At 33.8% G+C, this 115,343-nt stretch carries 96 protein-coding genes, 2 tRNA genes and 1 pseudogene (1 of these 99 only partly in view); 56 read left to right on the top strand and 43 right to left on the bottom strand.

The genetic code is table 11. The annotated features are described in order from the left end of the window. The 3 genes from J7574_RS03550 to J7574_RS03540 form a co-directional block, all read left to right on the top strand. A protein-coding gene (locus tag J7574_RS03550) for a PKD domain-containing protein (RefSeq protein WP_290964317.1) crosses the window boundary here: on the top strand, positions 1-1,177 show its 3' portion. It extends 776 nt beyond the left edge of the window; only the last 1,177 of its 1,953 coding nucleotides appear in the window; its start codon lies off the left edge, out of view; it ends in the stop codon at positions 1,175-1,177. Positions 1,178-1,522: 345 nt separating this feature from the next. Continuing rightward, positions 1,523-4,156 (top strand): CHAT domain-containing protein, encoded by a 2,634-nt coding sequence (locus J7574_RS03545; RefSeq protein ID WP_290964314.1) that lies wholly within the window; start codon positions 1,523-1,525, stop codon positions 4,154-4,156. Next, positions 4,101-4,538 (top strand): retropepsin-like aspartic protease, encoded by a 438-nt coding sequence (locus tag J7574_RS03540; protein ID WP_290964311.1) that lies wholly within the window; start codon positions 4,101-4,103, stop codon positions 4,536-4,538. Before J7574_RS03545 ends, J7574_RS03540 begins: the two co-directional genes overlap by 56 nt. An 84-nt stretch (positions 4,539-4,622) precedes the next feature. On the opposite strand, the gene J7574_RS03535 is transcribed toward J7574_RS03540, so the two are convergent. The 6 genes from J7574_RS03535 to J7574_RS03510 form a co-directional block, all read right to left on the bottom strand. Continuing rightward, a complete protein-coding gene (locus J7574_RS03535; protein ID WP_290964308.1) occupies positions 4,623-5,873 on the bottom strand; it encodes a TCR/Tet family MFS transporter in 1,251 nt (416 codons plus the stop codon). 323 nt (positions 5,874-6,196) lie between these two features. Next, positions 6,197-9,373 carry an efflux RND transporter permease subunit gene (locus tag J7574_RS03530; RefSeq protein ID WP_290964306.1) on the bottom strand — a complete coding sequence of 1,059 codons (3,177 nt, stop codon included), beginning with the start codon at positions 9,371-9,373 and terminating at the stop codon, positions 6,197-6,199. A 122-nt stretch (positions 9,374-9,495) separates the two neighbouring features. Beyond that, complete coding sequence (locus J7574_RS03525) at positions 9,496-10,563, bottom strand: efflux RND transporter periplasmic adaptor subunit (protein ID WP_290964304.1); 1,068 nt, start codon at positions 10,561-10,563, stop codon at positions 9,496-9,498. A 12-nt stretch (positions 10,564-10,575) separates the two neighbouring features. Further along, positions 10,576-11,910: a TolC family protein gene (locus tag J7574_RS03520; protein WP_290964301.1), complete on the bottom strand. Its 1,335-nt coding sequence runs from the start codon at positions 11,908-11,910 to the stop codon at positions 10,576-10,578. A 93-nt stretch (positions 11,911-12,003) separates the two neighbouring features. Next, the gene (locus tag J7574_RS03515; RefSeq protein ID WP_290964298.1) at positions 12,004-12,603 is read right to left on the bottom strand and encodes a TetR/AcrR family transcriptional regulator; all 600 of its coding nucleotides are present in this window, start codon (positions 12,601-12,603) and stop codon (positions 12,004-12,006) included. 108 nt (positions 12,604-12,711) lie between these two features. Next, positions 12,712-13,233: a YceI family protein gene (locus J7574_RS03510; RefSeq protein WP_290964295.1), complete on the bottom strand. Its 522-nt coding sequence runs from the start codon at positions 13,231-13,233 to the stop codon at positions 12,712-12,714. A gap of 266 nt (positions 13,234-13,499) precedes the next feature. Here J7574_RS03510 and J7574_RS03505 point away from each other — a divergent pair, with 266 nt between their 5' ends. Then, positions 13,500-14,474 carry a polyprenyl synthetase family protein gene (locus J7574_RS03505; RefSeq protein ID WP_290964292.1) on the top strand — a complete coding sequence of 325 codons (975 nt, stop codon included), beginning with the start codon at positions 13,500-13,502 and terminating at the stop codon, positions 14,472-14,474. 74 nt (positions 14,475-14,548) lie between these two features. On the opposite strand, the gene J7574_RS03500 is transcribed toward J7574_RS03505, so the two are convergent. The 3 genes from J7574_RS03500 to J7574_RS03490 all read right to left on the bottom strand — a co-directional run bounded on the left by J7574_RS03500 (position 14,549) and on the right by J7574_RS03490 (position 20,373). After that, positions 14,549-16,414: an alpha,alpha-trehalase gene (locus tag J7574_RS03500; RefSeq protein WP_290964290.1), complete on the bottom strand. Its 1,866-nt coding sequence runs from the start codon at positions 16,412-16,414 to the stop codon at positions 14,549-14,551. Further along, positions 16,404-17,624: a sugar MFS transporter gene (locus J7574_RS03495; protein ID WP_290964287.1), complete on the bottom strand. Its 1,221-nt coding sequence runs from the start codon at positions 17,622-17,624 to the stop codon at positions 16,404-16,406. The genes J7574_RS03500 and J7574_RS03495 overlap by 11 nt, the downstream gene beginning before the upstream one ends. A 109-nt stretch (positions 17,625-17,733) precedes the next feature. Next, a complete protein-coding gene (locus tag J7574_RS03490; RefSeq protein ID WP_290964284.1) occupies positions 17,734-20,373 on the bottom strand; it encodes a TonB-dependent receptor in 2,640 nt (879 codons plus the stop codon). Between the two features lie 164 nt (positions 20,374-20,537). Between J7574_RS03490 and J7574_RS03485 the strand changes: the two genes are divergently transcribed. Continuing rightward, a complete protein-coding gene (locus J7574_RS03485) occupies positions 20,538-21,563 on the top strand; it encodes a LacI family DNA-binding transcriptional regulator (RefSeq protein ID WP_290964280.1) in 1,026 nt (341 codons plus the stop codon). Between the two features lie 41 nt (positions 21,564-21,604). Next, the gene (locus tag J7574_RS03480) at positions 21,605-21,958 is read left to right on the top strand and encodes a hypothetical protein (protein WP_290964277.1); all 354 of its coding nucleotides are present in this window, start codon (positions 21,605-21,607) and stop codon (positions 21,956-21,958) included. Positions 21,959-22,003: 45 nt separating this feature from the next. On the opposite strand, the gene J7574_RS03475 is transcribed toward J7574_RS03480, so the two are convergent. Next, positions 22,004-22,399: a hypothetical protein gene (locus tag J7574_RS03475; protein WP_066033056.1), complete on the bottom strand. Its 396-nt coding sequence runs from the start codon at positions 22,397-22,399 to the stop codon at positions 22,004-22,006. Positions 22,400-22,461: 62 nt separating this feature from the next. Then, positions 22,462-23,028: a hypothetical protein gene (locus J7574_RS03470; protein ID WP_290964272.1), complete on the bottom strand. Its 567-nt coding sequence runs from the start codon at positions 23,026-23,028 to the stop codon at positions 22,462-22,464. 117 nt (positions 23,029-23,145) lie between these two features. Here J7574_RS03470 and J7574_RS03465 point away from each other — a divergent pair, with 117 nt between their 5' ends. The 7 genes from J7574_RS03465 (at position 23,146) to J7574_RS03435 (ending at position 33,542) form a co-directional block, all read left to right on the top strand. Continuing rightward, positions 23,146-25,923 (top strand): 2-oxoglutarate dehydrogenase E1 component, encoded by a 2,778-nt coding sequence (locus J7574_RS03465; protein WP_290964270.1) that lies wholly within the window; start codon positions 23,146-23,148, stop codon positions 25,921-25,923. Between the two features lie 98 nt (positions 25,924-26,021). Beyond that, positions 26,022-27,269, top strand: a complete 1,248-nt coding sequence (gene odhB / locus J7574_RS03460; RefSeq protein ID WP_290964266.1) for a 2-oxoglutarate dehydrogenase complex dihydrolipoyllysine-residue succinyltransferase — start codon at positions 26,022-26,024, stop codon at positions 27,267-27,269. Between the two features lie 217 nt (positions 27,270-27,486). Continuing rightward, complete coding sequence (locus J7574_RS03455; RefSeq protein ID WP_290964262.1) at positions 27,487-29,937, top strand: TonB-dependent receptor; 2,451 nt, start codon at positions 27,487-27,489, stop codon at positions 29,935-29,937. Between the two features lie 59 nt (positions 29,938-29,996). Next, positions 29,997-30,329 carry a hypothetical protein gene (locus tag J7574_RS03450; RefSeq protein ID WP_290964259.1) on the top strand — a complete coding sequence of 111 codons (333 nt, stop codon included), beginning with the start codon at positions 29,997-29,999 and terminating at the stop codon, positions 30,327-30,329. Between the two features lie 13 nt (positions 30,330-30,342). After that, a complete protein-coding gene (locus J7574_RS03445; RefSeq protein WP_290964256.1) occupies positions 30,343-30,642 on the top strand; it encodes a hypothetical protein in 300 nt (99 codons plus the stop codon). Between the two features lie 3 nt (positions 30,643-30,645). Beyond that, entirely contained in the window at positions 30,646-32,196 is a 1,551-nt protein-coding gene (locus J7574_RS03440; protein ID WP_290964253.1) for a PepSY domain-containing protein, read from the top strand. A gap of 212 nt (positions 32,197-32,408) precedes the next feature. Then, positions 32,409-33,542 (top strand): PepSY domain-containing protein, encoded by a 1,134-nt coding sequence (locus tag J7574_RS03435; RefSeq protein ID WP_290964250.1) that lies wholly within the window; start codon positions 32,409-32,411, stop codon positions 33,540-33,542. Between the two features lie 41 nt (positions 33,543-33,583). Here the strand turns inward: J7574_RS03435 and J7574_RS03430 are convergent, their stop codons facing one another. Beyond that, positions 33,584-33,931, bottom strand: coding sequence for a membrane-binding protein (locus J7574_RS03430; RefSeq protein ID WP_290964247.1), 348 nt, complete (start codon positions 33,929-33,931; stop codon positions 33,584-33,586). Positions 33,932-34,141: 210 nt separating this feature from the next. Further along, positions 34,142-35,137 carry a TlpA disulfide reductase family protein gene (locus J7574_RS03425; RefSeq protein WP_290964244.1) on the bottom strand — a complete coding sequence of 332 codons (996 nt, stop codon included), beginning with the start codon at positions 35,135-35,137 and terminating at the stop codon, positions 34,142-34,144. Between the two features lie 156 nt (positions 35,138-35,293). On the opposite strand from J7574_RS03425, the gene aspS reads away from it, so the two are divergent. The 18 genes from aspS (at position 35,294) to J7574_RS03335 (ending at position 55,602) form a co-directional block, all read left to right on the top strand. Further along, positions 35,294-37,108 (top strand): aspartate--tRNA ligase, encoded by a 1,815-nt coding sequence (aspS, locus tag J7574_RS03420; protein ID WP_290964241.1) that lies wholly within the window; start codon positions 35,294-35,296, stop codon positions 37,106-37,108. A gap of 310 nt (positions 37,109-37,418) precedes the next feature. Next, on the top strand, positions 37,419-37,613 hold the full coding sequence (locus J7574_RS03415; protein ID WP_007137066.1) for a cold-shock protein: 195 nt from the start codon (positions 37,419-37,421) through the stop codon (positions 37,611-37,613). 242 nt (positions 37,614-37,855) lie between these two features. Next, positions 37,856-38,221, top strand: a complete 366-nt coding sequence (locus J7574_RS03410) for an NADH-quinone oxidoreductase subunit A (RefSeq protein ID WP_095929654.1) — start codon at positions 37,856-37,858, stop codon at positions 38,219-38,221. A 156-nt stretch (positions 38,222-38,377) separates the two neighbouring features. Next, positions 38,378-38,926, top strand: coding sequence for an NADH-quinone oxidoreductase subunit B (locus J7574_RS03405; protein WP_095929653.1), 549 nt, complete (start codon positions 38,378-38,380; stop codon positions 38,924-38,926). 1 nt (position 38,927) lies between these two features. Next, positions 38,928-39,449, top strand: coding sequence for an NADH-quinone oxidoreductase subunit C (locus tag J7574_RS03400; protein ID WP_290964235.1), 522 nt, complete (start codon positions 38,928-38,930; stop codon positions 39,447-39,449). A 21-nt stretch (positions 39,450-39,470) separates the two neighbouring features. Next, on the top strand, positions 39,471-40,709 hold the full coding sequence (locus tag J7574_RS03395) for an NADH-quinone oxidoreductase subunit D (protein WP_091490525.1): 1,239 nt from the start codon (positions 39,471-39,473) through the stop codon (positions 40,707-40,709). Positions 40,710-40,907: 198 nt separating this feature from the next. Further along, entirely contained in the window at positions 40,908-41,438 is a 531-nt protein-coding gene (locus tag J7574_RS03390; RefSeq protein WP_008466111.1) for an NAD(P)H-dependent oxidoreductase subunit E, read from the top strand. A 1-nt stretch (position 41,439) separates the two neighbouring features. Beyond that, positions 41,440-42,807, top strand: a complete 1,368-nt coding sequence (gene nuoF, locus J7574_RS03385) for an NADH-quinone oxidoreductase subunit NuoF (RefSeq protein ID WP_260672141.1) — start codon at positions 41,440-41,442, stop codon at positions 42,805-42,807. 84 nt (positions 42,808-42,891) lie between these two features. Beyond that, complete coding sequence (locus tag J7574_RS03380; RefSeq protein WP_290964224.1) at positions 42,892-43,920, top strand: 2Fe-2S iron-sulfur cluster-binding protein; 1,029 nt, start codon at positions 42,892-42,894, stop codon at positions 43,918-43,920. A 6-nt stretch (positions 43,921-43,926) separates the two neighbouring features. Further along, positions 43,927-44,979, top strand: a complete 1,053-nt coding sequence (gene nuoH / locus J7574_RS03375; protein WP_290964221.1) for an NADH-quinone oxidoreductase subunit NuoH — start codon at positions 43,927-43,929, stop codon at positions 44,977-44,979. A gap of 161 nt (positions 44,980-45,140) precedes the next feature. Further along, a complete protein-coding gene (locus J7574_RS03370) occupies positions 45,141-45,686 on the top strand; it encodes an NADH-quinone oxidoreductase subunit I (RefSeq protein ID WP_290964218.1) in 546 nt (181 codons plus the stop codon). Then, positions 45,687-46,226, top strand: a complete 540-nt coding sequence (locus J7574_RS03365; RefSeq protein ID WP_290964215.1) for an NADH-quinone oxidoreductase subunit J — start codon at positions 45,687-45,689, stop codon at positions 46,224-46,226. It abuts the gene before it with no gap. After that, positions 46,226-46,546 (top strand): NADH-quinone oxidoreductase subunit NuoK, encoded by a 321-nt coding sequence (gene nuoK / locus J7574_RS03360; RefSeq protein WP_290964212.1) that lies wholly within the window; start codon positions 46,226-46,228, stop codon positions 46,544-46,546. The genes J7574_RS03365 and nuoK overlap by 1 nt, the downstream gene beginning before the upstream one ends. A 6-nt stretch (positions 46,547-46,552) precedes the next feature. Then, a complete protein-coding gene (gene nuoL, locus J7574_RS03355) occupies positions 46,553-48,436 on the top strand; it encodes an NADH-quinone oxidoreductase subunit L (RefSeq protein ID WP_290964209.1) in 1,884 nt (627 codons plus the stop codon). A 10-nt stretch (positions 48,437-48,446) separates the two neighbouring features. Beyond that, the gene (locus tag J7574_RS03350; RefSeq protein ID WP_290964206.1) at positions 48,447-49,886 is read left to right on the top strand and encodes a NuoM family protein; all 1,440 of its coding nucleotides are present in this window, start codon (positions 48,447-48,449) and stop codon (positions 49,884-49,886) included. Positions 49,887-49,952: 66 nt separating this feature from the next. Continuing rightward, positions 49,953-51,344 (top strand): NADH-quinone oxidoreductase subunit N, encoded by a 1,392-nt coding sequence (locus J7574_RS03345; protein ID WP_290964203.1) that lies wholly within the window; start codon positions 49,953-49,955, stop codon positions 51,342-51,344. A gap of 165 nt (positions 51,345-51,509) precedes the next feature. Further along, positions 51,510-52,280 (top strand): Bax inhibitor-1/YccA family protein, encoded by a 771-nt coding sequence (locus J7574_RS03340; RefSeq protein WP_290964200.1) that lies wholly within the window; start codon positions 51,510-51,512, stop codon positions 52,278-52,280. Positions 52,281-52,758: 478 nt separating this feature from the next. Beyond that, positions 52,759-55,602, top strand: coding sequence for a T9SS type A sorting domain-containing protein (locus tag J7574_RS03335; protein WP_290964197.1), 2,844 nt, complete (start codon positions 52,759-52,761; stop codon positions 55,600-55,602). Positions 55,603-55,669: 67 nt separating this feature from the next. Here the strand turns inward: J7574_RS03335 and J7574_RS03330 are convergent, their stop codons facing one another. Further along, positions 55,670-57,223: an aldehyde dehydrogenase family protein gene (locus tag J7574_RS03330; RefSeq protein WP_290964195.1), complete on the bottom strand. Its 1,554-nt coding sequence runs from the start codon at positions 57,221-57,223 to the stop codon at positions 55,670-55,672. Between the two features lie 180 nt (positions 57,224-57,403). Between J7574_RS03330 and J7574_RS03325 the strand changes: the two genes are divergently transcribed. Then, positions 57,404-58,360, top strand: a complete 957-nt coding sequence (locus J7574_RS03325; protein ID WP_290964193.1) for an MBL fold metallo-hydrolase — start codon at positions 57,404-57,406, stop codon at positions 58,358-58,360. Between the two features lie 54 nt (positions 58,361-58,414). Beyond that, on the top strand, positions 58,415-58,702 hold the full coding sequence (locus tag J7574_RS03320; RefSeq protein ID WP_290964191.1) for a type II toxin-antitoxin system RelE/ParE family toxin: 288 nt from the start codon (positions 58,415-58,417) through the stop codon (positions 58,700-58,702). Here J7574_RS03320 and J7574_RS03315 read toward each other — a convergent pair. The 3 genes from J7574_RS03315 to J7574_RS03305 form a co-directional block, all read right to left on the bottom strand. Further along, positions 58,695-59,006, bottom strand: coding sequence for a hypothetical protein (locus J7574_RS03315; protein ID WP_290964187.1), 312 nt, complete (start codon positions 59,004-59,006; stop codon positions 58,695-58,697). The two genes, J7574_RS03320 and J7574_RS03315, sit on opposite strands and share 8 nt — an antisense overlap. Before the next feature lie 138 nt (positions 59,007-59,144). Continuing rightward, positions 59,145-59,684 (bottom strand): 3-hydroxyanthranilate 3,4-dioxygenase, encoded by a 540-nt coding sequence (locus J7574_RS03310; protein WP_290964185.1) that lies wholly within the window; start codon positions 59,682-59,684, stop codon positions 59,145-59,147. Positions 59,685-59,805: 121 nt separating this feature from the next. Beyond that, the gene (locus J7574_RS03305; RefSeq protein ID WP_290964182.1) at positions 59,806-60,903 is read right to left on the bottom strand and encodes an endonuclease/exonuclease/phosphatase family protein; all 1,098 of its coding nucleotides are present in this window, start codon (positions 60,901-60,903) and stop codon (positions 59,806-59,808) included. Positions 60,904-61,033: 130 nt separating this feature from the next. Here J7574_RS03305 and J7574_RS03300 point away from each other — a divergent pair, with 130 nt between their 5' ends. From J7574_RS03300 to J7574_RS03285, 4 genes are all read left to right on the top strand, one after another. Further along, complete coding sequence (locus J7574_RS03300) at positions 61,034-62,110, top strand: serine hydrolase (RefSeq protein ID WP_290964179.1); 1,077 nt, start codon at positions 61,034-61,036, stop codon at positions 62,108-62,110. Between the two features lie 153 nt (positions 62,111-62,263). Next, positions 62,264-63,163 (top strand): LD-carboxypeptidase, encoded by a 900-nt coding sequence (locus J7574_RS03295; protein ID WP_290964177.1) that lies wholly within the window; start codon positions 62,264-62,266, stop codon positions 63,161-63,163. A 153-nt stretch (positions 63,164-63,316) separates the two neighbouring features. Next, entirely contained in the window at positions 63,317-63,688 is a 372-nt protein-coding gene (locus J7574_RS03290) for a YraN family protein (RefSeq protein WP_290964174.1), read from the top strand. Between the two features lie 119 nt (positions 63,689-63,807). Next, positions 63,808-64,464, top strand: coding sequence for a hypothetical protein (locus J7574_RS03285; RefSeq protein ID WP_008466087.1), 657 nt, complete (start codon positions 63,808-63,810; stop codon positions 64,462-64,464). Positions 64,465-64,939: 475 nt separating this feature from the next. Here the strand turns inward: J7574_RS03285 and J7574_RS03280 are convergent, their stop codons facing one another. The 3 genes from J7574_RS03280 to J7574_RS03270 form a co-directional block, all read right to left on the bottom strand. After that, positions 64,940-65,494, bottom strand: coding sequence for a DUF5683 domain-containing protein (locus J7574_RS03280; protein WP_290964169.1), 555 nt, complete (start codon positions 65,492-65,494; stop codon positions 64,940-64,942). A 158-nt stretch (positions 65,495-65,652) separates the two neighbouring features. Beyond that, positions 65,653-69,018, bottom strand: a complete 3,366-nt coding sequence (gene mfd / locus J7574_RS03275; protein WP_290964166.1) for a transcription-repair coupling factor — start codon at positions 69,016-69,018, stop codon at positions 65,653-65,655. Continuing rightward, positions 69,011-69,637, bottom strand: coding sequence for a hypothetical protein (locus J7574_RS03270; RefSeq protein ID WP_290964163.1), 627 nt, complete (start codon positions 69,635-69,637; stop codon positions 69,011-69,013). The genes mfd and J7574_RS03270 overlap by 8 nt, the downstream gene beginning before the upstream one ends. 313 nt (positions 69,638-69,950) lie before the next feature. Here J7574_RS03270 and J7574_RS03265 point away from each other — a divergent pair, with 313 nt between their 5' ends. Both J7574_RS03265 and J7574_RS03260 read left to right on the top strand, forming a co-directional pair. Beyond that, positions 69,951-70,889 (top strand): L-threonine 3-dehydrogenase, encoded by a 939-nt coding sequence (locus J7574_RS03265; protein ID WP_290964160.1) that lies wholly within the window; start codon positions 69,951-69,953, stop codon positions 70,887-70,889. Positions 70,890-71,079: 190 nt separating this feature from the next. After that, positions 71,080-72,285, top strand: a complete 1,206-nt coding sequence (locus J7574_RS03260) for a DUF418 domain-containing protein (protein ID WP_290964157.1) — start codon at positions 71,080-71,082, stop codon at positions 72,283-72,285. 60 nt (positions 72,286-72,345) lie between these two features. On the opposite strand, the gene J7574_RS03255 is transcribed toward J7574_RS03260, so the two are convergent. Together J7574_RS03255 and J7574_RS03250 are read right to left on the bottom strand one after the other, a co-directional pair. Next, entirely contained in the window at positions 72,346-74,226 is a 1,881-nt protein-coding gene (locus J7574_RS03255; protein WP_290964154.1) for a M1 family metallopeptidase, read from the bottom strand. 64 nt (positions 74,227-74,290) lie between these two features. Then, the gene (locus tag J7574_RS03250) at positions 74,291-75,928 is read right to left on the bottom strand and encodes a S8 family peptidase (protein WP_290964151.1); all 1,638 of its coding nucleotides are present in this window, start codon (positions 75,926-75,928) and stop codon (positions 74,291-74,293) included. A gap of 194 nt (positions 75,929-76,122) precedes the next feature. Between J7574_RS03250 and J7574_RS03245 the strand changes: the two genes are divergently transcribed. Next, positions 76,123-81,177 (top strand): LamG-like jellyroll fold domain-containing protein, encoded by a 5,055-nt coding sequence (locus J7574_RS03245; protein WP_290964147.1) that lies wholly within the window; start codon positions 76,123-76,125, stop codon positions 81,175-81,177. Positions 81,178-81,251: 74 nt separating this feature from the next. Here J7574_RS03245 and J7574_RS03240 read toward each other — a convergent pair whose 3' ends face one another. Together J7574_RS03240 and J7574_RS03235 are read right to left on the bottom strand one after the other, a co-directional pair. Then, entirely contained in the window at positions 81,252-82,109 is an 858-nt protein-coding gene (locus J7574_RS03240) for an MBL fold metallo-hydrolase (RefSeq protein ID WP_290964144.1), read from the bottom strand. 76 nt (positions 82,110-82,185) lie between these two features. Further along, entirely contained in the window at positions 82,186-83,100 is a 915-nt protein-coding gene (locus J7574_RS03235) for a hypothetical protein (RefSeq protein WP_290964141.1), read from the bottom strand. 328 nt (positions 83,101-83,428) lie between these two features. Between J7574_RS03235 and J7574_RS03230 the strand changes: the two genes are divergently transcribed. From J7574_RS03230 to sufD, 6 genes are all read left to right on the top strand, one after another. Continuing rightward, positions 83,429-83,758: an iron-sulfur cluster assembly accessory protein gene (locus J7574_RS03230; RefSeq protein WP_264552718.1), complete on the top strand. Its 330-nt coding sequence runs from the start codon at positions 83,429-83,431 to the stop codon at positions 83,756-83,758. Between the two features lie 89 nt (positions 83,759-83,847). Continuing rightward, entirely contained in the window at positions 83,848-85,296 is a 1,449-nt protein-coding gene (gene sufB / locus J7574_RS03225) for a Fe-S cluster assembly protein SufB (RefSeq protein ID WP_290964136.1), read from the top strand. A 7-nt stretch (positions 85,297-85,303) separates the two neighbouring features. Next, a complete protein-coding gene (locus tag J7574_RS03220) occupies positions 85,304-85,792 on the top strand; it encodes a flavodoxin family protein (protein WP_290964133.1) in 489 nt (162 codons plus the stop codon). 11 nt (positions 85,793-85,803) lie between these two features. Beyond that, positions 85,804-86,550, top strand: coding sequence for a Fe-S cluster assembly ATPase SufC (gene sufC / locus J7574_RS03215; RefSeq protein WP_008466070.1), 747 nt, complete (start codon positions 85,804-85,806; stop codon positions 86,548-86,550). A gap of 81 nt (positions 86,551-86,631) precedes the next feature. Beyond that, complete coding sequence (locus tag J7574_RS03210) at positions 86,632-87,027, top strand: four helix bundle protein (protein ID WP_281231141.1); 396 nt, start codon at positions 86,632-86,634, stop codon at positions 87,025-87,027. Positions 87,028-87,111: 84 nt separating this feature from the next. Further along, a complete protein-coding gene (sufD, locus tag J7574_RS03205; protein WP_290964122.1) occupies positions 87,112-88,428 on the top strand; it encodes a Fe-S cluster assembly protein SufD in 1,317 nt (438 codons plus the stop codon). Between the two features lie 115 nt (positions 88,429-88,543). Here the strand turns inward: sufD and J7574_RS03200 are convergent, their stop codons facing one another. Continuing rightward, on the bottom strand, positions 88,544-89,893 hold the full coding sequence (locus tag J7574_RS03200) for a serine hydrolase (RefSeq protein WP_290964119.1): 1,350 nt from the start codon (positions 89,891-89,893) through the stop codon (positions 88,544-88,546). Positions 89,894-90,112: 219 nt separating this feature from the next. Here J7574_RS03200 and J7574_RS03195 point away from each other — a divergent pair, with 219 nt between their 5' ends. The 7 genes from J7574_RS03195 to J7574_RS03165 all read left to right on the top strand — a co-directional run bounded on the left by J7574_RS03195 (position 90,113) and on the right by J7574_RS03165 (position 94,789). Next, complete coding sequence (locus tag J7574_RS03195) at positions 90,113-91,327, top strand: aminotransferase class V-fold PLP-dependent enzyme (RefSeq protein ID WP_290964116.1); 1,215 nt, start codon at positions 90,113-90,115, stop codon at positions 91,325-91,327. Positions 91,328-91,413: 86 nt separating this feature from the next. Beyond that, positions 91,414-91,767: a hypothetical protein gene (locus J7574_RS03190; RefSeq protein WP_290964113.1), complete on the top strand. Its 354-nt coding sequence runs from the start codon at positions 91,414-91,416 to the stop codon at positions 91,765-91,767. 2 nt (positions 91,768-91,769) lie between these two features. Further along, positions 91,770-92,195, top strand: coding sequence for a SufE family protein (locus J7574_RS03185; RefSeq protein WP_290964110.1), 426 nt, complete (start codon positions 91,770-91,772; stop codon positions 92,193-92,195). Between the two features lie 132 nt (positions 92,196-92,327). After that, complete coding sequence (locus tag J7574_RS03180) at positions 92,328-92,738, top strand: GxxExxY protein (protein WP_290964107.1); 411 nt, start codon at positions 92,328-92,330, stop codon at positions 92,736-92,738. 95 nt (positions 92,739-92,833) lie between these two features. Continuing rightward, entirely contained in the window at positions 92,834-93,157 is a 324-nt protein-coding gene (locus J7574_RS03175) for an SUF system Fe-S cluster assembly protein (protein ID WP_017494560.1), read from the top strand. Between the two features lie 93 nt (positions 93,158-93,250). Further along, complete coding sequence (locus tag J7574_RS03170; RefSeq protein WP_290964102.1) at positions 93,251-93,760, top strand: DUF2480 family protein; 510 nt, start codon at positions 93,251-93,253, stop codon at positions 93,758-93,760. A gap of 78 nt (positions 93,761-93,838) precedes the next feature. Continuing rightward, positions 93,839-94,789 carry a DUF3078 domain-containing protein gene (locus J7574_RS03165; protein ID WP_290964100.1) on the top strand — a complete coding sequence of 317 codons (951 nt, stop codon included), beginning with the start codon at positions 93,839-93,841 and terminating at the stop codon, positions 94,787-94,789. Positions 94,790-94,837: 48 nt separating this feature from the next. Here J7574_RS03165 and hflX read toward each other — a convergent pair whose 3' ends face one another. The 18 genes and pseudogenes from hflX to J7574_RS03080 form a co-directional block, all read right to left on the bottom strand. Continuing rightward, complete coding sequence (hflX, locus tag J7574_RS03160) at positions 94,838-96,070, bottom strand: GTPase HflX (RefSeq protein WP_290964098.1); 1,233 nt, start codon at positions 96,068-96,070, stop codon at positions 94,838-94,840. Positions 96,071-96,235: 165 nt separating this feature from the next. Continuing rightward, positions 96,236-97,093 (bottom strand): hypothetical protein, encoded by an 858-nt coding sequence (locus J7574_RS03155; protein WP_290964096.1) that lies wholly within the window; start codon positions 97,091-97,093, stop codon positions 96,236-96,238. Between the two features lie 137 nt (positions 97,094-97,230). After that, positions 97,231-97,683, bottom strand: a pseudogene (locus J7574_RS03150) (choice-of-anchor J domain-containing protein); the annotation flags it as partial. Next, positions 97,674-98,567: a DUF5689 domain-containing protein gene (locus J7574_RS03145; RefSeq protein ID WP_290964094.1), complete on the bottom strand. Its 894-nt coding sequence runs from the start codon at positions 98,565-98,567 to the stop codon at positions 97,674-97,676. The gene J7574_RS03145 and the pseudogene J7574_RS03150, both read right to left, overlap by 10 nt. An 18-nt stretch (positions 98,568-98,585) precedes the next feature. After that, positions 98,586-101,405 carry a TonB-dependent receptor gene (locus J7574_RS03140; protein WP_290964093.1) on the bottom strand — a complete coding sequence of 940 codons (2,820 nt, stop codon included), beginning with the start codon at positions 101,403-101,405 and terminating at the stop codon, positions 98,586-98,588. A gap of 194 nt (positions 101,406-101,599) precedes the next feature. Beyond that, positions 101,600-102,820: an MFS transporter gene (locus J7574_RS03135; RefSeq protein ID WP_290964091.1), complete on the bottom strand. Its 1,221-nt coding sequence runs from the start codon at positions 102,818-102,820 to the stop codon at positions 101,600-101,602. Between the two features lie 415 nt (positions 102,821-103,235). Continuing rightward, positions 103,236-104,279, bottom strand: coding sequence for a Gfo/Idh/MocA family oxidoreductase (locus J7574_RS03130; RefSeq protein ID WP_290964089.1), 1,044 nt, complete (start codon positions 104,277-104,279; stop codon positions 103,236-103,238). A gap of 103 nt (positions 104,280-104,382) precedes the next feature. Next, positions 104,383-105,453 (bottom strand): NADH:flavin oxidoreductase/NADH oxidase, encoded by a 1,071-nt coding sequence (locus tag J7574_RS03125; RefSeq protein WP_290964084.1) that lies wholly within the window; start codon positions 105,451-105,453, stop codon positions 104,383-104,385. Between the two features lie 140 nt (positions 105,454-105,593). After that, positions 105,594-106,226: an ABC transporter ATP-binding protein gene (locus tag J7574_RS03120; RefSeq protein WP_290964081.1), complete on the bottom strand. Its 633-nt coding sequence runs from the start codon at positions 106,224-106,226 to the stop codon at positions 105,594-105,596. Further along, on the bottom strand, positions 106,213-107,115 hold the full coding sequence (locus tag J7574_RS03115; protein WP_290964079.1) for a hypothetical protein: 903 nt from the start codon (positions 107,113-107,115) through the stop codon (positions 106,213-106,215). Before J7574_RS03115 ends, J7574_RS03120 begins: the two co-directional genes overlap by 14 nt. Positions 107,116-107,159: 44 nt before the next feature. Beyond that, a complete protein-coding gene (locus J7574_RS03110; RefSeq protein WP_290964076.1) occupies positions 107,160-107,294 on the bottom strand; it encodes a class IIb bacteriocin, lactobin A/cerein 7B family in 135 nt (44 codons plus the stop codon). Between the two features lie 139 nt (positions 107,295-107,433). Continuing rightward, entirely contained in the window at positions 107,434-109,584 is a 2,151-nt protein-coding gene (locus J7574_RS03105) for a peptidase domain-containing ABC transporter (RefSeq protein ID WP_290964073.1), read from the bottom strand. 2 nt (positions 109,585-109,586) lie between these two features. Then, positions 109,587-110,606 carry an HlyD family efflux transporter periplasmic adaptor subunit gene (locus J7574_RS03100; protein ID WP_290964070.1) on the bottom strand — a complete coding sequence of 340 codons (1,020 nt, stop codon included), beginning with the start codon at positions 110,604-110,606 and terminating at the stop codon, positions 109,587-109,589. Between the two features lie 583 nt (positions 110,607-111,189). Further along, entirely contained in the window at positions 111,190-111,357 is a 168-nt protein-coding gene (locus J7574_RS03095; protein WP_290964067.1) for a hypothetical protein, read from the bottom strand. An 11-nt stretch (positions 111,358-111,368) separates the two neighbouring features. After that, on the bottom strand, positions 111,369-111,536 hold the full coding sequence (locus J7574_RS03090) for a class IIb bacteriocin, lactobin A/cerein 7B family (protein WP_290964065.1): 168 nt from the start codon (positions 111,534-111,536) through the stop codon (positions 111,369-111,371). A 341-nt stretch (positions 111,537-111,877) separates the two neighbouring features. After that, positions 111,878-112,444, bottom strand: coding sequence for a CPBP family glutamic-type intramembrane protease (locus J7574_RS23155; protein ID WP_367272541.1), 567 nt, complete (start codon positions 112,442-112,444; stop codon positions 111,878-111,880). 157 nt (positions 112,445-112,601) lie between these two features. Continuing rightward, positions 112,602-112,727, bottom strand: a complete 126-nt coding sequence (locus J7574_RS03085) for a hypothetical protein (RefSeq protein ID WP_290964062.1) — start codon at positions 112,725-112,727, stop codon at positions 112,602-112,604. Positions 112,728-112,745: 18 nt separating this feature from the next. Next, positions 112,746-112,883 carry a hypothetical protein gene (locus J7574_RS03080; RefSeq protein WP_290964059.1) on the bottom strand — a complete coding sequence of 46 codons (138 nt, stop codon included), beginning with the start codon at positions 112,881-112,883 and terminating at the stop codon, positions 112,746-112,748. 729 nt (positions 112,884-113,612) lie between these two features. Between J7574_RS03080 and rseP the strand changes: the two genes are divergently transcribed. From rseP to J7574_RS03065, 3 genes are all read left to right on the top strand, one after another. Beyond that, positions 113,613-114,956 (top strand): RIP metalloprotease RseP, encoded by a 1,344-nt coding sequence (gene rseP, locus J7574_RS03075; RefSeq protein ID WP_290964054.1) that lies wholly within the window; start codon positions 113,613-113,615, stop codon positions 114,954-114,956. Positions 114,957-115,039: 83 nt separating this feature from the next. After that, positions 115,040-115,113 (top strand) — tRNA-Asn (locus J7574_RS03070). Positions 115,114-115,151: 38 nt separating this feature from the next. Beyond that, positions 115,152-115,225 (top strand) — tRNA-Asn (locus J7574_RS03065). The last annotated feature ends 118 nt before the right edge of the window (positions 115,226-115,343 follow it).

Below are 115,343 nucleotides of genomic sequence, written 5' to 3'. Positions count from 1 at the left end.
CCGAAATGTCTTTTATACCTTCAAAACAACTCCAGAAATGATAAAAGACACCAGTGCAACAGTTACGATGCGCGGTATTTATGTTCCGAATCGAAGTTATAAAAACCACAAAGTAAAAAATCTTGAAATGGAAATTGTGACTTCTCACGATCCAAATAAAATGGGCTCTAATGGACGTTTCATGAATTACAGGTTGGTTCGTTTTAAACGCGTAAATTTTAAAACCCGATTTCAGAATAATGGCGAAGGTCCAGCACGAAAAATCCGTTTAGAAACTGATGTTCCCGATATGTTCGATAAAAAGACTTTCCAGATAGAAAGCATGTATCCTGAATGTCCGATTTGTCCAAAAGGCGAAGAACCAACGACAAGCTGTCTCGATACGATTATCAAACAAAAACAGATTATTTTCACCTTTAAAAACATTTATCTTCCAGGAAGCGAGCAGAAAAATGTGCAGGAAAAAGATTCTACAAAAGGTTTTGTAAAATATTCGATGAAATTTGGCGAAGATTTTCATAAAGTAAAAACCAAAAGTAGAACAGCAATTATCTTTGATAAAAACGAACCCATAATTACCAATTATGCCACTACACGATTCCTTCCCGGAATTTCTATTGGTGCAAAAGCGGGTTATAATTTTTATCCGGATTTAGATAAGTCGACGAGTTATTTTGTTGGTGCGACAATTTCGCCTTTTAAATCCTACCGCTTTTATTGGCAGGTCGAATGGGTAAATGCTTTAAACCATTACAACAGCGAAACCACCGTTACAGAAGAGTTTTTAACAAATGCTAACGGAACTAGGCAATTGCAGCGGACAACCACCAATATTGAAAACAAAAATATCAATTGGGAAGTTCCTGTTTTAATTCGCTATAACATTAATAACTATATCGGAGTTGGTGCGGGAATTCAAGCCAATATAAACGTTGCTTCAGAACAGAATAAAAATGTGCAAGTTGATCTTTACGAAGGTGATAAAGGAAACTTTTTAATTAGTTCAACAACAGATTCGAATACGGCAAAAAATAGTTTTTCGGGTTTCAAAACAGGGCTTTTATTTGATTTAACAGCTGGCTTTGCTAGAATCGGACCAAGTTTGGGTGCGCGTTATGTGATTAACTTTGAGCAGAATTTTAATTATATTCAGGTTTATGGAATCTGGAAATTCTAATGGCTATACCGCAGAGATGCACAAAGGCTACACAGAGATACGCTAAGTTAATTTTAATCTCTGTGTGTCTTCGCGAAAAACTTTATGAATCTCTGTGGAATATATAATTGAATAAAATGTTACGCAAAGATGCACAAAGGTTACACAGAGATACACAAAGTTAATTTTAATTCTTTGTGTGTCTTTGCGAAAAACTTTGCGAATCTCTGTGGAATATATAATTGGATAAAATGTTACGCAGAGATACACAAAGGCTACATAGAGATACACTAAGTTAATTTTAATCTTTGTGTGTCTTTGCGAAAAACTTTGCGAATCTCTGTGGAATAAAAAAAACAGCTTAATATGAACTTATATCGCTTATATGGTTTAATCTTTTTCCTGAGTCTAAATGTTTTTGGACAGCATCAGGCTGAAAAAATCTATAATGCTATTGATAGTTTTACTGCTAATCCTTCCGCAGAAGCGTTACAAAATTTAAAAAATACAGAAAGTGATTTTTGGAAAACCGCGAACCCTAAAACTAAAGACGAATTACTGGCCATTGTTATTTTAAACTGCAATAAAGCTTATTATGAAAATCAGTTTGGACAGAATTTAGAAGCGGTAAAAAGCTACGAAAAAGCTTGGTTGCTTTATCAGAAAAACAAACTTTCTAATTACGATATTATTGAATTCTGCCTGAAGCCTTTGGGCAATTTATATACAATTTTGGGCGATTATGAAAACGCAGAAAATATTATAAAGCAGTATTATTTTATTGCCAATCTGGAGAAAAACCAATTGCAAAAAACAGCTGCAATTCTCAATCTTTCTAACGTTTATCAAAATACAGGAAACATCTATAAAGCAATCGACTTAATAGAAAAAACAATTCAAACCGAAAAACTTTCTGCTGTTCAAAAAGGTGTTTTACTCAATAATTTAGGAACAAATTATGTTTTGTCAGCCAAAAAATCAGAAGCCGAGAATTCTTTCTTGAAAGCCGTTTCTTTACTAAAAAATGACAAAACGCAATCTGAAACCTTAGCCAATGCGTATCGAAATCTAGCGCAATTAAAATTAGATCAAAACGATTTTAAAAAGGCTTCTGAATATTTCGAAAAAGCTAAAACTGAATTCAATAAAAATCCGAAACGAGAACCTCGAAAAATAGGACAATTTTATTATGAAGCTGCTTTTATTTCTTTTTCTGAAGGTGATATAATTGACGCGCAGAAAAATCTAGAAATAGTATATAAAACGCTTCTTCCTAATTATTCTGTTTCAAAAAATAGGCTTCCAAACGAGAATTCGCTTTATGCAGAAACGGTTTTATTAGATGCTTTAGATTTACAAGCTTTGATTTATTTATCCGAAAATCAGCCTAAAAATGCTTTGAAAAGTTATGGCTTTGCTTTTAAGATTGAAGAAATGATTCAGTCGCTTTTGGTTTATGAAAATTCTAAAATTATATCTCAGGTTAGAAACCGAAACAGAACCGAAAAATGCATTGAAATTTATCTTTCTTTATATGAAAAAGAGCGAAACGCAAATTATATCGAAAGTGCTTTTCTGCTTTCAGAACAAACAAAATCTGCTGTCTTAAAAAAGCATCTTAAAAATATTGAAACTATTTCAAGAGAAGAAAAACTGATTTTACAGCAGCTTCAAAACTGGAGTACTACGATTCTAAAAGAGCAGCAAAAATTGGAAGCCGCCGATATTTCTAAAATCAATGAAGCTGTTAAAAAGCAAAATGAATTGATGTTGCTTTTAAAAACAAAGCAGAACAAAACCAATCAAAACACAAATTCTAAATTGGATTTGGCTAAGCTTTATGAAAAGCTGGAAAAAGACAAAGCGGTATTGATCGAGTATTTTTTTGGAAATCATTGCATCTACAATTTCACTCTTGAAAATAAAAAAATTACATTGCATAAGATTGATACAGATCATAAAGCTTTTCCAGAATTGCTTTCATTTATTGAACTTTTCAAAGATCCGTCGGCAATTTCCAGCAATCCTAAAAAGTATAATATCCTTGGAAATAAAGTTTATCAGAAACTTCAAATTCCAAAAATCGGAAAGCATAAAAACTTAATTATTGTTCCTGACGGAATTTTGTCTTTTTTGCCTTTTGAAGCGCTAGTAAGCGAAACTTCCAACACGTCTAACTTTACTAAAATGCATTATTTGTTGGATAAATTTGACATTGCATACAATAACTCTGCAGAATTATATTTGAATGCAAATGCACTTTCAAATGGAACAACGAATGTTTTAGGCCTTTTCCCTATTTTCGAAAAAACCAATTATGCTCTACGTTTTTCTAAAAATGAGTTAGAGTCTATAAAACATAATTTTGATGGCCAATTTTTTGAGAATGGAGATGCTACTTTTCTCAACTTTAAAAACAATGCCATAGGAAAATCGATTATTCATCTCAGTACGCATGCTTCTTCGGGAGATCTTGAAACTCCTGCGAGTATCAAATTTCATGACGGAGAAATTCTGTTTTCTGAATTATACAGTTTACAGCTCAACCCCGATTTGGTTGTATTAAGCGCCTGCGAAACTGGAATTGGAAAATTGTATAAAGGTGAAGGAGCAATGAGTATTGCCAGAGGTTTTCAGTTTGCTGGAGCACAAAATCTGCTCTTTTCTTTATGGAACGTCAACGATTATACGACTTCTGTTTTTATGGATTATTTTTATAAAGAAATAAAACACGATTCTTCTTTTGTACAGGCAGCAGCAAATGCAAAAAGAGCATTTTTAAAAGATGAAAACATTCCAAATGCAAAGAAATCGCCTTATTATTGGAGTGCTTTTGTATACTATGGCACTCTTGAACAACCTGAAAAGTCTTCAAATTATATCTATTACATCATTAGTTTTTTGGCTGTAATTGGTTTATTTTTGGGTTTCAATCAGTACAGGAATGGAAAATCTTCACGAAATTCTCAAAACAGAGAACTACAAAAAAATAAAGTTTAAAATAACCAAAACACAGCATTTGCAGATTAAAGCCAAGATTAATGGCATTTCTGGAAATTTCATTTTAGACACAGGCGCATCCAATACTTGCGTAGGTTTTGAATGTATTGAACGTTTTGAACTTGCTGCAAAAAATTCTAAAACAAAGGCTTCTGGAGCCGGCGGAACTGGAATGGCAACACAGATTTCATCTCAAAATAAACTGCAATTAGGAAGTTGGAAAAGCAAAGATTTTAGTATCGTAATTTTTGATCTTTCCCATGTAAACGAAGCTTTAGAATCTTTTAAGGCAAAAGCTGTTCACGGCATTATCGGTGCTGATCTTTTATTGGAAGGAAAAGCAATAATTGATTATTATAATTATTATTTGTATTTAAAATAATGAAATTCCAAATTCCATCCCGAAACTTCGGGACCAAATTCCAAATAATAAAAAAGTCTTCATTAAAATGAAGACTTTTTAGTTTTATAGTATTTCTTGACTCTCGATTTCAGTTTTTGCAACGGCATGTTTTTTCAATGAAAAATAAGCAACAACTGTACTTAGCAACATTAAAACTCCACCCAAAATAAAAGGTGCTCCTGCAAATTTGAATGGTGCATCATCATGCGTAAAAAAGTAAAATGTATTGGCCATCATTGGCGGACCAATTATAGAAGAGGCACTCATTAAACTGGTCAAAGTTCCTTGAATTTCTCCTTGTTCACTCGGTGCAACTTTACTTGCCACAACAGATTGTAGGGCTGGTCCTGCGATTCCACCAAGACAATACGGAATTAAAAACACAAACATCATCCAACTTTCTGTTGCAAAAGCAAACAGTAGCATTCCGATTGTATATAAGGCTAAACCGATGTAAATGCTTTTTTCATTTCCTATTTTTGGATTGATGTAACGTACTAAACCACCTTGCACCACTCCAACCAATAGACCGATAATTCCTAATGAAATTCCGATCATTCTTTCATTCCAATTAAATTGGTAAATCGTGAAGAAACTCCAATTGCTTTGAACCGCATGCGAACCTACATATAAAAGAAATATAGCTACAATTAAACCAATCAATGTTGGGTGTTTTCTTAAACCTAAAATAGCTCCAATTGGGTTGGCGCGTTTCCAATCGAAAGGTCGGCGATTTTCTTTTTTAAGCGATTCTGGCAAAATGAAAAATCCGTAAAGAAAGTTTACCATACATAAAATGGCAGCGGCGTAAAAAGGAACACGTGATCCGTATTGACCTAAAAGTCCGCCAATAACAGGTCCGATAATAAATCCTAATCCGAAAGCGGCACCTACTAATCCGAAGTTTTTAGCTCGGTTTTCGGGAGTGCTGACATCCGCAATATAAGCTGAAGCAGTAGTAATACTTGCGCCAGTAACTCCAGCGATAATTCTTCCTATAAAAAGCCAAACAATAGTTGGCGAAAATGCCAATAAAAGATAATCTAATGAAAATCCGAAAAGGGAAATTAAGATGATTGGCCTTCTTCCGAATTTATCGCTTAAATTTCCGATTACGGGAGCAAAAACAAATTGCGTGATCGCATACGCGAAAGTCAACCAACCACCAATTTTTGCGGCTTCGCTGATATCTCCGTGAATCAGTTCTTCAATTAATTTTGGTATTACAGGAATTATAATTCCCCATCCTGTAATGTCTATTAACATGGTTATAAAAATAAAACCAATCGCTGCAGATTTGTCTTTTTGTAGCATAATGTTTTTTTGTAAGGTGATGCAAATAAACAGATTTTTCAATTAACTATAAAAAAATCCCAAACTCCAATTTGAAGAACTTTAGTATAGAATTTATTAAAACTGGTATATTTTTTCACGCAGATTTAAAAAAGATTTAAGTAGATCAACCCAGATTTTTTCTAATTAAATCTGCTAAAATCTGTAAAATCTGCGTGAAATATTTTTAGCCTTGATTAAAAAAATCCCAAATTCCTCCCGAAGCATCGGGATTTGGAATCTGGGATTTTTCATTTTGAAATTCCGATTTCGGACTTCGGAATTTCTATCAAAAATTAAAACTATTAATGGGTATGTTTTGGATTAAAACCGTCATCGCTTAATTCGGCATGAACATAATCGGCATGCATTTCAGCTTCGTAGTCGATTTTTTCTCCTTTAGAGAATTTTCTAATGATTTTCTCCATAATATCATAGATTACAGGAACCACAATTAACGTAAGGAATAATGAAGAGATCAAACCTCCAATGATTACCCATGCTAATCCGTTTTTCCATTCAGCTCCAGCTCCAGATGCTAATGCAATTGGGAACATACCGAACACCATCGCAATGGTTGTCATCAAGATCGGACGCAAACGAGCGTGGTTGGCTTGAATCAAGGCATTTCTGATAGACTCTCCTGCTGCTCTACGCTGATTGGTATAATCGACAAGCATGATCGCATTCTTACACACCAGACCAATCAACATGATTACCCCTAAGATGGTAAAGATATTTAAAGTATTGTTTGTTAATGCAAGTGCAAATAAAACCCCAATGAACGAAAGCGGAATAGCGAACAATACAACAAACGGGTGAACGAAACTGTCATATAATCCAACCATTACAAGATAAACCAAGATAATAGCCGCTAATAATGCGATTCCTAAAGTACCAAATCCTTCAGATTGGTTCTCTTGGTCACCACCCCAGATGTAGTTAACTCCAGTTGGTTTTTGCAATTTATCTAATTTTGCTTGCCATTGCTGAACGATTGTTCCTGCTGGCACCCCAACATTCTGTCCTTGTACGGTTACAGAAGCTGTTTTATCTCTACGCTCTAATTTACTTGGTCCAGAACCTTCGGTAATTGTTGCAAATTGATTTAATTTAATTTGCTGACCTGCATTGTTGATGAAAATCAAGTTACTAACGTCTGTGATGTTTTTTCTATCAAATTCGTTGTATTTGATGTTGATGTCATATTCGTACTCACCAGCTCTAAATTTACCATCAGTATTACCGCTATAAGCTGTCTGCATCGTTAAACCAACTGTTTGAAGCGTTAGTCCTAAAGCAGCCATTTTATCTCTGTCAACCTGAACGTTGATCTCTGGGTTTCCATCTTCAACTGTTAATTTAATCTCAGTTGTTCCAGGAATAGTACGTAGCTCTGCTTCAGCCATTTTAGCAAATTTCATCGCGCTTTCTACGTTAGGACCTGTCACGATCAAACCTAAGGTTGCATCCTCAGCAGTACCTAAGATACCTACAGGAACTGTTTTTACTTTGGCTCCAACTAAAACTTTTTCTAATTTACGTTTTACTTTTGCAGCATATACGTTGGCGTCGTCTGTACGATCTTTTTGATCGATCATTTTAACGTCAATCTCCGCTTTATAAGCCGTTGCCTGAGCTGCTCCTAAACCTTCACTGGTTTGTCCTACAGTTGTAATTTGGCTGAAAACATACTTCTCTCCTTTTAAGAAAGCTTCTGCTTTTTGCGTCATAAAGTTAGTCTGCTCTAACGAAGCATCTTTTGGCATCTCGATTTGTACTAAGAACTCTCCACTATCAGATGACGCGAAGAACTCTCCTCCAATATATCCGCCTCCCATTAACCAGAAGATCGTACCAAAGAACATTACGATAATAACCACCATTGTTTTAATATAGTGATCTAAACACCAGTTCAATAAGTTAGAAACCCAGTTAGTAAAACGAGTTAAGTAGCTTTCAAATCCTAAGATAATTTTTCCGAAAAGGTTTTTACCTTCAATGTGCTCTAGTTTTCCAAAACGAGAAGATAACCAAGGAATAATAGTAAACGAAGCCAATAAAGAGAACATCGTAGAGATAATTACCGTAACACAGAATTGTGTAATAATATTCGATACCAATCCTGTACTCATTGCAATTGGCAAGAACACCACCACAATTACTAATGTAATCGAAGTTACGGTTGCACCAATCTCGGCAGTACCATCATAAGCTGCACGAATTCGGCTTTTACCCATCTCCATGTGTCGGTAAATATTCTCCAATACCACAATCGCGTCATCCACAAGAATACCAACTACAAGAGATAAACCAAGTAAAGACATTAAGTTAAGCGTGTAGCCCAACAAATAAATACCAATAAATGTAGCAATCAAAGATGCTGGAATAGACACCATTACGATTAAAGAGTTTCTAATACTGTGCAAGAAGAACAACATTACAAATGCTACCAGAATAACCGCAATTAATAAATCGTGTACAACAGAATCTGCTGCTTCAAGAGTAAAGACAGTACTATCTTTGGCTACTTCTAATTTTAATTGAGCCGATTTGTAATCGTTCTCTAGAGTTTTAATCGTTTTAATCAACTGCTCACTTACCGCAACGGCATTGGCATCTGATTGTTTTACAATTTGAAGTACAATTGCACTTTTTTGATCTACACGTGCAATTTTCTCTGCGATTTTTTGCGTATCCTGAACATCGGCAATTTCACCTAAACGAATTTGGATTCCGTCTTTAGAAGAAACTACTAAGTTTCTTAATTCGTCAACGTTTCTATATTTACCTGCTAAACGGATCAGGATTTTTTGATTACGAGTCTGAATGTTTCCTGTTGGGAAATCTAGATTCGAAGTTAAAATAGTCTGCTGCACTTGCGGAACAGAAAGTCCGTAACCTTGCATTTTTACTGCATCAAGGTTTACTTGAATCTCACGCTCTTGACCACCAATAATATTTACCTGAGCAACCCCTTGTACACGAGATAAAACGGGAGCAATCTTTTTATCGATCAAATCGTAAAACGCTGCTTCGTCCATTTTTCCATTCGCACCAAGTGTCATAATTGGTAAATCACTCAAAGAGAATTTAGTTAATGACGGCGGATCTGCATCGTCTGGAAGATCACTTAAAATGGCATTGATTTTACGCTGAGCATCGTTCATCGAAATATCAACATTAGCATTTGAAGTCAATGTAATCGATACAATCGAAAGACTCTCGTAAGATTTCGAATCGATTTTTTTGATATTTTCAAGAGACGCAATCGCATCTTCAATTTTCTTTGTTACTGTATTTTCAACCTCACTTGGAGAAGCTCCAGGATATACAGTTGAAACCGTAATAACGTTGGTTTCAAATTTTGGGATCAGCTCGTAGCCCAATTGGCTGTAACTGAACAATCCACCAAGAGTCAGAATTGTAAACAATACAATTACCAACGACGGACGTTTTATGGATATTTCGGCTAATTTCATATTTTTTTAATGCTATAAGCTTTAGGCTGTATGCTTTAAGCTTTAAGGTTTAAATTCATTTTTTTCACAATGCTATAGGTTTTGGCAATAAGGCTTATAGCCTATAGCTTAATGCTTAAAGCTTACTTGATAATTTCTACTTTATTTCCGTCTTGTAAGTTGATTTGACCTGTAACAATTACAACTTCTCCGTCATTCAAACCACTGATGATTTCAACTTTATCACCTAAAATTCTTCCAGCTACCACTTTTTTCAATTTAGCAACGCCATTTTCTACAACAAAGATTTCATTGCTGCTCACACTTCCAACAAAAGCATTTCTAGGAACCACTTTTAAGTTTTGTTGTTGGTTTTTAGCACCAAAGTTTGCTGTTCCGTACATACCTGCTTTTAGGTCGTTGTTAGCGTTGTTTGTAATTTCGATTTCAACAGGGAAATTTAAAGAAGCATCTGCTTTTGCAGCGATGAAAGTAATTTTTCCGCTAAATGATTTATCAGGATAAACACTTGCAGTAATGTCAACTGTTTGGCCTAATTTTAAACTAGCAACTTGAGTTTCGTTTACCGTAACTGTTAATTTTAATTTAGAAACATTTACAATATCAAATAAAGCAGTTGCAGGCATTCCAGCTAAAATAGAACCTGGCTCAATATATTTTTTATTAATGTATCCATTAATTGGAGCTTTTACTCTTGTATCTCCAACATTAATTTTAGCTTGAGTATAGTTAGATTGAGCATTTGTTAAAGCTAATTTTGCTTGATCTAATTGTTGTCTTGTAACACCGCCTGTTTTAAAAGCATTTTCATATCTCGCATAATCAGATTTTGCATTTTGATATGCTGCTTCAGCTGCTTGAGCGTTTACGTTGATAACATCGCCTCTTACTGTTAAAAGAGTTTGACCTACTCTTACATAGTCACCTTCTTTTACTAAAACACTAATTACTTTTCCAGCTTTCTCAGCAGAGAATGTCAATTCTTGAATTGGAGCGAAGTTTCCGTTTGCAGTAAAGCCTAAGTTAACATCTTCTGTTTTTACTGTAGCCACTTTTACAGAAACCGCTGCATTTTTTTCTGCTACGATGGCAGTTTTCGCTTCGTTTTCTGCTTTGTTCTTATTTAAAATGTAGCTAACTCCAAAAAAAGCTACAATTATGATTACGACTGTTATAATTATTTTCTTCATTGTAATAAATTATTATTTAGTAAGAGATTTTAGTTCGCCTTTCGATTTGATTAGAGATACTTCGGCAATTTTATAATTTAAAACTGCTCTTGTAAAGTTATTTTGTGCTTCAAGTGATGCATTTTGCGCGTCTAGCAAATCGGTTAAAGATGCTAAACCTTGAAGGTAATTGTTTTTGGTATTTGATAAAATATCAAGCGCTAAACGCATGTTTTCTCTCTGGTTTTCAATAGTCACAAGGTTATTATTGATTTGCGCCATTGCATTTCTATAATCTAAATCAAGAGAAAGTTTGGTGTCTTTAATATCTTCTTGAAGTTCTCTGATTTGAACATCTGCTTGTCTTACTTTTGCACGAGTTCCAAAACCTGTAAAAATTGGAACGTGTAAGTTTAAAGCAACTGCTGAGAAATCAGACCAATAAACTCCTTTATCTGGTTTTGTAAACCAAGGCATTTCTGGTCCTTGTCCGATATAATTATAACCTGCAGATAGAGAAAGTGTTGGGTAATACCCAGCTTCAACCGCTTTTTTATTGAAAACTAAAAGTTCTTCTTGTTTTTTCAAAAGCAGATATTCTGTTCTGTTTTCAATATTTGGCTCTTGTGTTAAAGCTGCAGGAACTACTTCAAATTCTTCTTTTGGCATTACGATTTGAGTTTCAATTGGCATACCCATATAAAACTTCAATGCATTTTCCTGCAGTTCAATTTGATTTTTAACCTGTTGGCGCTCTGTGTCAATATTAGACATTTTTACGATGATACGGTCTAAATCTATTTTTTTAGCTAACCCGTTATCAAACTGACCCTGAACGATCTCGCGAACTTTTTCAGTATTCACATAGTTACTGTCTAACAGCACCAATCTTTCTTTTTGTACATAAACTGAATAGTAGTTATTTGCAACTCTTTCAATAACTTGTTCTTCAGTCAATTGATCATTAATTTGATAGAACTCGCGTGTTGTTTTTGCTGCTCTTAAACCTGTAAAAACCGATTGATCAAACAAAGCCTGAGTTAGAGAAACTCCAGCAGTTGATGTCCATTTTTGACCAAAAGCCGCTTGAATTGTGGTTCCTGGCGCACCAAAAGCTGCTCCATCAATAACGGTTGTCTGAATTACTGGATTATAAGTAAGACTCCCGTTTGCACTAATTTGAGGCAAAGCTCTCGAACGTATTTCTTGAATTTGGTACTCACTATTTTCAACCTGAAGTTTTGCTTTTTTTGCATCAGCTTTATTTTGAAGTGCATAATTGACCGCGTCTTTCAGAGTTAAAGTAGTGGTTTGTGCGGCGGCCGATAAGCCTATTGTACACAAAACAATAAGAAAGATTCTTTTCATAAGTAGTTAATATTTATTTTAAAAATTTGAGATGGCATCGTCATTTTATCTTTTACAACTCTCCCAGAAAAATGACGACAATTTGGATAATAATTAATTTCTAATTTTTTTTAATTGCTTTTCTAATTCCTCTACTCCCTTTTCAGTCGCCATTGCACGAGTATGATACTCTAAGGCTTCCAACTCTATTCTTTGTGCTTCACTTTCAGAAACCGTATTTTCGTTTATATGAAAAATTAGTGTGTAATAAAACTTAACATAAACCTCTATATTTAGACTGCTCCTATAAAGTCCTTCACGAATCCCTTTTTCGATATTCTCTCTAAAACATTGAGTACATTGTTCAATTTCAAAAGACAAAATGTTTTGATAAATCTCTGGATAATGTTTTTTTAACTGATAAATTGGCGAAGTGTCCATGTTGTTTTTAAACATATCACGAAACATTTCTCTAATCTCAAAATTCTCATGAATAGCATTATAATTTTTAGCAATAATGGTATCCATGATTTCGTGCACTTGACCATGGACTAACGAAGTACTCTCTTCAATCAGAACTTCCTTATTACAGAAATATTTGTAAATCGTTTTTTTCGAAATACACATTTCACCTGCAATATCGTCCATTGTAACACTCTTAAAACCAAGCTTTAAAAACAACTCGCTTGCTTTTGCAATAATCTTCTCTTTCATTTTAAATACTCGAATTGCCTTACAAATATACTTTGGAAACTAAAATCAAAAAAATAGTTTCCGATTTATTTGTAATAATTTTACATTAATTTATTTATTCGGTAAGATTTATATGCCAAACTCTAAATTGGCAATAAGCTTAATCTCTTTACCTAAGGCAGTACCCGAAGAATGATTAAAAGAGTTGAAATCTAGGCCAAAGTCTTCGCGTTTGATATTTCCTTTAATCTCAAAAGCTACTTTCTTTTCTCCGTTATAAATATTTTCTCCTAGAAATTCAGCATCCAATTCAACTACTCTTGTAATATCTTTTATAGTTAAATCACCTTTGAAAAAATTAATGTTCTGATTTACTTTTTGAAATGAAGTCGATTTAAAGCTAATAATCGGATGCTCATCTTCTTCAAAAAAATCTTGAAGTTGCAAATAAGCATCTATAGATTGGAAACTCTCATTTTTGTTATTGATATCTAATGAGAATTCAACAGAAGCATCTTCAATCTCATTGTCTTCAATATTCACATATCCATCAAATTTATTTGCATCTCCTCCCAAATAAGCAGTTCTTGAACGTCTCATTTTCAATAAAACATCTGACTGGCTAGAATCTAAAGTCCATTTTGTTTTCATAAATACTTGATTTAATTGAGTTTATTAATCTTTAAAACTCTCAACGGAAACTTTTTCAGTGTTCTTAGTTTCCATTATTACGCTGCAAATATAGACAGGAAACTCTGAATACCAAAAAAGTTTCCAAGTTTTTTCTAAAAAATTTTAACATCTTAGAAATGAGAATGGTTAAAAGCCGTTTTTAGGTGATTAAAGCGGTTTTAACATTTCATCCTTAGAAATTCATATTTGAATTGTATCTTTGAGCCTCGAAATCAGAATTTATTATGCACGATATAAGTCAGTACCAAGATTTTTTCATCAATTATCTCCAAAGCCAAAACATACATAAAGAGCCTAAAAATCTTTACGAACCTATAGAATACATTTTAGGACTTGGCGGAAAACGCATCCGTCCTGTTTTGACTTTAATGGCCGCAGAAGTTTTTGACACTGATTATTCGATGGCGCTTCCGGCAGCAATGGCGGTTGAAGTTTTTCATAATTTTTCGTTGGTTCATGATGACATTATGGATGATGCGCCTTTAAGAAGAGGACAAGTTACCGTGCATGAAAAATGGAATTTAAACACGGGGATACTTTCTGGAGATGCTATGCTGATTTTAGCGTATCAATATTTTGAACAATACGAACCGACTGTTTTTAGAAATCTTGCCAAATTATTTAGCAAAACAGCGCTTGAAGTTTGCGAAGGACAGCAATGGGATGTAGATTTTGAAACTCGTAAAGATGTTACGATTCCGCAATACCTAAAAATGATTGAATACAAAACAGCTGTTTTGGTTGCTGCTGCCATGAAAATGGGCGCGATTGTAGCCAAAACTTCTGACAAAGAAGCCGATTTAATTTATGATTTCGGACTGAATTTAGGATTGGCTTTCCAACTTCAAGATGATTATTTGGATGCTTTTGGAGATCCTGAAACTTTTGGAAAACAAGTTGGTGGCGATATTATAGAAAACAAAAAAACGTATTTATATCTAAAAGCTTTAGAATTTTCGACTCCTGAAAAAGCTGCCGAATTACAAAAATTATTCAGTTTGCAACTAGAAGATAATACCGAAAAAATAGAAACTGCCAAAGCAATTTTTAACGAATCAGGCGCTTCAAAATCAACTCAGGAAGCAATTGAAATGTACACTTTTAAGGCTTTTGAAACGTTGGATAAAATGGATATTAACGCTGAAAAGAAGGATATTTTGAGAACTTTCGGCGAGAATTTAATGGGAAGAAAAGTATAGTTTATAAAGGGCTTCGACTTCGCTCAGCCTGACATTTCGAGTGTCATACTGAGCGAAGTCGAAGGCTCGTTTAACTAAAAAAGTTCATCAGGATCAGCTAAATCTGACAATTTTTGTTTTAAATCGTCTTTTAAAATCGTTAATCCATATTGATACGAAGCGTTCATCCAGCCAAAACCTTCTTCGGTTATGTAATTAAATTCGGTTCCTACGTTTCCGTATTCGGCGAAAATTTTGTGTGAGCTTATCGATAAATCAAATTTCTCCGGAATTGTTCCGTTATAATCCACCGCGTTTCTGGTAATGAGCCACAGCCATCGATAGACCATTTCCTGCGCTTCTTCATTAAAATTATAATTCAATAAACCCTCCCACAAAAGCATTTGATGCGGTGCCCAGCCAAACGGATAATCCCATTGGCGCATTGGCGCATTTTCATCTATGCCTGCAATCGATTCCTTGGTACTTCCCGCAATTCCGCCTTTCATTTTAAATTTCGGAAGTGTCTTTTTTACCAAAATTTCAGCTTGTTCTGGCGTGCTTATTTTGGCCCAAAGTGGATAAAAAGTAGTCGCAGCATCAAAAACATGTTGTTTTTCATTCACAAAATCATAATCGAAATAAATTCCGTTTTCAGAATTCCATAACAATGTGTTTATTTTTTCTTTTCTCGAAGAAGCTTTTTGCAGCCAATATTCGCTTGAAAAAGATTTGTCTTCAAAATATTGAAATTCATTTTTAAAATATTTCTGAATCAAAAAAGCAATATCCGTTTCGTATTTATAGAGCAGACTATTGATTGCAACTGTGTTTAAATTGGCGCAGATTCCAACTAATCTATTGGTGGTATCATGACCACTTTCGCGCATGCTTCGGTCGTGAATAAAGTATTTATCGAGTTCTTCATCTACCACTTCTCTTTCCAGATATTTCTTTTCAAACTCACGAGTAGACAAATTATATTTTGGTGCAAACTGTTCCAGAATATCATCAAAATGTCCTTCTTCGACCTCAAACGGAAGTCCAATTCCTTCCGCTTTATAACGATTTAAACCATTTGCCGTAAGTCGTTTTCCTTCTTCCATCCAAACGGTTTGATACTCTTTTATAGCCGTTTTTAAATGTCTTTCTATCCAAAAAATATCCGGATTTGATTTTTCTAAAACATCTATAATAAGCGATGTATACAACGGTGGCTGTGTGCGGGTTAAATAATAACTTCTATTCGCATTTAGAATTTTTCCGTAATGATCGATTTGGTATTTAAAATTTTCGGCAATGCCTAAAGCAAGTTCAATTTTATCATCAATCAAAAGTCCTTTGGCAATAAAATAACTGTCCCAGCCGTACATTTCATTGAATCTTCCGCCGGGAACCACAAACGGAACTCCCGAAATTTCATTGTTTTTTATTTGAAGTGCCAATGCCAGAATTCCCGGTTTTTTGTTGAGCGATAAAACATATTCGGGAGTAATATTTTTAGGCATCTGCACAACTTTTAACTTTGGCGTTGAAGCTTCTAATTTCTTGAAATAATCAAAAACAATTTCATCTCCAAATGGCACGTACAAATAGGCAAATTCGTTTTCTATTTTATCGTCTTCCAGAATTTTCTTTACGCCAATGGCATCAATTGTTCGGGTAAGACCATTCCAATACAAATCTTTAATTTTTCTTGAAATTCTTTTTACAGGATCTTCGGTGATTTCATTTAAATCTATTGAGGCAAATTCAGTATTGTTTTTCTTAGCCAAAGCCAGTTCCTGCAATAAATTCGAAAGCTGATAAGTTCCTTCAATTACTGCCGAATTTCCGTTTTCATCATTCAATAAAAAACTTTTAGGACCGTTGTCATCTATTGTAATTTTTTTATCACCGTCAGTATCTTCCTGAGCCAATAATTTTTCGATGGTTTGATTTATATGGAGTTTAAATTTCATCTTTTGCAGTTATTTTTTTAAGAATAAAAAAGGAGATCAATAATAAGGTCATTGGTATTAAAGTAAAATAAAAAGCTTTTTCAGGGCCTTCATTTTTAAACAGCCAGCCTGTTATTCTGGAACCCAAAGTTCCGCCAAGAGCAGAAAAAATGACTATTAATCCGGTCATGGAACTTTGTAAATTCTTTGGCAAAGCACTTAATACTATGGAATTTAATAAGGGATAAATGGGCGCAATAAACAATCCTATTAAAGGAAATGCGAAACCAATTAACGGAATATCCGAAAGTGTATTGATGCTTTTTACTTCTAATCCTACTGTTTTTGGAAGTACAAAAGTTACGAGAAGCATGGCAGAAATAATGCAGAAACTCAACACCCAAATCCAATTTACTTTTTTGGTTACAATACCGGCAATCATTCTTCCAATGGCTAATGAAATGGCCAAAATACTGGCCATCATAATGCTGATATTTTCCGGAAGATGAAGTACTTTTGTATTAAATGTGGGCAACCAGGAAAGAATTCCCTGTTCGATCATGACAAATAAAAAAACGCTGATCACGAAAATAACCGTCAGCAGTTTTGCCATTAATTTAAACATCTGCAGGAAATCATCCTTGAGGTTTGCTCCTACTGCAACTTCGGTTTCTTCAAATTTTATAAAAAGTAAAAACAGAAACGATACAAACGATAATCCCGCCAACAGCCAATAAACATTTAACCATGAATTGGGATCGTTTTCGTTATTAAAAGCCGGAAATAAAAAATAAGCCAGCGCAATTCCCACCATAAAAAAGCCTTCAATACTGCTCATTAAAGCGTTGTGTTCTTTTTTGGTTTCGGTTACGGTTCCTATTAACGAATAAACCGAAACTTTTATCAGGGCAAACGAAACACCAACGGTGGCAAAAAGAATTTTAGCATTGTCGAATGAGTTTCCAAAATACATAGAAATACAGGCTAAAGTAACCAGACTTAATCCTATTAGCATCGCTTTTCTATAGCCTATTCTTGGTAAAAAAGAGGCTATAAAAAAGGATACAATTGCAATTGGCATGTCTTTAAAAGCTTCTAAAATACTCGCCTGAACTTCATCGACTCCGTAATTTTTCTGCGATTTTAAAATCACAATGCCTACGCTGTTTAACAAAATAGCGAAGACAAAATAATTAAGATAGAGCGAGATTTTAATTCCTATGTTTTTCATTTTTTATTTATTTGCCTGTGCTTTGTGACTACGGTGCAGGAGACGCACTGCTGTGCGCCTCTACAATCCGTATATTGTGTAAAGACGATTAATAACGTCTTTTATAAATTTAGAAATTAATCGCTACCGAAAATCTAAAAGCACGTCCTAAAATAGGTCTTGCCATAAACACATCGCTTGCTGCAGATGTTGTTTGTCTTGGATCTCCTTCTGTTAAACCAATTTCATTAAATAAATTCGAAGCATCGACTGCAAAACGAAGATTGTTATACTTGTAACTTAATCCTGCCCCCACTTCTTTGTAAGCCGGTAAAACTTGTTTGTTATCCTGATTCGTGAATTTTTTATCGAAATAAGAAAACTGAACATACGCTGTAAAATCTTTTGTAATATCAACTTCTGGTCTTAGGTTACAGAAAAACTTAGGGATTCTTCTTGCTGTATTTCCGTTAAAATCAAAAGTAGAACCATCTGCATTTGTTCCTGTAAAATTGTCGTATTCTGGTTTTTGAACGGTAAATGTAAAGTTTAGTTTTACCATTTCGTATCTCGCATTGGTTTCTACTTCAAGACCAATATTGTTTACATCAGCAAATTTATTTTCTGAAGATCCATCAGATAAAATATCCGTGAAAGCTACGTTTTTCAAATTCATGTGAAACAAATTCGCATTTACAGAGAAGAAAGAACTTGCATATTTATATCCTAATTCAAACTGATTAACTTCTGTATTTTCTAATTTACTTAAATCGGCAGCATTATCATAAAACGATTCTTCAATTGGAGATCTAAATCCGTGACTGTAACGAACATACGAAGCCATATTATCGTTGAATTTGTAGTTTCCTGCAGCAGTATACGACCATTCGCTTACATCATATCTCCAGTATGTATAAGGATTTCCTTTTACAGTTGTAACCTTATCATCAGCCGTATTATTATCTAAAATTCCTAAATCTTCAGCAAAAAATCTGGCGTTGTCTCTGTATCCTGAATATTTGTCTTTATTGTATCTTAAACCAGCATTAAAAGTTAATTTGTCTGTAGCTTTAATTTCGGCATCAGCATAAACATCATTCAAAAGACCTTTTGTCTGTGCATCTCTTTCTAACCATGTAATTCTTTCTATACCATTCCATGTATGATTAATTCCAGTTGTATTGTCTTTTACGTTTAATAATCTCGGATTGTCTGAAACCCCTACTAAATAAGAATTCCAGTTCCAATATTGATTTGATTTCCAGTTAGAATAGTAGTAACCTGCTGTTAACTGCACCGGATCTAAATCAAAAGAAAAAGAGAAATTATTAGCAAAGTTGTTCATCTTTTTCTCAATGTGCCAAAGATCTGCTCTCATAATTAAAGCGTTTGGATCAAGCGTCGCACCATTGTCTACGTAAGTATAAGCTAAGTTTCCTGCCGTTGTATTTTGAACGCTTGTTGCATAGGCATCTTGTGTCCAAGGTCCGCCATTTGGAAAAATCGCATTGTAATTTAAATCGATATTGGTGTTTTTAAACGAATTCTTAAACGTTACTTTATCCGATATTTTCTTTTTGAATTCAGCTCCAATTGAGTTAATAATTGGATGTGAACCATCTTCTAAATCTGCGCTAAAAGTACCGCCTCCATATTGAGGTACATTTAAATGACTTAAGTTTACTGAAGTCAACGTTCCGTAATTTGGATTAAATCCTGGAATCCCCTCAATTTTTCCGTTATTGCTTTTTAGTGGAATTGGTAAATAGAATGTGTTTCTGTCGTCAAGATGTTTAAAATTCACTCTTAAATAATCGTTGTCGTCAAATTTATAAGTAATGTTTCCTTTTATTTGTCCACCTTTATTGGCTGTAAAACCTGTATTTCTTACGCCATTATCGGCTCTGTAAAATCCACCGACATTAAAAAATAATTTATCCTGAATTAAAGCACCTGATAAATTAAGATCGGTTCTGAACATTCCGTAATCTGAAGTAGTGAATTTTGCTCTTCCCTGAAAATCATTTTGTCCTGTTTTAGAAATAAAGTTGATGATTCCACCCGGAGCATTGTTAGCAAAAATTGAAGCAGAACCTCCTCGAACGGCTTCCATTTTACTTACTGTTTCGTCTAGTCTGTAAAAAGTATCAGCATTGGCAAATTGTAAAGCTCCATCTTCAAAAACCGGTAATCCGTCTTCCTGAATTTGTACATATTCATAAGCTCCCGCAGACGGGATTCCTCTTGCAAAAAGATTGTTTCCAATTTCTCCTCCAGATGCTTCAACAACAAATCCCGGAATGGTCTGCAATAAAGCTGCCGTACTAGATGGCGCTCTGTCTTCGATTGCTTTTGCTCCTAACGTGGTAATGGCAACGCTGGATTCCAGTTTAGATCTTGGAGCAGACGAACCTGTTACTACTACTTCTTTTAAACTTTGCGATTCTCCTTCAAGAAGTAAATTTGCTTCGACTGATTCTCCTTCTTTTACAGCAATCTTTTTCTCGAAAGTTTTATACCCTACGCTCGTTGCAATAATAGTGTATGTTCCTGCTTCGATGTTTGAGAATGAATATCCTCCGTTTTCATCTGTAACGGTACTTTTTCCTGTTTCCTTAAGCGTTACATTTGCTCCCGGAACTGTAAGCCCGCTATCGTCGAGTACTTTTCCGGAAACTTTCGCTGTATTTTGGGCAAACAGATTATTTGGTAAAAAAAATAGGCAAAACATTAAAAATAATGTACCTAAATAATGGTGCAGCTTTTTCATTTTTTTGTTCGGTTAGTTAGTAATTATGGTTATCACTGTCAAACTTAAAAACAAATAATAAGGAATATAAGAATTAAAAATCGAAAACGTTTTCGAAATCACCTAAAACGTTTTCGAAAATTAATTTTTCGTCAATGAAGTTTATTTTTTAGTACATTTATTTCATGAATGACACAAAATTAATAGATATAGCCTCAGCATTAGGAATATCGGTTACAACGGTTTCAAAAGCGTTAAAAGGATATACGGACATTAGTAAATCGACCCGCGCCAAAGTTATCGAAATGGCCGAAACGATGAACTATATGCCTAATTCTGTAGCGGTTAATTTAAGAACGAACGAAACCAAAACTATTGGTGTCATTATTCCTGCGACTGTTCACCACTTTTTTTCTAGCGTATTAAACGGAATCTTAGAAGAAGCCGAAAAGAGAGGTTATCTGGTTATTATTCTTCAGTCAAACGAAAAATATGAAATGGAGAAAAAACAGCTTGCTTTACTAATTCAAAAGCGGGTCGACGGTGTTTTAATGTCACTTTCGAACGAGACCGATGATTTCTCTCATATTAATGAAGCCATTCGCAAAAACACGCCTGTTGTTTTATTTGATAAAATTGCCAAAAGAGTAGATTGTTCTAAAGTGGTGATTAATGATGCCAAAGCAGCTTTTGATGCTGTTTCATACCTTATTAATAAAGGTTACAAAAGAATTGCACATTTTAGGGGTTCGTATGTACCGCAAAATTCGATTGATCGTTTTCTTGGCTATAAAAGAGCCCTTGAAGCACACGGAATTGAGTATGATTCGAAGTTGGTTTATGTTTGCGACAACAACACTGATTTTGAAGACGGCTACGAAAATGCCCAAAAAATAATGACTGAAAATCCAGATATAGACGCTATTTTTGCGATTACTGATTTGGTTGCCATTGGCATTATAAAATATTTTAATGAAGCAGGAATCAAAACACCGGATCAGGTAGCTGTTTTTGGGTTTAGCAACTGGTTTATGAGCACCGTTATTTCGCCTAAATTAACCACAATCGATCAGCCTGGATTTGAAATGGGGCACACTGCAGTTTCTATTTTAATTGATGAAATTGCCGATATAAAAGAACATCGCCCAATAACGCATCAAATTATAGAACTTCCAACGAGAATCATAGAACGAGAATCGACTGTTAAATGATTTTTTAGTTTTAACTTTGCCTCAATTCTTAAAAAGCATCAATGTTTCCGATTCCTGAAAATACCGATTATTTATTGGCTGATGCCGAGAAAGAAAATTTATACTTAAGCTTGATTGAGCAAATCAATAAAGATTTTAATCTGGCCAATGAAGGAATTGATTTTCCATTGAGCATTTCGCCTGACGAATTAAAAATCCAGCTTCACGAAAAAATTTACCGAATGATTCAGTACAAATTTGCTGAATATTTGAATCTACTTTATATAATTGACGTGCCAGAAAATGACATAAAAAGTCTTGACGGATCTGATTTGGTGATTCTAGCCGAACAAGTGGCTTTCTTGATTTTAAAGAGAGAATGGCAGAAGGTGTGGTTTAGGAATTATTATAAATAAGGTTCTGAGATTCTAAGAAGCTAAGGTTCTAAGTTTTTTCAATACTTATATCTCATCCCATACATATAACTTTTCATCTTCTTTTACATCTATCTCATCATTTTTATCTAATGGAATATATTTACCATCTTCCAAAATAAAAACCTGTTCGTTATTTAAAATTTTATTGAGTTCTTTAGTCAATAGTTCTAGCTCTTCATTTAGGCTATTTCCTCCTGAAGCTCCAATGTGAAAATGCCAATCACATTCTTTATTATGATTTTCAAAACCAATGGTTATTTCCAAATCATAAGTCGCTACCCACAAAAATCTGTTTCCTTGGATACTTTTAATAAAACAATCAAAAGATTGATCTTTTTTAAAATCAATATTTCCTACAAAATCAGGATAATTCTCTTTTAAATATTGCAAGGTTATTTTAGAAAATAAAGCTTGGTCCACTTAAATATTTTTTTTTTACAAATTGAAGACTTAGAATCTTAGCATCTCAGAACCTTAGCAACTTAAAAATAAACCCTCACAAAAGGCATAAATCCAGAGCCGTACAAACTTTTATTAGGATCATACAAAACATCATAACGTGCTCCAATTGTTACATTTTTGGTTCTGTAACCTGCCCCAAGATACAAAGCTGTATTCCAATAGCTATCAGAATACGAAGGGTAATAATTTTGATAAACATCATATCTTGATTCGTATTGCGTATCAACTCTTACTTGTTCTAATTCAGCGGATAACTGGATTTCTGGAATTGGATTTATTAAACCGATAAGGCTTCCTCCCCAAACGAAAGATTCGTAATAATTTTTTTGATATAAATAACCAAATTGAAGACCTGCTCCAACGGCTACAATTTCGTTAACATTGTAAATGGCACTCGGCATTACCGAAATATTGGTATATCCTGAACCGAATCCAAGACCCAAACCGCCTCCAAATTGAACTTTATCCCAAAAATGATTGCTGTTGTCTATAACATATTTTTGTTGTGCACTACTATAACTTGAAAATAAGACCGCCAAAATCACAAAAAAATATCTGCAATCGATTGAAAATTGAATTTTATTCATAGTTAACGTTTATTTTAACAAATTTTTACGTAAAAGTACGTAAAAAAAAGATTTAAATAAATGCGATTGTTGTACTTTTGCCTTTCTATATAACAAAAAAGTATATTCACTCATATTATGGATAGGTTTTCATTTTTAAACGCAGCGCATACTGAGTTTTTTGCACAATTATACGATCAATATTTAGTTAACCCAGACAGCGTTGAGCCTAGCTGGAGAAGTTTCTTTCAAGGTTTTGACTTTGGGCAAACGACTTATAACGACGAAAATCCGGTGCAAACGATCGTTGAGTACGTGACTAGCGATAACACAGATTACAGTCAAGTTTCAGAAAAACTAAAGAAAGAATTCAACGTTCTTAAATTAATTGACGGATACCGTACGCGCGGGCATTTATTCACGAAAACAAATCCTGTTCGTGACCGTAGAACTTCATCTCCAACTTTGGATATCGAAAACTTCGGATTATCTACAGCTGACCTTTCAACTGTTTTTGATGCTGCTCAAACAATCGGAATGGCACCATCTTCTTTACAAGATATCGTAAACCGCCTTAAAGCTATTTACTGCCAGCATATCGGTATTGAGTACATGTACATTAGAAATCCTAATGTAGTAAAATGGATTCAAGACAAATTATCTGTAAATACAAACCAGCCTAATTTCTCTACTGAAGAAAAGAAAACAATCTTAAATAAATTAAACGAAGCTGTTTCTTTTGAAAACTTCCTTCACACTAAATATGTTGGACAAAAACGTTTTTCATTAGAAGGTGGAGAATCTATCATTCCAGCTTTGGATGCTTTGATCGAGCAAGCTGCAGAAAAAGGTGTTGAACAATTCGTAATGGGAATGGCTCACCGTGGTCGTTTGAACGTTTTGGCAAACATCTTCGGAAAATCTACTCAAGACATTTTTGGTGAGTTTGACGGAAAAGATTACGATCAAGAGTATTTTGACGGTGACGTAAAATACCACTTAGGTCTTACTGCTGACAGAAAAACAAGATCTGGAAAAAGCATCAACATCAATTTAGCACCAAACCCTTCTCACTTAGAGACTGTTGGAGCTGTAATTGAAGGTATTACAAGAGCAAAACAAGAAAGACATTTCCCAGAAAATATCTCAAAAGTATTGCCAATTGCTGTTCACGGTGATGCTGCTATCGCTGGTCAAGGTATTTTGTATGAAATCATTCAAATGTCTTTATTGGACGGATACAAAACTGGAGGTACAATCCATATCGTAATCAACAACCAAGTTGGATTTACAACAAACTACTTAGACGCTCGTTCTTCTACTTACTGTACAGACGTTGCCAAAGTAACGCTTTCTCCAGTATTGCACGTAAATGCTGATGATGCTGAAGCTGTTGTACACGCGGTATCTTTTGCATTAGACTACAGAATGCAGTTTGGGCGTGACGTATTTATTGATTTATTAGGATATAGAAAATACGGACACAATGAAGGTGACGAACCTCGTTTCACTCAGCCTGTTTTATATAAAATCATTGCTAAACATAAAAACCCAAGAGACATCTATGCTGAGAAATTACTTTCAGATGGCGTAATTGATGCTTCTTATGTAAATGCTTTAGAAAAACAATACAAATCTGCTTTAGAAGAAAACTTAGAGGCTTCTCGTAAAAAAGATTTAACGATCATTACTCCATTCATGAAAAACGAATGGGAAGGTTTTGTTCAGGTTACCGATACGCAAATGCTTCAAAAAGTTGATACTTCTTATCCAAAAGAAAAATTAACTCAAATTGCAAATGCAATTTCTAATTTACCTGAAGACAAAAAATTCATCAGTAAAATTCAAAAATTAATCAACGACAGAAAAACAATGTTCTTCGAAACTAATCTTTTAGATTGGGGAATGGCTGAACATTTAGCATACGGATCTTTATTGCAAGAAGGTTTTGATGTTCGTATTTCTGGACAAGACGTAGAAAGAGGAACTTTCTCTCATCGTCACGCTGTAGTTAAAGTTGAAGATTCTGAAGAAGAAGTAATCTTGATTAATAACCTTGAAGATAAAAAAGGAAACTTTAATATCTACAACTCTCACTTATCTGAGTACGGAGTTTTAGGTTTTGATTATGGATATGCATTGGCAAGTCCAAACGCTTTAACAATCTGGGAAGCACAATTTGGAGATTTCTCTAACGGAGCCCAAATCATGATTGACCAATATATTTCTTGTGGTGAAGATAAATGGAACAACCAAAATGGTATCGTTCTTTTATTGCCTCACGGATACGAAGGACAAGGTGCTGAGCACTCTTCTGCAAGAATGGAGCGTTACTTACAGCTTTGTGCAAGACATAATATGTATGTTGCAGACTGTACAACTCCTGCAAACTTCTTCCACTTATTAAGAAGACAATTGAAAACGAATTTCCGTAAACCATTGGTAGTATTTACTCCAAAAAGTTTACTTCGTGACCCAAGATGTGTGTCTCCAGTAGAAGATTTAGTAAACGGAAGTTTCCAAGAAACAATTGATGATACTACAGTAAACAAAAAAGATGTTAAGACTTTAGTTTTTGTTACTGGTAAATTCTACTACGATATTACTGCAGAAAGAGAAAACAACGGAAGAAAAGACGTTGCTGTTGTTCGTATCGAGCAATTATTCCCTTTCCCAGTTGAGCAGATTAAAGCAATCATTGCACAATATCCAAATGCAGACGATTATGTTTGGGCACAAGAAGAGCCTAAAAACATGGGTGCTTACAGCTATATGTTAATGAACTTTGATCTAGTGAAATGGAGATTGGCTTCATTAAAAGCATATTCTGCTCCTGCATCAGGAAGTTACACACGTGCAAAACGCCGTCACGCAGATGCAATCAGAATGGTATTCGATAAAAATTTATTTAGATAATTAAAAAAATAATTGTTTCAAGTTTCATGTTCCAAGTTTCAAGTGTCACAACCTGAAACTTGAAACCTGAAGCCATAAAAACCTTAAACAAAAACAAGATGATTTTAGAAATGAAAGTCCCATCACCAGGGGAATCAATAAAAGAAGTTGAAATTGCAACTTGGTTAGTAAAAGACGGAGATTATGTAGAGAAAGATCAGGCTATTGCTGAAGTTGATTCAGATAAAGCTACTCTTGAATTGCCTGCTGAAATGAGCGGTGTAATTACACTAAAAGCGGAAGAAGGTGATACAGTTGCAGTAGGTGCTGTAGTTTGTTTAATTGATACAGATGCTGCTAAACCAGCAGGAAGCGGATCTGCAGCTCCAGCAGCAGAAACGCCTAAAGCGGAAGCACCGAAAGCAGAGGCTCCAAAGGCTGAAGCTCCAAAAGCAGAACCAGTACAAGCTCCGGCAGCTACAAGTTATGCAGCAGGAACTCCATCTCCAGCAGCAAGAAAAATTTTAGACGAGAAAAATATTGCTCCAGCAACAGTAACTGGAACTGGTAAAGGCGGAAGAATTACTAAAGATGATGCTGTAAATGCAGTGCCTTCTATGGGAACTCCAACAGGAGGAAGCCGCGGAACTGAGCGTACAAAATTATCAATGTTACGTCGTAAAGTAGCAGAAAGATTGGTTTCAGCTAAAAATGAAACAGCTATGCTTACTACTTTCAACGAAGTAAACATGACGCCAATCAACCAAATTCGTAATGAATACAAAGATGCTTTCAAAGCAAAACATGGTGGTCTTGGTTTAGGTTACATGTCATTCTTTACAAAAGCAGTTACAAGAGCTTTACAATTATATCCAGATGTTAACTCTATGATGGATGGTGATTACAAAATCGCTTACGATTTTGCCGACATCTCAATCGCAGTTTCTGGGCCAAAAGGATTAATGGTTCCTGTTGTTCGTAATGCTGAACTTTTAACTTTCCGTGGAATTGAAGCTGAGATCAAAAGATTGGCTTTAAGAGCTCGTGATGGTCAAATTACAGTGGACGATATGACTGGAGGAACTTTCACAATTACAAATGGTGGTGTTTTCGGAAGTATGTTATCAACTCCAATCATCAACCCTCCTCAATCAGGAATCTTAGGAATGCACAACATCATCGAGCGTCCGATTGCTGTAAACGGAAAAGTTGAAATTCACCCAATGATGTATGTGGCTCTTTCTTACGATCACAGAATTATCGACGGACGTGAGTCTGTTGGTTTCTTGGTTGCTGTAAAAGAAGCTTTAGAAAACCCATTAGAATTATTGATGAATGGCGACGCTAAACGTGCTTTAGAGTTGTAATTTCAAGTAGTTTTCAACAATATAAAAGCCTGTTCTTTCATTAGAACAGGCTTTTTTTTGCTTAAAACTAGCTTAAGATTGGCTTAAGATGTTAATTTTTTGAATTAATTAAAATTTTAACCTATAAAAAATAATTTATTTAGAATAAATAAAAACAACTTGTTTGATTGCGCTCCAGCAATTAAATTTGCACTATCAAAATTAATTCTAAATAAAAATGAAATTAAAATTTACGATTTCTGTTTTAACTTTTTGTCTTTTCTTTTTAATTGGCAATACGATTAATGCACAAGAAAAAGCAACTGTAAAAGGTAAAATATCTTTAAATAATAATGAATCTCCTGAAGGAATTTCTTTAGCCCTAAAAGGTACCAGATTTGGAACAACTACGGATGAAGAGGGTAATTATAAAATTAAAAATGTGAAGCCGGGAACTTACACCTTAAAAGTTTCTGCTGTTGGTTATAATACCGCCGAAAAAAAGATTACCATTACTGAAGGACAAGAATTGACTCAAAATTTTAATCTTACTTCCAATTCAGAAGAATTAACAGAAGTAGTTATAAACGGTCGTAAAAATAGTTTCGTACGCAAAGACAATCAACAAGTTTCTAGATTGCCTCTTAAGAATCTTGAAAATCCACAAGTGTATACTACAATTACGGGATCAGTTTTAAAAGAACAAGTGGTTACAACATTTGATGATGCCTTAAAAAATGCTCCCGGCGTAACACAACTTTGGGCTTCAACAGGTCGTGGCGGAGATGGAGCTAGCTACTACTCGCTAAGAGGATTCCCGGTTCAAGCAACTATTGTAAACGGTGTACCAGGTTTAACAAATGGTAGTTTAGACCCTGCAAACATTGACAGAGTAGAAATTATTAAAGGTCCTTCTGGAACTTTATTTGGAAGCAGTTTAATTTCATACGGAGGATTAATCAATACTACAACAAAAAGACCGTACAAAGGATTTGGCGGAGAGGTAAATTATACTGCTGGAAGCTACGGATTAAACCGTGCAACTGTAGATCTTAACACATCTCTTAACGATACAAAAACACTTAATTTCAGAGTAAACTCAGCATACAACAAACAAGAAAGTTTTCAAGATGCTGGTTTCGTAGAATCATTTTTCATTGCTCCATCATTATCTTACGAAGTGAATGACAGATTATCATTCTTAGTCAATACCGAATTCATGAGCAATGAAACCACAAACCCAACAATGTTGTTTTTAGACAGAGCACATCCGTTGAGAGTTCATAACATTGCTGAATTAAAATACGACAACAACCGTTCTTATACAAGCAACGAATTAACAATTAAAACGCCTTCTTATAATATTCAGGCGCAAATGAACTACAAGCTTTCTAGCCAATGGACTTCTCAGACTATTTTCTCTACAAGCAATGCTAAGTCAACTGGAAATTACGCTTATTTATATGAAGGAACAGCTTATACAACAATGAAACCTGGAGACGGAATTGTTTTGGGAAGATATTTTAACTATCAGGATAATAAAAACACCACTTTTGATATACAACAAAACTTCGTTGGCGATTTTAAAATCGGAAATATGAGGAACAGACTTGTTGTTGGTTTAGATTACTACAACAGAGTCGCTCTTGATCGCGGAACAGGATATTTTGCCAATGGAAATGTTTATGTTGGAGATAATTTAGCCGCATTTAATGCCATTTTCGGACCTTCAAATGGTGACACAGGAGATTTAACAAAAGCTGGTTCTGATGCAATTGTTGGAAATGCTCCAAGAAACAACAACAAAACAAAACAAGAAGTTTACAGTGCTTATTTCTCTGATGTAATCAACTTCACTCCTGCTCTTTCTGCAATGGTAAGTTTACGTGCAGATCGTTTTATAAACACTGGAGATGTTTCAACAGATGCTGACAACTACAATCAAACTTCTTTCTCTCCAAAATTCGGATTGGTTTATCAGCCTATTATTGACAAGGTGTCTATTTTTGCCAACTACATGAATGGTTTCTCAAATGTAGCTCCAGGCGAAAACGTAAATGGAACAGTTAGAACTCCTGTTACATTCGACCCTGAGCACGCCAACCAAATTGAATTTGGTACAAAATTGAACATCTTTAAAGACAAAATTTACGCTACTTTAAGCTACTACGATATTAAAGTTTCAAACATGGTTTATAGCGTTAGACCAAACGCAACTGATGTAACAAATTATCAAGATGGCGCTCAGCACAATAAAGGTTTTGAAGCAGAATTTATTGCTAATCCAATTACTGGTTTAAATATTATATTGGGTTACAGCTATAATGACGCAACGCTAACTAAAGGAGATGCTGACTTTGTAGGATTTAGACCAGAAAGCGCTGGAGCGTATAATTTAGCAAACTTATGGGCAAGCTATAAGTTTACTAACGGATTATTAAGAGGATTTGGCTTAGGCTTCGGAGGAAATTATGTTGGAGATAACAAAATCATGAATAGATCTGTTGCTGGAACATTTACAATTCCAGAATACACTGTACTTAATTCTTCTTTGTTTTACAACACTGAAAAATTCGGAATCACACTAAAATTAAACAATATCGCAAACAAAGAAATCTATGACGGATGGTCAACAATACATCCAAAAGATCCTAGAACTTTTGCTGCAAGTTTCACTTATAGATTTTAGTACAAATCAAACAAAACACCTTTCTTTATCTAGAAAGGTGTTTTCAAATTTCATCGATTATGATTACAACTGCCAGTCTTATCGTTTTTTTAGCTTTTTACACGCTTTATTACACTTCAAAAAGAGCGGTACTATCTTATGATTTAGGTTTTGAAAAATGGATGCAGAAAAATCCAAAGCAAACTAAAATCATTGGATTAATGCTTTTATTATCGGCTTATATGATGTGGCTTTTTACACAATCATTAGGATGCGGGACCTTGATGTTTTTCATTCAGCTTATGACAGTCGGAAGTTTAATCATCATTCTTACTCCTTTAAAAAAAATAAACAGCAAGTTGCTTTTGGCGCTACTGGTTTTTATTGCACTAACAGAATTCTACTACCAGTAATCCGTATCAAATTATGCCGGCAAATTCAAAATATCTAAATCCCTCTTTTTGGCCTCGTTTTTCCAAAATTACTGCCGCAATTCTAGGCGGATACTTTGTTTCTGTTACTTTCCATTTAGCTCTTGCTTCTTGGTTGAACCGTGCGAACGTATTAATTACAATGGCTTTCAGCGGTTTTATTCTATGGGTTGCTTTAATGATTATTGCTTTTTTAGCCAAAAGCGGCTGGAAAATATGGGCAATCTACATTCTTCTTTCTTTACTTTTTTGTCTTTTTATTTATTTGGGTCAAACCTTTAATACGGCACAATAATATATGAACAACCGTCATTACAACATCTATTTTCATACCCATACTGTCAGCGGAATCGTTATCAGTGTAGTACTATTTGTAATTTTCTTTGCTGGATCTTTTTCTTTTTTTAGAGACGAAATTGTCAATTGGGAAAGAAGTGAATCTACACCTCAAACAAGAGAACTTCAATTAAACTTTAATGATGCACTGCAGTATCTGGACAAAAAATATGTTTTGCACGGAAGAAATATTACCATTTCTAAACCATCTATAGAAAATCGAGTTGCCGTTTATATGGAAGGAACCAAAGACAAATTGGCTCCAAAAAAACAACAAGCAGGAGATTTTTTTTATTTAGACACTAAAAACTACAAGACTCATACTTACGAAGCATCATATTCGTTAGGAGAACTTTTATACCGACTGCATTTTCTAGCTCAAATTCCATATCCAGTAGGATATTATTTGTCTGGATTTACAGCTTTATTTTTCCTATTTGCAATCATTACTGGAGTTTTATTGCATTGGAATAAAATTGTCTCTAACTTTTATATGTTCCGTCCAAAAGAAAAATTAAAAACACTTTGGACAGATGCGCACACTGCATTAGGAATGATTGGTCTTCCTTTTCAGTTTGTTTATGCAGTTACAGGCGCTTTTTTCATGATTAAACTTTTAATTGTAGCTCCAGCTGTAATGGCATTATACAAAGGCGATCAAGATAAATTATATAAAGAATTAGAATACACTGATGCTGATTATAAATTTGAAAATAAAAAACTAGCCAATCCATTTGATATTAATGAGCTAGTTTCCAAAACTAAAAAGAACTGGGCCGATTTTGAAATCACTCGCGTTTTTATTCAAAACTATGGTGATGCCAATATGCACGTTTTAGTTGAAGGCGAACTTTTAAGCCACAAAAAATTTACTGGAATCGGAAAAGTAGTTTATCGAATTGCCGATGGGAAAGAAATTGCTAAAAAAGATCCCGTTGCACAGACCAGTTATTTAGATGTTGTAAAAAATGTTCTCTACAGAATCCATTTTGGAGATTATGGCGGATATGCGCTAAAAATCGTAAGCTTCCTTTTAGGAATCATAACTTGTTTTGTAATCATTTCTGGAGTTATGATCTGGCTTGTTGCCCGACAAAAAAATAATATGCCAGAAAAGAAAAGACGTTTCAATAATGCCGTTGTACGCATTTATCTAGCAATTTGCTTAAGCATGTATCCTATTACAGCATTAGCCTTTATTGGAAGTAAAATTTTCTATCCTTTAAGTCAGTCTGGTTTATATGCTATTTATTTTGGCGGATGGCTAATACTTGCCATTTTCTTTATCCTTAAAAAGGATGATGCTTTTACCAATAAATTCTGCTTGATTTCTGGAAGTATTTTAGGATTCTTAATTCCTATTACAAACGGAATCGTTTCTGGAAATTGGTTTTGGACTTCTTTCCTAGAAAACAAATTTCAAATATTCTTTATTGATGTTTTCTGGATTTTCTTAGCAGCAATTTCATTATACACGGCCTATCATTTAAAACCTAAAAAAGCAGTTGCTTAAAATTGCCCTGCTCCTTTTCTCGCAGTTATTTTTTTTAAAATCTCGCAAAGACGCAAAGTCGCTAAGTTTTTTTTATATTTCTTTGCGCCTTTGCGTCTTTGCGAGATTAATTTCCTTTTACCAACACTATTCTTCAAAGTCTTATCCACAAATTATTTGCAATAGCTTGTCCCTTATAAATTTTGAGCATACTTTTACGCTTTTAATCAAAAATGGGATTCAAAACCAAAATACGTTTTCTACACAAATGGCTCGGACTAATTTCTGGGCTTATTGTTTTTATAGTTTGTATTACGGGCTGTATTTTTTGTTTTCACGACGAAATAAAAGACATCACCAGAAAAGAATGGCGTTTGGTCGAACCTCAAAACAAACCTTTTCTTTCACCATCTGAATTGCAGCAAAAAGCAAAAGAAGTTGCTCCTGCAAACAAAGTCAGTATGGTTTCGTATTACGGAAAAAACAGATCTGCGATTGTTTATACGTATTCAAATTCAGGAAATCTTTACTTGTATTTTAATCCGTACACCGGAAAACATCTGAAATCTGAAAATCCTGAAACTGATTTCTTCATTATTGTAGAATACATTCATTTGTATCTGCTTCTGCCTGATTACATAGGAAAACATATCATTGGCGGCGCAACCATCGTTTTTATTTTATTGCTTATTTCGGGAATTATACAATGGTGGCCCAAACGAAAAAGCGACATTAAAAGAAGTTTTACCGTAAAATGGTCAGCAAAATGGCGTCGCGTTAATTATGACTGGCATAATACATCTGGATTTTATATTGCGTTAATTGCTCTAATACTTGCCATAACCGGACTTACTTTCACTTACGAATGGGTTGGCGAAGGAATTTATAAATCTTTCAATTTGGGCGGAGACAAAGCTGCTGAAACAAAAACACCTTTAATTGATACTACTGCTTTCAAAACAAATTCGATTACTGCAATTGACAAAGCATTTGCTCAAACCTTGAAATTAGAGCCAAAAGCAGAAATGTTCTTTGTAATGATTCCGCAAAAAAAAGGTGATATTGTGAGCACGGGCTCTTATCCACATGCCTTACGATACGATCAGCAGAGCAATTATTATTTTCATCCGTCAAGCGGAAAATTGATCCAAAGCCAAACATTCGATAAAAAAACCTTAGGATTAAAAGTTGTCGAAATGAATTACGGAATACATACAGGACAAGTTTTAGATCTTCCAGGAAAAATCATAGCTTTTACTGTAAGCTTAATTGCCGCGGCACTACCTGTAAGCGGATTTTTAATTTGGTTTGGAAGAAGCCGAAAATCTAAAAAAAGTAAAAGCATAAAAAAACCGTCTCGTTTTTAACGGGACGGTTTTTTTATAATTAGGTTTCTGAAATTATGTGATTAATTTCTGTTTGCTAAAGCATTTTTCTGCAAGTTTTTAACCGAACTTACTTTGTTGTCAACATAAGCAACTTCTTTCAAGCTGTCTTCATTAAAATAAATCCATTTTCCAGTTTTAACTCCGTCTGCATATTCTCCTACGGCTTTTTTGTTTCCTTTTTCGTCATAAGATACCCAGACACCGTCTAATTTACCGTCTTTAAAAAAGCCCTCTTGCTGCACTTTACCATTTTCATAGTAATAAGTTGCTTTTACCTTGTTTCCAGCAGCTTCTAATTCAGGCTTTCCTTCTTGTGCAACTACAATTCCAGAGAACAATATTGCAGCTAAAATTACACTCTTTTTCATATCTTTAGGTATTAATGTTAAGAAATCTTTATCAAATATAGTTAATTGTTTACATTAAAAAAACTTTTACTTAACAATTTGGTAACATTGAATAAAAACTTAACATTGGAAAAATCCATAAAGTAAGAAAACCAGCGCTCAAGCACTGGTTTTACTGGTATTTTAGAAATATTTGTATTTTACGATAACGTTATAAATTTCGTAAACAAATTAGTTCAATAATGCATTTAATTGCTCTTCAAGCTTCGGATCAGATGGCCTAGAAGCATCAGAGCTTACCACATTGCCATTTGGATCTATCAAAATAAATCTTGGAATTCCTGTTACGCCGTAATTAACTACAAACTCAGATTCCCAATCTTTATCAGCAAAAAGCTGCGTGCCTCCTAGCTGTTTATCGGTTACGAATTTTTTCCACTTCGGATTGTCTTTCGCTTTATCAATAGAAATACTTACAAATTCAATGTTTTTTGCATGATATTTTTCTTCAAGCTTTTGCAAATATGGAATTTCTGCTCTACAAGGTGCGCACCAAGTCGCCCAAAGATCAATGTAGATATATTTACCTTTCAAATCCGTCAGTTTTGTTTTTCCTCCTTTAAAATTTTCATAGTCAAAACCTGGAGAAGCTTTTCCAACCATTTTATTTGCTTTTGAAACTCTTTCATATTCTTCAGATGCATATTGGTGGAAACTCTCAAAACTGCGTTTCAAAGCAGCTTTAAATTCTGAGGCATAATTCCCTTTTTCCAAATTCTCTGTATCTGCTTTCAATTTATTATCTAGCAAAGTATTAAATTCATTAGATTCTTTAGCAAAAGCATCTTTCTGAAAAGTTTCATCCTTTAATGCCTGTTGCGCCAAAAAATTACTTTCTTCTACACCTTTACCTTTATATACAATCGTTTCATCAAATTCTTTAGCATCCATAGTCAAATTAACTTCAGAATTTGGCTTTAAATAAAGATTCGAAGATTCTGTTCCGTCCGAGAAAACATAAAATCCTTGTGGAGCATCAAAAGTCGCGGCAAAAACTTGTTTTTTATCAATAGGAATTACTTGCTTGAAGTTGTCTCTTCCTTTTATTACTAAAGTATCACTATTTCTGTTCGTTATTTTAGCGGTGAACTTAATAGAACTCTTACTTTGAGCAGTCCCGTTTAAAGCAGTAAAAATTACTAAACCTGCAACAAAAAGTTTCTTCATAGGTATTAATATTAGTTTTTAGAGAATCAAAACTAAAGAATTAATGCTTCGGAATTTCACAATTAACAATTTATTTGAAATTATTCTGAATCAACTTCTCACTTTACTATATTATCTTGAATTTTGTATTTACTTTTGCAATCTAAAATTTTGATTATGTATAGAAGTCATAATTGTGGCGAATTAAACGCTTCAAATATTAATACCGAAGTTACACTTGCGGGCTGGGTTCAAAAATCACGTGATAAAGGATTTATGAATTGGGTCGATTTACGCGACCGTTATGGAATTACACAGCTTATTTTCGACGAAAGTCGTACTGATAAAACCGTTTTTGAATTGGCTAAAACTCTAGGTAGAGAATTTGTAATTCAGGTAAAAGGAACTGTAATTGAGCGTGAAGCTAAAAACAAAAATATCCCGACTGGTGAAATCGAAATTTTAGTTTCAGAATTAACGATTTTAAACACTGCACTTACTCCTCCATTTACAATTGAAGATGAAACAGACGGTGGAGAAGACATCAGAATGAAGTACCGTTACTTGGATATCAGAAGAAATCCGGTAAAAAACAGCTTATTATTCCGTCACAAAGTGGCAATGGAAGTTCGTAAATATTTATCTGATTTGGATTTCTGCGAAGTCGAAACACCTTATTTGATCAAATCAACTCCAGAAGGAGCAAGAGATTTCGTTGTACCAAGCCGTATGAACGAAGGACAGTTTTATGCATTACCACAATCTCCGCAAACTTTCAAACAACTTTTGATGGTGGGCGGAATGGATAAATATTTCCAAATCGTAAAATGTTTCCGTGACGAAGATTTGCGTGCAGACCGTCAGCCTGAGTTTACGCAAATTGACTGCGAAATGGCGTTTGTGGAGCAAGAAGATATTTTAAATATTTTCGAAGGTCTGACAAGACATTTACTTAAAGAAATTAAAGGTATTGAAGTAGATAAATTCCCAAGAATTACCTACGACTATGCTATGAAAACATACGGAAACGACAAACCGGACATCCGTTTCGGAATGAAGTTTGGAGAACTAAACGAATTTGCACAACACAAAGAATTCCCTGTATTTAATACAGCTGAATTGGTTGTCGGAATCGCTGTTCCTGGAGCTGGAAACTACACTCGTAAAGAAATCGACGGATTAATTGACTGGGTAAAGCGTCCGCAAGTTGGTGCGTCTGGAATGGTTTACGTAAAATGCAACGAAGACGGAACATACAAATCGTCTGTAGATAAATTCTATGACAATGATGATTTGGCAAACTGGGCAAAAGCTACAGAAGCAAATCCTGGCGATATGATTTTTGTTCTTTCTGGACCGGCAAACAAAACACGCGCGCAGCTTTCTGCTTTACGTATGGAATTGGCTACTCGTTTAGGATTGCGTAATCCAGAAGAATTTGCACCTCTTTGGGTAACTGATTTCCCATTATTGGAATGGGATGAAGAAAATAAAAGATATCATGCTATGCATCACCCTTTTACATCTCCCCATGAAATCGTTAATAATAAATACACAAATGAAATACTTAAAACAGCTGATGTATTAAGAAATGGCGCAAAACTTATCGGAGAAAGAGACCCTTTAATTGACCAATTAAATGCCAATGCATACGATATGGTTTTAAACGGAAACGAAATTGGCGGGGGATCTATTCGTATTCACAATAAAGAAACTCAGCAGTTAATGTTTCAACTATTAGGATTTACCGAAGAAGAAGCAAAAGCACAATTCGGATTCTTAATGGATGCTTTCCAATTTGGAGCACCACCACACGGAGGTCTAGCTTTTGGTTTGGATAGACTTGTGGCAATTTTAGGAGGCCAAGAAACAATTAGAGATTTTATTGCGTTCCCTAAAAACAATTCAGGACGTGATGTAATGATCGATGCTCCTGCCGCAATTGACGATGCACAATTGAAAGAACTTCGAATTAAAGTAGACATTGCTTAATTTGAAATAATTTATTCATAAAAATTTAAAAAGACGTTTGAAATTTCAGACGTCTTTTTTGTTTAACAAAATGTTAGGAAAAATCTTAAAGCGTTGTTTTTTCAAATTATCAAATTCTTACAAACGGGTCTTTTTTATATTCCTACAATTAATGATTCGCAAATTATGGTATTTTATAAGCAAATTGATGCAATAAACCGCGTAAAAACACTGTAAATCAATAATTTTTACAAAAAATTAACACGTATTTGTCTTTTGTATCACTTTATATATTACATTTGTTTTATTATAAATTATTATTACAATTACAATGCGTACAGGTACAGTAAAATTTTTCAATGAATCTAAAGGTTATGGATTCATTACAGACGAAGAAACAGGAAAGGACATCTTCGTTCACGCTTCAGGAATTAACGCGGAAGAATTACGCGAAGGTGACCGTGTAAGCTACGAAGAAGAAGAAGGAAGAAAAGGGAAAGTTGCTGCTAAAGTAGCAGTAATCTAAGAAAAATATAGCAATTTATTTTTTTTGCCTCTGAATGGTCTAAGAAGACGTCCCGAAGTATCGGGACGTTTTTTTTAACCCATTTCTTAAAAAAATATTAAAATAACACATTGTTATTTATAATGAATAAAAATTAGACATAAACGCACTTTCATACCCTACTTAAATCCTTTTTTAACTTGTGTTTTACAGACTTCCAAGTTATCTTTGTGGCTCATTTTTTAAGTATAAAATCGAAGTTTATGCAATCTGATCAATACAGTTACATTCCTATTTTAATGCAGTTTATTTTAGCTGTTGGTTTTGTGGTAGGAACAATCATTATTTCTGGAAAATTAGGACCAAGAAGAACCTCTGAAGTAAAAGATAAAAACTTCGAATGCGGTATTGAATCTGTTGGTAACGCCCGTATTCCATTTTCTGTAAAATACTTCCTTGTTGCCATCTTGTTCGTATTATTCGACGTAGAGGTTATTTTTCTTTACCCATGGGCAGTAAACTTCAAAGACTTAGGAATTGAAGGAATGTTAAAAATGTTAGTTTTCATGTCTTTACTTTTAGTTGGTTTCTTTTACATCATCAAGAAGAAGGCATTAGAGTGGGAATAATCTTGAGATTTTAGATTTTAGATTTCTGATTTTAGATTAACCGATTTAGAACTTAGATTTAAAATTTAATCCTCGAATAAAAATTGATTTAAAAAATTGATTTTATTTTTTACGATTCAAGAAATCAAAAATTTAAAATCAGAAATCTAAAATAAAATGAGCGATTCAAAAGTAAATATGGTTGCACCGCCAGAAGGAGTTACGGGTGAAGGTTTCTTCGCTACAAAACTTAGTGATGTTGTTGGTTTAGCAAGAGCTAACTCATTATGGCCGCTTCCTTTCGCGACTTCTTGCTGTGGTATCGAATTCATGGCAACAATGGCATCTCACTATGACTTAGCTCGATTTGGTTCTGAGCGTGTTAGTTTCTCGCCAAGACAAGCCGATATGTTATTAGTAATGGGAACTATTTCTAAAAAAATGGCTCCAATTTTAAGACAAGTTTACGAGCAAATGGCAGAACCTCGTTGGGTAATTGCTGTTGGAGCATGTGCTTCTTCAGGAGGAGTTTTTGACACTTACTCTGTTCTTCAAGGAATTGACAAAGTAATTCCAGTTGACGTTTATGTACCAGGATGCCCGCCAAGACCAGAACAAATTGTTGATGGAGTTATGAGACTTCAGGACTTGGTAAAAAGCGAATCTGTGAGACGAAGAAGCTCACCAGAATACCAAGAATTATTAGCTTCATATAATATCTCATAAGATGGCCTTAGAAAACACCCAAATTCAAGACAAACTTGTAGAAACATTTAATAACGATGTTTTTAACTTTCAGCAAGAAAGAGATATTTTTTCTTTAGAAGCTTCGGCTGATAAAATTACAGCCTTGATTCTATTCCTTAAAAACGATCCAGAATTACGTTTTCACTTCTTAACAGATTTGTGCGGCATTCATTATCCAGATAACGAAACAGAACGTCAGTTTGCAGTTGTTTACCATTTACACAATTGGTACGAAAACAAAAGATTAAAAATCAAAGTTTTCTTAAACGGCGAAAAACCAGAAATTAAAACAGTTTCAAATATTTTCTTGTCTTCAAACTGGATGGAAAGAGAAACGTTCGATTTCTACGGGGTAAACTTTATAGGACACCCTCAATTGAAACGTATTTTAAATATGGATGAAATGCAGTCTCACCCAATGAGAAAAGAATTTCCATTAGAAGACAGCGGAAGAACAGATAAGGATGACAGATTCTTCGGAAGAACAACATCAAATTGCTAAAAAATAATTCAACATTATAAAATGTCAGAACTATTATTACCACCAGAGCATCGTTATGCTAAAATAATTAAGGAGAGACTAAACGAAGACGGAAGCGAACTTTCTGTACTAAATTTAGGTCCAACTCACCCTGCAACTCACGGTATTTTCCAAAATATCTTATTGATGGATGGTGAAAAAATTCTTGAGGCTGAGCCAACTATTGGTTACATCCACAGAGCATTCGAAAAAATTGCCGAAAATCGTCCTTTTTATCAAATCACACCTCTTACAGACCGTATGAACTACTGTTCATCTCCTATTAATAATATGGGATGGTGGATGACAGTAGAAAAACTATTAGGCATTGAAGTCCCTAAAAGAGCTCAATACTTAAGAGTTATTGTAATGGAGCTGGCTCGTATTACAGATCACATTATCTGTAACGGAATCTTAGGTGTAGATACAGGTGCGTATACTGGTTTCTTATACGTATTTCAATTTAGAGAAAAAATCTACGAAATCTACGAAGAAATTTGTGGAGCTCGTTTGACTACAAATATGGGAAGAATTGGTGGTTTTGAAAGAGACTGGTCTCCAGAAGTTTTCAAAAAACTAGACAAATTCTTAGAAGAATTCCCACCTGTTTGGCAAGAATTCCAAAACCTATTCGAGAGAAATAGAATTTTCCTTGACAGAACTGTAAACGTAGGTGGTATCACTGCTGAAAAAGCAATGGCTTACGGATTTACAGGTCCAAACTTACGTGCTGCTGGGGTTGATTACGACGTACGTGTAGCACAACCTTACTCATCTTACGAAGACTTTGATTTTATAGTTCCTGTTGGAAAATCAGGAGATACTTACGATCGTTTCTGTGTTCGTAACGCTGAAGTTTGGGAAAGTTTAAGCATTATTCGCCAAGCATTAGAAAAAATGCCTCCAGGAAACGAATACCATGCTGAAGTTCCAGATTACTACCTTCCTCCAAAAGAAGATGTTTACACTTCTATGGAATCTTTAATTTATCACTTTAAGATCGTAATGGGAGAAGTTCCTGTACCAGTTGCAGAAATCTATCACCCTGTAGAAGGAGGAAATGGAGAAATCGGTTTTTATTTAGTAACAGACGGAAGTAGAACTCCATATAGATTACATTTCAGAAGACCATGCTTTATTTACTATCAAGCATTCCCAGAAATGATTAAAGGTGCTATGCTTTCTGATGCAATTATTATTCTATCAAGTTTGAACGTAATTGCAGGAGAATTAGACGCCTAAGAAATTGTAGATTTTAGATTGTAGATTTTAGATTGCTGATTGAGGATTCAGATTTTAGAATTTAAATTTAAAATTATAATTAAGAATTGAAAAATTCAGATTGAAGAATCTAAAACTTAAACAATGATTGAAGAATCATAGATTATAGAACAAGATTTAAAAAATCTAAAATCTAAAATCTAAAATCTAAAATTAAAAATGGAACGTAAACATTACAAACAAGAAATAAATATGACCGAGGCATTGATGAACCGCATCAATGAATTGATTAGTCATTATCCTGAAGGCAAACAAAAATCGGCTTTGTTGCCTGTTTTGCACGAAGTTCAGGATGCACATAACAACTGGCTTAGTATTGAATTGCAAGATAAAGTTGCCGAGATTCTTCAGATCAAACCAATTGAGGTTTATGAAGTGGTTACTTTCTATACAATGTTCAACCAAAAGCCAATTGGCAAGTACATGTTTGAGTTTTGCCAGACTTCTTGTTGCTGCTTAAGAGGTGCCGAAGATTTAATGGATTACACTTCTGAAAAACTAGGCATTAAAATGGGAGAAACTACTCCAGACGGAATGTTTACTATTGCTGGTGTAGAATGTTTAGGTGCTTGCGGATACGCTCCGATGATGCAGTTGGGAGATTTCTACAAAGAGAAACTGACAGAAGAGAAAATCGATCAGATTATTGCTGATTGTAGAGAGGATAAAATAATATTACACGATAAATAAGATGTCACAAAAAATATTATTAGATAAAATCAATATTCCTGGAATTAAAACCTACGAAGTATATCGCCAAAATGGTGGTTATGCATCTGTAGAAAAAGCTTTAAAAACACTTACTCCAGACGAAGTTACTGAAGAAGTAAAAAAATCAGGATTACGTGGCCGTGGTGGAGCTGGTTTCCCTGCGGGAATGAAATGGAGCTTTATTGACAAAAAATCAGGAAGACCAAGACACTTAGTGTGTAATGCCGACGAATCGGAGCCTGGAACATTCAAAGATCGATTCTTGATGGAATATATTCCTCACTTATTGATCGAAGGAATGATCACTTCTAGCTACGCTTTGGGCGCTAACCTATCTTACATCTACATTCGTGGAGAATATATGTGGGTTTTCAAAATCTTAGAAAGAGCAATCGCCGAAGCAAAAGCTGCCGGTTGGTTAGGAAAAAATATATTAGGAACAGGTTATGATCTTGAACTTCACGTACACTGTGGAGCTGGAGCTTATATCTGTGGAGAAGAAACAGCATTAATCGAATCTTTGGAAGGTAAAAGAGGAAATCCTCGTATCAAGCCACCTTTCCCAGCGGTTTCTGGTCTTTGGGCAAATCCAACTGTGGTAAACAATGTTGAAACAATTGCGACTGTGCCTTGGATTGTAAACAATTCTGGTGATGATTATGCTAAAATTGGAATTGGACGTTCTACCGGAACTAAATTAATTTCTGCTTCAGGACACATTAAAAATCCTGGTGTTTACGAGATTGAATTGGGTTTAAGTGTTGACGAATTCATGAATTCTGATGAATACTTAGGAGGAATGTCTTCGAGCAGACCTTTGAAAGCATTTGTACCTGGAGGTTCTTCTGTGCCAATTTTACCAGCTGAATTAATTTTCAAAACAGCAAATGGAGAAGATCGTTTAATGACTTATGAATCTTTAAGTGATGGTGGTTTTGCTACCGGATCTATGTTAGGTTCTGGAGGATTTATCGTGTACAACGACACTGCATGTGTGGTAAGAAACACTTGGAACTTTGCTCGTTTCTACCACCACGAATCTTGCGGACAATGTACTCCTTGCCGTGAAGGAACTGGATGGTTAGAAAAAATCTTATGGAGAATTGAAAACGGTCAAGGCCGTGAAGAAGATATCGAATTATTGTGGAGCATTCAAAGTAAAATTGAAGGAAACACAATCTGTCCTCTTGGTGATGCCGCTTCTTGGCCTGTAGCTGCAGCGATTCGTCACTTTAGAGATGAATTTGAATATCACGTTCGTTTCCCAGAAAAAATTAAAAATAGAGATCACTTTGTTGCCGAGCCTTTCTCACAAGTTAAGCATTTAGTAGGCAAACAAACAGTTTAAAAAATAGTTTAAAGTTTCAAGTTTTTTTAGTTTCAAGTGAAAACGCGAAACCTGAAACCTGAAGCTAAAAAAACAAAATAAGAGATGAAAGTAACCATAGACGGTCAAAGTATAGACGTAGAACCAGGAACAACAATCCTGCAGGCTGCACGTATGATTGGTGGAGATTTAGTTCCGCCAGCCATGTGCTATTACTCAAAATTAAAAGGCAGCGGCGGTAAATGTCGTTGTTGTTTAGTTGAAGTTTCTAAAGGTAGTGAAGCTGACCCACGACCAATGCCAAAATTAATGGCATCTTGTGTAACAGGATGCATGGATGGCATGGAAGTAAACAGTAAATCGTCTGCAAGAGTAACTGAAGCTCGTAAATCTGTAACAGAATTTTTATTAATCAATCACCCGTTAGATTGCCCTATTTGCGATCAGGCTGGAGAGTGTGATTTACAAAATTTAAGTTTCGAGCACGGAAATCCGAAATCACGTTACATTGAAGAAAAAAGAACATTTGAACCAGAAGATATCGGTCCAAATATTCAACTTCACATGAACCGTTGTATTTTATGCCAAAGATGTGTACAAGTTGCAGATCAATTGACAGACAACAGAGTTCACGGAGTATTAGATCGTGGAGATCATGCTAATATTTCGACTGGTATTTCTAAAGCTATCGATAATGAGTTCTCTGGAAACATGATTGATGTTTGTCCTGTTGGAGCTTTAACAGATAAAACTTTCCGTTTTAAATCAAGAGTTTGGTTTAACAAACCTTATAACGCACACAGAGAGTGTACTACTCCAGGATGTTGCGGTAAAACTACAGTTTGGATGTTTGGTGGAGAAATTCAACGTGTTACTGGTCGTAAAGATGAGTACCATGAAGTTGAAGAATTCATCTGCAACAGCTGCCGTTTTGATCACAAAAATGTAAATGACTGGGTAATTGAAGGGCCAAGAGAATTTGAAAAAGACTCTGTAATCAACCAAAATAATTACACTCAAAAATTAGAGAAAGTTGAAATCGATACAGAAAAGAACATTCTTTTAGGTAGAGATATTGACCGTAAAAAAATTAGTATGGCAGCAATTCCATTAACTGATAAAGACAAAAAATAGTAAGAAATGGAAAGTGCATTTATTATAGAAAAAAGTGTTGTTATTGTTGTCGTTTTTGCGGTAACAATGATTATGGCAATGTATTCTACTTGGGCAGAACGTAAAGTTGCTGCTTTTTTGCAAGACCGTGTTGGACCAAACCGTGCTGGATGGGGAGGTTTATTACAGCCGCTTGCAGATGGTATGAAATTATTCTCTAAAGAAGAGTTTTTCCCAAATACACCAAATAGATTTTTATTCGTAGTTGGTCCTGCCATTGCAATGAGTACTGCCTTAATGACTAGTGCTGTAATTCCGTGGGGAGATCGTTTGCATCTTTTTGGTAGAGACATTATTCTTCAAGCTACTGATGTAAATATTGCTTTATTATACATTTTTGGAGTTCTTTCTGTTGGAGTTTACGGAATCATGATTGGTGGATGGGCTTCAAACAACAAATTCTCTTTGATGGGAGCTATTCGTGCTGCTTCTCAAATGGTTTCTTACGAGGTTGCAATGGGATTATCAATAATCGCTTTATTGATGATGACTGGAACAATGAGTTTAAAAGAAATCTCATTACAGCAACAAGGAATGAACTGGAATGTTTTTTATCAGCCATTATCATTCTTAATTTTCTTAATCTGTTCATTTGCAGAAACAAACAGAACTCCTTTCGATTTAGCAGAATGTGAAAATGAGTTAATTGGAGGTTACCATACAGAGTATTCATCAATGAAAATGGGATTCTATTTATTTGCTGAGTATGCGAGTATGTTTATCTCTTCTACTATTATTTCTGTATTGTTCTTTGGTGGATACAACTACCCAGGAATGCAATGGATGGTAGAAAATGTAGGTGTAAATGCAGCTAACTTATTAGGAATCGCGGCATTGTTCGTAAAAATATGTTTCTTCATATTCTTTTATATGTGGGTACGTTGGACGATTCCAAGATTTAGATATGACCAATTAATGAACTTAGGTTGGAGAATTTTAATTCCGCTTTCGATTATTAATATCATGATTACGGGTGTTGTTATTTTAAGACACGAAATCTTAGCCGCTTTAGGATTCTAAGAACCGTAATGCCCTAGCCCTGATAGAAGCGGCATCCTTTTGTGGTGGGGTTCACCACAAAAAATACAGCGGATAGCAGGATTAAGCTTCAAATAAAAAACAAAAATAGATTTTGAATTTGATTGATGTCAAATTGTAAGTCATAAACTATAATAGTAAAAATGTCAATAGAAACTATATCATTATCGGGTAGAAAAAAGGTGGTGTCAAATAAAGACATGTCTTTTGTTGAACGATTGTATCTTGTGGCGATTGTAAAAGGTTTGGTCATTACCGTAAAACACCTTTTTAGAAAAAAAGTTACCATTCATTACCCTGAGCAGGTTCGTGAAATGAGCCCAGTTTATCGTGGTCAGCATATGTTGAAACGCGATGAACAAGGTCGTGAAAACTGTACTGCTTGCGGATTATGTGCTTTGTCATGCCCTGCTGAAGCGATTACAATGAAAGCTGCAGAGCGTAAGCCTGATGAAAAACACTTGTATAGAGAAGAAAAGTATGCTGAAATCTACGAAATCAATATGCTTCGTTGTATTTTCTGCGGTTTATGTGAAGAAGCATGTCCAAAAGACGCTATTTACCTAACAGAATCTAAAGTATTGGTTCCAGCTAGTTACAATAGAGAAGATTTCATTTTCGGGAAAGATAAATTAGTAATGCCTTTAGAAATGGCTATGAAAAACGCTCAACTTAAAAACGCTAACTAAATGATACATATTCCTAATTTTGCACACGCAACAACTGTTCAAGTTATCTTTTGCTTTTTAGCGTTTATTACCGTTATTACTGCTTTCTTGACTATTTTCAGCAGAAACCCGATTCATAGTGCCATCTATTTGGTAATTTGTTTCTTCTCGATTGCTGGTCATTATTTACTATTAAATTCTCAATTCTTAGCTGTTGTTCATATAATAGTCTACTCTGGGGCTATTATGATTCTGTTCCTGTTTACGATCATGTTGATGAACTTGAACGAACAACGAGAAGTTCACCGTCCTAGAATTACACGTCTAGGTGCTATTGTTTCTTTCTGTTTAATATTGATTGTTTTGATTACCATCTTTATTAACTCAAAACCAATTGTGGGTGAATACGATTCTACTGGAGAAGATTTCCAATCAATTAAAGTTTTAGGTAAAATTTTATTGGACGAATATATGGTTCCTTTCGAATTTGCTTCAATCTTACTTTTGGTTGCTATGATTGGAACAGTTCTATTGTCTAAAAAAGAAAAATTAAATAAATAATGGGTAATATATTAAATCAAATAGGTATTGAAAACTACATCTTTTTGTGTGTTGTACTTTTCTGTATTGGTATTTTTGGTGTATTGTACAGACGAAATGCTATTATCGTTTTCATGTCTATCGAAATTATGTTGAATGCGGTAAACCTTTTATTTGTTGCTTTTTCAACTTATCATCAAGATGCGCAAGGACAAGTTTTTGTGTTCTTCTCGATGGCGGTTGCTGCAGCCGAAGTTGCGGTAGGATTGGCCATTTTAGTTTCTATCTTTAGAAATATCGGCTCAATTAGTATCGATAATTTAAAAAATTTAAAAGGATAATCAGAAATGGATACCAATTTAACTTTAATTTTAGTTTTAACTCCTTTACTAGGTTTTCTAGTAAATGTCTTTTTTGGAAAAAGCTTAGGAAAAACAGTTTCTGGTGCAATCGGAACTATTGCCGTGGCGATTTCTTTTGTAGTTTCTCTTTTACTTTTTAATCAAATAACTTCTACTGGAAAAGGAATTCAGGTTACTTTATTTGATTGGATTCAAATTAGCAACTTAAAAATCAATCTTGGATTTTTATTAGATCAACTATCTGTTCTTTGGTTACTTTTTGTAACTGGAATTGGATCTTTGATTCACTTATACTCTATCAGTTACATGCATGATGATGAGAATATGCACAAGTTTTTTGCCTATTTAAATCTATTCGTATTCTTTATGATTACGCTTGTAATTGGAAGCAACTTATTAGTTCTTTTCATTGGATGGGAAGGTGTTGGACTTTGTTCTTACCTATTAATTGGATTCTGGCATAAAAACCAAGATTATAATGATGCTGCGAAAAAAGCTTTCATCATGAACAGAATTGGAGATTTAGGTTTATTAATCGGAATGTTCATCATCGGTTCGATGTTCTCTACATTAGATTATGCAACTTTACAAACTGCAATTGCTGGAGCTACTAATTTAAATTTACCATTACTTTCTTTAGCTGCTTTATGTTTATTTATTGGAGCTTGTGGTAAATCTGCTCAAATTCCGTTATACACTTGGTTACCTGATGCGATGGCTGGTCCAACTCCAGTTTCTGCATTAATCCACGCGGCTACGATGGTAACTGCAGGTATTTTTATGGTAACGAGATTAAACTTTGTTTTCAACCTTGCAACAGATGTTCAAACTGTAATTGCGATTATTGGAGCTATCACTTCATTAGTTGCTGCTACAATTGGATTGGTTCAAAACGATATCAAAAAAGTATTGGCTTACTCTACAGTTTCTCAATTAGGTTTAATGTTCTTAGCATTAGGATTTGGAGCTTATGAAGTAGCTGTTTTTCACGTAATCACTCACGCTTTCTTTAAAGCTTGTTTATTCTTAGGATCTGGATCTGTAATTCACGGATTACACGGAGAGCAGGATATGCGTAACATGGGAGGTTTGCGTAAAGTAATGCCAATTACATTCTGGACAATGTTGATTTCTTCATTAGCCATTTCTGGAGTTCCATTCTTCTCAGGATTCTTTTCTAAAGACGAAATCTTATTGACAGCTTTCCACCACAGTATTCCATTATACGTTGTTGGATCGGTTGCTTCAATCATGACAGCTTTCTATATGTTCCGTTTAATGTTCTTAACTTTCTTCAAAGAATTCAGAGGAACTGAAGAGCAAAAACACCATTTACACGAAAGCGGTTCTTTAATTACCATTCCGCTTATCATCTTAGCTATTTTAGCAACTTTTGGAGGATTGATTAGTTTACCTGGAAACAGCTGGTTAAACGAATATCTTGCTCCTCTTTTTACAAAAATGGCTGGAGAAGAACATCACTTAGGAACAACTGAATATGCTTTAATGGGTGTTGCAGTTCTTGGCGGATTATTAGGAATTTTAATTGCTTACATCAAATACTTCAAACAAGATAATGTTCCAGAATCTGACGAAAACATTACTGGTTCAAGCAAAGTGTTATACAACAAATATTATGTAGACGAAGTTTACGATGCTGTATTTGTTGCGCCAATTAATAGTTTGTCTAAATTCTTTAGAGACTATATCGAGACAGGATTATCTGCGCTTGTTTTTGGATTAGGTAAGATAGCAAACGAAATTGCTTTCCAAGGAAAAAAATTACAAACCGGAAGTATAGGATTATATCTATTTGTTTTTGTTTTAGGACTTTGTGCAATTGTTTCCTATATATTTTTAGCTCAATAATATTATAACTATGAACGTTTCTACTATATTAATTATACTTTTAATTGGTGCATTTGCCACTTATTTTTCTGGTGACAAACTAGCTTCAAAAGTTGCTTTGCTATTTAGTTTGGCAGCTTTAGGATGTTCAATTGTATTATTGAATAATTATAACGCTGGCGAAAATATCAGCGTAATCAATAGCTGGATTACTCAGCCAAAAATTTCTTTCGCTTTAAACGCTGACGGACTTGGGCTTGCAATGGTTTTATTAACTGCAGCTTTAACTCCGATTATTATATTTTCTTCTTTCGGAAATGAATATAACAATTCAAAAAGTTTTTATGCTTTGATCTTGTTTATGGCTTTTGCTATGACAGGAACTTTCTTAGCATCTGATGGTCTTTTATATTACATTTTCTGGGAATTAGCTCTTATTCCAATTTACTTTATTGCTTTAATTTGGGGTAATGGCGATGCTGAAGAGCGCAGAAAAGCAGTGGTTAAATTCTTTATTTACACACTTGCTGGTTCATTATTCATGTTAACTGCTTTCATTTACTTGTACCAAAAAGCGGGTTCTTTCTTAATTGAAGATTTATACAAACTAAACTTATCTGCTTGCGAGCAATTCTGGATTTTCTTGGCTTTCTTCTTAGCTTATGCTATCAAAATTCCAATTATTCCTTTCCATACTTGGCAAGCAAATGTATACCAAAAAGCACCAACTGTTGGAACAATGCTTTTATCTGGTATCATGCTTAAAATGGGATTGTACAGTGTAATTCGTTGGCAATTGCCACTTGCACCAATCGCTGCAAAAGAATACCTATACATCTTTATCGCTTTAGGAATTGCTGGAGTTATCTACGGTTCTATTGTAGCTTTAAGACAAAAAGATTTAAAGAAATTATTAGCTTATTCTTCTCTTGCTCACGTTGGGTTAATCGCTGCGGGATCTTACACTCTTACTCTTGATGGTTTAAGAGGAGCCGTTCTGCAAATGATTGCTCACGGTTTTGTTGTAGTGGGATTATTCTTTGCTGCTGAAGTAATTTTCAGAAGATATGAAACTAGAGAAATTGAAGCTTTAGGAGGAATTCGTACTCAAGCTCCAAAATTCACATCGATGTTTTTAATCTTAGTCTTAGCTTCTGTTGCACTACCAAGTACATTTAACTTTGTTGGAGAGTTTACAGTATTATACAGTTTATCTCAAATCAATATCTGGTTTGCTATTCTTGGCGGAACAACGATCATTTTAGGAGCTTACTATATGTTGAGAATGTTCCAACATGTAATGCTAGGCGAAACAAATTCTAAAACATTTGCTGATGTTACACTTAATGAAGGAATTTCATTTGCGGTAATCATCGCTGTTTTATTATTCTTTGGTTTCTATCCAAAACCAATCACAGATTTGATTACACCAAGCTTGGAAACTATTTTACAAGTTATCAATAAGAACTAATATTTTAAACAAAAAATAAATTAGGATTACACTTAAAAATTGAAATCCTAAATCAAAAAGATAAAAATGAATACATTAATAGCTATAACAGGATTGGGTATTTTCTGCCTATTGTTTGAAATTCTTAATTTAAGAAAGGCCATCATTCCTATTACCATTCTAGGTTTAATAGGTGTATTGGCACTTAATTACTGTGAATTTGGAACAGAACAAAGTTATTACAACAATATGATCGCAGTGAGTAAGTTTTCTACAGCTTTTTCATCATTGTTTATCGTTTTGACTATTTTCCTTGTAGCATTAAGTCATAATTTTTACCACAATCACCCAACGAAAATTTCAGATTATGTGGCAATTAAAGTTTTCTTACTAGCTGGAGCTGTAGCAATGGTTTCTTTTGGAAACTTAGCCATGTTCTTTTTAGGAATTGAAATCTTATCTATTGCTTTATATGTACTTGCTGCAAGTGATCGTTTAAATATTAAAAGTAACGAAGCAGGTATGAAATATTTCTTAATGGGATCTTTCGCATCAGGAATTATCTTATTCGGGATCTGCTTGATTTATGGTGCAATGGGAACTTTTGACATTAGTGAAATTCACGAAATTGCACTTTCTGCTGAATTACCAATCTGGTTTCCAATTGGATTAATTTTAATGATTATTGGAATGTTATTTAAAGTTGCCGCAGTTCCTTTCCATTTCTGGGCTCCAGACGTTTACGAAGGTTCTCCTGCTTTAACAACTGCTTTAATGAGTACATTAGCAAAAGTAGTAGCTATTGCAACTTTATTTAAATTGATTTCTGGTATGAATGTAATTTCTTCTTTTGAAAATCAAGATCTTTTACACACATTTGAAGTTATCGTAGTTATCATTTCTATTGCTTCTATGTCTGTTGGTAATATTATGGCATTAAGACAAGTAAACGTAAAACGTATGCTTGCTTTCTCTGGAATCTCTCATGCAGGTTTCATGTTAATGACATTATTAACAGTTTCTGCATCAGCTGGAGTTTTATTATACTATACTGCTGCTTATGCATTAGCTGGGATCGCTGCTTTCAGTGTAATTTTATATGTGTGCAGAGATCGTGATAACGAAGACATTACAAACTTCCACGGTTTAGGAAAAACAAATCCGCTATTGGCTGCAATTCTTACAGCTTCATTACTATCAATGGCCGGAATTCCTATTTTCTCTGGATTCTTTGCTAAGTTATTTTTATTCAACCAAACTATTCAAGCAGGATATATTGGTTTAGTAATCGTTGCGGTAATTAACTCTATTATAAGTGTTGGATATTATTTCAAACTTATTATTGCAATGTATTCTAAAGAACCTAATCAAGAAAGAACAGGAAGACCTTTCCTTATTTATGCTACAGCTGTAGTATCAATTGTTTTAAACATTGCATTAGGTTTATTTCCATCATTAGTTTTAGACTTATTGAAATAAGAAAAAATCTCTTAATTTAAAATATTCGAAAATCCATTAAAGTTTATTTAATGGATTTTTTTTATGCTATCAATACAGAACAGAAATTCATGTTAAAAAATTCTTTACTCAGATTGCACTTCAAAAAATCTCCATATATTTGAGTTCAATTAAATGTATTACAACATGAACTTTAATTCAAAAAATCCATTTTTAAACAGTAAGCGTTTTTCATCAAATGCTGAACCTAGAACAGAAGTGCACCAAGCTCAAATTATTGATTATAATCAAGAAATGACGGTGTCTGGAACTATCAACAAAACAGCCATCTTATTCCTAATTTTATGCGGTGCTGCTATGGTGACATGGTGGATGACTTTTAATGGAATGAACCCAATGCTTCCTACAATTGGAGGTGCAATTATTGGTTTTATCCTTGTATTAGTTTCTTCATTTAAACCACAGGCCTCTCCTTACCTAGCGCCAGGATATGCTTTATTTGAAGGATTGTTTATAGGAGGTATTTCTGCAATATTTGAATTGAAATTTCCCGGAATTGTAATCAACGCCGTTGGAGCAACTTTGGTTACTTTCTTGGTTTGTCTTGGTCTATATAAATTTAGAATTGTTAAAGTTACAGAACAATTCAAATCTGTTGTTGTTGCTGCAACCTTGGCAATTGCGACTTATTATTTAATTTCTTGGATTGTATCATTGTTTACAAGCTGGACGCCTGTTCATTATGGAAATTCTATGATGAGTATTGGTATTAGTGTTTTTGTAATCATTGTAGCGGCTCTTAACCTTTTCTTAGATTTTGACTTAATTGAAAAAGGCGCAAGAGAAAAAATGCCAAAATTTATGGAATGGTACGGAGCAATGGGATTAATGATTACATTGGTATGGTTATACATCGAATTCTTAAGACTTCTATCTAAATTTGCAAGCAGAGACTAGAGTTTGTCCTTATATAAAATTGAAGCCCCTTTGAGTAAAATCAAAGGGGCTTTTTTTATTTCATTTATTTATTTTTTTCCATCGCAAGTACTACTTATTATTCACAACTTCTAAGAATAATCTGTTTGTGGAAACTAAAAAAGAATCTAATTCTTACAAAAAAGTAAAATGTAATTTATGTAATTAAAAAAAATTACAAATTCTTTATAAGTACCTTCTTCAAATTGTGAAATTGCTAAAAGCTAGAAAAATACGGCATTCCGTAATCATAAAAAATGTGTAATAAATTACAATTCATGCAATTAATTACATTTTTCACACTTAAACAACTAAAAAATTACATTATGATATATTTTTTAGTAAAAAAATTACCGTATTAAAAATTAATATATAATTTTGTGTAATCGATTACAATTAAACCACTTGGAGTCGAAAGTAAAACCACTTACTTATTATTAACTATCTAAACAAAACACTTATGAAAAAAAACCTACTTTTCGTGGCTGTATTTCTTATGACAGTCCAATTATGGGCCCAAACTATTAATGAAGCTTCGGGCTGGCTAGAATCTGCTTTTGTAAAATGGCAACCAGTCAGTGGTGCCCAGACCTACAATGTTTACTACACTGGAAATGGACTTACAGACAAAAAAATTGACGACCAGCTTATCCGAAGTTATGGTTCTTATTTTCGTGCTGATATTCCAGGACTTAAAGCCGGAACTTATACTGTAAAAGTAAAACCTGTTATAAACGGTACTGAAGGAACTGGAACTACAACAAGCAGTTTAACGGTCGTAGCACATGACCGAAACGGATTTGCTTTTGAAGGTGGCCGCGTTCCTGGAGGATACAAAGCAGACGGAACACCTAAAGATAATGCCGTAATTCTTTACATCACTCAAAATACCAAAAATACAATTTCGATGAATATTACTGGAGCAAGTGCAAATCCATGCATTGGTTTACAAAATATTCTCTATGCCATTAAAAAAGGAAAAGACACTCGTCCGTTTATTATCCGTCTAATCGGAAATATTACAGACATGACTGTAATGGAAGGTGGCGATGTGGTTATTGAAAATGCAAACAATGCTTCAAGTTACGTTACAATTGAAGGTATCGGCGACGATGCTGTAGCAAACGGATGGGGAGTTCGATTAAAATCGGCTTCAAACATAGAAGTAAACAATCTAGGATTTATGAACTGCGACAGTACTGCAGGCGACAACGTAGGAATGCAGCAGGACAATGATCACGTTTGGGTTCATAACTGTGATTTATTTTATGGAAACGCAGGAAGCGATGCTGACCAAATAAAAGGTGATGGAGCATTAGACAATAAAACTTCGACTTACATCACCATGTCTTACAACCACTTTTGGGACAATGGAAAAGCAAGTCTTTTGGGGTTAAGTGAAGGAACAACCGCTGGTTTATATGTAACGTATCACCACAACTGGTTTGACCATTCAGACTCTCGTCATCCTCGTGTACGCTATTACTCGGCACATATTTACAACAACTATTATGACGGAGTTTGTAAATATGGCGCAGGATCGACTATGGGATCTTCACTTTTTGTTGAAGGAAACTATTTTAGAAACAGCAAACACCCAATGTTAACTTCTCTTCAAGGTTCTGATATCTGGGACGAAGCTAATCAAGTAAATAATGCAGGAACAATGGGAACTTTCTCTGGTGAAGCTGGAGGAAGCATTAAAGCTTATAATAATACTTTTGACGCTTCTAACGGAACAAATAATATGCGTTTTGTAGCTTATAATGATCCGAATCCGTTGTATAATATTTCAGGAAAAATAAGCTCGACAACAGATTTTGATGCTTACGTAGCTGCAACAAGAGGAGAAGTGGTGAGCAGTTCTGTAAAATCTAAATCTGGCGCTAATATCTATAACAACTTTGATACAGATGCTAGTTTGTATGTAAAAAATCTAGTTGTTGATACTCCAGCGGCGGCAAAAACAAAAACGACTCAATATGCAGGACGTGTATCTGGAGGAGATTTAAAATGGACTTTCAACAATGCTACAGATGATACTTCTTCTACAGTTATTACAGCTTTAAAAACTGCGCTAACTAACTATACAGGAAATTTAGTGTCTGTACAAGGAGAAGGAAATCCTCCAGCTGGAACACAGACTTTAACTTTGACTTCTGCTTCAAACAACAATCAAACTGTTGCAAGCGGTACTGCAATCTCATCAATTGTATTTACTTGGGGTGGAGATGCAACTGACGCAACTGTAACAGGAATACCTGCTTCTGGATTGACTTTTGTAAAAAATACTACAGCGAAAACGATCACTATTTCGGGTACGCCAACTACAACAGTTTCGTACTCTATTGCAACTTCTGGAACTAGTGGTTCCCCAGCCACTGGCTCAGGAACTGTAACTGTTACTGCTGCAGGTAATCAAACTTTGACTTCTACTGGCAACAACAGCCAAACTGTTTCTTCTGGAACTGCTATTGCTTCAATTGTATTTACTTGGGGCGGAGACGCTACAGATGCAACTGTAACTGGATTGCCAGCTTCTGGATTGTCTTTTGTAAAAAACACTACAGCAAAAACAATAACAATTACAGGTACTCCAACTGCAAACGTATCGTATTCTGTAACAACTTCTGGAAGTGCCGGGTCTCCTGCAACAGCATCTGGAACTATAACTGTTACAACAAGTTCTAGTGGATCTGAAATTCATAATTTTACAACTTCTGGAAAAACAAGCGCATTTTATACCATTACTGGAAATATGAATTCAACTCCAGGTTCTGTAACTTACAATGGATTAACACTTACCGAGCGTCTAAAAATAGAATCTAGCACATCGATAACATATACCACAACCAGTGCATCGACCTTGACATTAGTTTTTGATTCTAATTTTACAGGAAGCATTAAAGTAGACAATGTTTCGTATACGGCATCTGCTGGTATTGTAACCGTTTCTGTTGCAGCAGGTTCTCATTCTATCACTAAAAATTCTGTTGCCAACTTATACTATATCAGCACCGTTTATAGCGGAAGCACTTTAAAAATGGCTGCAGTAGCAGATTCAGCAACGACTGCAGAACCAGCAAAAATAGTTCTATATCCGAATCCTTTTTCAAGCACTTTATACTTAGCAGACCCTGAGCAAAAAGTACAAAATGTACGTATTTATAATATTTCTGGAAACTTAGTAATTAACTCTGGAAGCTCTGAAAGCATTGACACGAGCAGTTTAATTCCTGGAACTTATCTAGCAAAAATAACCACTGTAGACGGATCAATTAACCAAACACTTATTAAAAAGTAAAACTAACTTACCTAAACTGAAAGGGCTTCCAAATTTGGAAGCCCTTTTTATTTCAGATTTTGTAAAATTACAAATCAAACTTAATTCCCTGCGCTAGCGGAAGATTTGTTGTATAATTGATGGTATTGGTTTGTCGTCTCATATAAATTTTCCAAGCATCAGAACCTGATTCGCGTCCGCCACCTGTTTCTTTTTCACCTCCAAAAGCGCCACCGATTTCAGCACCAGAAGTTCCAATGTTTACGTTTGCAATTCCGCAATCAGAACCAATTGCCGACAAGAATCTTTCAGCTTCACGTAAATTATTGGTCATAATTGCAGAAGATAATCCTTGAGCAACACCATTTTGAATTTCGATTGCATTTTCAACTTCGCCAGAATATTTAATTAAATACAAAACTGGAGCAAATGTTTCATGCTGTACAATTTCAAAAGAATTCTCAGCTTCAGCAATTGCAGGTTTTACATAACAGCCACTTTCATAACCTTGGCCAGAAAGCACTCCTCCTTCTACAAGAATTTTTCCTCCTTCTGCCACTACTTTGTTTAAAGCTGCAGTGTACATTTCAACAGCATGAGTATCAATTAGAGGTCCAACATGATTATTTTCGTCAAGCGGATTTCCGATTCGTAATTGTTTGTAAGCTGCAACAAGAGCATCTTTTACTTTATCATAAATGCTTTCGTGAATAATCAATCTTCGAGTTGAAGTACAACGCTGTCCAGCAGTTCCAACAGCTCCAAAAACAGCTCCGATAACCGTCATTTTTATATCTGCATCTGGAGTCACGATAATAGCATTATTTCCTCCTAATTCTAACAACGATTTACCTAATCTTCCTGCAACAGTTTGCGCCACAATTTTTCCCATTCTAGTCGAACCGGTCGCAGAAATAAGCGGAATACGAGTGTCTGCAGTTAGCAACTCCCCTATTTTGTAATCTCCATTTATTAAACACGAAATTCCTTCTGGAAGGTTGTTTTCTTTAATAACTTGAGCAATTATATTTTGACAGGCAATACCGCAAAGAGGTGTTTTTTCAGAAGGTTTCCAAACGCAAACATCACCGGAAATCCAAGCTAAAGCCGTATTCCAAGACCAAACTGCAACTGGAAAATTAAATGCCGAAATAATTCCAACAATTCCCAACGGATGATACTGTTCGTACATTCGGTGACCTGGTCTTTCAGAATGCATCGTTAATCCGTGAAGCTGACGAGATAATCCGACCGCAAAGTCGCAGATGTCAATCATTTCCTGAACTTCTCCAAAGCCTTCCTGCAAAGATTTCCCCATTTCATAAGAAACCAATTTGCCTAAAGCTTCTTTATTTTGTCTCAATTTTTCTCCAAACTGACGTACAATTTCACCACGCTGTGGCGCAGGAATCAACCTAAAGGTTTTAAACGCTTCTGCAGCCGTTTGAATTGCTTTTTCATAATCTTCTGCTGTTGACATTTTTACCGAAGCAATTAATTTTCCGTCAACTGGAGAATAACTCTCTAAGATTTCCCCAGAAGAAAAATTATTGATTCCCGTTGATGTACCATCATTTATCGTCTTGATGCCCAATTTTTCAAGAGCTTCCTTCATTCCAAATTGCGATGCTATTGTTGTCATTGTAACTTTTTTGGTTAAAATTGTTATATTTTTATGTAAAGATATTGTTTTAGAATTAATTTCCGATTGAAGTTAATTTATAAATAAACGTAAATTTAAGTTTATTTTATAGTATTAACAGAAACGAAACTTTATTATTGAATTTATTTAATGAAATTTGCAATACTTAAAATTCAAAATATGACTCATTTCAGTAGGCTTCTGCTTTGTTTGCTTTTAGTTTCAACCCAAATATTTTCTCAAAAAGCTAAAACTTCTTTTTCTGTAGTTCCTCTAGGTGTAATGGGCGGTATAGACGAAAAAAATCTTTCGGCTTATTTAATAGCTCCATCAAACACAACCGATTATATCTGCCTCGATGCCGGAACTGTAAACGCCGGAATTGAAAAAGCAATTGAAAAGAAAACTTTTAAAGTTTCGACAAGCGAAGTTTTACGAAAATACATCAAAGGATATTTGATTTCCCATGCGCATTTAGATCATGTTTCGGGATTAATTATCAATTCTCCTGCAGATTCTTCAAAGACGGTTTATGCAACTAACAAATGCATGGAAATGATGGAAAACCATTATTTTAACGATCAAACTTGGGCCAATTTTGGAGATGCAGGGCCTGGTTTTCATATCAAAAAATATCATTTTCAGACTTTAGATTTGGCAAAAGAAACCCTTTTGACTAATGCTAGAATGACCGTTAAAGCATTTCCTTTAAGTCATGTTAATCCGTTCGAGAGTACCGCTTTCTTAATTAAAAACGATACTGATTATGCTTTGTATTTAGGCGACACAGGACCAGATGAAGTAGAAAAAAGTACTAATCTTCGTGATTTATGGACAGCTATTGCACCATTGGTTAAAGAAGGGCAATTAAAAGGAATTTTTATTGAAGTTTCATTTCCGAATGAACAACCAGATAAATTTTTGTTCGGACATTTAACTCCAAATTATCTAATGAAAGAGCTTCACGTTCTAGAAGACTTATCAGGAAAAGGTTCTCTGAAAAACTTTAAGATCATAATCACTCATTTGAAACCTCCTGCAAAGAATATTGCAAAAATTAAAGAGCAATTAAAGAAGCAAAATGATTTGGGAGTACAAATTATTTATCCTGAACAGGGGAAGAAGTTTGAGATGTAAGCAATAAATTGTAAGTTATTTTTTATATTTTAGCCAAATAATTAAATTTAGTTGATGGAAATTATTTGGTCAAAGAGAGCCAATTATACTTTTTATAATATCCGAAATTATCTTGAACACTTTTGGTCTCCACTTGTAGCTCAAAAATTTATCAAAGAGGTTTTACATATAATTGCGCTTTTAGAAAAAAATCCTATGCTTGGCAAATACAATTCAGATTTGATATGTAGAGAAATCTTAATTTCAAAACATATCACTTTATATTATAGGACACAAAAAAATCAAATAGAGTTAATTACATTCTACAACAATCGCCAAAAACCAATAAAAATGTTTATATAAGGTTTTTACTTTTTAATTCTGCCAACATCTGTTCATGTGTTATAAAATCTCCATTGTCTAAATCACGTTTCCCCTGCTCAATATCTGCTTTTAGTTCAAGCATAAAATTTTCTTCTGGAGAAAGGATCTTAGCAATTGAAAGAACTTCATCAGGAGTAAATGTATGCGTCTTTAGTTTACGATAAAATGTTGGCCTCGAAATACCAACTTTCTCAATAATGTAATTTTTTTTAAAAGGAGATTTACTCATTAAATCTTCTATGTCATCAACTATTTTCTTATATGCTATAATTTCCTGTATCATAATTGATTTTCTATAGTTTCATTTATGATACAAATATATTAAAAAAATAAAACATTATTTATTTTGAACGAAAATACATCAAAAATAAAACCCGACAGGTTTTTAAAAACCTGTCGGGTTATTGCTTATATAAAAAAATTATTTCTTCGCTACAAATCTCGGATCAGTTTCCATAACCGTTCCGCAATTATCGCAAGTTCTTAATTCTTCTGAATTGTAAAAATGTTCAAAATGAGGAAGAAAATCTTTCTCTATATTATGAAGTTCAAAATACACTTCGTACAATTTATGATTGCAGTTGTCGCAATGCCAAAGTAAACCATCTGTATAACCGTGTCCAGCGCGCTTTCTTTCAATAACAAGACCAATCGAACCTTCTGAACGAACAGGAGAATGCGGCACTTTGGCAGGATGCAAATACATGTCACCCGCATTCAATTCCATTTCTTTACGTTGCCCATCTTCCTGAATTACAACCTTAATGCTTCCTTCTAATTGGTAAAAAAGCTCTTCAGTTTCATTATAATGATAATCTTTTCGAGCATTCGGCCCTGCTACAATCATCACAATATAATCTCCAGAATCTACATATAGATTTTTATTTCCAACAGGTGGTTTAAGTAAATGACGATTTTCATCAATCCATCGGGTTAGGTTAAAAGGTTTTGCTATAGCCATTTTTTGAATTCTAATTTTATGAATAGCTAAGGTAGTGAAATTTGTAGAGACACACTGTAGTGTGTCTTAGATTCTATTAGATCATTTCAAAACGAAAATTTAGATGCACTGCAGTACGTCTCTACTTAAATTCTTTTATCAGATAAACATAAACCGGAAAATGATCACTAAAACCAGCTTCTGACAATGTATTTCGCAATGGATAACCTTTGTATTGTCCTGAACTTTGAATAAGATAGGGTTTATTGAAAATACCTGCTTTCCAGAAACTGAAAGTTGAAAAATCAGCTTTAACCAGAGATTCTGTTAGAATGATTTGATCAAAAATATTCCAAGAATCGCGATAAGCAATAGTTCCTAAACCTTTATTAGCAAGCTCTTCAAACGGATTAAAAACTCCGAACTCTGCAATTTCCTCTTTTACGCCTTTCGCTCCCAATCCTGTTTTTATACTTTTATTAAATGGTCCGTCGTTAAAATCTCCCATTGTCAAAACTTTTGCTTGAGGATTAATTTGTTGCAAGGAATCTATAATTTTTCTATTCAATTTCCCTGCTGCTTCACGAAACAAACTAGTTGCTTTTTCTCCACCAGATCTCGACGGCCAATGATTGACAATAATATGAATTTCTTCCTCTTCCAAAAATCCCGACACCAAAAGCTGATCTCTTGTAAAAATCCTATTCTTATTTTCTTTTTTAACTTCCGTTTCATCATCCAAAACTTCCATTTCTTCTTCTTTCTTAAGATTTTCTTTTTTATAAATAATTAATGGAATATTCGAATAAGAAGTCGGTCTGAAATACTTTTTCTGATACAGCAACGCCACATCAATACCGCGTTTATCTGGCGAATCAAAATGAATGATGCCTAAATCTAAAGGATGTAGTTTCGGTTGTTGGATTAAATTTTCTAAGACATTTCGATTTTCTACTTCTGCGCACCCGATTAGAGTGGGCGCACTTGGATTTTCTGGTGTTCCAATCTCAGATATCACTCTCGCCAGATTCTTTAATTTCTGCTCGTATTTCTCTACTGTCCAATGCTGTGCTCCATTTGGCGTCCATTCGTCATCATTCGTAAATGCATCATCTACAGTATCGTAAAGATTCTCAAAATTGTAAAAGGCTACAGTATGTATCTTATATTTTTTGGATTGACCAAAAAGAACTGATAGAGAAAGAAAGAAAAGTAAACAAAAACTAGATTTTAATGGCATATAGAGAATATTTAAAAAAGCAAATCTACTTAAAATTTGTAAGTTTTTTACCCTTTAATATTTTTAAAATATTACATTTGTTTCTAATAAAAGTCTTGTACCTTGTTGAAAAAATCTCATCATTTCTAACATGAAAAAAATACTGTTTCTTACTTTCTTCTTGAGCTTTCTAAACCCATTTTACGGACAAGAAAATAGTTCTCGAGCAGAAGAAATAAGAAAACAATATAAAATTCCAGAACTTGCCTATGCCGTTGTTTCTTCAGATTCTATTTTTGAAATTCAAGCATTGGGTTTTAAGCGTCTTAACTCTTCATTTAAAGCAAATATTAGCGACAAATTTCGTTTAGGATCTATAACAAAAACTATAACAAGTTATATCGCGACAACTTTAGTTAGAGAAGGAAAAATAAAATGGGATACCAAATTCTTTGATTTATATCCGGAGCTAAAAGCAGAAAGTAATCCAGAGATTTATAATGTAACCTTGCAAGATTTCTTAACATTTAGAGCACCGATTCCAACGTGGTCTTATGGAAATGAAACTCCAAATCAAAAGGAAATAAAAGGAAACAATCAGGAACAGCGTTACGAATTTATAGCTTGGTTTTTTAAACAAAAGCAAATTATTAAAGAGAAAAAAGATTGGTACGGTTCCAATCCGAGTTATGTGGCTGCAGGATTGATGCTTGAAAAAGCAACAGGAAAAAGCTATGAAACTTTAGTAAAAGATTTGGGTAAAGGCCTCAATATTGACTTTGGTTTTGGACAGCCAAATTTTACGGATATAAATCAGACGTGGGGACATGATGAAGAATTAAAGCCCGAAAAACCAGCTTTAAATTACAAACTAAACTGGCTTTCTTCAGCAGGAAATGTAAATTGTAGTTTGCCTGATTATTGCAAATTTACGCAGATGCAACTTAAAGGATTATTAGGAAAATCAAAATTACTGACTGCCGAAGAATTTAATTACATGCATTTTGGTTTTCCAGAATTTTCTTTTGGATGGTATTCTGAAATAAACGAAAATTCGGGTTTAAAATATTCTTTTCACTGCGGAAATCCAGGAACTTTTTTAACCAAAGTGTATATTTGCAAAGACATCAATAAGGCTTTTATACTATTTGCTAATGTGCAATCTGAAGAAGCCGATAAAGGCCTAATGTTGCTTTTGGCCGAATTGCAACAGCAATATGGAGGTTAAATGACAAAGCCTAAAAAATTAATTTTATAAATTTAAGCAAAAGAAAAAATGAATAAAAACTGCTTTCACTATATAAAGAGACATTTTGTCTTTTGTAAACTCGCATTTCTTATTTTTGCTTTACAATCATTCAACTGTCAATCTCAACAAAACATGATAACACCGCCTTATTTACAAAAAGGAGATACTGTAGCGCTTTTAGCAACTGCCAGAAAAAATATCGACGACAATTTAAAACCAACAATCGATTTATTGCACAGCTGGGGCTTAGAAGCGGTAATTGGATCTACGATTGGATTAGATTATAATCAATTGGCTGGAACAGACGAACAGAGAGCTGCCGATTTTCAAAAGCAGTTGGACAATCCAAATGTTAAAGCGATTTGGTGCGTACGAGGCGGATATGGAACTGTTAGAATGTTAGATTTACTGGATTTCACCAAATTCAAGCAGCATCCAAAATGGGTTATCGGCTTTAGCGATGTAACCGTTCTACACAATCATTTGAACACGATGGGTTACAAATCTATTCATGGTATTATGCCTGTAACGGTTTCTAGAGCAACCCCAGAAGCTGTAAGTTCATTAAAAGCAGCTTTATTTGATGAGCCTATTTCGTACTCGATTAGTCCAACTCCTATGAATCGTTTAGGAAGCGCAACAGGAGAACTTGTTGGCGGTAATTTATCTATCTTATATAGTCTACTTGGATCTCCATCGGCAATTGACTGCAAGGATAAAATTTTATTTATAGAAGATTTAGACGAATATTTGTATCATATTGACCGTATGATGATGAATTTAAAACGAAATGGATGTATCGAAAATCTAAAAGGAATTATCATCGGAGGTATGACAAGCATGAAGGACAATGAAGTTCCGTGGGGAAAAAATGCTTTGGAAATTGTTGATGATGTAACCAAAAAATACAATATTCCAGTAATTTTCAATTTCCCAGCTGGCCATATTAGAGATAACAGAGCTTTAATTATGGGAAATACCGTTACTATAGAAGTTACCGATTCTGGAAGTACGGTTACTTTTAAAAAATAGCACTACTCTATTCCTTGTTTAAGGAAATCTAACAATACCACATAAAATCTCGTAAAGACGCGAAGTCGCAAAGTTTTAAATATTCTTTGTGCCTTCGCGTCTTTGCATGCAAAAAACTGAAACGTGAAACTTAAAACTTGAAACAAAAAGAAAATGGCAGAACATAATGATTTAGGAAAGCTTGGCGAAGATCTCGCAGCATCGTATCTTGAAGAAAATGGCTATACCATTCGAGACCGAAACTATGTTTTTCAGAAAGCTGAAATAGATATAATTGCACAAAAAGAATCTATTTTAGTGATAGTGGAAGTAAAGACACGTTCGAGTTTAGATTTCGGTTCTCCACAGGATTTTGTGAAACAGAAAAAAATTCAATTGCTTATAAAAGCAGTAAATGCCTACATAAACGATAGGGAAAAGGATTTTAAAGAAGATTTAGAAATCCGTTTTGACATTGTTGCGATCCATAAAAACGGGGAATCATTTGCAATTGAACATATTACCGATGCTTTTTATCACTTTTAACATATTTTTTTATTGTTATAATTGTAACAATTTGTTTTTTTATTTATATTTGCAAAGAATTATAACATCGCAATGTTAAATTAACTACCAACTCAACTGTTACCAAAAAAAAAAGAATTATGAAAACTGTTTCTTCTATTGTAGAAAACTACATTAAAACAAAACCATTTTTATTAAATGCTTTGTCGCTCGGAATTATTAACCTCACTTCACTTTCGCGAAATATTATGACCGAATTAGAAAGTGAATTTGGAAAAGAAGTAAAACAAGGCGCTGTTGTAATGTCTTTAAAACGACTCACGGAAGAATTAGATTTTAAATTGAACCACAAAATCAATAAAGTCATTAAGAATATTGGGGAAATCACCGTGCGTTCTGAACTTACAGATTACACGTTTGCAGCCTCTGAAACTGTTTTAAACAAACAAGCAGATTTAATTTCCGATATTAATGCTTTATCTGATATTTTTTATACCTCATCTCGTGGTGTAAACGAAACCAATATCGTTGTCAGCAGCAGTGTAAATCACTTAGTTGAAAAACACTTTATGAGAGAAAAATTAATCCAGAAATTAGATAATTTAGCTTCTATTACAGTAAAATTACCAAAAGAAAACATTGTTGTTCCTGGTATCTATTATTTCATTTTCCAACGTTTGGCTTGGGAAGGAATCATCATCAATGAAGTAATTTCGACTTCTAATGAATTTACTATTTTAGTTGGAGAAGATCAAGTTGATGTCGCTTTTAAAGTAATTAAAGACTTGAAAAACTAATTATATAAGAATCGATTTTGATTCTCCTTTGCACCCAAATCCTTTTATCTTTCCTGAAGATAGAAGGATTTGTTTTTTTATAGAATACAAACATTCATTTTTAAATAAGAATATTCGCAAAAGACAAATTCTTAAGGAAATTTATTTAGGAAAAGCGTCAATATGACACTTACTTGTAAAAAGCCACTTCACAATACACTTTACATCTTTTATATAAAAAACTAACAAAAAATCCGAATTAAGTTTTTTTAAATATAATTTATTACGAATAATATTTTTATATATTTGCTAACGCATCAAAAAAACAACACCTGTTTTTTGATAGTACACCAAAACAAAGAATGAATTAAATTATTTTGAAATAAGTTAATTTTAAGATTCAAATTGAATATTGCTTTTTCAAATTGACGATACAATTATCTAACCAAAACCACAATAATGCCATTAAAATCACTCTTCGGAGTGATTTTTTATTTTAAAATGTATAATTTAGGGCAAATCCAAAATTGTTTTTTGATGTTAGGTCATTGCTTATTAGCGAAGGTTTGAAAACTAAATTTTCACTTACATTAAACTGAGATAAAGCTGCATCGACATTGGCATCGATAATATTTAAAACATAAAAACCAACCATAAACAAGGCTGATAAATCCCGGTTTCTTTGATAGCCTTTTTGAGCTGTAATTAATTGGCTTTCGCTTAATCTTGCTAAAAATTCAGAATCGCTTTTTTTACCTTCAAGTCTGTTTTTGTATTCGTTTCTGTAAACATTGTAATTTTTCTGATTGTCGATATACAAATAGGCACTCGTACCAATTGCACCATAAACCAAAGGAAGTTTCCAGTACTTTTTATTGTAAATCTGACCTAAACCAGGCAAAACAGCAGAATAAAATGCCGCTTTTGCAGGTCGAAGCGGATCTATAGTTTCAGATTTTAAAGAATCTTTTAAAATGATTTTGCCTTTTCCTTGGGCGAAAATTGAAGTAAATCCAAGAAGTAAAAAAAGAACAAGAAGTTGATTTTGCATAAAGTTGGCTTTGAAAATTTTGATTCAAAGAAAACTTTTTAGTTCTAAGGTTTTTCCTAAATAAAAGGTAAATAAAACTTAATTTTTTTATTTTTTTTTCGCCACGAATTCACGAATTAAATTTTTTTTAATAATTTGTGAATTCGTGGCTATTATTTTTACTCCTCAAACAATTCCATTAACTCCAGTGCGCGTTTTATTGACTTCACATTCTCGAAAGTCAATAATAAACGTAATCCGTTTACGGTTTGTTTTTCTTTCATTTTGCAGAGATTGCTATGCTTTTGAACAAAATTTAAAACGTTTCTGAACTTCACTGATTGATAGTAATCAGATTGTTGATCGGATACGAAATAACCAATCATTTTGCCTTGTTTTAGGACTAATTTTTCAATTCCGACTTTAGTAGCAATCCATTTAATTCTGATGCTGTTTAATAAAGCAATAGCAGGTTTTGGCAATGGTCCGAAACGGTCGATTAGTTTTTTCTCGAATTCCTGTAAACCAGCTTCGTCTTTTATCGCGCCTAATTCGTTGTATAAAACCAAACGTTCCGAAACATTATTGATATATTCATCTGGGAATAATAACTCGAAATCGGCATCGATTTGAATATCTTTTACGTATTCTTTCGTATCAATATCATTTTCTTCAGGATACAAATCTTTGAATTCGTTTTCCTTCAATTCCTCAATCGCTTCGTTCATTATTTTTTGGTACGTATCAAAACCAATTTCATTAATGAAACCGCTTTGTTCTCCGCCTAATAAATCTCCTGCTCCACGAATCTCTAAATCTTTCATGGCAATGTTGAAACCACTTCCTAACTCGCTAAATTGCTCCAACGCCTGAATACGTTTTCTAGCATCTTCGGTCATTGATGAATATGGCGGACAAATGAAATAACAGAATGCTTTTTTATTGCTTCGACCTACTCGACCGCGCATTTGATGTAAATCTGATAATCCGAAATTATTGGCATTATTGATGAAAATCGTATTGGCATTTGGAACGTCCAATCCGCTTTCGATGATGGTGGTTGCGACCAAAACATCAAAATCTCCGTTCATAAAACCTAACATCAATTCTTCGAGTTTTGCACCGTCCATTTGTCCGTGACCAATTCCGACTCTTGAATTTGGAACCAAACGCTGAATCATTCCTGCCACTTCTTTTATATTTTCAATTCGGTTATTGATAAAGAAAACCTGTCCGTTTCGTTGAATTTCATACGAAATGGCATCACGGATAATCTCTTCATTAAAACCAACCACATTCGTTTCAATCGGATAACGGTTTGGCGGAGGCGTTGTAATTACCGATAAATCTCGAGCTGCCATTAATGAAAACTGTAAAGTTCTCGGAATTGGCGTTGCTGTCAACGTCAGTGTATCGACATTTGCTGCTATGGTTTTTAATTTATCTTTTACATTTACTCCAAACTTTTGTTCCTCATCAACAATCAATAAACCAAGATCTTTAAAAACCACATTTTTGTTTACCAATTGATGTGTTCCAATTACGATATCTAGTTTTCCTTCGGCTAGATCTTTTAACGTTTGTGCTTTTTGTTTCGCCGTTCTAAATCGGTTTAAATAACCAATTGAAACCGGCATATCTTTTAAACGTTCCGAAAAAGTTCTGTAATGCTGATATGCCAAAATGGTTGTCGGAACCAAAACGGCTACTTGTTTGCTATTGTCAACTGCTTTAAAAGCAGCACGAATTGCAACTTCCGTTTTACCAAAACCAACATCTCCACAAACCAAACGATCCATTGGACGATCGCTTTCCATATCGGCTTTTACTTCTGCTGTCGATTTCATTTGGTCTGGCGTATCTTCGTAAATAAACGAACTTTCTAATTCGTTTTGAAGATAACTGTCTGGCGCAAACTGAAAACCTTTTTCTAAACGACGTTTCGCATACAACTGAATCAAGTTGAACGCAATATGTTTGACGCGCGCTTTGGTTTTCTGTTTTAAAACCTTCCAAGCGTTCGAACCCAATTTATAGATTTTCGGAGGCGTACCGTCTTTTCCGTTGTATTTCGAGATTTTATGCAGCGAGTGGATACTCACATACACAATATCATTATCGGCATAAACTAACTTTATAGCCTCTTGCGTTTTGCCTTCCACCTGAATTTTCTGCAATCCACCAAACTTCCCGATTCCGTGATCGATATGCGTTACATAATCGCCTACAGAAAGTGCTGTTAATTCTTTTAAAGTGATATTCTGCTTTTTCGAATATCCGTTTTTGATGTTGAATTTATGATAACGCTCAAAAATCTGGTGATCGGTGTAAGCTGTTATTTGATTTTCTTCATCAATAAAACCTTGGTATAAAGGCAGTACAATAGTATGATATTGTTTTCTGATGTTTTCTGAATTGGCTTCATCCAAACTTTCAAAAATATCATGAAAACGTTTCGCCTGCGTATCATTCGAACAAAACAGATAATTTACATATCCGTTAAAATGATTATCGCTTAAATTATTCAGCAATAAATCAAATTGTTTGTTGAAGGATGGCTGCGGCTGAATATGGAATTCGAATTTTTTAGTTGTTTTATAAACAGGTCTTGAAGCCAATTCTACAACTGAAAAATCCAAAGATCTTTTTATAAACGACGCCTGATTTAAAAACAGTTGTTCTGGCGTGGCATGTTTTATCTCTTTCGACAATTTCTCAAAAGCTTCTTCTGCTCTTGCAAATTGTTTGTCCAACTGACTAAAAAGTCCTTCCGTATTTTGAATGAAAAGAACTGTTTTTTCGGCAATATAATCTAAGAAACTCTCACGGTTTTCCTGAAAAAGTTTGTTTTCAACATTCGGGATAATCGTGATTTTTTTATGTGTTTCTACAGATAATTGCGTTTCAACATCAAAAGTTCTGATGCTGTCTACTTCGTTTCCGAAAAATTCAATTCTATAAGGATGATCATTTGAGAAAGAAAAGACATCGACAATTCCTCCACGAACTGAAAATTCTCCAGGTTCTGTAATGAAATCTACTCTTTTGAATTCGTATTCGAACAAAACTTCGTTGATAAAATCAATCGAAATTTTATCGTTCAAAGCTACTTTTAACGTGTTTTTATCAAGTTCTCTCCTCGTAACTACTTTTTCAAAAAGTGCTTCTGGATAGGTAACAATTACAGCAGGTTTCTTTCTGGAATTAATTCTATTTAAAACCTCAGCTCGAAGTAGGACATTGGCATTGTCGGTTTCATCAATTTGATACGGACGACGGAATGACGCTGGATAAAACAATACATCCTGCTCACCAATCATCTGCTCCAAATCGTTTAGATAATAGGCCGCCTCTTCTTTGTTGTCTAAAACAATCAGAAAAGGCAATTCTGTTTTTCTGAAAACGGAACGTATAATAAATGAAACAGCAGATCCCAACAATCCGCTGATGTTCATTTTTACCTGATTCCCTTCCAGTAAACTTTTAGCAATCTGCTCTGCTTTTGGCAGATTATCGTATGTTGTATATAAGGCGTTTTTACTCAACTTTTGGTGCGTTTTGATCTATTTTTTGTATAGGAGCCACAGGTGCACTCGAACTAGGAATCGCGCGTGTCGTGTCTAACATTTTCAGAAAATCTGCTTCTCCTTCTTCTTTCGGAATTTTAGCTCTTTCGACAATTTTGTCCATTTGTCTTTCTAGAGAAATCAGCTCTTTATTGATTTCTTGTATCAAAAACACGACTTTATCATCTGGAATAGTGCTTAAATGAATAAACAAATCCAACATTCTAATTTTAGTAATTAAAATAGAAATTCGGCTTTTTATCTGTGGCTGATTAAACTGGGCTGGAATATTGTTGTTTAAAGCCATTGCTTTCCTCGAAATCGCAGCCGATTTTTTCTGAAATGCTCCTATGGTCTTTCTTGGCTTTTCGCCAATTTCTTTCATAAATTCACGCCACTCTGACCAAGAGTTCAATTGCGATTCTGAAATTTCATTAATTGGCTCATCTAGAAAAGTCCAGCCTTTATTTATATTATTAAAAATAGCTTCTTTCTTTTTCGCTTCTTTTGCATTTTCTGCAAGTCGTTTTTCATTTTCATTTTGGCAAGAAAATAATACAGTTGTCAGAAGCAGAAAAAGAGATATTTGATATTTCATTTATTAATAATGTTAGGCTGCAAAGTTACGAAGTAAATTTACAATTATGAATTCTGTTTTTATGCTAAAGATTCTATAAATCAAGGTTATTATTTTGATCATCTTTCATGTGAAATAAGACGTTATTTTTTCTTTTTTTTCGCCTTAAAAAGGAACTTTATTCTTAAAAATGAAAAGGCACAAAGACACACCCTTGTAAAAGTGAATAATCCAACAAACAAACTTTTAAATTATTGAATTAATAATTTATTCTTCAAAAAAGCGCATTTGATTACGAAAACGTTATATTTGTCTCTCTAAAAATCATGAAAAAATGAATCCAAAAATATTGATCATTGGCGCTTGCGGACAGATTGGAACAGAGCTGACTCAAAAGTTGCGCAAGATATACGGAACAGAAAACGTAATTGCTTCTGATATCCGAAAATTAAATACTGATGTTGTAAATTCAGGGCCTTTTGAAGTGGTCAATGCTTTAGATTTTAATCAGATCGAACATTTGGTAGAAGTGCATAAAATTACCGATGTTTATCTGATGGCAGCGCTTTTATCGGCAACTGCCGAAAAAAATCCAGCTTTTGCTTGGGACTTAAATATGAATTCTCTTTTTCATGTCTTGAATTTAGCTAAAGCAAAAAAGATTCAGAAGATTTTCTGGCCTTCAAGTATTGCCGTTTTCGGACCAACAACTCCAAAAGAAAACACACCTCAATATACCGTAATGGAACCTTCTACAGTTTACGGAATCAGTAAACAAGCTGGAGAAAGATGGTGCGAGTATTATCATAATATTTATGGTGTTGATGTTCGCAGTATTCGTTATCCAGGTTTAATCAGCTGGTCGACTCCTCCAGGTGGCGGAACTACAGATTATGCTGTTGACATTTTCTACAAAGCGATTGCAGATAAAAAATACGAATGCTTCTTGTCGTCTGAAACTAAAATGCCAATGATGTACATGGATGATGCAATTGATGCCACAATTAATATCATGCAAGCTCCAGCCGAAGATATCAAAATACATTCTTCGTACAATTTGGCTGCAATGAGTTTTACACCAACAGAAATTGCTACTGAGATTAAAAAACATATTCCAGAATTTGAGATCACTTATAATCCAGATTTCCGTCAGAAAATTGCGGATAGCTGGCCAGCAAGTATTGACGATTCTTCTGCTAGAGAAGATTGGGGTTGGAATCATAAATTTGATTTAGAAACCATGACAAAAGATATGATTGAGCATTTGAGTTAAATCTCAAAAAAACAGAAAAAAGGCCTTGTTTAAAGTAAAATTAAATGAGGCTTTTTTATTTGAAATAAATTCAATTTTACCTTCCTCAACTTTATTATTTTCAAATTTGATTTATTTATATTTTTCTTACATTTGACTTCTTACAACCACTATTAAAGACCAAAAACATTAAAAAAAACAAACCAAACTTATGACAAATTCATTCCAACCAATTGAAGAGAATAAACGAACCGCAATTGTTGACATTTTAAGAGGCTGGGCGCTATTAGGAGTCGTAATTGGTAACTATGTCGATTTTAGATACATTGGTCTTGAGAAATGGATTGTAAAAAAAGGTATTTTTTCTCAGGTTATCAGTTATACTAATTTATATTTCTTTTCTGCAAAATCTTGGACTTTGTTAAGTATTTTGTTCGGATACGGATTTGCCGTTCTTATTAATAATGTGGCAGAAAAAGGCAAAAATCCTGTTTCTTTTTTTTGTTGGAGAATGTTTATTCTATTTCTTCTAGCTTTTATAAATTCTGCTTTTTGGCTTGGAGATATTTTAAAAGATTATGCCTTATTAGGACTATTTCTTTTATTGTTTTATAGAAGTTCGGCTAAAATCATTTTAATATCTTCTATTTTAATCTTCTTGGCTATTCCATTCATTAATGCTTACGTTAATACTTTTAAACAGGATTTGCCAGACGTTCAATCGACTGCGACTTTTTTAAAACTATTTTACTCTGGAAACTGGATTAGTTTCTTTCAATTTAATTTAATGGGCACTTACTTTCAGGAAATGATTAATCTACCTTATGCTGTTACTGTACATTTTGTGATGTTTGATTTGATGCTTTTTGGTTTTTATCTGCAAAAGATAAATTTCTTTAATCGCCTGCCTGAGTTCAAAAGACTTTTAAAACAAATTAGTATTGTATGCTTTATTCTGGCAATAATTTCTGGCGTTCTTTTTGAAATTGCCATCAATCAAAAATTTGTTTTTACGTATTTTCATCCCGTTTATTGGATCATTATCAATACTATGTTTTTTATCGCTTCAGGAATATGCCTTTTGTACACAAATGGAAAGCTCAAAACAATTTTTAATCTTTTCAGAGTTAGCGGTAAAATGACATTAAGCAACTATATGGCTCAAAATATTTTAGCAGCTTTTATCTTTTCGGGAATAGGTTTGAAAGTTTACAACAACCTGCCCTATTGGTTTTACTTTTTCCTTGCCATTTCAGTATTTATTGCTCAACTATTCATTAGTAAATGGTGGCTTTCTAAATTCAATTATGGACCAGTCGAATGGCTCTGGAGGGTATTAAGTTATAGAAAAATGTTTCCTCTTAAGAAAGAAAAAGTTTCAAATAACATAATTTCAAAAGTAGAGTCAACATTATAAAAATCAAAAAAGCCTCTGAAAACATTTTCAGAGGCTTTTCAATTGAGGTATATTTGAGAATTACTTCACTTCAAAAACATTATTGGTTTGTTTTACATCAGCCATTAATCCGCTTGGATCGATAGTGATTTTTTTGATTGACGTTTTGTTTTTGTCAATTGTAAAACTATAGTTTTGTTGCGCCCAAGTCCAGTCTTCCAAAACTGTTCTTTTCTCATTTGGATTTGGATTTGGCTTAATGAAATTCATCATTCTTAACGGAATGTAGAATGTTTCAGAAGTTCCGTCTGTGTAATCCACTTTTAAATCGATTGGCATTGGCATTCTTCCAATTCTTTCTAAAGAAATTGTTGTTTTTCCTGCGTTATCTACCACGTCTTTAATTCCGTAATCAATTGTATTAGTGGTTTGCGTCCAATCAATTAAATACCAATCTAACTCAGCCCCAGAAACTCTTTCTGCTGTTCTCTTGATATCGTTTGGAGTTGGATGTTTGAATTTGAAATCGTTGAAATATCTTTTTAAAGTTGCATCAACATTCTCTTTTCCAATTACATATTCTAATTGAGAAAGGAAAAGACTTCCTTTAATATAAGACGAAATACTGTATGGACGGTTTTCATCGTAACGATCTCCATGAGTAGTTTGTGGCTGTTCTTTTCCAGAATTTACTAAACTATAGTAAGCTTTGTAATTTCCTGCAAAAGGATTCGCTTCTTTTTTGTCTCCTTTTAATTCATTCAAAGCGCTATCTTCGATGTAAGTGGTAAAACCTTCGTCCATCCAAGGGTGTTTTGATTCGTTTGAAGCTAAAATATGCTGGAACCATGAGTGCCCTAATTCGTGAGTAGCTGTTCCTAGAATTCCTTCAAGAGTTCCGTTTCCTAACATTAAAGTACACATTGCATACTCCATTCCGCCATCTCCACCTTGAATAAATGAATATTGTTTGTATGGGTAAGCGCCAACTCTTTGGTTGTAATAATCCATTACTTTAACCATTAGAGGTTCTAACTGTTTCCAGTTTGCCGTTGTTTTTTCGTTGTTTTTGTAGAAGAAATGCAAATCAACATCATTTGGTCCTTTTACAATATCATGGTTGTATTCTTTATCAGCAGCCCATGTAAAATCGTGAACATTTGGTGCAATAAAATGCCATGTTAATGTTTTTGCTTTTTTAGGATATGTAACCGTTACACCAGCATCTTGGTAACCATGTCCGATAGAGTTTTTGTCTTGCAAATATCCAGAGCCACCAATTGTGTAGTCTTTATCGATTGTGATTTTTACATCAAAATTACCCCAAACTCCGTGAAATTCTCTCGCGATGTAAGGATCTGCGTGCCATCCTTCGAAATCAAACTCAGCTAATTTCGGATACCATTGTGACATAGAAAGCTCTACACCTTCAGAGTTATTTCTTCCAGAACGGCGAATTTGAACTGGAACTTGTCCATCAAAATCTAATGTGAAAGTCGTTTTAGAATTAGGCAAAATTGGCTTAGCCAAAGTAACTTCTAAGATTGTCCCTGAAACTCTAGTTTGAGCAACAGCACCATCTTGTTTGAAATTTGCGATCTTTAAATAGCCTATTTCGTTTGGTTTTAGAGTTTCAATACGGCTTTGCTTTACTTCTTTTCCGTCAGCTCCTTTAACTTTGCTTACCATTCTTCCGTCTGGATCTTTAATAAAATGAAGACGTGCATCCATTTCGCTTCCTGGCTGAAAAGCATTTGGATATAAATGATAGAATACTTTTTTTAGAGTGTCGGAAGAATTATTGGTATAAACCAATTCTTGTTTTCCTTTGTACTGATAGTTTTTTACATCCATCGAAACCTCCATTTTATAGTCAGCGTGCTGTTGCCAATATGGAGCGCTTTGTGCAAAAGCTGAGTTAAAGCCTAAGCTTAGGAAAGAAAGTAAAATAATTTTTCGCATGTTTATATGTAATAGAAAATGGAAGAGCGCAAGCCCTTCCATTGGATTAATAGTGTATTATCGTTTATTTTTTAGACATTTTTTCTGCCATTAATAAAGCATTGTAAGCATTTACCATCTTAGCTGTTTTTGATGATTCTACAGAAGAAACAGCTGCTGGTTTTTCTCCAGGGTTTTCGCTTGTACCCAAAACAACCTTTGAAGGAAGCGCTACTCCAGAGTCCATTAAAATCTTTTTAACTTGAGCTGCTTTCAATTTTGGATAGTAAGAACGAATCAAAGCTGCAACACCTGCTGCATTTGGAGACGCCATTGATGTTCCTTGCAAATATTTGTATTTATTGTTTGGAACTGTTGCATAGATTTCTTCACCTGGAGCAAAAACGTCTACGTTTATTTTTCCGAAGTTTGAAAATGAAGCCACAACATTTTCTCCGTATGATTTATTGATCGCTCCAATTGTAATTAAATTATCTGCAAATTCTTTTACGTTGTCTTTAGAATCGTTTGGATAGTTGATGTTTTTTGCTTCATCGATATTGTAGCCATCGTTACCCGCAGCATGAACAATTAAAACGTCTTTTTTAGCCGCATAAGAAATAGCATCGTAAACCCATTGTTTGTGAGGAGAGAAGCTTTTTCCAAAACTTCCGTTGATTACTTTTGCTCCATTGTCTACCGCATAACGAATTGCTAAAGCAATATCTTTATCGTACTCATCTCCATCTGGCACAGCTCTCACAGTTAGAATCTCAACATTTGGTGATGCTACTCCGTCTCCGCCTAAATTATTTCCTCTAATTTGAGCAATAATTCCGGCAACGTGAGTTCCGTGAAGTGCTTTTTCTTTATCTGGTCCAAAAACAACATTATTACCATAATGATTGTCTTTAATATCTTCTGGATTATCTCCGACGATTTTTCTTCCGTCAAAATCTTTATTTAAGTTATAATCTATCTGATCATATACTTGTTCTTTGTATTCTCCAAAATCAGCTTCAGGATCAAAAGTCGGTCCAGCGTTTGTAAAAATCTGAGTCATAATTGCTTTACTTCTCAAAACATCAGGATCAGTAGAAGTTATAGATTTTAAATCTTCCACTTTATAGGTTGACTTGTTAAGTTCCTTTTTAATGGTGTTATGAACACCAAGTAAAAAATCTACTTGTTCTTTATCTTTTAAAGCTTCTTGGTATTTCTCTGTATATTGTGCTAAAGCAGCTTTATATTCTGCAGAACCGTCATCTCCTTTTCTGACAATACGAGTCATTTCTAGATTTTCGTGAACTGCATTTCCAAGGAAATTCCATCCGTGAACATCATCGATAAATCCGTTTTTATCATCGTCAATTCCGTTTCCTGGAATTTCTTTTTTATTTGTCCAGATCATTCCTTGTAAATCCTCATGTTCAATATCAACACCAGAATCTACAATTCCTACAATTACTTTCTGCCCTTTTTTGCCTTGCAGTAATTCAGCATAAGCTCTATCCACACTCATTCCCGGAATTGAATCTTTTATTAAATCAAGATGGCTCCATCTTTTTAATTCATTTTCGCTAAGAGGAGCTTTTTTTACCACTGCCGCCGGCGCTGTAATAAACTCTTTTGATTTAGAAACCTGCGCTTGAACTGTGGCGCTACATCCTGCTAAAACAAGCAATGCAAAAGCAGATAATTTAAGAGGTTTTATATGATTCATGTATCTGTAAAATTTAAGTAAAGTTAAATGATGGGTCTAAATTATGCTTTTTTGTTACAAAAAACTAACAGTTAACACTGTGTTATGAAATTTTCATTATAGTCAAACAAAAAATATTTTTCTTTTTACGTCTTTCCGTAAGGAAGAATACTTAAAATTTGTTACACTTGTCTGTTAAATTCTAATTTTTTTTTATGAAAATAAAACTACTCTCGTTACTTTTAATTTTTTCATATTTTCCTAGTAAAGCTCAGTGCTGGCAGACAGTAACTTCTGGATACAGCTATAATGTAGCCATGCAGGCAGATAATAGCTTATGGAGCTGGGGCAGCAATAAAGATGGGCAATCAGGAGATGGCACTTTAATAAACAACTCTTCACCAAAAAAAATAGGAACAGATACTGATTGGAAAACAGTAGTTACTGGAACTAATCATACGGTTGCTCTAAAAAAAGATGGCTCTTTGTGGGCTTGGGGCAGCAATAAAAATGGGCAATTAGGAGACGGTACCAGCGTAAACAAAAGTATTCCTACACGAATAGGTTCTGCTACTGATTGGCAAACAATTGCAGCAGGAAATCAATATACAGTAGCTTTAAAAAAAGATGGAACTTTATGGGCCTGGGGAGATAATTATTTTGGACAATTAGGCAATGGTACCAGTTCAGGACCCGGCATCCCGAAACAGGTTGGAACCGATAAAGATTGGAAAACGATAACGGTGGGTTATCATCACACAATTGCTTTAAAAACAGATGGCAGCTTATGGACTTGGGGAAGTAATGACGATGGAAAATTAGGAGATGGTACTACTAAGAATGGTTATTCACCAAAAAAAATCGGAACAGATACCGATTGGAAGACGATCTGCGGAGGAGGGAGTCATACTCTTGCTATAAAAACAGACGGATCTTTATGGGCTTGGGGACAAAATACATATGGTGAGTTAGGAAACGGTACAACTATAGATAGCTATATTCCAATAAAAATAGGAACATCCACAGATTGGAAAACTTTAGGTGCGGCGGGAGATCATTCAATTGCAATAAAAACTGATGGCTCTTTATGGACCTGGGGATATAATTCACACAACGAATTAGGAAATGGTAAATATTCAAACAGCCTTACACCAGTACAAATAGGAACTGGAAAAAGCTGGCAGGCGATAACCGCAGGCTGGTACTACACATCTGCAGTGAGTACTGATGGTGTTATGTGGACTTTCGGAGATAATGCAGATGGACAATTAGGTGATGGCACAACTGTTAATAAAAATGCAACTGTAACTGTTACTTGCTCCGATATGTTGAGTCTCAATATAAATGTAGTGAATGTAACTTGCCTTGGTATGCATAATGGTTCTGCAACTGCTATTGCAGGAGGAGGAACCGCTCCTTACACTTATTTATGGTCTAACGGAGGAACAGGTTCTTCCGTAAAAGATTTAGCACCCGGCACATATACATGTAAAGCAACAGATGCGTCTTCATTAACAACTATAATTGCGTTTACAATTACTGAACCCAATCTTATCTCTTTTACTGCAACAAGCATTGATGCGTGTAATGGTAATAACGGAAATATCACCATTATCGCAAATGGAGGAACAAAACCTTATCAATATTCTATTTCAGAGGGTAGGGATTTTCAAAATTCAAATATCTTTAATAATTTATCTGCAGGAAATTATACTGTAATGGTAAGAGACGCCAATGGATGTATAACGTCAAATATTATAATAGTTAACCCAAACACTACTCAACCGCCAACTGCAAATTCACAAATATTTGATGAAGGCGCAACCGTTGCCGATTTAGTAGCCAACGGCACAAACATTAAGTGGTATGCTGATCATGTATCGTCGAATGTTTTAAGTTCATCAACTGTTTTACAAACAGGTACATATTATGCATCGCAAACGATCAACGGATGTGAAAGCTCTTCAAGATTAGCAATAAGTATAACTATTAAGCCAATTCAAATTGATGCCAAAATACCTACAAATGGATTGATCGCTTATTATCCTTTTAGTGGTAACGCAAATGATGTTAGTGGAAATAAATCAAATGGATCTGTTGCAGGTGCTGTTTTAACAACTGATAGATTTGGAAACAGCAATAGCGCTTATAGTTTTAACGGAACCGGCAGTTATATTGATGCTACTATTACCAATATTCCTCAAGGCAATGCTGCAAGAACAATTTCTGGCTGGTTTAAAACAAATACTGCAAATCCAGGTGAAAATGGAGATGTATGTATTTTTAATTATGGCGCATTATCAAGACTACAAAGATTTGGACTTACTATTTATTCGAAAGGTTATCTTGAAACTTCAACTGGGCCAAATGCCACAGACGATGATTTTTATGTAAACAACTTTAATTACTTAAGTAATGACTGGTATTTTTTTACACTTACCTATAACGGAACCAAAGTATCATTATATGTAAATGGTGTATTTGTCTCAGAAAAAAATGCTGCCATAAATACTACGAATAATCTTTTTAGATTAGGAAAACGAATTTCAGGAGATACAACTAATGAGTATTTTAAAGGAGAAATCGATGATATTGGCATCTGGAATCGTGTTTTAACTCCAGAAGAAATTTCAGCTATGTATACCCCTGGGGAGCAATCTGCTTATACTTTAATTCCAGATTTCAATTTTGAACAAAAATTAATCAATTTAGGATTAGATAAATTTCCACCTGATGGAAAAATCCACACATCTAATATTAACACCTTAACTTCCTTAGATGTTAGTAAAAGTAACATTTCAGATTTAACAGGAATACAAGACTTCGTATCATTAACTAATTTGAATTGTAGTCAAAATTCATTAACAACATTAAATATAAGTAAAAATACCGCTCTAACTACTCTAGATTGTAATACCAATAGAATAACCTCTTTAGACGTAAGTAATAATATTGCTTTGCTTAATTTAAGTTGCTATTCGAATCAATTAACATCTTTAAATGTTAAAGCAAATACGGCATTAACAAAATTAGATTCAGGTTCAAACCAATATACTACTTTAGATGTAAGCTCAAATACTGCTTTAACATTTTTGGGATGTAATACCAGTCAATTAACTAGTTTGGATGTGAGCAAAAATATAGCTTTAAATCTGCTAGATTGCCGCGAAAATAAATTAACCTCACTGGATGTTTCTAAAAACACTACTTTAACAGAATTGTATTGTCAATCTAATCAATTAACAAATTTGAATTTAAATCAAAATAAAGTTTTAGAATTTGTAAACTGTTCAAAAAACCAACTAACGACTTTAGATGTTAGCGCAAATACTTCCTTAGTTGGATTATATCCTAATTCAAATCAATTAACGAGTCTAAATTTGAAGAATGGAAATAATGTTAAACTTATCTATCTAAATTTTGTAAATAATCCAAATTTAACTTGCATTCAGGTCGATGATGCAGCTTATGCAAATACAAACTGGTCTGCCAAAAAAGATCTTGTTGCTAACTTTAATACAAATTGCAATTACGGATATACCTTAATTCCCGATCTGAATTTTGAAAAATTCCTAATTACAAAAGGAATTGACTCAGGAACTCCAGATGGAAAAGTTCTTACCTCAAAAATATCTTCGATAACGGAACTGTATATTAGCCCGCAATCCATTAGTAGTTTATCTGGAATTCAAGACTTTAAGTCTCTGAAAACCCTTTTTTGCGATGAAAATAAACTTACCACCATCGATGTTTCTAAAAATATTACTCTTGAAGATTTATCTATAGGCAATAATCAGTTAACAGCTCTGGATGTTTCTAAAAATATTGCTTTAAAAAGTCTCTATTTTCACAACAACCAAATAGACAGTATAAATGTTTCAAAAAATATAGCTTTACGATGGTTACATATGCCAGGAAATAAGATAGCTAATTTAAATGTTTCAGAAAACATTGCTTTAGTATACTTGGCTTGTAATTCGAATTTATTAACTAGGCTTGATCTTTCTCAGAATAAAGCTCTTGAAGATTTAATTTGTGATCATAATCAATTGACAGAATTAGACATTTCTAATAATATTTTACTGAACGGTTTGTATTGCAACAGCAATAAACTAACAGCTTTGAATACTTCAAAAAACACTAATCTAGTCAGAATCGAATGTGATTCTAATAAGATTAGTCATTTAGATACTTCTAATAATTCTTTATTAAATGGTTTGAACTGTAGTTTTAATTTATTAACGACTCTTGATATTTCAAAAAACACTGCTATAGATTACCTAAAATGTGCTTCAAATCAATTAATTAGTCTTAATTTAAAAAACGGAAACAATACCAAATTTATCAATACCACTATGGTTGATAACTTAAAAAACAATCCGAACTTAACCTGTATCCAAGTTGATGATGTAGCTTATTCAAATAAAAACTGGATGAATGCAAAAGATACTTGGGCTACTTTTAATACTTCTTGTACAGCTGAATATGTGATGCTTCCAGACACTAATTTTGAACAAAAATTAATTGATCTAGGAATCGACACTGATGGCCTTAACGGAAAAATTACGGTTGCAGATGCAAGTTCGATAACAAGTCTAGACCTTTCAAACAGCAATATTAAAGACCTAACTGGAATTGAATATTTTACTTCATTGACAACCTTAGACGTAAGCAACAATCAACTTACTTCTCTCGACGTAAGCAACAATTTGCTCCTAGAAACACTAAACGCTTCTTCAAATCAGCTTACTACATTAGATTTATCTAAAAATACTAAGCTCAAAATTGTATATGTAGTTAATAATCCTTTGGTTTATTTAAATCTTCGAAACGGAAACAATGCAAATTTTATTCTGCCAACAAATACTGGAAGAAAATCTGCTTCTGTATTGTATACCAGTTTCTTAGGACTTACAACTCTCAGCTGTATACAAGTTGACGATGAGAATTATTCAAATGCAAATTGGTCAAACATCAAAGAATCGACTACTACGTATTCTAATACTTGTAAAAGTCTAGGGGTTGAAGGGTCTATTTTTGATAAAATCGCAATCTACCCCAACCCAACAAAAGGAGTTATAAACATCAATAATATTGCTTTAGACAAAGCAACAGTTTATAATTCGCTAGGACAATTAGTAAAATCTTTTACTTTAAACAATACAAACACAGATAACACAATAGATTTATCTGGCTTGCCTAGAGGAGTTTATTATGTGTATTTAATAAACGGAGATGCTGCTTCCGCGAAAAAAGTTATAGTAGAATAAGCATCACTTCTTTAAAAATAAAAATCCCATTTTCAGTCAGTTGAAAATGGGATTTTTGATATTTAATATTTCGTCTAAAAAATCTCTTCACAAGTAAAAACATCTTTCAATCTCACACCTTTTTCAGTATGCTCAACCGTTATAATTTGATTGTGAGCATCGTGTTCTAAAAACAAATAATGGTTCTGATCTGCTGCTAGATTCAAAAATTTCGATTTTTCTGGCATGGTCAACAAAGGTCTTGTATCGTATCCCATAACATATGGAAGCGGAATATGTCCAGCTGTGGCCAATAAATCAGCACAAAATACAATGGTTTTATCTTGGTATTTGATATACGGAATCATTTGTTTTTCGGTATGACCGTCAACATAATAAATGTCGAAACCTAATTCTTTTGAGAAACCAAAATCGGATTCTGGCCTTTCAACAAAATTCAATTGTCCGCTTTCTTGCATTGGCAGAATATTTTCAGACAAAAAAGAAGCTTTTTCTCTGGCGTTGGGTTTTGTTGCCCATTCCCAATGATTTTCATTAGTCCAAAATTTAGCGTTTTTAAAAGCGGGTTCGTAACCCGTTTTATCCGAATTCCACTGAACGCTTCCGCCACAATGATCAAAATGAAGATGCGTCATAAAAACATCGGTAATATCATCTCGATTGTATCCGTATTTTGCTAAAGATTTATCTAAAGAATGCGAACCCCAAAGCGAATAGTATCCAAAAAACTTTTCTGATTGCTTATCGCCCATTCCCGTGTCAATTAAAATAAGACGATTTCCGTCTTCAATCAGCAAACAGCGTGCGGCAATATCAATAAGATTATTAGCGTCGGCAGGATTGGTTTTATTCCAAATGGTTTTAGGAACAACGCCAAACATTGCGCCTCCATCTAACTTAAAATTTCCAGATTCTATAGGGTAAAGTTTCATGAGAGTGTTTTTCTAAAAGAACAAAGCTAGAAAATTCAAACTCCTTTTGCTAAAATTTAGGATTAAAAACTTCAGATTATTCTAATGTAACCGAAGTGCTTCCCATTATTTCCTGCTTATCAAAATAGTTTACAAAATAAGTTCCCTTCTTAAACTGATCTGCATTTAAAATTCCATACGCGTTTGAAGACTTGCCTTGAAAATCGGCGCTCACAATAAAACTATAAACTAGTGCTTTGTCATTTCCAAATTCGATCAATTTATTATCTCCTAAAACTGTGTTTTTTTGATCTAAAACCTGAATATAAAAAACTCTTTTACCTGTTTTTGCAACAGCATTTCCGTTAACGGTAAAACTAATTTTAAGTTTCTTTGTGTTCTTTGCTTTTGTAGTCTCCAACTCAGCCCCAGAGCTTTTTTCGCGAAGCGCAACTGCTTTAAAATTGCTTAAAGAAAGTTTCGAAGCATCTTTTAAGGTCGATTCTAATTTCTTTTGTTTAGAAATCAGCGTATCATTCTCAACCTTTTGCTGATACATGACAACATTCTGACTTTCTATTTCGGTCAATAAATTTTTATTTTGCGACTTTAGTTTTTTAATCTCCGTTACCTTACTATCCAATGAAGATTTCAGTCCAGAAAGCTGGCTTCTGTAAATTCTAATTTGTTCAGCCGATGGATTTTGCGAAACTTTAATGATTTCCATTAAATTTTCAACATTCTTGCGTTCCAATTCCAGCTCTTTAGATAAAGCTGTTTTTTCAAGAATGGCAAGATCGTATGCCGCTTTCAAAGTATTTAACGAATCTAGAATATTTTTCTTCTCAGCGGTTTCATTAGTAGCAACTAAAGCTTCACTTTTTTCGGTTTTATCTTCTTTTTTAATTTTATCAGATTCACTGCTAAAAACCAATACTGCAGCACCTAATCCAAAAACAAAAATTACTGCCAATAAGGGTTTTAGCCACTTATTTTTGTGTTGTTTTTTCATAATTACTCACAATTTTCTGCAAAAGTATCGAATAAATAATGGCTATAATCAGTAGAAATACTTGTTTTTTAACATTTAGGAGCGATATTTGCAGCTCGATTCTAAAAACAAATTTCGTTTTAAACTTTTTGATATCAATTTGTCAAAATAAGTATTATCTATTTTTACATTTGTTATAATAATGTGAACCGTTATGGAAAAAGGTTTTTAAGTCGTATCTTTGCCGATAATTTCATTTCAGCATTGACAGACAGTACTTTAAAATGTAATAATTTGATTACTTTTTATTAAATTAAGGAATGTTGAAAAAGATAAATACTATAAAACAATGATAAAAGTTTCTGATACAGCCAAAAAGAAAATCATCGACCTAATGACTGATGATGGTTTTGATGCCGCTCATGACTACGTACGTGTAGGTGTAAAAAGCGGTGGATGCTCTGGTTTGTCTTATGATTTAAAATTTGACAAAAACAAAGGAGAAGACGACAAAATATTCGTTGACAACGACATACAAATTGCTGTTGAAAAAAAATCATTCCTTTATTTAGCTGGAACAATTTTAGAATTCTCTGGCGGATTAAACGGAAAAGGTTTCGTTTTCAATAATCCGAACGCGAGCAGAACTTGTGGTTGCGGAGAATCATTTTCTTTATAGTCAAAAGCCGAAAGTCATAAAGTCTTAAAGACTGCAAATTGACTTTCAGCCTTTAGACTTTAAAACTTTTAAGACAACATTAAAATATAATGAGCAAATACACAGAAGACGATTTAAAGATCGAACTCGAAACTAAAGAATACGAATACGGATTTTATACCAATATAGAATCTGAAACATTTCCTGTGGGTTTAAGCGAAGAAATCGTCCGCGCAATTTCTCTTAAAAAAGAAGAACCTGAGTGGATGACTGAATGGCGTATCGAGGCTTTCCGCGCTTGGAAAGAAATGATTGAACCAGAATGGGCAAATGTTCACTACGAAAAACCAGATTTTCAGGCAATTTCATACTATTCAGCTCCAAAAACTGTAGATCCTAATAAAACTTTGGATGATGTAGATCCTGAATTATTAGAGATGTATAAAAAGTTAGGAATCTCTGTAGACGAACAGAAAAAAATGAACAATATCGCTATGGATATTGTTGTAGATTCTGTTTCTGTTGCTACAACTTTCAAGAAAACTTTGGCAGAAAAAGGAATTATTTTCTGTCCGATTTCTGAAGCAATTAAAGAACATCCAGAATTAGTAAAAAAATATTTAGGTACTGTTGTTCCTCAGAAAGATAACTTCTATGCTGCTTTAAACTCAGCTGTTTTCTCTGACGGAAGTTTCTGCTATATTCCAAAAGGTGTAAAATGTCCGATGGAACTTTCAACCTATTTCAGAATTAACCAAGCAGGAACTGGACAGTTCGAAAGAACTTTGGTTATTGCCGACGAAGGAAGTTACGTTTCTTACCTTGAAGGATGTACAGCTCCAAGTCGTGACGAAAATCAATTACACGCTGCTGTGGTTGAATTAATCGCTTTGGATGATGCTGAGATCAAATATTCGACAGTTCAAAACTGGTTCCCTGGAAATAAAGAAGGAAAAGGTGGAGTTTACAACTTCGTAACGAAAAGAGGTTTATGCGAGACAAATGCTAAAATTTCTTGGACACAAGTTGAAACAGGTTCTGCTGTGACTTGGAAATATCCTTCTTGCGTCTTGAAAGGAGACAATTCAGTAGGAGAATTTTATTCTATTGCTGTTACCAATAACTTCCAACAAGCAGATACTGGAACAAAGATGATCCATTTAGGAAAAAACACTAAATCGACTATTATTTCTAAAGGTATTTCGGCTGGAAAATCACAAAATAGCTACCGCGGTTTAGTGCAAATCTCGCCAAGAGCAGAGAATGCAAGAAACTTTTCTCAATGTGACTCACTTTTAATGGGTAACAATTGTGGTGCGCATACTTTCCCCTACATCGAAAGTAAAAATCCATCAGCTAAAATCGAGCACGAAGCTACTACAAGTAAAATTGGAGAGGATCAAGTATTTTATTGCAACCAAAGAGGTATTCCGACTGAAAAAGCGATTGCCTTAATTGTAAACGGTTTCAGTAAAGATGTATTGAACAAACTTCCAATGGAATTTGCGGTTGAAGCTCAAAAATTATTAGAGATTTCTTTAGAAGGTTCTGTAGGATAATTTGAAGATGGAAAATAAAAAAGTCATCATTTTAGGTTCTTCTCGAAAAAATGGAAATACAACAAAGATTGTAGATCTCCTTTCAAAAGAACATGACGCGGATGTCGTTAATTTAAGTGATTATAATATTTCATATTACGATTACGAAAGCAAAAATATTAGTGATGATTTTTTGCCTCTAATAAAAGGAATAATCGAAAAGTATGACACTTTAATTTTTGCAACGCCCATATATTGGTATAATATGAGCGCAATCATGAAAGTCTTTTTTGATCGTTTCTCAGATTTGATCCGAATTGAAAAAGAAACCGGAAGAAAACTAAGAGGAAAGAAAATTGGAGTGATATCAAACTCACACGATGATGCAATTGAAGATGGTTTTTACTTTTCTTTCAAAAAATCAGCCGATTATTTAGGCATGGAATATTTAGGACACGCGCATTTTAATGCTGACACCCTAAACCAACAAACAAAAATAGAATTGACATTTATATAAAATAAAGAACAATGTTATCAATAAAAAACCTTCACGCCGCGATTGGTGATAAAGAAATCCTTAAGGGAATTAATATAGAAGTTAAAGCTGGAGAAGTTCACGCGATAATGGGACCAAACGGTTCTGGAAAAAGTACACTTTCTGCTGTTATTGCAGGAAACGAAAACTATGAAGTTACAGACGGAGAGGTAATTCTTGACGGAGAAGATCTTGCTGATTTAGCTCCTGAAGAAAGAGCACACAAAGGTGTTTTCCTTTCTTTTCAATATCCGGTAGAAATTCCTGGAGTTAGTGTAACTAACTTCATGAAAACTGCCATCAACGAAACTCGTAAAGCAAACGGACAGGAAGAAATGCCTGCAAATGAAATGCTGAAAGTGATTCGTGAGAAATCTGAATTGTTAGAAATCGACCGTAAATTTTTATCTCGTTCTTTAAATGAAGGTTTTTCTGGAGGAGAGAAAAAAAGAAACGAGATTTTCCAAATGGCAATGTTAGAGCCAAAATTAGCCATTCTTGACGAAACCGATTCTGGTCTTGATATCGATGCTTTAAGAATTGTGGCTAATGGGGTAAACAAATTAAAAAGCGACAAAAACGCAATTATCGTTATCACGCACTACCAACGTTTGTTAGATTATATCGTTCCAGATTTCGTACACGTTCTTTACAACGGAAGAATCGTAAAATCAGGAGGAAAAGAATTGGCTTACGAGCTTGAGGAAAAAGGATACGATTGGATTAAAGCAGAGAATTAATTTGTTTCAAGTTTCATGTTTTTTTAGTTTCAAGTTAAATTACATTTTGTAAGTTTAAACTTAAAATTTATAAAATAAGAAATGGCAACAATTACGAGGTTTGAAGATTTAGAAATCTGGAAAGAGGCAAGACGATTAGCAAAAGAAATACATTTTATTTCGGTTGAAACAGAGTTAAGATCCGATCTCAGATTTAAAAATCAAATAAAAAGTTCTTCGGGTTCAGTGATGGATAATATTGCTGAAGGTTTTGAAAGAGATGGAAATTTAGAGTTTCGACAATTTTTATCAATCGCAAAAGGTTCAGCCGGAGAAACAAGATCTCAATTATATCGAGTTTTTGATTTTGAATATATTTCAGAAGAAAAATTCGAAGCTTTAAAAAAGGATTATGAAAATTTAAGCGGTAAAATAAAAAACTTTATCACTTATCTAAATAAAAAAGATTTCAAAGGAAATAAGTTTCAAAAAACCTGAAACAAAGAGTATTAAGAAAAACAAGTTCCAGCAAGTAAACATGAAACTTGAAACCTGAAACTCCGAAGGAAACAAAAACAAGAAATGGATTTAAAAGAAAAATTAGTATCGTCTTTTATGGCTTTTGAAGAGCGTGTTGATGTGCATTCAGATTTGCATGACATCCGTACAAATGCTATAAAAAACTTCGAAAATAAAGGTTTCCCAACCAAAAAGGAAGAAGCTTGGAAATACACATCGCTAAATGCCATCTTAAAAAATGACTTTACGGTTTTTCCAAAGCAGGAAAATGCAATCGAATTCAATCAGGTAAAAAAATACTTTTTACACGAAATTGACACTTATAAATTAGTTTTTATTGATGGTGTTTTCAGTTCGCATTTGTCTTCTACAACTCACGACGGAATCGATGTTTGCTTGATGTCATCGGCATTGACCAAACCAAAATATAAAATGATTATTGATACCTACTTTAATCAAATTGCAAGTAAAGATGACAGCTTGACTTCATTGAATACTGCTTTTGCAATGGAAGGTGCATTTATCAATATTCCAAAGAAAAAAGTAGCCGACAAACCAATTGAAGTAATGTATTTCTCAACTGGTGCAGAATCTGCTTTAATGGTTCAGCCAAGAAACTTGATTATTGTGGGCGAAAATTCACATGTTCAAATTATCGAGCGTCACCAAAGTTTGAATGAAAATCCTGTTTTAACGAATTCAGTTACGGAGATTTTCGCTCAAAAACGTGCCATTGTTGATTATTACAAAATTCAAAACGACAACAGCGAGGCAAACTTAATTGATAACACTTACGTTTCTCAACAGCAAGAAAGCCACGCTTATGTGCACACTTTCTCATTTGGAGGAAACCTTACACGTAACAACTTAAACTTCTACCATTTCGGAGAAAGATTAACAAGCACGCTTAACGGAATTTCTATCTTGAATGACAAACAGCACGTTGATCATTACACTTTGGTAAACCACGCACAGCCAAACTGCGAAAGTTTCCAGGATTATAAAGGAATTTTCTCTGATCGTTCGACTGGAGTTTTCAACGGAAAAGTTTTGGTTGAGAAAGAAGCTCAAAAAACAAACGCTTTCCAAAAAAGCAACAACATTTTATTGAGTGATAAAGCTACAATCAACGCAAAACCACAATTGGAAATTTTTGCTGATGATGTAAAATGTTCTCACGGTTGTACAGTTGGACAATTGGATGAAACAGCAATGTTCTACATGCAATCTCGCGGAATCCCGAAAAAAGAAGCTAAAGCTTTATTGATGTATGCATTCTCAAATGCCGTTATCGAAAGCATTAAAATACCAGAATTAAAACAAAGAATTACTAAAATCATCGCTAACAAATTGGGTGTGAATTTAGGATTTGATTTGTAGTCGAGGTTTTACCGCAAAGACATAAAGGTTACGCAAAGTTCGCAAGGTTTAATTTTAAACTTTGCGAACTTTGCGAACTTTGCGCTTTTTACTTAGCGTCTTTGCGGTTAAATTTTTATTTCCCAACAGAAGCAATAACCTCCTTCAAAAACTCATTAAAATCAAATCCAGGTTCTTCTTCCCTTACTCCCATTCGTACAATTACCATATCGTTTGATGGAATAATCGCCACCATCTGACCTTGGTAACCGCTGCAATAAAACATATCACGAGGAACATCTGGGAATTTTCCGCCAGCGTTTAACCAAAACTGAGCACCGTATTTTCCTTCAGAAGTATTGGTTGGCGTTGCCGTGTATTTTACCCAGCTTTCGTCAAGAATTTGTTCGCCGTTCCAATTTCCTTTGTGAAGATATAATAATCCAAATTTTGACCAATCGCGCGGTGTTGCCCATCCGTAAGATGAACCAACGAAAGTGCCACTCATGTCTTGCTCAACGATCATGGAGTTCATTCCGATTTTGTCGATTACGGCGCTGTACCAAAAATCAAGATATTCTTGTTGTGTTTTAAATTGTCTTCTCAAAATCAGAGACAATAAATTGGTTGTTCCAGAAGAATAATTCCAATGTGTATTGGGTTTAAATTGCGCAGGTTTTTCTAATTGCACTTTTCCCATATCTTCGGCCTGAAAAAGCATTTTTGTTGCATCGGAGATCGTGCTGTAATTCTCTTCCCATTCTAAACCAGAATTCATGTGAAGCAAATCATTAAGCGTTATATTTTTCCGTTCGTCATTTTTCCATTCTGCAACTGGAGCAGGTTTATAAATATCAATTTTTCCTTGTTTTGCTAAAACTCCAAAAGCCGAACTTGTGATACTTTTTGTCATCGACCAGCCTAAAATTTTACTATCTTTATTAAATCCTGCATCATATTTTTCGGCAATTAAATGATCTTTATACAAAACTACAACGGCACGAGTTCTTTTAATTCTTCCTCCAGTTTTATCGAAAGCATTATCAACGGCTTTTTTCAATTTCGAATAATCAACATTTGAAAAGGCAGTATCTTTTGGCTCATTATTTCCGTAAGGAAAAGGAAGATTATTTTCTAATTTTGTTCTTTTTGGAAGCAGATACGGTTTGGAAACATCAAAATTATCATCAATCAAAGTTGCTCCAAGCCCTTCACGATAGATTGCTTTTCTTTCTTTTAATCCATAAACCGAAGAAATAGCAAATTTCCCAGCATCATCAATTGAGTTTTTAGCCAAATCAACTAAATTGATATCATTGTCGGTTTTCTGAATCAAATCTAACGGACGATTATCTATAAAATGTCCAGAGGCGACACTTTTTGCAGAGAAACCAGAAATCAAATCAAGTTTCGGATACGTTGTAAATCCGAAATATAAAAAAGCAAGAACCAAAACCAAAAGGAATACTTTGAGAAATTTTTTCATAGTGATTAGATATTTTTACTGCAATATAAATAATTTATGTTCACGATTTTAAGCATCAAAACAGAAAACCGTTTCATATAATTCAGAAAACCAAATTGATTTTTACGGAATAAACATTTACAATCTCAATCAATGGCGCCATAAAAGGAAATTATAGATTTGGCGTATAAAACAATTTAGTTTTAGTACTTTTGTAAATAGATTTTTTCTAAATAAGACATGCTAGATATTCAAAAAATAAGAGCTGATTTCCCGATACTTTCTCAAACTGTAAACGGAAAGCCATTAGTATATTTCGACAACGGAGCTACTTCGCAAAAACCACAAGTTGTAATTGATGCAGAAGTAAAATATTATCAAGAAATCAATGCCAATATTCACCGTGGCGTTCACACTTTAAGCCAGTTAGCAACTGATGCTTACGAGGTTGCGCGTGGAAAAGTAAAAGAGCATATCAATGCAAAACATGCTCACGAAGTGCTTTTTACTTCGGGAACTACACACGGAATTAACTTAGTGGCAAACGGATTTGCTTCTATTTTAAAACCTGCTGATGAAGTGGTTGTTTCTTCTTTGGAACATCATAGTAACATTGTGCCTTGGCAAATGTTATGCGAGAAAACTGGGGCAATCTTAAAAGTTATTCCAATCAATGACAATGGAGAATTGATTATGGAGGAATTTGACAAGTTGCTTTCAGACAAAACGAAAATCGTTACTGTAAATCATATTTCAAATGCATTGGGAATCATTAACCCAATTAAATATATCATTGACAAAGCTCATGCTGTTGGCGCTGCAGTTTTAATTGATGGTGCTCAAGCGGTTCCTCATTTAAAACCAGATGTTCAGGAATTAGATTGCGATTTTTATGCTTTTTCTGGTCATAAAATGTGCGGTCCGACTGGAACTGGAATTCTTTACGGAAAAGAAGCTTGGTTAAATAAACTTCCTCCTTATCAAGGTGGTGGCGAAATGATTAAAGAAGTGACTTTCGAAAAAACAACATACGCCGATCTTCCTCATAAATTTGAAGCTGGAACTCCAAATATCGCGGGCGGAATTGTATTAGGAACTGCAATCGACTATTTAAATAGTGTTGGTTTTGAAAATATTCAACAGTACGAACACGAACTTTTAGAACACGCTACAAAACGTCTATCTGAAATTGAAGGCATCAGAATCTACGGAACTGGAAAAAATAAAGCTTCTGTTGTTTCGTTTAATATTGACGGAATCCATCCGTATGATGTTGGTTCTATTATCGATAAATTAGGAATTGCGGTTAGAACAGGACATCATTGCGCACAGCCAATCATGAATTTCTTCTGTATTCCAGGAACAATTCGTGCTTCTTTCTCTTTCTACAATACAAAAGAAGAAATCGATGCAATGGTCGAGGCCGTGAAGAAAGCACAAACAATGTTAAGCTAAAAAAAACGAAAACTATGCGAATATTATCAATACTACTCTTAACTGTTTTTATAGCAGGCGGATGTTGCAGTCAAAAAAAGGCAAATATGAAATCAACTCAAATTGAATATTCTGCTCTTTCAAGAGGTTATTATAAAGTGATAACTGTACAGGACAAAAGTGTTTTGGTTGTTAAAGAACGTAACGCACAAGCTGTTAAAAGCATTATTGATGATGCAAAATGGAATAAAATTGTTGACGCCTTTTCAAAAGTGAATTTGGAAGGTCTTAGCACTTTAAAAGCGCCAACTGACAAACGAACTTATGATGGTGCTGCAATTGGAAATTTAAAAATAGTAAAAGACGGAAAAACGTATGAAACTCCAGGTTTCGACAACGGTTTTCCGCCAAAAGAAATCGAAAAATTAGTTAATTTACTAGTTGATTTTTCTAAAGAATAATTATGACGATAAAAGAAATACAAGACGAAATAATAGACGAATTTTCAATGTTTGATGACTGGATGCAGCGTTATGAATACATCATCGAACTAGGAAAAAGTCTTCCGTTAATCAAAGAAGAATACAAAACCGACGATAATTTAATCAAAGGCTGCCAGTCGAAAGTTTGGTTGCAAGGTGAACAACAAGATGATAAAATTGTTTTCACGGCAGACAGCGATGCTATTTTGACAAAGGGAATAATCGCAATTTTAATTCGTGCTTTCTCTAATCAAAAAGCAAAAGACATTTTGGAAGCTGACACCGATTTTATTGACGAAATCGGATTAAAAGAACATTTATCTGCAACACGCGCCAACGGTTTGGTTTCGATGGTAAAAAACATCAAAATGTATGCTTTGGCTTTTGATGCTAAAAACAAAAATTAAAAGATTAAACCATATAAGTAATATAAGAAAATTTAAGTTTTGCTTTAAATGAACTTATGTCATTTATATGGTTAGAAAAAATTCAAGTAAGTTTTATCTTTCTTTTTATTTGTATTATTGCTAAAAAAAGTAATGATTACAAAGAAATATTTGACTGATTTAGTTTACAAGGTAAATGGAGCGGCGATTGAAGTTCATAGAAAAATTGGAGCAGGACTTTTAGAAAGCATATATCATCAATGCATGATTAAAGAACTTTCTATAAGAGGAATTAATTTTGAATCCGAATTGAAAATTCCTGTTGAATATAAAGGTTTGCAATTAGAATCAGATTTAAGATGCGATCTGTTTATAGAGAATTGTTTAGTTCTTGAATTAAAAGCAGTCGATCATATAATTCCAATTCATGTTGCTAAACTAATGTCTTATATGAAACTTCTGGAGTCTCCAATAGGATTAATGATAAATTTTAATGTAACAAATATTTATCACGAAGGTCAAAAAACATATGTCAACGATCTATATCGCTGGCTAGAAGAATAAAAATAAATTTATTAAACCATACAGCAATATAAGAAAATTTAAGTTTTTGCTTTAAATGAACTTATATTACTTATATGGTGAAAAAAAACAAAAAAATGGAACAAGAAATAGACACAAACGAATTAGGAGAATCAATTGTAAAAGTTTTAAAAGGCATTTACGATCCTGAGATTCCTGTAGATATTTACGAATTAGGATTAATTTACGATGTAATGGTAAATACTGATTACGAAGTAAAAATCTTAATGACCCTTACTTCGCCAAACTGTCCGGTTGCCGAAAGTTTGCCAAGAGAAGTAGAAGAAAAAGTAAAAACAATAGAAAACATTAAAGATGTAGACGTTGAAATTACTTTCGATCCGCCTTGGAGCAAAGATTTAATGAGCGAAGAAGCAAAATTAGAATTAGGAATGCTTTAAAAATATTTTGTTTCAGGTTTCAGGTTCCAAGTTTCACGTTTTGTATGTTAACTTGAAACCTGAAACTTTAAACTTGAAACAAAACTTTTCATTATGGAAGAAATTATCAATAAAGTTGCCAATAGTGCTTTAGAAGTTTTTGATCTTGAGGATTATTATCCAAAAGGAATTCGTGCACAGATTGACATTTCACAATGGCTTTTGGAAGGATTTTTATTGAAAGAAAAAGACTTTAGAGAGCATCTTAAAAACCACGATTGGTCGCAATATCAAGATCAATACGTAGCTGTACATTGCAGTACAGATGCTATAATTCCTGCTTGGGCATTAATTTTAGTAAGCGTTCATTTGGCGCCTTTTGCCAAAAAAGTCGTTAACGGAACTATTGAAGATCTTGACGCAAGCCTTTACGAAGAGATTTTAAGTACAATCGATTATTCTGCCTACAAGGGCAAACCAGTTATTGTAAAAGGCTGTTCTAGAAAACCAGTTCCTATGAGAGCTTATATTTTGGCGACAAATTACCTACAGCCATTTGCAAGAAGTATTATGTACGGAGAAGCATGTTCTGCCGTGCCATTATACAAAGAATCTAAGAAATAACCTGCAATAATAGCATAGTATCCCTCAACTTTCCATTGGTTTTTAGTATATTTGATTATACACTCTAAACTAAAAACCATGAGAAAGCTGATTTTATTACTTTTCATTTTAGTAAACCTCACATTCGTACAAGCCCAAAACACAGAAAAAGAACTTGCGCAAAATACCGAAAAAGCCGTAAAAAAAATCAATGATACCATTGAAAAAGAAGGCTGGAAGGCAAAAGGAACCGTATCACTTTTATTAAACCAATCAAGTTTCAATAACTGGATTGCTGGAGGTGAAGATAGTTTTTCTGGAACACTCGGAATCAATTACGACTTCAACTACAAAAAAGACGATTTAACTTGGGACAATAAAGTTCTCGCATACTATGGTTTGCTTCAAACCAAAAATGCCGATTTCGAGAAAAAGACCGATGACCGTTTCGAATTCAACTCAATCGTCGGAAAGAGAGCATTTGGAGAATGGTACTATTCTTATTTCGTAAACTTCAGAACGCAATTTACCACAGGGTACATTTACGGACAGGATGCAAACGGAAAAGAGATTAGAACCGAAAACACTAAATTCATGTCTCCAGGTTATCTAACAACGGGCCCTGGTATTTATTGGTCAAAAGATGAAAATCTTAAGATAAACTTTGCTCCGCTAACCTCAAAATTCACTTTTGTAGACAAAGCATACACCACAGCCATCAATCCAGATACAGGTTTACCTTATCCTGATGGATACTATTTTGGTGTGGACTCTGGCAAGAGCATGCGCTACGAACTCGGATTTTATGCTTCGGTATATTACAAATTGGCCATTATGACCAATGTAACAGCCGAAAATACTCTGAATTTATATTCTAATTATTTAGAAGACCCACAAAACATAGACATCAATTATTCCTTAAACATTGTCATGAAAGTAAATAAATTTCTATCGGCAAATTTCTCTTTCCAAACTATCTATGACGACAATGCTTTTCAAGGATTCCAAACCAGAGAAGTATTTGGTTTAGGAATTAATTTTGGATTTTAATATCAGAATCTAAATAAAAAAGCGCTCCAATTGGAGCGCTTTTTTATTTTATTCTTCATCTTCTTTTTCAACTGCATCCTTATAGTCAGGATACAAGAAATTGTTGTACGGGAATCTCGTTATGTGAATCTGGCGAACGGCTTCATAAACCGTTTCTCTAAATTCCTCAAAGTTTTCTTTATTTCTGGCAGAGATAAATAATGCTTTGTCCTCGCCTACATTACTCATCCACGTTTGTTTCCATTCGTCAAGAGTATAATGTTTACGAGTTCTTTCGGTAATCAAATCATCCTCGTCAATAGTAAGGTGTTTGTAAGCATCGATTTTATTAAAAACCATAATAGTTGGCTTGTCGTTGCTTTTTATCTCTTGCAAAGTCTTGTTTACAGACTCGATATGATCTTCAAAATCTGGATGCGAAATATCTACCACATGAAGCAATAAATCGGCTTCTCGCACCTCATCTAATGTACTTTTAAACGAATCTACCAATTGTGTTGGCAGTTTTCGAATAAATCCAACCGTGTCAGAAAGTAAAAAAGGAAGGTTTTTAATCACCACTTTTCTAACGGTTGTATCTAAGGTTGCAAATAATTTGTTCTCAACAAAAACATCGCTTTTACCAATCGCATTCATCAAAGTTGATTTTCCAACATTGGTATATCCAACTAGAGCGACACGAACCATTGCGCCGCGATTGCTTCGCTGAATACTCATTTGCTTGTCGATCGTTTTGATTTTATCTTTCAGCAATGAAATTCGGTCGCGTACAATACGTCTATCGGTTTCGATCTCCGTTTCTCCAGGTCCACGCATACCAATACCTCCTTTTTGACGCTCAAGGTGTGTCCATAAACCCGAAAGTCTTGGCAATAGATATTGACATTGCGCCAATTCTACCTGCGTTCTTGCGTATGAAGTTTCGGCTCTTTGCGCAAAAATATCCAGAATCAAGTTAGTTCTGTCTAGGATTTTGCAGTCGATAATTCTTGAGATGTTTTTTTGCTGTGATGGCGTTAATTCATCATCAAAAATTACAGTCGATATTTTATTTTCTTTTACAAAAAGATTGATGTCGTCAATTTTCCCCGTTCCCACAAAAGTCTTTGGGTTAGGGCGTTCCATTTTCTGCGAAAAGCGTTTAATAACTTCACCTCCAGCAGTAAAAGTCAAAAACTCCAATTCGTCTAAATATTCATTTAGTTTTTCTTCACTTTGATTCTGAGTAACAATACCAACGATAACTGTTCTCTCAAAATTTATAACTTCTTTTTCTAACATAGTCTTGAATAAGCTGCAAATTTAATCATTTGTCTGCTACAATCAATTATACAATTTTGTTTTTACATTTATATCAGGAGAATAAATGCCAAAAAAAATGGAACCCGTCGAGATAAACCCAACTAAAGTTCCACTTTTCAAATGAATGGTCTAAGTTTAAAACCTTTATTCGTAAATAAACGTTTTTTCCGTTTTCACAATTCCGTTTTCTTCTATTTGAGAACAAGAAATTGGGTAATTTAATTTGTTATATTTGTATTTTCTGCTCACCGCAACCAAAGCTGTAGATGATGGGCTGAAATTCATTTCGTTATTATATGAGATTGATTCAAACTCAAATTCTTCTTCGTGATACGAAATCATTGGTACGATTACCTTGTAATTATCACCAAAAAGACTTTGAACAATTAACTGATCAACCGATTTTTTATCATCGTAAGTATATGATTTAGAGATCTTATCTCCAACCAATCCTCTATGTCTTGATACGTTATCGTTTACATAAACATATTCTAGTTTTCCAATAATTGCCTTGTTTCTATCTCGTGAAGTACGTCTTACAATAATTCCGTTTTCAACAAGATATTCAATATCATCTACTAAATTCTGATGATTCGTGCTCTTTTTCGTAGTTACTTTTATCCTTGCGCCTTCATATACAAACGAAACAACTTTTGTAATATAGTTTGGCCCTTCCTGATATTTTTTTACAAATTTGGTAATATTATTATCCGCATCGTAAGTATAATTTATTACTTCTTTCCAATCACTTCCCACCTTATCTTTTACCGTCATATCCAGCAAACCGTTTTTGTTGTAATAAAAATGCTGAACAACATCTGATGTAGTAATGGTTTGAAGTTTACCCTCTTTAAAAGCGAATGTCTTATTAACAATTTCGCCGTCTTTAGAATTTTGGTAATTTGTTTTTACAATGTTAATCTGCTTTAGTTTAACGTTGTCTTGACTGTGCATCAAGAAAGGAAACACCATCATAACGATGGCAATAAAGTAGGTTCTCATATTTGTTTTTGTATTGATTTGGGGTGACCAAAGTACAAAATTCAATTAGATTTTAACAATTTGAAATACAAAAACTACAAACTTTTCAATAATACTTTAAAAATCAACACATTATTTCCATTATTCCAAATTAGTTTCTATTTCTCTCCAAAAATCTTAATATCATCGACCATAAAAGCGCCATTTAGTGTTTTATCTTTTCCAGATCCTATGTATTTAAAAGCAACATTGATGTTTCCAGAATAAGCTGAAAGATCAATTCCGCCAGAACTTATAAACTCTCGGGAAGGTGTTGAAAGTGTTGGCACTTTTGCTTCCACTTTGGTCCATTTTGCTTTGGTTACGCTTGCGCCATCAAAATTGCTCGAAATATATACTTCTAGTGTATTTAATGGCGAATCTACTTTTAAATCATGCTGGGCGCTTCTAAACGAAAGAACCGCATTTTTATACCCTGTGAGATTTATTTTTGGCGAGACTAGCCAAGCCACATTCTCAGCAGCTGTTGTGCTTGTTGTATTAAATTCGGCATAACCGTTTCCAGAATAAACCATGCTTTTCCAAAGTTTTGATGCTTTTTCTACAATGTTGCTCCAGCCCGGAAGTGCAAAATTGACGTTGTTTTTAACCGACTGAAAATCTTCAGAAAAAACGGAGTATTTCTTTTTCCATTCATCACAATATCACTTTCGTAACGAACCATAAACTGATAATCTGAACCAAATTTGGTCAAAATTCCCCTTGCTTTTCCGCTTCCTTCAGGCACAAAATGATCGGCAAACTTGGCGTAAGCACTTGTTCTAAAAATAACTTGATTACCAGTTTTATCTCTCAAATACCAATTGGTCGATCCTCCAACATTATTAGATTCTTCAAAATAATGACGTCCTAATGCTGCTTCAGTAAACTCGACATCATTTAATTCAATCAGAGTATTCAATTTAGCATCTGAAAGTGCTTCTTCTACAGAAAGCGATTTTACCAACAAACTCTCATTTATAGTTGTACACGAAGCACTTAATACATTTCTATATTCATTTTGAGAAATTCGTCCAATTGTTGGATCTCCCGTATTGCTTACATACAAACTTCCAATTCTTAAACCTCCATAATACAAATCTGTAAACTGGTTTTTGAGTTTTACATATACTTTATTCCCTACACGATAATCAATATAAGTATTTGTGGCATCAATAGAAGCACTAAATCCAATAGCAGGTATATTTTCGGTTGCTTTAGTTTGCAATGAAATTGTTTTGAAAAAATTACCACCTTCATCACTAGAGACTACATAAGCTTCTATAACATCATCATATAAATATTGCTTGGCTGTCGTTCCTGAAAGTTCATATACTTTTTCGACTGTTTTGTTTACTGTAAGATTGGGCTGTGTGCAAGCTAACGTAGGATTTTCAACTTCTTTAGCACAACTAGATAACAACGCCAAAACAAAAAATAAAATTAGTTTTTTCATAACAAATAAATTTTCAGTTTATAAACCGATTGTAAGATTTAGAAAATAAGTTCGACCATAACCATAATAATATCTTGACCCAAAAGAGGGTGTTCCGCTAGACATGTCTTGATTTAAAGCTCTAAAATTGGCATTTCTTGCTTGTTCAAATCCGCCTGTTTTATACGTTAAATCCAAAACATTGTTTACGCTCGCAAAAAGTCCGACATATTTTTTATGAATGCGCCAAGATTTGCCTGCGCTCAAATTCAGCAATGTAATGGGCTCAAATTTTTCTTGTTTTAATAATTCATTTCCCCTTTCGGAAGTTGCTTCTGGAAAAGGAAAACCATTTGCCGGATTGATGTAAAATTGAGATGTTCTAGAAATTGGCGAAACATCGATATAGCTATCTGCCAAATAATTGATATTCGCTCCAATCCACCAAAACTTCGGATCACGATATTCTAGTCCAAATGAAAATGCTTGCTGTGGTGTTCCTGGCTGTTTGTAATTTTTTAAAAAAGCTTGCCCAAATTCAAAAGTGGTTTTTACGCCGTCTTTGGCTCTGTTGGCGTCGTTGGTAATGGTAACATTTGGATTACTGTTATAAAAATAATTTCCAAATGCTGCCGATAAAGTGGTTTTTAGTGTTGATGAAATTTGATATTCAAAACTTAATTCTGCTCCTGTGTTTTTCTTATCTATTTTTGTCAAAGTCTGACTCACAAATGCATTTGTTGGATCAAACCCAGATCCATTCTCAAAAATTCCTTCAGCGTAGAAATAAGAAGTCTTGGAAGTATTTTTAATTAAAGTATAATAAGCAGTTAAACGCAATTTAAGTTTTGAAGAACGGTATACATAATTAGCTTCTGCACTGCTTATATTTTCACTTTCGATTCCGTCAACAACATTATTATTTAAACGTGCATTCGAAAAAGTATTCCTAAGTGAAGGTGCTCTGGTAAAATGTGCGGCGTTAAAAAACAGTAATTGTTTCCCTGAAATTTTATAGGTGAATCCGCCTTTGAAACCGAAATTCTCAAAATTAACTTTCTCACTTTTTCCCAATGAAGTTGTCAGATAAAGTCCGTTTTGATACAATCCTTTTCTCTCATAATCTGACATCGAATAAGATTGCGACAAGAAGAATTCTGTTTTGTTGTAAGCAAATTTAAATTGCGCAAAAACATCTAAGGCATTAGCCAGCAAATTATAATTATATCCGTAAATATCCCCTTTTCCAACTTTACGATTTGGATGCTGTAAATCTGATTGCGAAAGATTTCCTTTGTAAAACGGATCAATATCTTCGAAATACGCTCCGCCCAGAAGATCCAATAAATACTGAAAATTATGTGATTTTAAATTCTTAAAAGTAAATCCGCCATCAAAAGAAATATTAGGAGTAATCTGCGTGTTTAAATTTGAATTTACAGCAAAAGCATGATCGTCTGTTCGGTCTTGATAAAGCACATAATGGCTTTGCGCAGGTTCGTAGCCATTAGGTCCAAGTTTCTGATTGGCAAAATACATTTCGTTCCAATTGATCTGCGGATTTGCCAAAAAAGCTGTTTTATTCTTTTCTGCATTTTCATAATCTGGAGTAAACGCACCCAAAAATTCGCCTTGATCTTTCGCGTAAAGCGAACTAAAATAGCTTGGCATTTTTCTGTAATAAACTGGATCTGGACTATTGGCATTTTGATAATCAATATTGCTGTTTCCCACTTTTCCAAATTGGCACATTACACCCGAATTCAGATTGGTTTTATCATCAATTTTAAAATAATGATTGAGCATAAACAGCGGTTCTTCTACATTCTTGACCTTAGCATTTCGCTTTTCACCGTTCTGAAATCCCCAATACGAATTGTATTTTTCGCCCATTAAATCAGTAACTTCATTGGTATTGGCTGAATTCTTCCCACGTGAATTTGGCGTATAAAATCCTGTGAAATTGATAGAATGTTTATTGCTTAATTTCTTTTCAACACTCAAAAAGAAAGAATCTGCATCGAAATTTGTTCCTTCAAAATAACCTTCGTCTGCCCAGCGTTTTCCTGCCGAAATCACAAAAGCCCATCCAGAAGCATTCATTCCCGATGCATAAGTGCCAATTGCTCGCCATAAATAAGTGGTATTGCTTCCAGAAAAAGTAAGTGATGCTCCTTTTCGATACAAAGAAGCCCGAGTAAAAATCTGCTGAGTACCTAAAATGCCCCCAAAGGTGTAATTGGAAGCTGCGGTTCCAGCTGAGAATTCTTGATTGCGAAGCACATTATTTAGACCACCCCAATTGCCCCATTGCGGTCTGCCGTCGTAGATTTTATTCATTGGCATTCCGTTGAGCATTGTGATTGCATTTTCGCTATCTAAACCACGGACACGAAATCTAGCTTGCCCCCAATTGAATGCAGAAGCTTGCATAAAAGCATCTCTTGAAGATTGTAAAAGTCCAGATGTCATTTCAGACGAACTATTATCATCTGAAAAATCATTGTCTGATAGTGTTATCACTGCAGCAGGAACCTCATCTGAATAGGTATCTTCCAATTGTAAAATTCCAAGATCTATATTTTGTCCTGAATTGGAGAGTACCTTCAAAAGAAAATCTTTATACCCCTGACTTCTCAATAAAAGCAATTGTTCTTTTTGGGGAAATATATGAAGTTCGAATTTCCCTGTTTTGGATGTGAGCTGCATCACAGCAGTATTTTGTATGGTTACCACTACACTCTCTAGCGGACTTTGCGTTCGAGCATCAATAACAATTCCTGTTACCGTAATTTCCTTCTGCGAAAAAGCAAAATTAAAAAACCATATAAAAAAGAAGAGCGCGTATTTTTTTACCATTAAAAATTCCAATTTACTTTGAAAATAATCTTAGGATCTAGAAATCCTTCATTCAAAAGATAAAATTGGTTTTTGGAAAAAAGAGCGTTTAAAACTAAAGCTATCGCTTCAATTCAAATATAGACAAAATATTTAAAAACTAAATAAAATCTTACAAAATTATTTGATTTTAATAAATATTAATCAAGAAAGAGTTAGGCCGAAGTTCTAATTTTAGAAACCATAAAGGCAATTAGAACACCAAAAATTCCGATAAAGGCAAAAGAAAACTGTAATCCGAAACTTTGTGCAATATGTCCAATTACTGGAGGCCCCATTAAGAAACCTAAGAAACTCACACTCGAAACAATTGTTAAAGCTTCACCCGCAGGCACTGTAGGGTTCTTGCCCGCAATGCTATAAACCGTAGGAACGATCGTGGCAACACCCAAACCTACAAACATAAAGGCAATCGTACACGGAATAATATAAGGAAGAAAAACAGCTGTAAAAAGTCCTGCCGAAATCATTACACCACTAATTTGCATAACACGCTCGCGTCCAAATTTGTTGATTAATCCGTCGCCTAGAAATCTTCCGCTGGCCATCATAATCATAAAAGAAGTATAACCTAAAACTACCAATGGTCCTGGCGCTTTTACTATATCTTTAAAATAAACACCACTCCAGTCAAACATTACACCTTCACTAGCCATGCTGCAAAATCCGATTACTCCTAGCCAAAGCAGAGCGGTATCTGGTTTTACAAATAGTTTTTTGCCTTCTGGTTTTGGCTTTACTTTTTCTTTGGCTCTAACCAAAAATTTAAAGTTAAAGGCCACCATTAATAAAACAATTCCGGCTACAATCATAAAATGATGCAATGGACTTAAATCTAAAGCCAGCATTCCTAAACCTACCAATGCGCCCGTGAATCCAGCGAAACTCCACATGCCGTGAAAAGATGACATAATTGTTTTTTTGAACAAAACTTCGGTATAAACGCCTTGCGTGTTTACGGCAATATTGGCAAGGTTTCCAAACACTCCAAACAAAAATAATCCTAATGACAATTGCAAAGATGTTGTTGCCAAACCTAAATTGATTAAGCACAAAACATACATGATTAAAGAGAAAATCAAGACGCGGTGGCTGCCAAATTTGGTAACCATTTTTCCTGAAAAAGGCATAACAATAAGCTGTCCAACTGGAAGCGCAAAAAGTATAGAACCTAAATCGCCTTCCGTTAAATGCAGTGCAGTTTTGATATCTGGAATTCTACTGGCCCATGTGGCAAAACTCAAACCCATTCCGAAATAAAACATTCCAACAGCAAAACGAATTCGGTTTAAATACGAAGCTTTGGCTTCTCTAAATACTTTCTTGATTTTGGCTTTGGTCTGAAAAAGCGATAATGGATTAATGTTTATCAGCATATTGATTTTGTATTGGAATATTGTCAAAAATACTAAAAACGCTCGTCAAAGTGCATAAAGGCTGAGCTTATATACAATATACAACGTTATTGTTTATAAATTCAAAGGTTTTCATTTGAATTCTGCTTATTAAAATTACAATTTTTCGGGTTTAGTAGAATTATAATCTGCTTCATTTTTTATTGAAACAAAAAAGGAGCATTCTAAATTTTAAGATTGCCCCTTTTTTTATATGAATGTACGCTTGTTCCGTAGAAACATTTGGTTGGTAACAGATATCGTTCGCAATATTTTTACGTTCCGTGGGAGCGTTTGATATTTAATGCTAAAAAATGATGTTTAATCCAAACGTTCCTATGGAACGTATATCTCGATGGGCATTTGCTACCGACGAAACATTCCTAACGGAATGTTGTTATGATATACCTATTACTTTTTGTTGTGCATTACTCGCAATTGCGGCTTCTATTACCTGCATTACTTTTACGCCTTCGTCTGCCGTAACAGGCTCTTTTTTATTGTTGGCAATCGAATCATAAACGCCATCAAAGAAACTAAAATAATTACCTTGTAACGTTGGGATTTTTTCTCTCACAATTTTACCGTCAATTTCGGTATGCAAAAGCCCTTGAAGACTTTCGTCTTCTGTTCCCCAAGAGTCTAAATTGGGTTTCTTGCCTACTTTCAACTCGTCTTCCTGAACATCTCCACGCGGTTTTAAGAAAGAACCTTTTTTTCCGTGCAGTGTATACGCAGGATTGGCTTCGCGTACAAAAAAACCTGCTTTTAAACGGACTCTGAAATTGGCGTAAAACAATGATAAATCGATCCAATCGTCTACAACCGAATTTTCTCTGGTTACACGAATGTCTCCAAAAACGGCTTTCGGACAGCCAAACAGACTTATCGCCTGATCTATAATATGAGGCCCTAAATCTTTTAGAACTCCTGCACCATCGTTTGCCGTTTCTTTATGCGCTTTTGGACTCAATAACGGATTGTATCGGTCAAAATGAAATTCAGCTTCTACTAAATCTCCTAAAACACCATCATCAATTACTTTTTTTACGGTTTTAAAATCGCTGTCCCATCTTCTATTTTGGAAAACAGCCAGTTTTAAATTTTTTTCTTTGGCAATTTTAGCCAACTCTTTTGCTTCAGCCGCCGTTGTGGTAAACGCTTTTTCGACAACAGCATGTTTGCCTGCTAAAAGCGCTTTTTTTGCATATTCGTAATGCGTTCCAACTGGCGTGTTTACAATTACCAAATCGACATCGTCGCTTAATAATTCGTCTAGCGAGGCATAACTTTTTACGTATGGATAATCTTCTTGAATTAATTTTTTGCTTCTCTCCCAAGAACCTAATAATTCAAATCCTTCGTGAATATCCAAAAACGGAGCGTGGAAAACCTTTCCCGACATTCCATATGATAATAATGCTGTTCTTATCTTCTGCATTGGTTTAGTTTTTTTGTTTGCCACGAATTGCACAAATTTCCACGAATTAAAATTTTATACTCATTGATTTGTGTTAATTCGTGCAATTCGTGGCAAAAACATTTTAAAGTTTAGCTCTTTCGTATTGTTTTGGCCATTGAATATCGTCGTTTAATGCTTTGGCGAAATCTAGAGGCAAATTCGGATTTCTCAAAGATTCTCTTGCGAATAAAATTAAATCGGCTTGATCCAAATTTAAAATTTCCTCCGCCTGTTTTGCTTCCGTAATAAGTCCAACAGCTCCCGTTGCAATATTAGCTTCTTGTTTTATTTTTTCTGCAAAAGGAACTTGATACCCAGGACCCAATGTTATTTTTTGATGCGAAACCAATCCGCCTGACGAAACATCTATTAAATCTACTCCTTTTTCTTTTAATATTTTAGAAAGCTGCACAGATTCTTCTGGATTCCAACCATTTTCTGCCCAATCGGTCGCTGAAATACGAACAATTAACGGCAAATCTGAAGGCCATTCTGACTGAACTGCTTCTACAACTTCTAAAGTAAAACGAATTCTGTTTTCAAAACTTCCTCCGTATTCGTCTGTTCGTACATTGGTTAAAGGCGATAGAAATTGGTGTAATAAATAACCATGAGCGGCATGAATTTCTACAACCTGATATCCTGCTTCGACTACTCTTTTGGTTGCAGTTTTAAAATCTGAAATTACTTTTTGGATTCCGTTTTTGTCCAAAGCTTCCGGAAGAAATGGTTCTCCTTCATGATACGGAATCGCACTTGGCGCAACAGTCTGCCATCCGCCTTGAGCGAAATCTAATTTTTTATTTCCCAACCAAGGAGCCGAAACACTTGCTTTTCGTCCAGCATGAGCCAACTGAATTCCAGGAATCGAATTCTGAGAAACAATAAACGCATTGATTTGTTTTAATTTTTCGATATGTTCGTCTTTCCAAATTCCAAGATCGGAAGGAGAAATTCTAGCTTCTGGAGAAACCGCAGTTGCTTCCTGAATAATAAGTCCTGCGCCACCTGTGGCACGACTTCCTAAATGAACAAGATGCCAATCGTTTGCAAATCCGTCAATTGCAGAATACTGACACATCGGCGAGATCGCGATTCTATTTTTTAAAGTGATTTTTTTTATGATGAGCGGAGAAAATAATTTCGTTGCCATAGACTTGTAACTTTTAGTGGATTTTTAATGCTCGAAATGAGCAAAATTTTATAAAAAGTAAAGTTACGGTATCTTGCTAAAACGAGAAATCGAAATGTTTATTTATTAACAAACATTTAAATCACATTCTATTTTAAAAATCAGCTAAAAAGTTTTTTCTCTATTTGTGAAAAGTCCTTTTTTTCAAACGCCTGTACGTTTTTATCTTTCAAGAGAAAAATTTTATCGCAGTCTTTATATAGGATTTCTAAAATATGAGAAGAAATTAAAACGATACTAATTTTCGAAAGTTCTCTAATGTAATTCATTAACAAATAATTCGATTGTAAATCAAGCCCGTTAAATGGCTCATCAAAAATATATACATTATAATTTTTTTGAAATACAGCATTCATATATGCTTTCTTTTTCATTCCAGTCGAAAAGGTTTTAATAAGTTTGTTATTAGGAACGTCAAATAAATCAATTTTATGAGTGGTTTTTAGATCTAGCAATTCTTTATAAAAAACAGAAAATTCATTTGCTGTCAATTCATTATAAATTGGCACTTCGGTTGGGATAAAAGCAATATCATTGTTTTTCAATGGAAAATTATTATAGACTATTTTTCCTTGAAAATTCGTAAGCCCTACAATACATTTAAACAACGTAGTTTTTCCTTCCCCATTTTTGCCTACAATGCCATATATACCACTTTCCAAAATATGTAAATCAACATCCTGCAAAATAATCTTCTTTCCAAAAGATTTTTCTTTTATACTAATCTTCAACATTCTTCAAATTATTTATTGTTTTTATAGACTTATAATATAAAAAAGGTAAAACCAAAAATGGCAATCCTGTTTGTGCAGTTCCAATAAAAAAAGCAAAAAATATTTGTTGCAATAATGGATTAGAAAAAAAAGTATATTTGAATAAAATGCTTATCAAAGGAAAAACAAAAACAATTGGTATGAATAGTAATAAATTCCACTTTTTAAAAATGATGAAGCAAATAATTAAGGCGATATTTAGAATAAAAGTGTTTGTTAAAGTAGCTTGAATTTGTTTTAGCAAATATTTTTTTGGGTTAAATGTATTCATTTTTAAATGTATATGTTCTTCTCTATTAAATGATGACCAGGAACTAACAATAGATACAATTAATAAAGTTGAGATATTCAGATTTTCATTATGGTATTCACTTCCCAAAAAATTAAGGAAAATAACAAGCGGAATAAAAATAATGAGTTTGTTTTTTCTAAAAGAAATATGCCAAAACGGATCAATTAATCTAAATGGGTATTTAAAAGTTCCATACTCAACTTTTGGTAATAAAATCAACAAAAGAAGTATTGAGAGGTGAATAAAAAAAACATCAAATCTTTTATTTACGAAGTAAACTAATAGAAAAGGAAAACTATATATCAAATATTCAAGAATTAATAAAAGCCTATATTTTCTATTTTTTTTTAATAAATCAAAATCCTTTCTGTTTTGATGAGAAAAAACCAACTCTAACGCAAATACTAAAAACAAATAAGGATATTTTGGAAAAATTCTATTTAAAAAATATACTACAGTAGCATAAAAAAGCAAAAGCAAGATAATTCCTAAATGATCATCTTTAGGTAGAATTTTTCTAAATCTTATTAAAATTAAATATTTGAGAATTTGTATCATTGATAATTAAAAACAAGCAGGGACTTAATCCCTGCTCTTTATTGCTAATATGCATTTGTAGAATACAATAACAATCCTATTAAAATTATAGGCCATATTCCGCCTTCTACTTCTTGCGACTCTTGTATACTTAGCTCAGCTAAGCCAAGATCTTCTAAATTTACTACTTCTAAATTCATAATGTAATGTTTTAAAAAATTAATTAAATGTTTTAAACAAAACCATTTTCTCGAGAATCATTTTGTTATAACAAACTTATCATAGTTCCGTCTAATAAAATTGGACGGAAGTTGAAAAACATTATTTTTTCTTCGAATCTTATAGCAAATTCTGTTTATTCCACAGATTATAATATTCTGATTTTTGTTCCAATAAATCAGAATGATTTCCAGACTCTACAATTGTTCCGCTTTTCATTACCAAAATAGTATCAGCGTTTGCAATTGTACTCAAACGATGCGCTATAACAATTATAGTTTTTCCTGATAATTTAAAATTATCGATAACCTCTTTTACAATTTTCTCTGAATGTGTATCGAGTGATGATGTCGCTTCATCCATTAATAAAATTTCAGGATTTTTATAAAGTGCTCGGGCAATTGCAATTCTTTGTTTTTGCCCGCCAGAAAGCATTGCTCCATTCTCGCCAATTTGAGTTTCAAAACCATTGGGCAATTTTTCTACAAACTCATAAATTCCAAGCTGTTTTGAAAGCTCTAAAATTCTTTGAATATTAGGAAAAGATTCCCCTAAAGCAATGTTTTCTATAATATTTCCAGAAAACAAATTAAGCTGTTGGGGAATAACACCAACAATTTCTCTTAAACTCTTGTAATGAACAAACTGGAGATCAAAATCTCCTATATTGATTTTACCTTCTTTTATCGGATAAAGATTTTGCAACAATGAAATTAAAGTCGTTTTCCCGCTTCCACTTTCTCCAACAATAGCCGTTGTTTGATTTTTCTTGAATACCGCATTAAAATTCTTAAAAACTTCTACTCGAGATCCATAGCGAAAAGAAACATTTTCAAATTTTATATCTCCTAAATTTTCTTTTGTCAGTTCTATTTTATTTTCTGTTTGCTCTCTTTCTAAATCCATGATTTCAAAAAGTCTATCTGCAGCAATTAATGCATTTTGAGCTGTTTTGTTCATGTTTATTAAAGAGGCTACAGGCGAAGTAAAATAGCCAATAAGAGCATAAAATGAAAACAACTCTCCAGGCGTAATTGTTCTGTCTATGACATAACCCGCTCCAGCCCACATTAAAATAACTGTAAATATGGAAGCCAAAAATTGTGTTGAAGAACTGGCAAAAATCGTATTCAAACCCGATTTGTAAGTTGTAAATAGAAGCTTTACAAACTTATTTTCTGTTTTTAGATTTGAAAACTCCTCGATTCCAAATTCTTTTACAGTTCTTACATGAGTAATACTTTCTACCAATTGTGTTTGCAGTTCTGCCATGTTTTCCATAATGTTTCGCTCCACTTTTTTATTGAATTTATTCAGAGCAAAATAGATTAAAGCATAAAATGGAATTACAAGAAGAATGATCAAAGCAAGTTTCCAATAATAAGTGAACATTAACGCAAATGAAAAAAATACGATAAAGACATTTACAATCATCTCAATCGCTACTTCATTTATAAAAGAGCGAATTTTTACCGCATCGTTTATTCTCGAAATAATTTCACCAATCTGCATCGTATCAAAAAAACGCTGAGGAAGATGCAGTAAATGTTTATAATAACCCAAAATTAATTTAGCATCTATCAGCTGTCCTGTTTTCATCACAAAAATGCTCTTTTGAGAGCCAATGTAAACTTGCAGTAAAATAATGGCAACCATCGAAATACTTAATAAATTCAGCAGGTTTTTATTGCCGTCTACCAAAACATAATCTGTTATTTTTTGTATATAGATTGACATTGCCAAACCTAGAACAGTATATAAAACTGCTCCAACTAAAGCCTGAATCAATATAGTTTTATGTGGCTGAATTAAATCCCAAAATCTTTTAACGGCTGATGTTTTTTCGTTTACTGTTTTAAAATCATCATTTGGTGCAAAGAGAATTAAAACTCCAGACCATACTTTTTGAAATTCCTCCAAAGCATAAACTTCCATTTTGCCAAAACCTGGATCCATCACCGTGATTTTAGCTTTTTCGACTTTGTATATTACCACATAATGATGATATTGCTCTTTGATTACAATATGAGCAATTGCTGGAAGCGGAATTTTATTTAAAGAATCTAAACCGCCCTTAACTCCTTTGGCTGTGAAACCCATCTTTTCTGCAGCTTCAATTATTCCTAAAACATTAGTGCCGCGTTTATCCGTATGGGCAAATTGACGAATTCTCGCTATAGGCAGATTAACTTTGAAATAATTTCCGATAGAAGAAAGACAAGCAGCGCCACAATCTTTAATATCATGTTGTTTTACTTTTATTGAAGCCATTTTTATGCATTATTTGAACTTTGCTTTGGGTTTAACCAATTGTCTACTTTATCAAATAATAAATCGAATAAACTTCTGCGAGTTATTATATATCTAGAGGTTAAAGTCATTCCTTTTGAAACATCAGTTTTGTATCCAGATTTCAGTTTTAAAGTTTTAGAGTCTAAAGAACAGCGCACTTTAAAAAAATTCTTTTCACCTTGAATTGTTATGTTTTGATCTATATCTATTACTTTTCCTTCCAATAATCCCCATTGATTGTAATTGAACGCATCTAACTGGAATTTTACTTTTTGATTTTTCTTAATTAAACCAATATCATTTGGAGAGACAATATTTTCTACAATAAGATGATCTGCCGAAGAAATTGTTGCAATTGGTTGAGATGCATTTATAAAGGATCCTTTCTGAATACCCGAAAAATTCTCTATAGTGCCAGAAATAGGTGCTAAAACAACATAATTATTTGACTCTGCATTTATTTTAGCAACAGTTCCATTTAGATTTTTTAGTCGTTCTTCTAAATCTCTTTTTTGGTTTTCCCAAGTTGTTTTTTGCTGGCTAATGAAACTCTGCAATGCCTGTTTTGCTAGGCGAAGTTCATATTCGAATTTCTCAAAATCTGCTTTTGCAATAATATCTCTATCGAATAATGTTTTATTGCGGTCATAATTAATTTGCGCTTGCAAAATTTTGCTCTGTAATTCGTTTCTGCCCGATTGAAATTTGAGTAAATCTTCACGCGCAACGGCTGTCAACAAGCCGGAAGTCTTGTTTTGCAAAAGATTTGAAATGTCTTTTAATAAAACTGAAGCTGAAGCCGATAATTCACCTTGTGTCGTCTTATCGCTTTCCAGATTTTCAGTAGCTATTTTCAAAAGCGTATCTCCCTTTTTAACATACACATTATTTTTTAACGCTATTGCTATAATTCTACCACTTACCATTGCAGAAACTGGAACATTATCAGTTTTACTTTTAATTACACCGCGGCTCTGACTGCTGATATCTATTTTTATCACTGGCAACAACGTCAAAAAAACAATTAAAGCCAGAAGAATTATCAAATAAATAGAAATGCTCCTAGTCTTGTTTTTTGAAATAAGATTTTCGAGAGTATTAATAGGATCAGAACTGAAATTCATTTTTATTATTAAAAAGAATATCCTCTTTATCTAAAGAGAATATTACTAGATTATTGATGCAAAAAGTGTCCACTTTCTAAAAAAAATATTCTTTCTACTTTTTAATGCTGCTTTTAACATTAATCATATAAAGAAAAAACACAACTGTTAGTCCAGAAGAAATTCCAATTAAAAAGGAACAAATATGGTTTTCGGGATATTTTCTTAATACAGTAATTGTAATGAAATATATTGTTCCTGAAATAAAGAGAAGTTTTTTTTTCATAACCAATTCTAAATAAAATTAGAATAAGCTCTAATACAAATTGAAAAGAGGTTATTCATAAAAATTAAATCAATATTTTACTTAAATAACCTACAGTATAGCCTATTGCATAAAAAGATATACATATAAATAAACCCAATCTTAGTTGTTTTAAAAATTTAGATGATTCCATAATAAAATATTTTTTCTAACTTGTTAATGTGTTGCATTATAATACCCCAAGGCGAAACAACCAGGTGCAAACCCAACCATAAATGCCGCAACAACCATCCATTTTTCCATTTGTCCCCCTTCAATTGATATCATTTCTTCAAACGACAATTCAATTATTTCATTTTCTTTTTTTTCAATTAAACTTTCCATAATATTAATTTTTAATGTTTCATAAAATAACCTACTGCGTAACCAGCAGCATAACATGCTCCAGCTATTTCGATTGCTGCAAGAAGTACTGGTAAAATACCTCCTTCAATTTCTTCCATTTGATGAGCATTAAGCTCAACTAAATTCAAACTTTCTAAGTTCATTACTTCTAATTCCATAATGTTTAATTTTAAAATGTTAATTAATAAATCCAACAAAATTCATTTTCTCGAGAAGTATTTTGTTAGAGCAAACTTATTATAGTTCCGTCCAATAAACTTGGACGGAAGTTAAACACTCTCTTATTTATTTGATTTTTTAATTCTAAATCATAAAAAATGAACTTAATTTTATCTCTACTCCATATATGGTAAATAATGTACGATTTAGAAAGTCTTCCATTCCATCCCATAATAATAAAAAATACATGAGAAGGAGAAAAAAAGTGATTTTCAAAGCATTTGTTTTTAGTTTTTTTATATCTAGTTTTAGCATTAATGATTTGTTAATTGTATTTTTTTTACAAAACGATAGCTATGAAATTAAATAATGAATGCAATAAAAGACCCCAAAAAAAACCATTTTTTAATCTTAAATTAGTAATAAAATAGCCCATAATTGATTGAGGTAAAACAAAAAAAGGATAAAACAAGATTAATTCTGGGTGTATTATTTTAATATTTGTGATATGCAATAACCCAAAAGAGATTATTGAGAAAACAATTAACCACTTTTTCTTTTTTTGAATAGAATTTATGATTTGCGGAGTTAAATATGTCCACGCGAGGATAAAGCTAATAACGGTAAGAACAATAATATAGAAATACAATACATTCTGAAAATCTAGTTTTATAAAACTTCTTCGCAATATTTCATGCACGAGAATACTTAGAAAAATCGAAATGTTTTTTTTGTTTACTACTAAACCTAACCGAAATAAAATTTCCTCAATGAATGGTCCAATAAAAACTGTTAAATAAATTGGATAATTATCATATCTATTTTGTGTTTGGTGTATTAAACCTACAATGGATTCAAAATGAAGATACCTTGTCACTATAAAATCCAATGGCAAAATTATTACCATAACAACAATAATAATGAGACCTATACCTAAAAAATAGGATTTTAATAACTCTATAACCTTTTTGAACAAGTTATAATTTATCAAATTGAATTGCATTTTTAATCTTCAAATATTTAAATCATGAACATAGAGGTTGCTCATCACAACCTCTAAAATCTTAAATACGCAATAATATTGTCCAAGCAACGTCTATCATTTCTCTCAATCTTCTACCGTTTTCATAACAACTTTCGCATCCTCCATTAATTTCTCTTAATTCCGTCTCTTTCAATTCTTCTAACATAACTATATTTTTTTAATATTATAAATCAAATAATCCTCTAAAAAAATCTTTAACATGAGGTTCACATTCTAAGTATATACAAACTGGGCATCCCCCATCAACTTCCTGCACTTCATAAGTACTAAGCTCAACTAAATTCAACTCTTCTAATTCCATAATGTTTAATTTTAAAATGTTAATTAATAAATCCAACAAAATTCATTTTCTCGAGAAGTATTTTGTTATAGCAAACTTATCATAGTTCTGTCCAATAAACTTGGACGGAAGTTTGAACCTCCAAAAATCTCTCTGGCTTCATCGTCCTTTATTATTTGTAGAGAAAAAATTAGAATCAATTCAAATGGAGATTCATAATAAAATGTCTCTCTCTCTTTTTACAATACCTTACAGGAGCATCAAGTTCTTTTATAAGATCTAATTCATTGTAAAATTGGCTTCTACTCACACATAATTTTTTTGCAAATGCTAAAGGAGAACCTGTTTTTTCTCCACAAATTAACTTGTGCATTTTTTTTATTCTTTCAATTTGTCTAATAAAATTCATAATCTCACGGTAAAAAATTAACAAAACAAAACATCCATTAAGAATTTTAAAACAGTTGTGTTAACTATTTAAGAATATTCTTAATTAATTTAAAAATTGAAATTAGAATTGAAATTTAAAAAAACACTCCTTGAAAAGTTTTAAAAATGTCACAATACGACATTTTGTAACATTTTCCTGCTATGAAGTACTAATAACTAGTAATTTGGATTTACTTTTTTGTTTAATAAAAACTAATATAATTATTAACAAACATTTAAAACCTTAAACATTATCTTGCACACTTATATTAAAATAGAAAACGCTACTTTTGTGCGTTAAATACGAATTAAAAACAAAAAATGGATATAGTTATCAAACTCTCTCAATTTCTATTGAGTTTATCTTTACTTATTATTCTTCACGAATTAGGGCATTTTATCCCTGCTAAATTGTTTAAAACTAGAGTCGAAAAATTTTATTTGTTTTTTGATGTTAAATATTCTCTTTTCAAAAAGAAAATCGGAGAAACAGAATACGGTATCGGATGGCTGCCGCTTGGTGGTTATGTGAAAATTTCTGGAATGATTGATGAAAGTATGGACAAAGAGCAAATGGCTCAAGATCCTCAGCCTTGGGAATTTCGTACTAAACCAGCTTGGCAGCGTTTAATTATTATGCTTGGCGGTGTTACGGTAAACTTTATCTTGGCTTTTATTATCTATATCGGAATGGCATTTGCTTACGGAGATACTTATATTGCTAATGCTGACTTAAAAGATGGTGTTGCAATCGAAAATCCTGCTATGCTTAAAGCTGGTTTTAAAACAGGAGATAAAATTATTTCTATTGACGGTAAAGCTGTAGAAAATTTTGACAGTGATATGAACATGAATGTCATCATGGCAAAACACGTTTTGATTGAAAGAAACGGACAACAGCAAACGATTACAATGCCGACAGATTTTGTAGATCAACTTTCTAAAACAGAAAAAGGAATGCTTATCGACATCCGCCGTCCTTTTGCAATTGGAAAAGTTGGAGAAGACTCTCCTAACCAAAATTTAAAAGCAAAAGATTTGATTCTTTCTCTTAACGGACAAAAAGTTAAATATTTTGACGAGGCAAAAGCAATTTTAGCTGCGAATAAAGGAAAAGAGATTTCTGCAGTTGTTTTACGCGACTTAAAAGAAACACCTCTTACTCTGAAAGTTTCTAAAGAAGGAACTTTAGGCGTTCTTGCGGGCGGTTTAGACATGAAATCTTTAGAAAAACTAGGATACTATAAAATAAGTACAAAAGAATACGGTTTCTTCGAATCTATTCCGGTTGGTCTTGAAAAAGGAAAAGATCAATTGGTAGGTTACGGAAAACAATTGAAAATGATTTTTAATCCAGAAACCAAAGCTTACAAACAAGTGGGTGGTTTTGCTGCGATTTACAACATTTTCCCGAGTTCTTGGAGCTGGGAAGTATTCTGGTCAATCACTGCTTTATTATCAATTATGCTTGGAGTTATGAATTTATTGCCAATTCCGGCTCTTGATGGTGGACATGTGATATTTTTATTGTACGAAATAATTAGCGGCAAAAAACCAAGCGATAAATTCTTAGAGAATGCGCAAATGGTTGGTTTTGTTTTACTTATTTCACTACTACTATTTGCTAACGGAAACGACATTTACAAGGCAATTGTAGGCAAGTAAAAAAAAGTCAAAAAAAGAGTGAAAATGTTTTTGAGAAACTAAAAATAGTTTTATATTTGCACTCGCTAAAAAGAGCAACAACTTCCTCCTTAGCTCAGTTGGTTAGAGCATCTGACTGTTAATCAGAGGGTCCTTGGTTCGAGCCCAAGAGGGGGAGCAACTTTTTTTAGCAAACATATTTACCTTTAAGGTGATTCCTCCTTAGCTCAGTTGGTTAGAGCATCTGACTGTTAATCAGAGGGTCCTTGGTTCGAGCCCAAGAGGGGGAGCTTAAAAAAAAGACGATCAAAATTGATCGTCTTTTTTTTTGTTTAAATCCCAATGCTGAAAATTCCAATATTAAGGACGTTTTTTAAACCGCAAAGGGCGCTAAGGTTTACGCAGAGG

Source organism: Flavobacterium sp. (assembly GCF_017744675.1).
In the GTDB taxonomy this organism is placed as follows: domain Bacteria; phylum Bacteroidota; class Bacteroidia; order Flavobacteriales; family Flavobacteriaceae; genus Flavobacterium.
This window is presented reverse-complemented; position numbering and strand designations above follow the sequence as displayed.

Excerpts from the sequence above, each read along its gene's own strand:
- J7574_RS03545 (WP_290964314.1), top strand. The coding sequence starts at position 1,523 with ATGAACTTATATCGCTTATATGGTTTAATCTTTTTCCTGAGTCTAAAT.
- J7574_RS03540 (WP_290964311.1), top strand. The coding sequence starts at position 4,101 with ATGGAAAATCTTCACGAAATTCTCAAAACAGAGAACTACAAAAAAATA.
- J7574_RS03535 (WP_290964308.1), bottom strand. The coding sequence starts at position 5,873 with ATGCTACAAAAAGACAAATCTGCAGCGATTGGTTTTATTTTTATAACC.
- J7574_RS03530 (WP_290964306.1), bottom strand. The coding sequence starts at position 9,373 with ATGAAATTAGCCGAAATATCCATAAAACGTCCGTCGTTGGTAATTGTA.
- J7574_RS03525 (WP_290964304.1), bottom strand. The coding sequence starts at position 10,563 with ATGAAGAAAATAATTATAACAGTCGTAATCATAATTGTAGCTTTTTTT.
- J7574_RS03520 (WP_290964301.1), bottom strand. The coding sequence starts at position 11,910 with ATGAAAAGAATCTTTCTTATTGTTTTGTGTACAATAGGCTTATCGGCC.
- J7574_RS03515 (WP_290964298.1), bottom strand. The coding sequence starts at position 12,603 with ATGAAAGAGAAGATTATTGCAAAAGCAAGCGAGTTGTTTTTAAAGCTT.
- J7574_RS03510 (WP_290964295.1), bottom strand. The coding sequence starts at position 13,233 with ATGAAAACAAAATGGACTTTAGATTCTAGCCAGTCAGATGTTTTATTG.
- J7574_RS03505 (WP_290964292.1), top strand. The coding sequence starts at position 13,500 with ATGCACGATATAAGTCAGTACCAAGATTTTTTCATCAATTATCTCCAA.
- J7574_RS03500 (WP_290964290.1), bottom strand. The coding sequence starts at position 16,414 with ATGAAATTTAAACTCCATATAAATCAAACCATCGAAAAATTATTGGCT.
- J7574_RS03495 (WP_290964287.1), bottom strand. The coding sequence starts at position 17,624 with ATGAAAAACATAGGAATTAAAATCTCGCTCTATCTTAATTATTTTGTC.
- J7574_RS03490 (WP_290964284.1), bottom strand. The coding sequence starts at position 20,373 with ATGAAAAAGCTGCACCATTATTTAGGTACATTATTTTTAATGTTTTGC.
- J7574_RS03485 (WP_290964280.1), top strand. The coding sequence starts at position 20,538 with ATGAATGACACAAAATTAATAGATATAGCCTCAGCATTAGGAATATCG.
- J7574_RS03480 (WP_290964277.1), top strand. The coding sequence starts at position 21,605 with ATGTTTCCGATTCCTGAAAATACCGATTATTTATTGGCTGATGCCGAG.
- J7574_RS03470 (WP_290964272.1), bottom strand. The coding sequence starts at position 23,028 with ATGAATAAAATTCAATTTTCAATCGATTGCAGATATTTTTTTGTGATT.
- J7574_RS03465 (WP_290964270.1), top strand. The coding sequence starts at position 23,146 with ATGGATAGGTTTTCATTTTTAAACGCAGCGCATACTGAGTTTTTTGCA.
- odhB (WP_290964266.1), top strand. The coding sequence starts at position 26,022 with ATGATTTTAGAAATGAAAGTCCCATCACCAGGGGAATCAATAAAAGAA.
- J7574_RS03455 (WP_290964262.1), top strand. The coding sequence starts at position 27,487 with ATGAAATTAAAATTTACGATTTCTGTTTTAACTTTTTGTCTTTTCTTT.
- J7574_RS03450 (WP_290964259.1), top strand. The coding sequence starts at position 29,997 with ATGATTACAACTGCCAGTCTTATCGTTTTTTTAGCTTTTTACACGCTT.
- J7574_RS03445 (WP_290964256.1), top strand. The coding sequence starts at position 30,343 with ATGCCGGCAAATTCAAAATATCTAAATCCCTCTTTTTGGCCTCGTTTT.
- J7574_RS03440 (WP_290964253.1), top strand. The coding sequence starts at position 30,646 with ATGAACAACCGTCATTACAACATCTATTTTCATACCCATACTGTCAGC.
- J7574_RS03435 (WP_290964250.1), top strand. The coding sequence starts at position 32,409 with ATGGGATTCAAAACCAAAATACGTTTTCTACACAAATGGCTCGGACTA.
- J7574_RS03430 (WP_290964247.1), bottom strand. The coding sequence starts at position 33,931 with ATGAAAAAGAGTGTAATTTTAGCTGCAATATTGTTCTCTGGAATTGTA.
- J7574_RS03425 (WP_290964244.1), bottom strand. The coding sequence starts at position 35,137 with ATGAAGAAACTTTTTGTTGCAGGTTTAGTAATTTTTACTGCTTTAAAC.
- aspS (WP_290964241.1), top strand. The coding sequence starts at position 35,294 with ATGTATAGAAGTCATAATTGTGGCGAATTAAACGCTTCAAATATTAAT.
- J7574_RS03415 (WP_007137066.1), top strand. The coding sequence starts at position 37,419 with ATGCGTACAGGTACAGTAAAATTTTTCAATGAATCTAAAGGTTATGGA.
- J7574_RS03410 (WP_095929654.1), top strand. The coding sequence starts at position 37,856 with ATGCAATCTGATCAATACAGTTACATTCCTATTTTAATGCAGTTTATT.
- J7574_RS03405 (WP_095929653.1), top strand. The coding sequence starts at position 38,378 with ATGAGCGATTCAAAAGTAAATATGGTTGCACCGCCAGAAGGAGTTACG.
- J7574_RS03400 (WP_290964235.1), top strand. The coding sequence starts at position 38,928 with ATGGCCTTAGAAAACACCCAAATTCAAGACAAACTTGTAGAAACATTT.
- J7574_RS03395 (WP_091490525.1), top strand. The coding sequence starts at position 39,471 with ATGTCAGAACTATTATTACCACCAGAGCATCGTTATGCTAAAATAATT.
- J7574_RS03390 (WP_008466111.1), top strand. The coding sequence starts at position 40,908 with ATGGAACGTAAACATTACAAACAAGAAATAAATATGACCGAGGCATTG.
- nuoF (WP_260672141.1), top strand. The coding sequence starts at position 41,440 with ATGTCACAAAAAATATTATTAGATAAAATCAATATTCCTGGAATTAAA.
- J7574_RS03380 (WP_290964224.1), top strand. The coding sequence starts at position 42,892 with ATGAAAGTAACCATAGACGGTCAAAGTATAGACGTAGAACCAGGAACA.
- nuoH (WP_290964221.1), top strand. The coding sequence starts at position 43,927 with ATGGAAAGTGCATTTATTATAGAAAAAAGTGTTGTTATTGTTGTCGTT.
- J7574_RS03370 (WP_290964218.1), top strand. The coding sequence starts at position 45,141 with ATGTCAATAGAAACTATATCATTATCGGGTAGAAAAAAGGTGGTGTCA.
- J7574_RS03365 (WP_290964215.1), top strand. The coding sequence starts at position 45,687 with ATGATACATATTCCTAATTTTGCACACGCAACAACTGTTCAAGTTATC.
- nuoK (WP_290964212.1), top strand. The coding sequence starts at position 46,226 with ATGGGTAATATATTAAATCAAATAGGTATTGAAAACTACATCTTTTTG.
- nuoL (WP_290964209.1), top strand. The coding sequence starts at position 46,553 with ATGGATACCAATTTAACTTTAATTTTAGTTTTAACTCCTTTACTAGGT.
- J7574_RS03350 (WP_290964206.1), top strand. The coding sequence starts at position 48,447 with ATGAACGTTTCTACTATATTAATTATACTTTTAATTGGTGCATTTGCC.
- J7574_RS03345 (WP_290964203.1), top strand. The coding sequence starts at position 49,953 with ATGAATACATTAATAGCTATAACAGGATTGGGTATTTTCTGCCTATTG.
- J7574_RS03340 (WP_290964200.1), top strand. The coding sequence starts at position 51,510 with ATGAACTTTAATTCAAAAAATCCATTTTTAAACAGTAAGCGTTTTTCA.
- J7574_RS03335 (WP_290964197.1), top strand. The coding sequence starts at position 52,759 with ATGAAAAAAAACCTACTTTTCGTGGCTGTATTTCTTATGACAGTCCAA.
- J7574_RS03330 (WP_290964195.1), bottom strand. The coding sequence starts at position 57,223 with ATGACAACAATAGCATCGCAATTTGGAATGAAGGAAGCTCTTGAAAAA.
- J7574_RS03325 (WP_290964193.1), top strand. The coding sequence starts at position 57,404 with ATGACTCATTTCAGTAGGCTTCTGCTTTGTTTGCTTTTAGTTTCAACC.
- J7574_RS03320 (WP_290964191.1), top strand. The coding sequence starts at position 58,415 with ATGGAAATTATTTGGTCAAAGAGAGCCAATTATACTTTTTATAATATC.
- J7574_RS03315 (WP_290964187.1), bottom strand. The coding sequence starts at position 59,006 with ATGATACAGGAAATTATAGCATATAAGAAAATAGTTGATGACATAGAA.
- J7574_RS03310 (WP_290964185.1), bottom strand. The coding sequence starts at position 59,684 with ATGGCTATAGCAAAACCTTTTAACCTAACCCGATGGATTGATGAAAAT.
- J7574_RS03305 (WP_290964182.1), bottom strand. The coding sequence starts at position 60,903 with ATGCCATTAAAATCTAGTTTTTGTTTACTTTTCTTTCTTTCTCTATCA.
- J7574_RS03300 (WP_290964179.1), top strand. The coding sequence starts at position 61,034 with ATGAAAAAAATACTGTTTCTTACTTTCTTCTTGAGCTTTCTAAACCCA.
- J7574_RS03295 (WP_290964177.1), top strand. The coding sequence starts at position 62,264 with ATGATAACACCGCCTTATTTACAAAAAGGAGATACTGTAGCGCTTTTA.
- J7574_RS03290 (WP_290964174.1), top strand. The coding sequence starts at position 63,317 with ATGGCAGAACATAATGATTTAGGAAAGCTTGGCGAAGATCTCGCAGCA.
- J7574_RS03285 (WP_008466087.1), top strand. The coding sequence starts at position 63,808 with ATGAAAACTGTTTCTTCTATTGTAGAAAACTACATTAAAACAAAACCA.
- J7574_RS03280 (WP_290964169.1), bottom strand. The coding sequence starts at position 65,494 with ATGCAAAATCAACTTCTTGTTCTTTTTTTACTTCTTGGATTTACTTCA.
- J7574_RS03270 (WP_290964163.1), bottom strand. The coding sequence starts at position 69,637 with ATGAAATATCAAATATCTCTTTTTCTGCTTCTGACAACTGTATTATTT.
- J7574_RS03265 (WP_290964160.1), top strand. The coding sequence starts at position 69,951 with ATGAATCCAAAAATATTGATCATTGGCGCTTGCGGACAGATTGGAACA.
- J7574_RS03260 (WP_290964157.1), top strand. The coding sequence starts at position 71,080 with ATGACAAATTCATTCCAACCAATTGAAGAGAATAAACGAACCGCAATT.
- J7574_RS03255 (WP_290964154.1), bottom strand. The coding sequence starts at position 74,226 with ATGCGAAAAATTATTTTACTTTCTTTCCTAAGCTTAGGCTTTAACTCA.
- J7574_RS03250 (WP_290964151.1), bottom strand. The coding sequence starts at position 75,928 with ATGAATCATATAAAACCTCTTAAATTATCTGCTTTTGCATTGCTTGTT.
- J7574_RS03245 (WP_290964147.1), top strand. The coding sequence starts at position 76,123 with ATGAAAATAAAACTACTCTCGTTACTTTTAATTTTTTCATATTTTCCT.
- J7574_RS03240 (WP_290964144.1), bottom strand. The coding sequence starts at position 82,109 with ATGAAACTTTACCCTATAGAATCTGGAAATTTTAAGTTAGATGGAGGC.
- J7574_RS03235 (WP_290964141.1), bottom strand. The coding sequence starts at position 83,100 with ATGAAAAAACAACACAAAAATAAGTGGCTAAAACCCTTATTGGCAGTA.
- J7574_RS03230 (WP_264552718.1), top strand. The coding sequence starts at position 83,429 with ATGATAAAAGTTTCTGATACAGCCAAAAAGAAAATCATCGACCTAATG.
- sufB (WP_290964136.1), top strand. The coding sequence starts at position 83,848 with ATGAGCAAATACACAGAAGACGATTTAAAGATCGAACTCGAAACTAAA.
- J7574_RS03220 (WP_290964133.1), top strand. The coding sequence starts at position 85,304 with ATGGAAAATAAAAAAGTCATCATTTTAGGTTCTTCTCGAAAAAATGGA.
- sufC (WP_008466070.1), top strand. The coding sequence starts at position 85,804 with ATGTTATCAATAAAAAACCTTCACGCCGCGATTGGTGATAAAGAAATC.
- J7574_RS03210 (WP_281231141.1), top strand. The coding sequence starts at position 86,632 with ATGGCAACAATTACGAGGTTTGAAGATTTAGAAATCTGGAAAGAGGCA.
- sufD (WP_290964122.1), top strand. The coding sequence starts at position 87,112 with ATGGATTTAAAAGAAAAATTAGTATCGTCTTTTATGGCTTTTGAAGAG.
- J7574_RS03200 (WP_290964119.1), bottom strand. The coding sequence starts at position 89,893 with ATGAAAAAATTTCTCAAAGTATTCCTTTTGGTTTTGGTTCTTGCTTTT.
- J7574_RS03195 (WP_290964116.1), top strand. The coding sequence starts at position 90,113 with ATGCTAGATATTCAAAAAATAAGAGCTGATTTCCCGATACTTTCTCAA.
- J7574_RS03190 (WP_290964113.1), top strand. The coding sequence starts at position 91,414 with ATGAAATCAACTCAAATTGAATATTCTGCTCTTTCAAGAGGTTATTAT.
- J7574_RS03185 (WP_290964110.1), top strand. The coding sequence starts at position 91,770 with ATGACGATAAAAGAAATACAAGACGAAATAATAGACGAATTTTCAATG.
- J7574_RS03180 (WP_290964107.1), top strand. The coding sequence starts at position 92,328 with ATGATTACAAAGAAATATTTGACTGATTTAGTTTACAAGGTAAATGGA.
- J7574_RS03175 (WP_017494560.1), top strand. The coding sequence starts at position 92,834 with ATGGAACAAGAAATAGACACAAACGAATTAGGAGAATCAATTGTAAAA.
- J7574_RS03170 (WP_290964102.1), top strand. The coding sequence starts at position 93,251 with ATGGAAGAAATTATCAATAAAGTTGCCAATAGTGCTTTAGAAGTTTTT.
- J7574_RS03165 (WP_290964100.1), top strand. The coding sequence starts at position 93,839 with ATGAGAAAGCTGATTTTATTACTTTTCATTTTAGTAAACCTCACATTC.
- hflX (WP_290964098.1), bottom strand. The coding sequence starts at position 96,070 with ATGTTAGAAAAAGAAGTTATAAATTTTGAGAGAACAGTTATCGTTGGT.
- J7574_RS03155 (WP_290964096.1), bottom strand. The coding sequence starts at position 97,093 with ATGAGAACCTACTTTATTGCCATCGTTATGATGGTGTTTCCTTTCTTG.
- J7574_RS03145 (WP_290964094.1), bottom strand. The coding sequence starts at position 98,567 with ATGAAAAAACTAATTTTATTTTTTGTTTTGGCGTTGTTATCTAGTTGT.
- J7574_RS03140 (WP_290964093.1), bottom strand. The coding sequence starts at position 101,405 with ATGGTAAAAAAATACGCGCTCTTCTTTTTTATATGGTTTTTTAATTTT.
- J7574_RS03135 (WP_290964091.1), bottom strand. The coding sequence starts at position 102,820 with ATGCTGATAAACATTAATCCATTATCGCTTTTTCAGACCAAAGCCAAA.
- J7574_RS03130 (WP_290964089.1), bottom strand. The coding sequence starts at position 104,279 with ATGCAGAAGATAAGAACAGCATTATTATCATATGGAATGTCGGGAAAG.
- J7574_RS03125 (WP_290964084.1), bottom strand. The coding sequence starts at position 105,453 with ATGGCAACGAAATTATTTTCTCCGCTCATCATAAAAAAAATCACTTTA.
- J7574_RS03120 (WP_290964081.1), bottom strand. The coding sequence starts at position 106,226 with ATGTTGAAGATTAGTATAAAAGAAAAATCTTTTGGAAAGAAGATTATT.
- J7574_RS03115 (WP_290964079.1), bottom strand. The coding sequence starts at position 107,115 with ATGATACAAATTCTCAAATATTTAATTTTAATAAGATTTAGAAAAATT.
- J7574_RS03110 (WP_290964076.1), bottom strand. The coding sequence starts at position 107,294 with ATGAATTTAGAAGTAGTAAATTTAGAAGATCTTGGCTTAGCTGAGCTA.
- J7574_RS03105 (WP_290964073.1), bottom strand. The coding sequence starts at position 109,584 with ATGGCTTCAATAAAAGTAAAACAACATGATATTAAAGATTGTGGCGCT.
- J7574_RS03095 (WP_290964067.1), bottom strand. The coding sequence starts at position 111,357 with ATGGAAAGTTTAATTGAAAAAAAAGAAAATGAAATAATTGAATTGTCG.
- J7574_RS03090 (WP_290964065.1), bottom strand. The coding sequence starts at position 111,536 with ATGGAATTAGAAGTAATGAACTTAGAAAGTTTGAATTTAGTTGAGCTT.
- J7574_RS23155 (WP_367272541.1), bottom strand. The coding sequence starts at position 112,444 with ATGGTAATAATTTTGCCATTGGATTTTATAGTGACAAGGTATCTTCAT.
- J7574_RS03085 (WP_290964062.1), bottom strand. The coding sequence starts at position 112,727 with ATGTTAGAAGAATTGAAAGAGACGGAATTAAGAGAAATTAATGGAGGA.
- J7574_RS03080 (WP_290964059.1), bottom strand. The coding sequence starts at position 112,883 with ATGGAATTAGAAGAGTTGAATTTAGTTGAGCTTAGTACTTATGAAGTG.
- rseP (WP_290964054.1), top strand. The coding sequence starts at position 113,613 with ATGGATATAGTTATCAAACTCTCTCAATTTCTATTGAGTTTATCTTTA.